General features: G+C 76.1%; 117 protein-coding genes, 1 tRNA gene, 4 pseudogenes and 1 riboswitch (1 of these 123 only partly in view). Of the genes and pseudogenes, 63 read left to right on the top strand and 59 right to left on the bottom strand.

Translation table 11 applies throughout. The features are described from left to right. The 4 genes from topA to ACI78Z_RS03295 all read right to left on the bottom strand — a co-directional run. A protein-coding gene (topA, locus tag ACI78Z_RS03310; protein ID WP_457035092.1) for a type I DNA topoisomerase crosses the window boundary here: on the bottom strand, window positions 1–904 show its 5' portion. It extends 1,955 nt beyond the left edge of the window; the window shows 904 of its 2,859 coding nt (coding positions 1–904); it begins with the start codon at window positions 902–904; its stop codon lies off the left edge, out of view. 194 nt (window positions 905–1,098) lie between these two features. Further along, window positions 1,099–2,616 (bottom strand): alpha/beta hydrolase, encoded by a 1,518-nt coding sequence (locus ACI78Z_RS03305; protein WP_457035091.1) that lies wholly within the window; start codon window positions 2,614–2,616, stop codon window positions 1,099–1,101. After that, on the bottom strand, window positions 2,613–2,930 hold the full coding sequence (locus tag ACI78Z_RS03300; RefSeq protein ID WP_457035090.1) for a hypothetical protein: 318 nt from the start codon (window positions 2,928–2,930) through the stop codon (window positions 2,613–2,615). The genes ACI78Z_RS03305 and ACI78Z_RS03300 overlap by 4 nt, the downstream gene beginning before the upstream one ends. Before the next feature lie 171 nt (window positions 2,931–3,101). After that, entirely contained in the window at window positions 3,102–5,357 is a 2,256-nt protein-coding gene (locus ACI78Z_RS03295; protein WP_457035089.1) for a sodium-translocating pyrophosphatase, read from the bottom strand. Window positions 5,358–5,634: 277 nt separating this feature from the next. Between ACI78Z_RS03295 and ACI78Z_RS03290 the strand changes: the two genes are divergently transcribed. The 5 genes and pseudogenes from ACI78Z_RS03290 to ACI78Z_RS03270 all read left to right on the top strand — a co-directional run bounded on the left by ACI78Z_RS03290 (window position 5,635) and on the right by ACI78Z_RS03270 (window position 9,273). Next, on the top strand, window positions 5,635–8,112 hold the full coding sequence (locus ACI78Z_RS03290) for a DEAD/DEAH box helicase (protein ID WP_457035088.1): 2,478 nt from the start codon (window positions 5,635–5,637) through the stop codon (window positions 8,110–8,112). Window positions 8,113–8,199: 87 nt separating this feature from the next. Continuing rightward, window positions 8,200–8,553, top strand: a pseudogene (locus tag ACI78Z_RS03285) (SDR family NAD(P)-dependent oxidoreductase); the annotation flags it as partial. 14 nt (window positions 8,554–8,567) lie between these two features. Further along, window positions 8,568–8,690 carry a hypothetical protein gene (locus ACI78Z_RS03280; protein WP_457035087.1) on the top strand — a complete coding sequence of 41 codons (123 nt, stop codon included), beginning with the start codon at window positions 8,568–8,570 and terminating at the stop codon, window positions 8,688–8,690. Further along, entirely contained in the window at window positions 8,690–8,926 is a 237-nt protein-coding gene (locus tag ACI78Z_RS03275; RefSeq protein WP_457035086.1) for a hypothetical protein, read from the top strand. Before ACI78Z_RS03280 ends, ACI78Z_RS03275 begins: the two co-directional genes overlap by 1 nt. Beyond that, window positions 8,926–9,273 carry a hypothetical protein gene (locus ACI78Z_RS03270; RefSeq protein ID WP_457035085.1) on the top strand — a complete coding sequence of 116 codons (348 nt, stop codon included), beginning with the start codon at window positions 8,926–8,928 and terminating at the stop codon, window positions 9,271–9,273. The genes ACI78Z_RS03275 and ACI78Z_RS03270 overlap by 1 nt, the downstream gene beginning before the upstream one ends. A 6-nt stretch (window positions 9,274–9,279) precedes the next feature. Here the strand turns inward: ACI78Z_RS03270 and ACI78Z_RS03265 are convergent, their stop codons facing one another. Beyond that, window positions 9,280–9,966 carry a cyclase family protein gene (locus ACI78Z_RS03265; protein ID WP_457035084.1) on the bottom strand — a complete coding sequence of 229 codons (687 nt, stop codon included), beginning with the start codon at window positions 9,964–9,966 and terminating at the stop codon, window positions 9,280–9,282. 53 nt (window positions 9,967–10,019) lie between these two features. Here ACI78Z_RS03265 and ACI78Z_RS03260 point away from each other — a divergent pair, with 53 nt between their 5' ends. The 4 genes from ACI78Z_RS03260 to ACI78Z_RS03245 are packed head-to-tail and all read left to right on the top strand — an operon-like array spanning window position 10,020 to window position 11,108. Next, window positions 10,020–10,268 carry a hypothetical protein gene (locus tag ACI78Z_RS03260; RefSeq protein WP_457035083.1) on the top strand — a complete coding sequence of 83 codons (249 nt, stop codon included), beginning with the start codon at window positions 10,020–10,022 and terminating at the stop codon, window positions 10,266–10,268. Beyond that, the gene (locus tag ACI78Z_RS03255) at window positions 10,256–10,699 is read left to right on the top strand and encodes a cytosine permease (RefSeq protein WP_457035082.1); all 444 of its coding nucleotides are present in this window, start codon (window positions 10,256–10,258) and stop codon (window positions 10,697–10,699) included. The genes ACI78Z_RS03260 and ACI78Z_RS03255 overlap by 13 nt, the downstream gene beginning before the upstream one ends. After that, window positions 10,696–10,962: a hypothetical protein gene (locus tag ACI78Z_RS03250; RefSeq protein WP_457035081.1), complete on the top strand. Its 267-nt coding sequence runs from the start codon at window positions 10,696–10,698 to the stop codon at window positions 10,960–10,962. Before ACI78Z_RS03255 ends, ACI78Z_RS03250 begins: the two co-directional genes overlap by 4 nt. After that, window positions 10,938–11,108 (top strand): hypothetical protein, encoded by a 171-nt coding sequence (locus ACI78Z_RS03245; RefSeq protein WP_457035080.1) that lies wholly within the window; start codon window positions 10,938–10,940, stop codon window positions 11,106–11,108. Before ACI78Z_RS03250 ends, ACI78Z_RS03245 begins: the two co-directional genes overlap by 25 nt. 31 nt (window positions 11,109–11,139) lie before the next feature. Here ACI78Z_RS03245 and ACI78Z_RS03240 read toward each other — a convergent pair. The 7 genes and pseudogenes from ACI78Z_RS03240 to ssd all read right to left on the bottom strand — a co-directional run. After that, window positions 11,140–11,484: pseudogene (locus ACI78Z_RS03240) on the bottom strand (Rv3654c family TadE-like protein); the annotation flags it as partial. After that, window positions 11,481–11,858, bottom strand: a complete 378-nt coding sequence (locus tag ACI78Z_RS03235; RefSeq protein ID WP_457035079.1) for a TadE family type IV pilus minor pilin — start codon at window positions 11,856–11,858, stop codon at window positions 11,481–11,483. The gene ACI78Z_RS03235 and the pseudogene ACI78Z_RS03240, both read right to left, overlap by 4 nt. Further along, window positions 11,858–12,118, bottom strand: a complete 261-nt coding sequence (locus ACI78Z_RS03230) for a DUF4244 domain-containing protein (RefSeq protein WP_457035078.1) — start codon at window positions 12,116–12,118, stop codon at window positions 11,858–11,860. The genes ACI78Z_RS03235 and ACI78Z_RS03230 overlap by 1 nt, the downstream gene beginning before the upstream one ends. Window positions 12,119–12,246: 128 nt before the next feature. Then, complete coding sequence (locus tag ACI78Z_RS03225; protein WP_457035077.1) at window positions 12,247–12,972, bottom strand: type II secretion system F family protein; 726 nt, start codon at window positions 12,970–12,972, stop codon at window positions 12,247–12,249. Beyond that, window positions 12,969–13,757, bottom strand: a complete 789-nt coding sequence (locus ACI78Z_RS03220) for a type II secretion system F family protein (RefSeq protein ID WP_457035076.1) — start codon at window positions 13,755–13,757, stop codon at window positions 12,969–12,971. The genes ACI78Z_RS03225 and ACI78Z_RS03220 overlap by 4 nt, the downstream gene beginning before the upstream one ends. Then, complete coding sequence (locus tag ACI78Z_RS03215) at window positions 13,754–14,893, bottom strand: TadA family conjugal transfer-associated ATPase (protein ID WP_457035075.1); 1,140 nt, start codon at window positions 14,891–14,893, stop codon at window positions 13,754–13,756. Before ACI78Z_RS03215 ends, ACI78Z_RS03220 begins: the two co-directional genes overlap by 4 nt. Next, window positions 14,890–15,987 carry a septum site-determining protein Ssd gene (gene ssd, locus ACI78Z_RS03210; RefSeq protein WP_457035074.1) on the bottom strand — a complete coding sequence of 366 codons (1,098 nt, stop codon included), beginning with the start codon at window positions 15,985–15,987 and terminating at the stop codon, window positions 14,890–14,892. The genes ACI78Z_RS03215 and ssd overlap by 4 nt, the downstream gene beginning before the upstream one ends. Before the next feature lie 128 nt (window positions 15,988–16,115). Between ssd and ACI78Z_RS03205 the strand changes: the two genes are divergently transcribed. Beyond that, window positions 16,116–16,964, top strand: a complete 849-nt coding sequence (locus ACI78Z_RS03205) for an HAD family hydrolase (RefSeq protein WP_457035073.1) — start codon at window positions 16,116–16,118, stop codon at window positions 16,962–16,964. 11 nt (window positions 16,965–16,975) lie between these two features. Here the strand turns inward: ACI78Z_RS03205 and ACI78Z_RS03200 are convergent, their stop codons facing one another. After that, entirely contained in the window at window positions 16,976–17,764 is a 789-nt protein-coding gene (locus ACI78Z_RS03200; RefSeq protein WP_457035072.1) for an oxidoreductase, read from the bottom strand. Between the two features lie 62 nt (window positions 17,765–17,826). Between ACI78Z_RS03200 and ACI78Z_RS03195 the strand changes: the two genes are divergently transcribed. The 3 genes from ACI78Z_RS03195 to ACI78Z_RS03185 are packed head-to-tail and all read left to right on the top strand — an operon-like array spanning window position 17,827 to window position 19,641. Continuing rightward, window positions 17,827–18,378 carry a histidine phosphatase family protein gene (locus ACI78Z_RS03195; protein WP_457035071.1) on the top strand — a complete coding sequence of 184 codons (552 nt, stop codon included), beginning with the start codon at window positions 17,827–17,829 and terminating at the stop codon, window positions 18,376–18,378. A gap of 7 nt (window positions 18,379–18,385) precedes the next feature. Continuing rightward, the gene (gene cobU, locus ACI78Z_RS03190; protein WP_457035070.1) at window positions 18,386–18,907 is read left to right on the top strand and encodes a bifunctional adenosylcobinamide kinase/adenosylcobinamide-phosphate guanylyltransferase; all 522 of its coding nucleotides are present in this window, start codon (window positions 18,386–18,388) and stop codon (window positions 18,905–18,907) included. Beyond that, entirely contained in the window at window positions 18,904–19,641 is a 738-nt protein-coding gene (locus tag ACI78Z_RS03185; RefSeq protein WP_457035069.1) for an adenosylcobinamide-GDP ribazoletransferase, read from the top strand. Before cobU ends, ACI78Z_RS03185 begins: the two co-directional genes overlap by 4 nt. 381 nt (window positions 19,642–20,022) lie before the next feature. On the opposite strand, the gene cobN is transcribed toward ACI78Z_RS03185, so the two are convergent. After that, entirely contained in the window at window positions 20,023–23,706 is a 3,684-nt protein-coding gene (gene cobN, locus ACI78Z_RS03180; protein ID WP_457035068.1) for a cobaltochelatase subunit CobN, read from the bottom strand. Window positions 23,707–23,844: 138 nt separating this feature from the next. Here cobN and ACI78Z_RS03175 point away from each other — a divergent pair, with 138 nt between their 5' ends. Further along, the gene (locus ACI78Z_RS03175; protein WP_457035067.1) at window positions 23,845–24,627 is read left to right on the top strand and encodes a PIG-L deacetylase family protein; all 783 of its coding nucleotides are present in this window, start codon (window positions 23,845–23,847) and stop codon (window positions 24,625–24,627) included. A 6-nt stretch (window positions 24,628–24,633) separates the two neighbouring features. Here ACI78Z_RS03175 and ACI78Z_RS03170 read toward each other — a convergent pair whose 3' ends face one another. Beyond that, window positions 24,634–25,377 carry a TIGR04222 domain-containing membrane protein gene (locus ACI78Z_RS03170; protein ID WP_457035066.1) on the bottom strand — a complete coding sequence of 248 codons (744 nt, stop codon included), beginning with the start codon at window positions 25,375–25,377 and terminating at the stop codon, window positions 24,634–24,636. A 47-nt stretch (window positions 25,378–25,424) separates the two neighbouring features. On the opposite strand from ACI78Z_RS03170, the gene ACI78Z_RS03165 reads away from it, so the two are divergent. Further along, window positions 25,425–26,300: a helix-turn-helix domain-containing protein gene (locus ACI78Z_RS03165; RefSeq protein ID WP_457035065.1), complete on the top strand. Its 876-nt coding sequence runs from the start codon at window positions 25,425–25,427 to the stop codon at window positions 26,298–26,300. A 3-nt stretch (window positions 26,301–26,303) separates the two neighbouring features. Here ACI78Z_RS03165 and trxA read toward each other — a convergent pair whose 3' ends face one another. Continuing rightward, window positions 26,304–26,744, bottom strand: a complete 441-nt coding sequence (trxA, locus tag ACI78Z_RS03160) for a thioredoxin (RefSeq protein ID WP_457035064.1) — start codon at window positions 26,742–26,744, stop codon at window positions 26,304–26,306. Between the two features lie 29 nt (window positions 26,745–26,773). Then, window positions 26,774–27,094, bottom strand: coding sequence for a tetratricopeptide repeat protein (locus ACI78Z_RS03155; protein ID WP_457035063.1), 321 nt, complete (start codon window positions 27,092–27,094; stop codon window positions 26,774–26,776). A 116-nt stretch (window positions 27,095–27,210) separates the two neighbouring features. On the opposite strand from ACI78Z_RS03155, the gene ACI78Z_RS03150 reads away from it, so the two are divergent. From ACI78Z_RS03150 to ACI78Z_RS03125, 6 genes are all read left to right on the top strand, one after another. Continuing rightward, entirely contained in the window at window positions 27,211–27,924 is a 714-nt protein-coding gene (locus ACI78Z_RS03150) for a DUF4383 domain-containing protein (protein ID WP_457035062.1), read from the top strand. A 54-nt stretch (window positions 27,925–27,978) separates the two neighbouring features. Beyond that, complete coding sequence (gene cobG, locus ACI78Z_RS03145) at window positions 27,979–29,151, top strand: precorrin-3B synthase (protein ID WP_457035061.1); 1,173 nt, start codon at window positions 27,979–27,981, stop codon at window positions 29,149–29,151. Further along, entirely contained in the window at window positions 29,151–29,771 is a 621-nt protein-coding gene (locus tag ACI78Z_RS03140) for a precorrin-8X methylmutase (RefSeq protein ID WP_457035060.1), read from the top strand. Before cobG ends, ACI78Z_RS03140 begins: the two co-directional genes overlap by 1 nt. Then, window positions 29,768–31,261, top strand: coding sequence for a precorrin-2 C(20)-methyltransferase (locus tag ACI78Z_RS03135; protein ID WP_457035059.1), 1,494 nt, complete (start codon window positions 29,768–29,770; stop codon window positions 31,259–31,261). The genes ACI78Z_RS03140 and ACI78Z_RS03135 overlap by 4 nt, the downstream gene beginning before the upstream one ends. A gap of 108 nt (window positions 31,262–31,369) precedes the next feature. Then, window positions 31,370–32,539 (top strand): pre-mycofactocin synthase MftD, encoded by a 1,170-nt coding sequence (mftD, locus tag ACI78Z_RS03130; protein ID WP_457035058.1) that lies wholly within the window; start codon window positions 31,370–31,372, stop codon window positions 32,537–32,539. Between the two features lie 59 nt (window positions 32,540–32,598). Beyond that, window positions 32,599–33,831, top strand: coding sequence for an MFS transporter (locus ACI78Z_RS03125; protein ID WP_457035057.1), 1,233 nt, complete (start codon window positions 32,599–32,601; stop codon window positions 33,829–33,831). 71 nt (window positions 33,832–33,902) lie between these two features. Here the strand turns inward: ACI78Z_RS03125 and ACI78Z_RS03120 are convergent, their stop codons facing one another. From ACI78Z_RS03120 to ACI78Z_RS03110, 3 genes and pseudogenes are all read right to left on the bottom strand, one after another. Then, window positions 33,903–34,394, bottom strand: coding sequence for an FBP domain-containing protein (locus ACI78Z_RS03120; protein WP_457035056.1), 492 nt, complete (start codon window positions 34,392–34,394; stop codon window positions 33,903–33,905). A 63-nt stretch (window positions 34,395–34,457) separates the two neighbouring features. After that, window positions 34,458–34,631 carry an HAD hydrolase-like protein gene (locus tag ACI78Z_RS03115; protein WP_457035055.1) on the bottom strand — a complete coding sequence of 58 codons (174 nt, stop codon included), beginning with the start codon at window positions 34,629–34,631 and terminating at the stop codon, window positions 34,458–34,460. Between the two features lie 200 nt (window positions 34,632–34,831). Then, window positions 34,832–34,981, bottom strand: a pseudogene (locus ACI78Z_RS03110) (HAD hydrolase-like protein); the annotation flags it as partial. 90 nt (window positions 34,982–35,071) lie between these two features. On the opposite strand from ACI78Z_RS03110, the gene ACI78Z_RS03105 reads away from it, so the two are divergent. Continuing rightward, window positions 35,072–35,461: a hypothetical protein gene (locus ACI78Z_RS03105; RefSeq protein ID WP_457035054.1), complete on the top strand. Its 390-nt coding sequence runs from the start codon at window positions 35,072–35,074 to the stop codon at window positions 35,459–35,461. Here ACI78Z_RS03105 and ACI78Z_RS03100 read toward each other — a convergent pair. After that, window positions 35,403–36,176 (bottom strand): cobalt-precorrin-6A reductase, encoded by a 774-nt coding sequence (locus ACI78Z_RS03100; protein WP_457035053.1) that lies wholly within the window; start codon window positions 36,174–36,176, stop codon window positions 35,403–35,405. The genes ACI78Z_RS03105 and ACI78Z_RS03100 overlap by 59 nt on opposite strands. Window positions 36,177–36,202: 26 nt before the next feature. Between ACI78Z_RS03100 and ACI78Z_RS03095 the strand changes: the two genes are divergently transcribed. Continuing rightward, window positions 36,203–37,285, top strand: a complete 1,083-nt coding sequence (locus ACI78Z_RS03095; RefSeq protein ID WP_457035052.1) for a cobalt-precorrin-5B (C(1))-methyltransferase — start codon at window positions 36,203–36,205, stop codon at window positions 37,283–37,285. Here the strand turns inward: ACI78Z_RS03095 and cobM are convergent. From cobM to def, 3 genes are all read right to left on the bottom strand, one after another. Then, complete coding sequence (gene cobM / locus ACI78Z_RS03090; protein WP_457035051.1) at window positions 37,282–38,025, bottom strand: precorrin-4 C(11)-methyltransferase; 744 nt, start codon at window positions 38,023–38,025, stop codon at window positions 37,282–37,284. The genes ACI78Z_RS03095 and cobM overlap by 4 nt on opposite strands. Further along, on the bottom strand, window positions 38,022–39,266 hold the full coding sequence (cbiE, locus tag ACI78Z_RS03085) for a precorrin-6y C5,15-methyltransferase (decarboxylating) subunit CbiE (protein ID WP_457035050.1): 1,245 nt from the start codon (window positions 39,264–39,266) through the stop codon (window positions 38,022–38,024). Before cbiE ends, cobM begins: the two co-directional genes overlap by 4 nt. A 77-nt stretch (window positions 39,267–39,343) precedes the next feature. Then, window positions 39,344–39,901 carry a peptide deformylase gene (gene def / locus ACI78Z_RS03080; protein WP_457035049.1) on the bottom strand — a complete coding sequence of 186 codons (558 nt, stop codon included), beginning with the start codon at window positions 39,899–39,901 and terminating at the stop codon, window positions 39,344–39,346. Between the two features lie 43 nt (window positions 39,902–39,944). Here def and ACI78Z_RS03075 point away from each other — a divergent pair, with 43 nt between their 5' ends. The 4 genes from ACI78Z_RS03075 to ACI78Z_RS03060 all read left to right on the top strand — a co-directional run bounded on the left by ACI78Z_RS03075 (window position 39,945) and on the right by ACI78Z_RS03060 (window position 44,166). After that, window positions 39,945–40,910, top strand: a complete 966-nt coding sequence (locus ACI78Z_RS03075; protein ID WP_457035048.1) for a cobalamin biosynthesis protein — start codon at window positions 39,945–39,947, stop codon at window positions 40,908–40,910. 233 nt (window positions 40,911–41,143) lie between these two features. Beyond that, window positions 41,144–41,869, top strand: coding sequence for an ANTAR domain-containing protein (locus ACI78Z_RS03070; protein ID WP_457035047.1), 726 nt, complete (start codon window positions 41,144–41,146; stop codon window positions 41,867–41,869). A gap of 105 nt (window positions 41,870–41,974) precedes the next feature. Continuing rightward, window positions 41,975–42,634 carry a lysophospholipid acyltransferase family protein gene (locus ACI78Z_RS03065; protein WP_457035046.1) on the top strand — a complete coding sequence of 220 codons (660 nt, stop codon included), beginning with the start codon at window positions 41,975–41,977 and terminating at the stop codon, window positions 42,632–42,634. Further along, window positions 42,631–44,166, top strand: a complete 1,536-nt coding sequence (locus tag ACI78Z_RS03060) for a cobyric acid synthase (RefSeq protein ID WP_457035045.1) — start codon at window positions 42,631–42,633, stop codon at window positions 44,164–44,166. The genes ACI78Z_RS03065 and ACI78Z_RS03060 overlap by 4 nt, the downstream gene beginning before the upstream one ends. Here ACI78Z_RS03060 and ACI78Z_RS03055 read toward each other — a convergent pair. Next, on the bottom strand, window positions 44,153–44,542 hold the full coding sequence (locus tag ACI78Z_RS03055) for an acyl-CoA thioesterase (RefSeq protein WP_457035044.1): 390 nt from the start codon (window positions 44,540–44,542) through the stop codon (window positions 44,153–44,155). The genes ACI78Z_RS03060 and ACI78Z_RS03055 overlap by 14 nt on opposite strands. Before the next feature lie 33 nt (window positions 44,543–44,575). Between ACI78Z_RS03055 and ACI78Z_RS03050 the strand changes: the two genes are divergently transcribed. Both ACI78Z_RS03050 and ACI78Z_RS03045 read left to right on the top strand, forming a co-directional pair. Beyond that, a complete protein-coding gene (locus tag ACI78Z_RS03050; protein WP_457035043.1) occupies window positions 44,576–45,433 on the top strand; it encodes an MSMEG_1061 family FMN-dependent PPOX-type flavoprotein in 858 nt (285 codons plus the stop codon). Between the two features lie 165 nt (window positions 45,434–45,598). Then, the gene (locus ACI78Z_RS03045) at window positions 45,599–46,117 is read left to right on the top strand and encodes a type II toxin-antitoxin system PemK/MazF family toxin (protein WP_457035042.1); all 519 of its coding nucleotides are present in this window, start codon (window positions 45,599–45,601) and stop codon (window positions 46,115–46,117) included. 67 nt (window positions 46,118–46,184) lie between these two features. Here ACI78Z_RS03045 and ACI78Z_RS03040 read toward each other — a convergent pair whose 3' ends face one another. Next, complete coding sequence (locus tag ACI78Z_RS03040; protein ID WP_457035041.1) at window positions 46,185–46,448, bottom strand: hypothetical protein; 264 nt, start codon at window positions 46,446–46,448, stop codon at window positions 46,185–46,187. A 52-nt stretch (window positions 46,449–46,500) separates the two neighbouring features. Then, window positions 46,501–47,577 carry an AbrB family transcriptional regulator gene (locus tag ACI78Z_RS03035; protein WP_457035040.1) on the bottom strand — a complete coding sequence of 359 codons (1,077 nt, stop codon included), beginning with the start codon at window positions 47,575–47,577 and terminating at the stop codon, window positions 46,501–46,503. 145 nt (window positions 47,578–47,722) lie between these two features. Further along, window positions 47,723–47,793, top strand: a riboswitch (cobalamin riboswitch). Window positions 47,794–47,854: 61 nt separating this feature from the next. On the opposite strand from ACI78Z_RS03035, the gene ACI78Z_RS03030 reads away from it, so the two are divergent. From ACI78Z_RS03030 to cobA, 11 genes are all read left to right on the top strand, one after another. Next, window positions 47,855–49,897 carry a putative cobaltochelatase gene (locus tag ACI78Z_RS03030; protein WP_457035039.1) on the top strand — a complete coding sequence of 681 codons (2,043 nt, stop codon included), beginning with the start codon at window positions 47,855–47,857 and terminating at the stop codon, window positions 49,895–49,897. Then, the gene (cobO, locus tag ACI78Z_RS03025) at window positions 49,897–50,511 is read left to right on the top strand and encodes a cob(I)yrinic acid a,c-diamide adenosyltransferase (RefSeq protein ID WP_457035038.1); all 615 of its coding nucleotides are present in this window, start codon (window positions 49,897–49,899) and stop codon (window positions 50,509–50,511) included. The genes ACI78Z_RS03030 and cobO overlap by 1 nt, the downstream gene beginning before the upstream one ends. Further along, window positions 50,508–51,932 carry a cobyrinate a,c-diamide synthase gene (locus tag ACI78Z_RS03020; protein WP_457035037.1) on the top strand — a complete coding sequence of 475 codons (1,425 nt, stop codon included), beginning with the start codon at window positions 50,508–50,510 and terminating at the stop codon, window positions 51,930–51,932. The genes cobO and ACI78Z_RS03020 overlap by 4 nt, the downstream gene beginning before the upstream one ends. After that, on the top strand, window positions 51,919–52,593 hold the full coding sequence (locus ACI78Z_RS03015) for an energy-coupling factor ABC transporter permease (protein WP_457035036.1): 675 nt from the start codon (window positions 51,919–51,921) through the stop codon (window positions 52,591–52,593). Before ACI78Z_RS03020 ends, ACI78Z_RS03015 begins: the two co-directional genes overlap by 14 nt. Then, on the top strand, window positions 52,590–52,895 hold the full coding sequence (locus tag ACI78Z_RS03010) for an energy-coupling factor ABC transporter substrate-binding protein (protein ID WP_457035035.1): 306 nt from the start codon (window positions 52,590–52,592) through the stop codon (window positions 52,893–52,895). The genes ACI78Z_RS03015 and ACI78Z_RS03010 overlap by 4 nt, the downstream gene beginning before the upstream one ends. A gap of 73 nt (window positions 52,896–52,968) precedes the next feature. Next, window positions 52,969–53,703 (top strand): cobalt ECF transporter T component CbiQ, encoded by a 735-nt coding sequence (cbiQ, locus tag ACI78Z_RS03005; protein WP_457035034.1) that lies wholly within the window; start codon window positions 52,969–52,971, stop codon window positions 53,701–53,703. Further along, window positions 53,700–54,539 (top strand): energy-coupling factor ABC transporter ATP-binding protein, encoded by an 840-nt coding sequence (locus ACI78Z_RS03000; RefSeq protein WP_457035033.1) that lies wholly within the window; start codon window positions 53,700–53,702, stop codon window positions 54,537–54,539. Before cbiQ ends, ACI78Z_RS03000 begins: the two co-directional genes overlap by 4 nt. Then, on the top strand, window positions 54,536–54,880 hold the full coding sequence (locus tag ACI78Z_RS02995; protein WP_457035032.1) for a cobalamin biosynthesis protein: 345 nt from the start codon (window positions 54,536–54,538) through the stop codon (window positions 54,878–54,880). The genes ACI78Z_RS03000 and ACI78Z_RS02995 overlap by 4 nt, the downstream gene beginning before the upstream one ends. Continuing rightward, complete coding sequence (gene cobC / locus ACI78Z_RS02990; protein WP_457035031.1) at window positions 54,877–55,944, top strand: Rv2231c family pyridoxal phosphate-dependent protein CobC; 1,068 nt, start codon at window positions 54,877–54,879, stop codon at window positions 55,942–55,944. The genes ACI78Z_RS02995 and cobC overlap by 4 nt, the downstream gene beginning before the upstream one ends. Before the next feature lie 29 nt (window positions 55,945–55,973). Further along, complete coding sequence (cobT, locus tag ACI78Z_RS02985) at window positions 55,974–57,038, top strand: nicotinate-nucleotide--dimethylbenzimidazole phosphoribosyltransferase (protein ID WP_457035030.1); 1,065 nt, start codon at window positions 55,974–55,976, stop codon at window positions 57,036–57,038. Beyond that, window positions 57,038–58,297: a uroporphyrinogen-III C-methyltransferase gene (cobA, locus tag ACI78Z_RS02980; RefSeq protein ID WP_457035029.1), complete on the top strand. Its 1,260-nt coding sequence runs from the start codon at window positions 57,038–57,040 to the stop codon at window positions 58,295–58,297. The genes cobT and cobA overlap by 1 nt, the downstream gene beginning before the upstream one ends. Before the next feature lie 46 nt (window positions 58,298–58,343). On the opposite strand, the gene ACI78Z_RS02975 is transcribed toward cobA, so the two are convergent. From ACI78Z_RS02975 to ACI78Z_RS02965, 3 genes are all read right to left on the bottom strand, one after another. Then, a complete protein-coding gene (locus ACI78Z_RS02975; RefSeq protein WP_457035028.1) occupies window positions 58,344–59,864 on the bottom strand; it encodes a DUF222 domain-containing protein in 1,521 nt (506 codons plus the stop codon). 181 nt (window positions 59,865–60,045) lie between these two features. Further along, window positions 60,046–60,534 (bottom strand): hypothetical protein, encoded by a 489-nt coding sequence (locus tag ACI78Z_RS02970; RefSeq protein ID WP_457035027.1) that lies wholly within the window; start codon window positions 60,532–60,534, stop codon window positions 60,046–60,048. After that, entirely contained in the window at window positions 60,486–60,881 is a 396-nt protein-coding gene (locus tag ACI78Z_RS02965) for a hypothetical protein (RefSeq protein ID WP_457035026.1), read from the bottom strand. The genes ACI78Z_RS02970 and ACI78Z_RS02965 overlap by 49 nt, the downstream gene beginning before the upstream one ends. A gap of 96 nt (window positions 60,882–60,977) precedes the next feature. Here ACI78Z_RS02965 and ACI78Z_RS02960 point away from each other — a divergent pair. The 4 genes and pseudogenes from ACI78Z_RS02960 to ACI78Z_RS02945 form a co-directional block, all read left to right on the top strand. Beyond that, a pseudogene (locus tag ACI78Z_RS02960) lies at window positions 60,978–61,136 on the top strand (ATP-binding cassette domain-containing protein); the annotation flags it as partial. A gap of 98 nt (window positions 61,137–61,234) precedes the next feature. Continuing rightward, the gene (locus ACI78Z_RS02955; RefSeq protein WP_457035025.1) at window positions 61,235–61,900 is read left to right on the top strand and encodes an ATP-binding cassette domain-containing protein; all 666 of its coding nucleotides are present in this window, start codon (window positions 61,235–61,237) and stop codon (window positions 61,898–61,900) included. A gap of 16 nt (window positions 61,901–61,916) precedes the next feature. Then, on the top strand, window positions 61,917–62,750 hold the full coding sequence (locus tag ACI78Z_RS02950) for an ABC transporter permease (protein ID WP_457035024.1): 834 nt from the start codon (window positions 61,917–61,919) through the stop codon (window positions 62,748–62,750). After that, window positions 62,747–63,019, top strand: coding sequence for a helix-turn-helix transcriptional regulator (locus tag ACI78Z_RS02945; protein WP_457035023.1), 273 nt, complete (start codon window positions 62,747–62,749; stop codon window positions 63,017–63,019). The genes ACI78Z_RS02950 and ACI78Z_RS02945 overlap by 4 nt, the downstream gene beginning before the upstream one ends. A gap of 509 nt (window positions 63,020–63,528) precedes the next feature. Here the strand turns inward: ACI78Z_RS02945 and ygiD are convergent. Together ygiD and soxR are read right to left on the bottom strand one after the other, a co-directional pair. Next, window positions 63,529–64,323: a 4,5-DOPA-extradiol-dioxygenase gene (gene ygiD, locus ACI78Z_RS02940; RefSeq protein WP_457035211.1), complete on the bottom strand. Its 795-nt coding sequence runs from the start codon at window positions 64,321–64,323 to the stop codon at window positions 63,529–63,531. Between the two features lie 78 nt (window positions 64,324–64,401). After that, window positions 64,402–64,872, bottom strand: a complete 471-nt coding sequence (gene soxR / locus ACI78Z_RS02935) for a redox-sensitive transcriptional activator SoxR (protein WP_457035022.1) — start codon at window positions 64,870–64,872, stop codon at window positions 64,402–64,404. Window positions 64,873–64,920: 48 nt separating this feature from the next. Here soxR and ACI78Z_RS02930 point away from each other — a divergent pair, with 48 nt between their 5' ends. The 3 genes from ACI78Z_RS02930 to ACI78Z_RS02920 are packed head-to-tail and all read left to right on the top strand — an operon-like array spanning window position 64,921 to window position 67,356. Beyond that, window positions 64,921–65,613, top strand: coding sequence for an SDR family NAD(P)-dependent oxidoreductase (locus tag ACI78Z_RS02930; protein WP_457035021.1), 693 nt, complete (start codon window positions 64,921–64,923; stop codon window positions 65,611–65,613). After that, complete coding sequence (locus tag ACI78Z_RS02925; protein WP_457035020.1) at window positions 65,610–66,629, top strand: S-adenosylmethionine:tRNA ribosyltransferase-isomerase; 1,020 nt, start codon at window positions 65,610–65,612, stop codon at window positions 66,627–66,629. The genes ACI78Z_RS02930 and ACI78Z_RS02925 overlap by 4 nt, the downstream gene beginning before the upstream one ends. A 10-nt stretch (window positions 66,630–66,639) precedes the next feature. Then, entirely contained in the window at window positions 66,640–67,356 is a 717-nt protein-coding gene (locus ACI78Z_RS02920; RefSeq protein WP_457035019.1) for a hypothetical protein, read from the top strand. A 60-nt stretch (window positions 67,357–67,416) separates the two neighbouring features. Here ACI78Z_RS02920 and ACI78Z_RS02915 read toward each other — a convergent pair whose 3' ends face one another. After that, complete coding sequence (locus ACI78Z_RS02915; protein ID WP_457035018.1) at window positions 67,417–68,124, bottom strand: (2Fe-2S)-binding protein; 708 nt, start codon at window positions 68,122–68,124, stop codon at window positions 67,417–67,419. 205 nt (window positions 68,125–68,329) lie between these two features. Here ACI78Z_RS02915 and acs point away from each other — a divergent pair, with 205 nt between their 5' ends. From acs to ACI78Z_RS02900, 3 genes are all read left to right on the top strand, one after another. Further along, window positions 68,330–70,282, top strand: a complete 1,953-nt coding sequence (gene acs / locus ACI78Z_RS02910; protein WP_457035017.1) for an acetate--CoA ligase — start codon at window positions 68,330–68,332, stop codon at window positions 70,280–70,282. 182 nt (window positions 70,283–70,464) lie between these two features. Continuing rightward, complete coding sequence (locus ACI78Z_RS02905) at window positions 70,465–70,971, top strand: phage holin family protein (RefSeq protein WP_457035016.1); 507 nt, start codon at window positions 70,465–70,467, stop codon at window positions 70,969–70,971. A gap of 20 nt (window positions 70,972–70,991) precedes the next feature. Further along, a complete protein-coding gene (locus tag ACI78Z_RS02900) occupies window positions 70,992–71,918 on the top strand; it encodes an alpha/beta fold hydrolase (protein ID WP_457035015.1) in 927 nt (308 codons plus the stop codon). A gap of 107 nt (window positions 71,919–72,025) precedes the next feature. Here the strand turns inward: ACI78Z_RS02900 and ACI78Z_RS02895 are convergent, their stop codons facing one another. The 5 genes from ACI78Z_RS02895 to nth all read right to left on the bottom strand — a co-directional run bounded on the left by ACI78Z_RS02895 (window position 72,026) and on the right by nth (window position 75,813). Next, on the bottom strand, window positions 72,026–73,207 hold the full coding sequence (locus ACI78Z_RS02895) for a MarP family serine protease (RefSeq protein ID WP_457035014.1): 1,182 nt from the start codon (window positions 73,205–73,207) through the stop codon (window positions 72,026–72,028). A gap of 8 nt (window positions 73,208–73,215) precedes the next feature. After that, entirely contained in the window at window positions 73,216–73,626 is a 411-nt protein-coding gene (locus ACI78Z_RS02890; RefSeq protein ID WP_457035013.1) for a plastocyanin/azurin family copper-binding protein, read from the bottom strand. A gap of 68 nt (window positions 73,627–73,694) precedes the next feature. After that, window positions 73,695–74,450 carry an NUDIX hydrolase gene (locus ACI78Z_RS02885; protein WP_457035012.1) on the bottom strand — a complete coding sequence of 252 codons (756 nt, stop codon included), beginning with the start codon at window positions 74,448–74,450 and terminating at the stop codon, window positions 73,695–73,697. Then, complete coding sequence (locus ACI78Z_RS02880; RefSeq protein WP_457035011.1) at window positions 74,447–75,031, bottom strand: TlpA family protein disulfide reductase; 585 nt, start codon at window positions 75,029–75,031, stop codon at window positions 74,447–74,449. Before ACI78Z_RS02880 ends, ACI78Z_RS02885 begins: the two co-directional genes overlap by 4 nt. Further along, window positions 75,028–75,813, bottom strand: a complete 786-nt coding sequence (gene nth / locus ACI78Z_RS02875) for an endonuclease III (RefSeq protein WP_457035010.1) — start codon at window positions 75,811–75,813, stop codon at window positions 75,028–75,030. The genes ACI78Z_RS02880 and nth overlap by 4 nt, the downstream gene beginning before the upstream one ends. Before the next feature lie 159 nt (window positions 75,814–75,972). On the opposite strand from nth, the gene ACI78Z_RS02870 reads away from it, so the two are divergent. Both ACI78Z_RS02870 and ACI78Z_RS02865 read left to right on the top strand, forming a co-directional pair. After that, window positions 75,973–76,215 carry a hypothetical protein gene (locus tag ACI78Z_RS02870; RefSeq protein WP_457035009.1) on the top strand — a complete coding sequence of 81 codons (243 nt, stop codon included), beginning with the start codon at window positions 75,973–75,975 and terminating at the stop codon, window positions 76,213–76,215. Between the two features lie 252 nt (window positions 76,216–76,467). After that, on the top strand, window positions 76,468–77,142 hold the full coding sequence (locus tag ACI78Z_RS02865) for a Crp/Fnr family transcriptional regulator (protein ID WP_457035008.1): 675 nt from the start codon (window positions 76,468–76,470) through the stop codon (window positions 77,140–77,142). A gap of 170 nt (window positions 77,143–77,312) precedes the next feature. Here ACI78Z_RS02865 and ACI78Z_RS02860 read toward each other — a convergent pair whose 3' ends face one another. The 3 genes from ACI78Z_RS02860 to ACI78Z_RS02850 all read right to left on the bottom strand — a co-directional run bounded on the left by ACI78Z_RS02860 (window position 77,313) and on the right by ACI78Z_RS02850 (window position 78,901). Beyond that, window positions 77,313–78,122, bottom strand: a complete 810-nt coding sequence (locus ACI78Z_RS02860; protein WP_457035007.1) for an NUDIX hydrolase — start codon at window positions 78,120–78,122, stop codon at window positions 77,313–77,315. Between the two features lie 124 nt (window positions 78,123–78,246). After that, window positions 78,247–78,720, bottom strand: a complete 474-nt coding sequence (locus tag ACI78Z_RS02855; RefSeq protein ID WP_457035006.1) for a RidA family protein — start codon at window positions 78,718–78,720, stop codon at window positions 78,247–78,249. Between the two features lie 7 nt (window positions 78,721–78,727). Beyond that, window positions 78,728–78,901 carry a hypothetical protein gene (locus tag ACI78Z_RS02850; protein ID WP_091154446.1) on the bottom strand — a complete coding sequence of 58 codons (174 nt, stop codon included), beginning with the start codon at window positions 78,899–78,901 and terminating at the stop codon, window positions 78,728–78,730. Between the two features lie 119 nt (window positions 78,902–79,020). Here ACI78Z_RS02850 and ACI78Z_RS02845 point away from each other — a divergent pair, with 119 nt between their 5' ends. Genes ACI78Z_RS02845 through ACI78Z_RS02835 form a run of 3 tightly spaced genes read left to right on the top strand, consistent with a single transcriptional unit; the run spans window position 79,021 to window position 83,469 of the window. Next, window positions 79,021–80,013 carry an ArsA-related P-loop ATPase gene (locus ACI78Z_RS02845; RefSeq protein WP_457035005.1) on the top strand — a complete coding sequence of 331 codons (993 nt, stop codon included), beginning with the start codon at window positions 79,021–79,023 and terminating at the stop codon, window positions 80,011–80,013. After that, the gene (locus ACI78Z_RS02840) at window positions 80,010–81,242 is read left to right on the top strand and encodes an ArsA family ATPase (protein ID WP_457035004.1); all 1,233 of its coding nucleotides are present in this window, start codon (window positions 80,010–80,012) and stop codon (window positions 81,240–81,242) included. The genes ACI78Z_RS02845 and ACI78Z_RS02840 overlap by 4 nt, the downstream gene beginning before the upstream one ends. A gap of 43 nt (window positions 81,243–81,285) precedes the next feature. Continuing rightward, on the top strand, window positions 81,286–83,469 hold the full coding sequence (locus ACI78Z_RS02835; RefSeq protein ID WP_457035003.1) for a transglycosylase domain-containing protein: 2,184 nt from the start codon (window positions 81,286–81,288) through the stop codon (window positions 83,467–83,469). Between the two features lie 279 nt (window positions 83,470–83,748). Here the strand turns inward: ACI78Z_RS02835 and ACI78Z_RS02830 are convergent, their stop codons facing one another. The 5 genes from ACI78Z_RS02830 to ACI78Z_RS02810 are packed head-to-tail and all read right to left on the bottom strand — an operon-like array spanning window position 83,749 to window position 86,396. Then, the gene (locus ACI78Z_RS02830; RefSeq protein ID WP_457035002.1) at window positions 83,749–84,033 is read right to left on the bottom strand and encodes a phosphatase RsbU N-terminal domain-containing protein; all 285 of its coding nucleotides are present in this window, start codon (window positions 84,031–84,033) and stop codon (window positions 83,749–83,751) included. Then, a complete protein-coding gene (locus ACI78Z_RS02825) occupies window positions 84,030–84,419 on the bottom strand; it encodes an STAS domain-containing protein (protein WP_457035001.1) in 390 nt (129 codons plus the stop codon). The genes ACI78Z_RS02830 and ACI78Z_RS02825 overlap by 4 nt, the downstream gene beginning before the upstream one ends. Further along, window positions 84,416–85,321, bottom strand: a complete 906-nt coding sequence (locus ACI78Z_RS02820; protein WP_457035000.1) for an STAS domain-containing protein — start codon at window positions 85,319–85,321, stop codon at window positions 84,416–84,418. Before ACI78Z_RS02820 ends, ACI78Z_RS02825 begins: the two co-directional genes overlap by 4 nt. Beyond that, window positions 85,318–85,650 carry an anti-sigma regulatory factor gene (locus ACI78Z_RS02815; RefSeq protein ID WP_457034999.1) on the bottom strand — a complete coding sequence of 111 codons (333 nt, stop codon included), beginning with the start codon at window positions 85,648–85,650 and terminating at the stop codon, window positions 85,318–85,320. The genes ACI78Z_RS02820 and ACI78Z_RS02815 overlap by 4 nt, the downstream gene beginning before the upstream one ends. Beyond that, window positions 85,608–86,396 (bottom strand): sigma-70 family RNA polymerase sigma factor, encoded by a 789-nt coding sequence (locus tag ACI78Z_RS02810; RefSeq protein WP_457034998.1) that lies wholly within the window; start codon window positions 86,394–86,396, stop codon window positions 85,608–85,610. Before ACI78Z_RS02810 ends, ACI78Z_RS02815 begins: the two co-directional genes overlap by 43 nt. A 287-nt stretch (window positions 86,397–86,683) precedes the next feature. On the opposite strand from ACI78Z_RS02810, the gene ACI78Z_RS02805 reads away from it, so the two are divergent. Beyond that, window positions 86,684–86,983, top strand: a complete 300-nt coding sequence (locus tag ACI78Z_RS02805) for a hypothetical protein (RefSeq protein WP_457034997.1) — start codon at window positions 86,684–86,686, stop codon at window positions 86,981–86,983. A 64-nt stretch (window positions 86,984–87,047) separates the two neighbouring features. On the opposite strand, the gene ACI78Z_RS02800 is transcribed toward ACI78Z_RS02805, so the two are convergent. After that, on the bottom strand, window positions 87,048–87,500 hold the full coding sequence (locus tag ACI78Z_RS02800) for a GatB/YqeY domain-containing protein (protein ID WP_457034996.1): 453 nt from the start codon (window positions 87,498–87,500) through the stop codon (window positions 87,048–87,050). A 54-nt stretch (window positions 87,501–87,554) separates the two neighbouring features. Here ACI78Z_RS02800 and ACI78Z_RS02795 point away from each other — a divergent pair, with 54 nt between their 5' ends. The 3 genes from ACI78Z_RS02795 to ACI78Z_RS02785 all read left to right on the top strand — a co-directional run bounded on the left by ACI78Z_RS02795 (window position 87,555) and on the right by ACI78Z_RS02785 (window position 90,471). Then, entirely contained in the window at window positions 87,555–88,466 is a 912-nt protein-coding gene (locus tag ACI78Z_RS02795) for a metallophosphoesterase (RefSeq protein WP_457034995.1), read from the top strand. Between the two features lie 32 nt (window positions 88,467–88,498). Next, window positions 88,499–88,572, top strand: a tRNA-Pro gene (locus tag ACI78Z_RS02790). Between the two features lie 90 nt (window positions 88,573–88,662). Next, window positions 88,663–90,471: a prolyl oligopeptidase family serine peptidase gene (locus ACI78Z_RS02785; protein WP_457034994.1), complete on the top strand. Its 1,809-nt coding sequence runs from the start codon at window positions 88,663–88,665 to the stop codon at window positions 90,469–90,471. 114 nt (window positions 90,472–90,585) lie between these two features. Here ACI78Z_RS02785 and ACI78Z_RS02780 read toward each other — a convergent pair whose 3' ends face one another. Both ACI78Z_RS02780 and ACI78Z_RS02775 read right to left on the bottom strand, forming a co-directional pair. After that, window positions 90,586–91,641, bottom strand: a complete 1,056-nt coding sequence (locus ACI78Z_RS02780) for an aspartate-semialdehyde dehydrogenase (RefSeq protein WP_457034993.1) — start codon at window positions 91,639–91,641, stop codon at window positions 90,586–90,588. Beyond that, window positions 91,638–92,906: an aspartate kinase gene (locus tag ACI78Z_RS02775; RefSeq protein ID WP_457034992.1), complete on the bottom strand. Its 1,269-nt coding sequence runs from the start codon at window positions 92,904–92,906 to the stop codon at window positions 91,638–91,640. The genes ACI78Z_RS02780 and ACI78Z_RS02775 overlap by 4 nt, the downstream gene beginning before the upstream one ends. 74 nt (window positions 92,907–92,980) lie before the next feature. On the opposite strand from ACI78Z_RS02775, the gene ACI78Z_RS02770 reads away from it, so the two are divergent. The 4 genes from ACI78Z_RS02770 (at window position 92,981) to ACI78Z_RS02755 (ending at window position 98,142) form a co-directional block, all read left to right on the top strand. Beyond that, window positions 92,981–94,573 carry a phospholipase D family protein gene (locus ACI78Z_RS02770; RefSeq protein ID WP_457034991.1) on the top strand — a complete coding sequence of 531 codons (1,593 nt, stop codon included), beginning with the start codon at window positions 92,981–92,983 and terminating at the stop codon, window positions 94,571–94,573. Between the two features lie 202 nt (window positions 94,574–94,775). Continuing rightward, on the top strand, window positions 94,776–95,411 hold the full coding sequence (locus ACI78Z_RS02765) for a helix-turn-helix domain-containing protein (protein ID WP_457034990.1): 636 nt from the start codon (window positions 94,776–94,778) through the stop codon (window positions 95,409–95,411). A 175-nt stretch (window positions 95,412–95,586) separates the two neighbouring features. Then, window positions 95,587–97,332, top strand: a complete 1,746-nt coding sequence (gene leuA / locus ACI78Z_RS02760) for a 2-isopropylmalate synthase (RefSeq protein WP_457034989.1) — start codon at window positions 95,587–95,589, stop codon at window positions 97,330–97,332. Window positions 97,333–97,398: 66 nt separating this feature from the next. After that, window positions 97,399–98,142, top strand: a complete 744-nt coding sequence (locus tag ACI78Z_RS02755; RefSeq protein WP_457034988.1) for a VOC family protein — start codon at window positions 97,399–97,401, stop codon at window positions 98,140–98,142. Here the strand turns inward: ACI78Z_RS02755 and mnhG are convergent. The 10 genes from mnhG to ACI78Z_RS02705 form a co-directional block, all read right to left on the bottom strand. After that, window positions 98,127–98,537, bottom strand: a complete 411-nt coding sequence (mnhG, locus tag ACI78Z_RS02750) for a monovalent cation/H(+) antiporter subunit G (protein WP_457034987.1) — start codon at window positions 98,535–98,537, stop codon at window positions 98,127–98,129. The genes ACI78Z_RS02755 and mnhG overlap by 16 nt on opposite strands. Continuing rightward, the gene (locus ACI78Z_RS02745) at window positions 98,534–98,863 is read right to left on the bottom strand and encodes a monovalent cation/H+ antiporter complex subunit F (protein ID WP_457034986.1); all 330 of its coding nucleotides are present in this window, start codon (window positions 98,861–98,863) and stop codon (window positions 98,534–98,536) included. The genes mnhG and ACI78Z_RS02745 overlap by 4 nt, the downstream gene beginning before the upstream one ends. Then, window positions 98,860–99,426: a Na+/H+ antiporter subunit E gene (locus ACI78Z_RS02740; protein ID WP_457034985.1), complete on the bottom strand. Its 567-nt coding sequence runs from the start codon at window positions 99,424–99,426 to the stop codon at window positions 98,860–98,862. Before ACI78Z_RS02740 ends, ACI78Z_RS02745 begins: the two co-directional genes overlap by 4 nt. Further along, window positions 99,423–101,126 (bottom strand): Na+/H+ antiporter subunit D, encoded by a 1,704-nt coding sequence (locus ACI78Z_RS02735; protein WP_457034984.1) that lies wholly within the window; start codon window positions 101,124–101,126, stop codon window positions 99,423–99,425. Before ACI78Z_RS02735 ends, ACI78Z_RS02740 begins: the two co-directional genes overlap by 4 nt. Continuing rightward, on the bottom strand, window positions 101,123–101,614 hold the full coding sequence (locus ACI78Z_RS02730; protein WP_457034983.1) for a Na(+)/H(+) antiporter subunit C: 492 nt from the start codon (window positions 101,612–101,614) through the stop codon (window positions 101,123–101,125). Before ACI78Z_RS02730 ends, ACI78Z_RS02735 begins: the two co-directional genes overlap by 4 nt. Further along, window positions 101,611–104,487, bottom strand: a complete 2,877-nt coding sequence (locus ACI78Z_RS02725; protein ID WP_457034982.1) for a Na+/H+ antiporter subunit A — start codon at window positions 104,485–104,487, stop codon at window positions 101,611–101,613. Before ACI78Z_RS02725 ends, ACI78Z_RS02730 begins: the two co-directional genes overlap by 4 nt. A gap of 268 nt (window positions 104,488–104,755) precedes the next feature. Then, window positions 104,756–105,208, bottom strand: a complete 453-nt coding sequence (locus tag ACI78Z_RS02720) for an SRPBCC family protein (protein WP_457034981.1) — start codon at window positions 105,206–105,208, stop codon at window positions 104,756–104,758. A gap of 110 nt (window positions 105,209–105,318) precedes the next feature. Then, window positions 105,319–107,124, bottom strand: coding sequence for an ABC-F family ATP-binding cassette domain-containing protein (locus ACI78Z_RS02715; protein ID WP_457034980.1), 1,806 nt, complete (start codon window positions 107,122–107,124; stop codon window positions 105,319–105,321). A 58-nt stretch (window positions 107,125–107,182) separates the two neighbouring features. Beyond that, entirely contained in the window at window positions 107,183–107,947 is a 765-nt protein-coding gene (locus ACI78Z_RS02710) for a class I SAM-dependent methyltransferase (protein WP_457034979.1), read from the bottom strand. Further along, window positions 107,944–108,966, bottom strand: a complete 1,023-nt coding sequence (locus tag ACI78Z_RS02705; protein ID WP_457034978.1) for a methylenetetrahydrofolate reductase C-terminal domain-containing protein — start codon at window positions 108,964–108,966, stop codon at window positions 107,944–107,946. The genes ACI78Z_RS02710 and ACI78Z_RS02705 overlap by 4 nt, the downstream gene beginning before the upstream one ends. Window positions 108,967–109,080: the final 114 nt, after the last annotated feature.

Here is a 109,080-nt window from a genome sequence, read left to right as displayed (position 1 = left end):
CGGCCAGGCCGCGGGCGCCGGCCTCGTCGAGGTGCACCACCTCGCCGGTGACCCGGCCGGTGGCCGGGTCGAAGTCCCGGCCGGTCGCTACCCGGCTGTCGTCGACGCTGACCAGGCGGGCGCGCAGGGTCGTCGGCTCACCCTCGTCGGCAGCGGCGCGCTGACCGGTGACCGCGAAGGTGCCCTCGAGAGACCAGTAGTCGGCCGACCGGAACGCCATCCGCTCCCGCTCGCGCTCGACCACGATGCGGGTGGCCACCGACTGGACGCGGCCGGCCGACAGCTTGGGCAGGACCTTCTTCCACAGCACGGGGCTGACCTCGTAGCCGTAGAGGCGGTCGAGGATGCGGCGGGTCTCCTGCGCGTCGACCAGCGCGGTGTCCAGCTCGCGCGGGTTGGCCACGGCGCGGGCGATCGCCTCGGGGGTGATCTCGTGGAAGACCATCCGGCGGACCGGCACGCGGGGCTTGAGCGTGTCGACCAGGTGCCAGGCGATGGCCTCGCCCTCCCGGTCCTCGTCCGTCGCGAGGTAGACCTCGCTCGCGTCCTTCACCAGCTGCTTGAGCCGGCTGACCTGCTGCCTGCGGTCGGGGCTGACCACGTAGAGCGGCTCGAAGGCGTTGTCGACGTCGACGCCGAGTCGCGCCCAGGACGCACCCTTGTGCTCGGCCGGCACGTCGGCGGCGTTGCGCGGCAGGTCGCGGATGTGGCCGACGCTGGCCTCGACGACGTAACCGTTGCCCAGGTAGCCGGCGATCTTCCCGGCCTTGGTGGGGGACTCCACGATGACCAGCGGCCGCCCACCACCGCTCGCGGCGGTCCGGCGGCGGGCAGGCGTGCTCGTGCCACCGGCGGTCGCAGCAGCGGTCCGGTTGCCGTCGTTCGTGGTCTTCGTGGGTGCCACGGTGCTCCTGTCGGGGGTGCTCGGTGCAGGCGCCGGAGGTCCGGCGCCGGACGACGCGGTCGCTTCCCGCGTGCCCTCGGCGACGCCACGGTAGGCCACGGGGCCGACCGGGAGCCCGGTGGCGACCCAGCGTGGGCGTGCCGTCACCCGATCCAAGGGGCGGGGGTCGCGCCGTGTTCCCGCTCCCCCGCGGCTCATGCCGGCTCCCGCACCCCGGCCACGACCTCGCCGATGGCGGCCAGCGTCGGGTGGTCGGCGTCGTAGTAGCTGTTGTGCCCCATGTCCCAGTCGGTCGGCAGCGGCCTGGCGGCGAAACCGGACTCCCATGTCTGCTCTCCGTGGAGCTCGAGCCAGGTGACGTAGTCCGTAGCCGAGGTGGCTTCGTAGACCTCGTCGACCTCGAACGCCTCACCTGAGCGATCGAGCCCAGGGCTTCCAGCCAGCACGACCGCATCCGCACGCAGCACGCCTGGCGCCGCCGCTGCTCGATCGGTGACCACGGTGCCGTAGCTGTGAGCGACCACGGTGGTCCTCGCAGGATCGGGACCGCGCATGGCGCTCAACCCGTCGAGTGCTGCAGCCAGCGCCTTACCGCCCTCCTTGGCGACGTGCGGAGTGGCCGCTGGACCCAGCGCCTGGGGTGGCCGGTAACCCAGCCAGGCGATGCTGGCCACCGCCGTCCCCGGCGCCGCGCCGACGGCCGCACCGGCGATCGCGGCGGCGTCGCCGGTCAGGTCGTCGATGTCCTCGACCGGCGTGGTGAAGATCCCGGGCACCACCACGGCGATGGCATCGGCCGCGTCCACATCGCCCGTGGCCAGAGCGACCACGTCGTTCTCGGGCTCGAACTGGTAGAGCTGCACGACCTCACCAGCAGCCTCTCGGGTCGCGATCTCCCGAGCGACGGCCTGAGCCACGTCACGTCCCTCCGCTCCGAGGTCGGCGAGTACACGGCCGAGCGACGATCGGTTCGCCTCGTCGCGCGCCCAGGCCGGCAGTCCTTCGAGCCGGCCCACCCGACCCGGGTCAGCGCGGATGACGCCGATCCGCTCGACCGTCGACAGAGTCGCCCACCACCCCGCCACCGCGGTCGGGCCTGCGCCTGTCGGCGCGCAGGGCACGGACACCGACGCGGTCGCCGTGGCCACCAACCAGGACAGGTCGTCGAAGGTCGCGGACGCGAGAGTGCTGCCCACCCCCAGTCGACCGAGGGCTGCCATCACCTCACCTGCGGCGAGTCCCGCGCGCGCCGCAGCATGCAGCGCTTCGGTGGCGAGTTCCTGGGCTTGCAGGGCGGCGGCGGTCTGGTCGGCGGCCAGGCCCGGCGCGGCCCCGACGGGTGCGACGGGCAGGGAGACCAGTCTCCCGGCGCCGTCGAGCACGACCGGGACCGCTGCCGCCGTGGCGTGGGCCCGCTCGGCGAGGTCCTGCGCCACCTCGGCCTCGGCGAGCAGGCGCTGCGCGTGCTCCAGCGACTCGCCGAGGGCCGTGGTCACCGCCGTGGCGACCGTGGAGACGTCCACGAGCGCGGCACCGGCAGCCTGGGCGGCGGGCCCGTACCAGCAGCGGGCGTCGTCCAGGGACCGGCCGACGGCCTCGACGCGGGCCCGCCAGGCGGGTAGGGCACCGGCGACCGAGTCGAGGGTCCAGACCGCTCCGCGCAGCAGCGGGACGTCCCACCCGGCGACCTCCGCGAGGGTCGGGACGCTCACCGGGGGGCCAGGGGACGACGCCGGGCGAGCACCCGGTCGGCCAGGGTCGCGTCGGCCATCCGGTAGGAGTCGACCGCCGCGGCCAGGGTCGCGGCCAGCGCGCCGGTCTGCTGGCCGAGCAGCTCCAGCACACCGGCCCAGCCCGATCCCGCGGCGCCGGCCCGCTCACCGGCGATCCCGCTCACCGCCGTCCCGAGGGAGACCGCGGTGGACCGGCACAGCTGCGCTTCCCCGGTGAGCACCGCGGCGAGGCCGGTCAGCTCGGCCGCCAGTGCGTCGATGGCGTCGAACTCCGCGGCGATGGTCACGGACACGTCAGGACCTCCCGTCTGCTGTCCGGGCCCACGGCGGGACCGGTGCGGCGGGACGCTAGGACGACCGGGTGTCCTCCTCCGGGCGCGCGTCCACAGCACCGGTCGCCGTCCACAGGACGGCACGGACGCGCCGGGCGGCGCGTCCGTGCCGGAGGGTCTGCAGGCGTGCGGTCAGGGGACGCTGGTGCTCAGCGAGGTCGAGGTGTCGGCGGAGGCGCCGCCCACGACCACCGAGCGGCGCTTGGAGACGACGACCGCGCCGACGACGACCGCGGTGGCGACCAGTGCGATCGCGATGCGGACGGGGTCGTTCCGGTCCGCGCCCACCGACAGCCCCACCACGGCCGGCGCGATGAGCAGGGCCACCAGGTTCATCACCTTGATCAGCGGGTTGATCGCCGGGCCCGCCGTGTCCTTGAACGGGTCGCCCACGGTGTCGCCGATGACGGTGGCGGCGTGCGCCTCGCTGCCCTTCCCGCCGTACGCGCCGTCCTCGACCATCTTCTTGGCGTTGTCCCAGGCGCCGCCCGAGTTCGCGAGGAAGACGGCCATCAGGGTGCCCGCCGCGATGGCCCCCACGAGGTAGGCCGCGAGCGGACCGAAGCCCAGTCCGAAGCCGACGGCCACGGGGGCGAGGACGGCGAGCAGGCCGGGGGTGGCGAGCTCGCGCAGCGAGTCCTTGGTGCAGATGTCGACGACGGCGCTGTAATCCGGGCGCTCGGTGCGGTTCATGATCCCGGGCCGGGTGCGGAACTGCTCCCGCACCTCGAAGACCACGCGGCCGGCGGCGCGGGAGACGGCGCTGATCGCCAGCCCGGAGAACAGGAAGACCACGGCCGCGCCGAGCACCGCCCCCACGACGTTGCTCGGGTCGACCAGGCTGAAGGCCTCGCCGAGGTCCGCGCCGTCGAGCGCCACGCGCACCTGCTCGTTGTAGGAGCCGAACAGCGCCGTGGCGGCGAGGACGGCGGTCGCGATCGCGATGCCCTTGGTGATGGCCTTGGTCGTGTTGCCGACCGCGTCGAGGTCGGTGAGGACGCGGGCGCCCTCCTCGTCGATGTCCCCGGACATCTCCGCGATGCCCTGCGCGTTGTCGCTCACCGGGCCGAAGGTGTCCATCGAGACGATGACGCCCGCCGTCGTCAGCAGACCGCAGCCGGCCAGGGCGACCGCGTAGAGCGCGGCACCGCCACCGATCAGGAAGGCCCCGTAGACCGCGGCACCGATGAGCAGCGCCGCGTACACCGCCGACTCCAGCCCGAGGGAGATGCCGGAGAGGATCACCGTCGCCGGGCCGGTCAGCGAGCTGCGCCCGACGTCCTGGACCGGCTTGCGGCTGGTCTCGGTGAAGTAGCCGGTGAGCTGCTGGATGGCGGCGGCGAGGACGATGCCGACCAGCACGGCCACGAAACCCAGCACCTGGGGGCTGACCACGCTGTCGGGGACGCCGGCGACGCCGGGCAGCACGGTGAAGGAGGCCGCGGCCACCAGCACCAGGGACACGACGGCCGAGGTGAAGAAGCCACGGTTGATCGGTGCGAGGCCGCTGGCGTCGCCCTTGCCGGGGTTGCTGGCCAGGATGCCGACGACCGAGGCGATCACACCGATCGCGGCGACGACGAGCGGGAAGACCATGCCGACGGCGCCGAAGAAGACCTGGCCGAGGATGAGGGCCGCGACCAGGGTGACCGCGTAGGACTCGAACAGGTCGGCGGCCATGCCTGCGCAGTCACCGACGTTGTCGCCCACGTTGTCGGCGATGGTGGCCGCGTTGCGGGGGTCGTCCTCGGGGATGCCGGCCTCGACCTTGCCGACGAGGTCGGCGCCGACGTCGGCGGCCTTGGTGAAGATGCCGCCACCGACGCGCATGAACATCGCCAGCAGCGCCCCGCCGAAGCCGAAGCCCTCGAGCACCACCGGGGCCGTCTCGTCGAACAGCAGCAGCGCGAGGGCGGCGCCGAACAGGCCGAGGCCGACGGTGATCATCCCGCAGACCCCGCCGGTGCGGTACGCGATGCGGAAGGCCGGCCGGTAGCCGCCGGTGCGCGCGGCGGCGGCCACCCGCACGTTGCCGCGGGTGGCCAGGGTCATCCCGATGAAGCCGACCGCCGCCGAGAACAGCGCGCCGACCAGGAAGAACAGCGCCCGGCCGATGCGGGTCCCCCAGCCGCCGTCGGCGACGGGGAGCACCAGCAGCAGCAGGAAGACGATCACGGCGAAGACGCCGAGTGTGCGGAACTGTCTGCGCAGGTATGCCGCGGCACCCTCCTGCACCGCTTGCGCGATCTCACGCATCGTCGGGGTGCCCTGGTCGGCGGCCATGACCGCGCGGATCAGGTAGGCGGCGAAGGCGAGAGCGGCGAGCGAGACGGCGAGGACGATCGTCACGAGGACGACGTCCCCGCCGGAGAGAGCACTGTCCGGCATGTGTTCCTCCCAGCGGGCGGGGAGCCACCGGGGCACAAACGCTCCGGTCGGCGGAGGTACGTGCCAGCACGCACAGGCCTGCGCGGCTGGTGCCGCCGGAGTGTAAGGGGAATCACACCCTGTACCGATAGTCCTGCGGCCGGTCGTCTTTCCGCGCCCGCCCCCTGCAGGACGTCACCCGGAGGTGTGACAGTGGTGGGGCGACCGAGCTCGCGAGGTCGCCCAGAGACAGAGCACCCGTGGGCGCGCGGGCGACGGGCGCCAGCGAGGAGTAAGCGTGACCACGCTCAACCCGGTCCGGCCGGCTCCCCCCGGCTCGGACCCTCTTCCCCAGGGTGGGTCCCCCTCCCCCGTCGGCGCGCCGCTGCCGGGGGCCGACCTGCTGGCCGCCGTCCTCTCCGGGACACCGGAGGAGGAGCAGCCGGTCACCCACGTGCACCGCATGTCGGTGCGGGACAGCCGCACCCTGCCGTGGCCCGCGTGGGTCAGCCCGGAGCTGCGCGGACGGCTCGAGGCGCAGGGGGTGTCCGCGCCGTGGCGGCACCAGGTCGAGGCCGCGCAGCTGGCACGCGACGGGTCCCACGTCGTCGTGGCGACCGGGACCGCGTCGGGCAAGTCGCTGGCCTACCAGGTGCCGGCGCTGACCCGGCTCGCCGAGGACCCCCGCGCGTGCGTCCTGTACCTGGCGCCGACCAAGGCCCTGGCCCGCGACCAGCTGGCGTCGGTGGCGCAGCTCGCCGATCCGTCGGTGCGCCCGGCCGCCTACGACGGCGACACCCCGATGGAGGAGCGGGAGTGGGTCCGGCGGCACTCGCGCTGGATCGTCACCAACCCCGACATGCTGCACCGCGGCGTGCTGCCAGCCCACCAGAAGTGGTCGAGCACCCTGCGCCGGCTGGCCTACGTCGTGGTCGACGAGTGCCATGCCTACCGCGGCGTGTTCGGCTCCCACGTGGGCCACGTGCTGCGCCGGTTGCGGCGGATCTGCCGCCGCTACGGCGCCGATCCGGTGTTCCTCCTGGCCTCGGCGACGGTGGCCGAGCCGGCCGCCGCGGCGGCCCGCCTCGTCGGCGCGCCCGTCGTCGCCGTGACCGAGGACGGCTCACCCCGCCCGGGGGTGACCTTCGCGCTGTGGGAGCCGCCGCTGACCGAGCGGACCGGCGAGCACGGCGCCCCGCTGCGCCGCTCGGCGGCCGCGGACGCCGCGACCCTGCTGGCCGACCTCGTCGAGCGCGGCGCCCGCACGCTGGCGTTCGTCCGGTCGCGGCGCAGCGCGGAGTCGGTGGCCGAGCAGGCCCGCTCGGTGCTGCGCGACCGGGGCCGCGCGGACCTGGCCCGCCGGGTGGACTCCTACCGCGGCGGCTACCTGCCGGAGGAGCGGCGGGAGCTCGAGCGGGCGCTGTCGGCCGGCGACCTGCTCGGGGTGGCCACCACGAACGCCCTGGAGCTGGGCATCGACATCGCCGGCCTGGACGCCGTGGTGCTGGCCGGCTACCCCGGGACGCTGGCCTCGCTGTGGCAGCAGGCCGGCCGGGCGGGGCGCGCGCAGCGGGAGTCGCTGGTGGTCTTCGTGGCGCGCGACGACCCGCTGGACCACTACCTGGCCCACCACCCGCGCGCCGTGTTCGGCCGGCCGGTGGAGGCCACGGTCACCGATCCCACCAACCCCTACGTGCTCGGGCCGCAGCTGTGCTGCGCGGCGGCCGAACTGCCCCTGGTGCCGGGGGACCTGGCCGACTTCGGCGGTCCGGCGGCCGAGGCCCTGGTCGAGGACCTGGTCGCCCAGGGGGCACTGCGCCGCCGTCCGACCGGCTGGTACTGGGCCGGGCGGGGCCGTCCGGACGTCGACATCCGGGGCAGCGGGCTGGCGCCGGTGACGATCATCGAGGGCGACACCGGGCGGCTGCTGGGCACCGTGGACGGCGATGCCGCCCACGCGACCGTGCACACCGGCGCGGTCTACGTGCACCGCGGCGAGACCTACGTCGTCGACGAGTTCGATGTCGAGGAGGCCGTGGCGGTCGTGCACGCCGAGAGTCCGGAGTGGACGACGGTGGCGCGCGACGTCACCGACCTCGCGATCGTCGCCACCGACCGGTCGCGGTCGCTGGGGACGGTCACCGCGCACACCGGCATCGTCGACGTCACCAACCAGGTGGTGGCCTACCAGCGGCGCCGGCTGGGGACCGGCGAGGTGCTGGCCGAGTTCCCGCTGGACCTGCCGGCCCGCCAGCTGCGCACCCGCGCGGTGTGGCTGACCCTCGACGAGCGGGCTGTGGGCCGGGCCGAGGTCGACGACGCCGAACTGCCCGGTTCCCTGCACGCGGCCGAGCACGCCGCGATCGGCATCCTGCCGCTCCTGGCCACCTGCGACCGGTGGGACCTCGGCGGGGTCTCCACCGCCCTGCACCCCGACACCGGCGCGGCCACGATCGTCGTCTACGACGGGCACCCGGGTGGTGCGGGCTTCGCCGAGCGCGGGTTCGCCGTGCTGCGGCGCTGGCTGCAGGCGACCCGGGCGACGGTGGCCAGCTGCGAGTGCGAGAGCGGGTGCCCCTCCTGCGTGCAGTCACCGAAGTGCGGCAACGGCAACGAGCCGCTGGACAAGGCCGGCGCGGTGCGGGTGCTCGACATCGTCCTCGACGAGCTGGCCGCCGCGGAGGCGGCCGGAGGGAGCGCTCCCGACGATCCCGCCGAGGACGAGGCGGAGGACGACGACGGCGCCCGGGCGGGCGAGGACGACCTCGTCTTCTGAGCCCGCCCCGGCCGCGGAGCACCCGGCGGGCAGACTGGCCGCCGAGGTCGACGTGACCGGGCCGGCCGCGGTGGAGCCGCGGTCGACCGGGTGGAGCGCGAGCCGGGCGCGGTGACAGCCCTGGTCACCGCGGCCGGCGTGTACGAGATCCTGCCCGTCGCGGAGATCGACGACGCGCGCTGGCAGCGGATGATGGCGGTCAACCTCTCCGAGACCTCGACCACCTGCGCCGCCGTCGTCCCCCGGATGGTGGCCCGCGGCCGGGGCGGCGTCGTCACCGTCTCCTCGGACCTGGGGGTGGGCGGCAGCCAGGGCGACGCGCACCACGCCGCGAGCAAGGGTGGGATCGTCGGGCTCACGCGGGCGCTGGCCACCGAGCTCGACGGCACGGGGGTCACCGTGAACACGGTCGCGCCCGGGGCAGCGGACACGCCCGTGCTCGAGGAGACCTCCCCGTGGCGGTCCGCGGACTTCCTGGCGACGCCGCCGGTCCAGCGGCGGCTGCGGTCTTCCTGCTCGAGGCGGGGACGGCGGTCACCGAGCAGGTCCTCTCACCGAACGCAGGGGCGACGATCTGATGGCCGGCCGGAGCGCCCTCGTCCGCTGCGACGACGCCGCGGTTACCGACTCCGTCGTCCGGCGGCTGACCGCCGACGGCCTGCGCGTCACCGTCGTCCCGCCCACGGCCGACCCGGACGGCGCCGTCGCCGACGCCGCTGCGTCAGGCGTGCTGCACACCCTGGTCTGCGCCGTCGGGCAGCCGCCCCGGCGCCGTTCCCCGGCGCGGATCCGGCGGGGTGGTACGCCGACGTGATGGCCTGCCTCACGCCCGCCTTCCGGCTCGCCCGCATGGCCACGCCGGCCCTGCGGCGCTCCGGAGCCGGGCGGCTGGCGTTCCTGGGTAGCGGGTGGACGACGGCCGACCGTCCACGGTCCACGGCCGCCGCCGCGGTGCAGGGCGCGGTCGTCGCGCTGACCAAGACCCTCGCCCGGGACCTCGGCCCCGGACGCCGTCACGGTCAACGAGCTCGTCTCGGACCCCGCGACCCGCCGTCCCCCGGGGTTGTCGCCGCCGCGGTGTCCTACCTGTGTGGCGACGCGGCCGGGCCGGTCGTCGGGCAGCTGCTCACGCTGGGGCGGGGCGGGCAGCTGCGCCCCTGAACGGCCTCACCGCCCCATCCGGAACGCCACCGCCCGCACCGGGGCGCCGTCGGCGCCGGCCAGCCGCAGCGGCAGGACGCTGACCACCGGATCGGGATCCGGGACCGCGCCCAGGTCGCGCAGGTTCTCGACGATGACGCCTCCGGCGCCGAGCACCTCGAGATGGGCGGCGAACCCGTCCGCGGGTGCGCCTCCGACGACAGTCTCGTCGAGGCTGAGCGCGTCCACCCCGATGGTGCGGACACCGGCGGCCACCACGCGCGCGGCGGCGTCACCGGTCAGGTACGGGTGGTCGAAGTAGGCGTCGGTCCCCCAGTGCGCGTCCCACCCGGTGCGCAGCAGGAGGATGCGGCCGGGACCCAGCTCGGCGGCCCAGGGCGCGAGGTCGGCCCACTCGATCCGCCCGTGCGGTGCCTTGCCCCGCACGTCGGCGACGACGGCCGGCCCGAGGAAGTACTCGAGGGGGAGCTCGTCGACGCGGGCGCCGTCCTCGAGGAAGTGGTACGGCGCGTCGACGTGCGTCCCGGTCTGGGAGCCCATCCGCACGTGCAGGACGTTGTAGCCGTCGACCGCGACCGTGGCTGCGGGCGTGAACCGGGCGACCGGGTCGCCGGGGTACACCGGGGTGTCGTCGTCCAACGGGTGCGAGAGGTCGACCACCTCGCGGACGGGCTGGGCTGCGGAGCCGGTCACCTGGCCTCCTCCTCGGTCACGGTGCGGGTGGGGGCGCACGGGAGTCGGCCGAGGTGCGTCCGACGCCGGGCCTCGCCGGCGGTACCGCCGACCCGTCGACCGGCGTGACCTCCCCCTACGGGACCGGGCTGGACTCCTCCTCGGTGTTCCCGCGCTTCAACCGGGTCCAGGCATCGCTGGTCGTCGGGACGCTGGCGTTGGTCTTCATCCTCGTGGGGCGGCTGGTCTCCGACCTGCTGGCCAGCGTGAACGCCTTCATCGGCGCCATCGTCATCTGCACACCCCCTGGATGGTGTTCATGATGACCGGCTACTGGGTGCGGCGCGGGTCCTACTCGACCGAGGACGTGCAGGTCTTCAACCAGGGCCGGGTCGGCGGGCGCTACTGGTTCAGCGACGGGGTCAACTGGCGCGACATGGCCGCCTGGATCCCGTCGGCGGTCGTCGGCCTGCTGTTCGCCAACTACCCGCCGCTCATCGAGGGGCCGTTCCGGAACGCCACGGGCGGGGTGGACATCAGCCTGCCCATGTCCCTCGACCTGGCGGCGGTCGTCTACCTGCCGCTGCTGTTCGCCTTCCCCGAGCCCCGGTACGTCTTCGGCCCCGCCGGCCCCCGGCTGGTCCCGGCGCGGGAGTCCGCGATGCCGCCGGTGACGGACGACCCGCGAGCCTCCGTTCACCGCGTGGGCCGCCGGTCTCCGCTGCAGCCGTCCGTGGAGCCGGCCGACCGGTGACCCCACGCACCGGCGCCGCTGACGAGGTGCGGCAGGCGGCCGCCGTCCTCGTGGCCGCCTTCGGCCGCAACGACCGCGGGGAGTACCCGGCCTGCTTCGGCGAGGACGCCACCTTCCTCTTCCACACCACCGACCGGCTGCTGTCCTCGCGTGCGGAGTACCGGCGGGAGTGGGAGGCGTGGGTCCGGGACGACGACTTCCGGTGCTCGGCTGCCAGACCTCCGGCACCCGGGTCCAGGTGCTCGGGAACGCCGCGGTGCTGACCCACGACGTGCACACCACGGTCTCCACCCGGGCCGGGCAGGAGGTGCTGCGCGAACGGGAGTCGATCGTCTTCCACCGCGCGCCGTCGGGGCGGTGGGTGGTGGTCCACGAGCACCTGTCGCCCGCTCCGCCGGCGCCTGGGTAGGGGAGGTCCCGGGCGGCACCGGGCCGGCCCGGGCCCGGGCGACGGCCTCGCCGGCACCCAGCGGGCCGAGCCGGACGGGGACCGCGACGGTCACCTCGACCACCGCCCCGCCGCCGACCGTGCAGCCGGTCAGCCGGGCACCGTTGGCGCCGGCCACGTCCCCCGCCGCGGCGCACGCCCCGGGGTTCCCGCGGACGGCGTGCTCGGCCGCGGCCAGGGCGGCGAGGTCGGCTGCGGTGGTGGCCCGGTGCCGGCCCACCACCGCAGCCCCGACGAGCACCGCCGCCACCCCGATCGCGGCCAGGACACCGGACAGGGCGACCACCCAGACCGTGGCCGACCCCCGCTCCCCCGCCAGCCGGGACCCCGCGCTCACCCCCCGGCCTCCGCGGTGCCCGGCTCCCGCTGGGCCACCGCGGATGCCGACACCGGCACCCGCAGCGGGACCGGACCCAGCGGGGCCACCTCCGCCGTCACCGTGACGGTGACGGCGGCCCCGTCGACGGCCACCGTGGTCCCCGCCCCGTCGGGTGCGGCCCGGCCGGCGAGGGCGGTGACCAGGGCGGTGTCCTCCCCCCGCGCGGCCGCTCTCGCCCCCTCGCGGGCAGCGTCGACGCAACGCAGCTGCGCGCCGACGACGGTCACCGCGGCGACCGCGCCGGCGAGCACGAGGAGCAGGACGGGCAGGACGACGGCCGTCTCGGCCGTCACCATGCCCGCGTTCCCGCGGAGCCGGCCGCGCGGCCGCATCAGGACAGCGTGGCGAGCGCGTCGGCGACCAGGGCGCTGAGCCCGTCGACGACCGAGCCCCCGGTGACCACCCGGTAGAGGACGGCGGCGAAGGCGCAGGCCGCCACCGTCCCGACCGCGTACTCGGCCGTGCTCATCCCGGCCTCGCCGGCCGCCCAGAGGCGGGCCCAGCGGGCCCGGAGGCCGTGCTGCTCCCTCTCGTCGGCCGGCGGGACGTTCCCGGGCTCCTCGGCGGATCGGGTCTCGCAGGGTGCGGTCACGGTGCCTCCTCGGTGTCGGGCCCGCCTCCGGGGCCGTCATTCCCGACCCTCGCGGGCGCCGGGGGCCGGGCACAGGGACGACGGGGATCTGTGGACACCGCGGCCGGCTGTGGACTGGGGGCGCGGGGTCAGCCGAAGACGTCGGCCGCGATGCCGAGCACCAGCGGCACCACGCCCAGGCAGAGGAAGGCCGGCAGGAAGCAGGCCCCGAGCGGCGCCAGCACCCACACGCCCGCACGCCGGACGGCGGCGTCGGCCCGGCTGCGCTGCTCGGCGCGGGCGTCGGCCGCCAGCGACCGCAGCGCCGGCACGACCGTCGAGCCGGACTCCCCGGCCCGCACCAGGACCCGGCCCAGCGCGGCCAGCTCCGCGGGCACCTCGGCCCAGGCCCGCCGCGGCGCCGCGCCCAGCCGGTACAGGCCGGCCACCGTGGCCAGCTCCGGGCCGAGCGGGCCGGGCAGGGCGGTGGCCACCGCGGCGAGCGCGCCCCCCACGGGCAGGCCCGCCTCCAGGCAGACCGCGAGCAGGTCGCAGCCGACCGGCAGGTCCGCCCCGGGTGCCGGACCGACCCGCGCGTCGTCCCTGCCGCCGCGGCGCAGCAGCCGCTCCCCCCCGACCGCGACGAGCCCGGCCACCGCGACCCCGGGAACGCCGCCGACCAGCAGCCCGGCGGCCACTCCCGCCGCACCGGCCAGGAGGCGGCGCCGGCGGGGGTCGTCGGCCCCGGGCCCCGCCGGCGGTTGCGACGTCCCGGTGCGGCCGGCCAGCCACCGGGCCCGGACGGCGACCGGCGACCGCACCGGCCAGGACGCCAGCGCCGCCGCGAGCAGGAGCGCGACCACCGCGCCGCTCACCGCACCGCCCGGCGGACCAGTCGCGCCGACCAGGCCAGCCCGGCGACCTCGAGCGCGACCCCGGCCACGAGCAGCGCCTGACCGGGGACGGTGGTCGTCAGCACCCGCCACGGGTCGGCACCCACCCCGGCGCCCATGACCAGCCCCAGGACCGGCAGCCCGGCCAGCAGCGCCGCACTGGCCTGCGACCCGGCGGTGGCCGACCGCAGCTCCAGCCGCTGCCGGGACCGCGCCCGCAGGTCGTCCTCCACCGCACCGACGACGGCAGCCAGGGAGCAGCCGGTCCGGGCGCTCAACCGGGCGGCCGCGGCCACCCGGCCCAACGCCACGCCGAGCTCGCCGTCGGGCTCGGCGCCGCCGTCCTCCGGGGACCGCACCGCCCGGGTCAGCGCGCGGCCGCTCTCGTCGTCCGCGCAGACGGCGACCGCGGCACGGGTGGCCTCGTCCAGCGAGCGACCGGAGCGCAGCTCCGCGCCCAGGGCGGTCAGCGCCTCGCCCAGCGCGGCCAGCCCGGCCCCCTCGCGGGTGGCCGCGCGCCGGCGCAGCTCGGCACGGGCGGCCAGCGCCGCGCAGACGCCGGCGAGGGCCGCGACCAGCGGGGTGCTGAGCAGCGCGCCGACCGCGCCGGCGCCGGCTGCGGCGACGGCCGGCAGCGGGAGCCCGGCGACCGGGAGGGGGCCGGCGACCGTCCGCCGGGCCACCGATCGGCACCGCTCCCTGCGACGGGCCGCGGGCCCCGGCCACAGCAGCAGCGCGGCGGCGAGGAGCACCAGGCCGCCGGTCATCCCCACCCCGCCGGCAGCAGCTCCGCCAGCCGCGGCGCGCCCGGACAGGGGCCGCCGTCGGCCCGCCAGCCGGACTCGACCACGACGAGGTCCCCGGCCCGACGCACCACGCCGACCTCCTCGACCCGCCGTCCGGACGGCGTCCGGCGCAGGTGCACGACGGCGGACAGCGCCGCGGCCGCCTGGCTGTGCACGGCCGGCCGGTCCAGGCCCGCGGTCACGGCGAGCGCCTCCAGCCGCGCGGGGACCTCGGCCGGCCGGTTGGCGTGCAGGGTGCTCACACCCCCGTCGTGCCCGGTGTTCAGCGCGGTGAGCAGCTCGGTGACCTCCGCGCCGCGCACCTCCCCCACCGCGAGACGGTCGGGCCGCATCCGCAGCGCCTGGCGGACCAGGTCGCGCAGGGTCACCTCGCCGACGCCCTCGACGTTCGGCGGTCGGGTGGTCAGCCGGACGACGTGCGGGTGCGCGGGCACCAGCTCCGGGGCGTCCTCGCACAGCACCAGCCGCTCGCCGGCGGGCACGAGCCCGAGCAGGGCGGACAGCAGCGTCGTCTTGCCCGAGCCGGTGCCGCCGGTGACGAGGAAGGCCAGCCGCCCGGCGACCAGCGCCCGCAGCAGCTCACCCGACGCGCCGGGGAAGGCCCCGCGCGCGGCCAGGTCGGCGAAGGACAGCGAGGCCCGGCGCAGCACCCGCAGCGACAGGCAGGTGCCGCTCCCCGAGACCGGCGGCAGCACCGCGTGCAGCCGGGTGCCGTCGGGCAGCCCGACGTCCACCCAGGGCGCGGCGTCGTCGAGCCGCCGTCCCGCCGCCGCGGCGAGGCGCACGGCGAGGCGGCGCACCGCGTCCTCGTCGGGGAACCCCACCGGCGTCCGCTCCAGCCCGCTGCCGCGGTCGACCCAGACCTGGTCCGGTCCGTTGACCAGCACGTCGCTCACCCCGGGCTCGCGCAGCAACGGCTCCAGCGGGCCCGCGCCGGCCAGTTCGTCGACGGCCTCGCGGACCGCCCGCAGGACGTCGTCGTCGCCGAGCAGGCCACCGGACTCCTCGCGCACCAGGGCGGCGACGACGGCCCGCGTCGGCACCCCGGGCTCGAGCACCAGGCGCGCACGGACCCGGTCGAGCAGCGCTCCACTCACGCCGCCGCCCCGGCCACCCGGTCCAGCTCGGCGAGCAGCCGGCGGGACAGCGCACCCAGCGGCGACCGGGCACCCACCTGCGGCGGCCGGCCCTGCTCGCCCCGCGTCGGCGCGCTGCGGTCGGTGCCCAGCTCCCCGAGCACCGGCCGGCCGACGACGTCGGCGACCTCGTCGACGGACAACCCGCCGGGCACCGGGCGCACCACCACCTGGGCCGGGGTCCACGGCGCCGGCCGGCCGTCCCCGGAGGGCTCGACGAGCAGGCGGGCCGCCGACGCCGCACGGAGCCGGGCGGGGACGACGAGCACGGCGAGATCGGCCTCGGCCAGCACGGCGGCGGCCGCCTCAGCACCGGCGGTGCGGGGCAGGTCGACGACCACCGGCCAGCCGCCCGCGCGCGCCGCCTCGACGACGGTGGTCAGTGCCTCCGCCGGGACCTCGCCCGGCGCGGCGCGCGAGGCGGCGAGCACCGCGACGCCCCCGACCTCGGGCAGCGCGGCCATGAGCGCGTCGCCGGCCACCCGGCCGCGCACCCCCGCCAGGTCCGGCCACCGCAGACCCTCCTCACGCTCGGCCCCGAGCAGCAGGTCCAGACCCCCGCCCCACCCGTCGGTGTCGACCAGCAGGACGCCGTCGCCGTCCGGCGCGGCACGCAGCGCCAGTGCCGCCGCCAGGGTGCTCACCCCGGCGCCGCCGCAGCTGCCGCCCACCACGACGAGCCGGCCACGGTCGACCGGGCGGCGCAGCGCCGAGGCCACCCGGGACACCAGCCAGCCCTCATCTGCGGGCAGCACCGCGACCCGCTCGGCGCCCTGCTCGACCGCGGCCGCCCAGACCGGTGCGGGCGGTTCCCCCGGCGCGACGACGACCACGCCGGATCGGCGGGGCAGCCCCCGGACCGGCGCGGAGGCCAGGACGTCTGCACCCAGCAGCACCAGGGGCGCCTCCCGGTGGGCGCGGCGCAGGGCCGGGCCACCGGTGGCGACCTCCGCCTCGGCGCCGGCGGCGGCGAGCAGTCGGAGCAGGTCGTCGAGCAGGTCCTCGTCGGCACTGGCGACGAGCGGGCGGGCGGGCAGGGACCGGAGGGCGGACACGCGGGCCAGCCCAGCGCGGGAGGTGGACGCGCCGCGAGGGGCTCCCGGGATCTGTGGATGACCCCATCGGGTGTGGACGGCGCAGTGCGCTCCGTCACAGTCGTACCGCTCACTTACAGTCGTGAACCGTGCCCCGCGCAGCGGCGTTCTTCGACCTGGACAAGACGGTCATCGCCAAGTCCAGCACCCTGGCCTTCGGGCGTCCGTTCTTCCAGGGCGGGCTGATCAACCGGCGCGCCGTGCTCAAGGGCGCCTACGCGCAGTTCGTCTTCTCCCTCGCCGGCGCCGACGCGCAGCAGATGGAGCGCATGCGGGCGCAGATCACCGAGATGTGCACCGGGTGGGACGTCACCACGGTGCACGAGATCGTGCGCGAGACGCTGCACGACATCGTCGAGCCGATGGTCTACGCCGAGGCGGCCGACCTGATGGAGGAGCACCGGGCGACCGGCCGGGAGATCGTCATCGTGTCCAGCAGCGGCGCGGAGATGGTGGAGCCGATCGGCGAGATGCTCGGCGTCGACCGGGTGCTGGCCACCCGCATGGTCACCGTCGACGGCCGCTACACCGGCGAGATCGACTTCTACGCCTACGGGGAGAACAAGGCCGTCGCGATCCGGGAGGTGGCCGCCGAGAGCGGCTACGACCTGGCCGACTGCTACGCCTACAGCGACTCGGTCACCGACCTGCCGATGCTGCAGGCGGTCGGGCACCCGACGGCGGTCAACCCCGACCGCGCGCTGCGCAGGGCCGCGACCGAGCACGGCTGGCCGGTGCTGGAGTTCACCTGGCCGGTGACCATGCGCTCGCGCTTCCCGGTCCCGTCCGCACCGGTCATGACCGGCGCGGCCGTGAGCGTGGGCGCCGCCGTCGTCGGCCTGACCTGGTACGCCCGCCGGCGCGCGCTGCGGGCGGTCGCCGCGCCCCCGTCGGCACCGGCTCCGGTGCCCGGCCGCTGGCGCCGCCGGGGCGCCTGACCGGCGACGGGTCAGCCGCGCAGCAGCGCCTCGGCGATCGCCAGTCCCTCGAGCGCCCCGTGCTCGGTGGCGCGGCAGCAGTGCACCAGCCACGCGGCCACGCCGTCGGGCTGCCCGGAGGCATAGCCGGCCAGCGCGCGGGCGTACTCCTCGCGGCCGAGCTCGGCGAAGCCGACCTCGGGCACCGACACGGCCTTGGGGTCCAGCCCGCGGGTGATGCCCGTCAGCCGGGCGGCCGCACGCGCGACGACACCGTCGGCGGTGCCGAACGGGGCGATCGCGGCCAGCTCCCCGTGCACCACCGCGGCCAGGACCACGGCCGGGACCGCGCTCTCGCCGGTGACCAGGGTGAACAGCCCGCTCAGCCGCGGGCCGGCGTGCGCACCGGGGCGGCCGAGGGCAGCGCGCTCGGCGAGGTCGGCCGCGGCCAGCACGTGCAGCCGGGCCAGCACCTGACCGGGCGCTCTCGACCAGGTGTCCATCATCGCGCCGAGGGCGGCCGAGGCGCGCAGCGAGCCCTGCACGACGGGATCGTCCACCTGCCCGGCCCGCAGGTCGGCCAGCGGCACGTCGACGCCCTCGAGAGCGGCCGACGCGCGGGCGCCGCGCAGCGCCGACTCGGTGCTGATCTCCGCGGACCGGTTGCGCATCAGCCGGTGCCGCAGCAGCCGGTCGATGCCGGCCCGCGCGCCCTCCGCGGCGTCCCGCACGCCGGGGAGGTCCAGCAGCGGGGCCAGCGGGTCGGCAGCGGCCGGGCGGGCCGCTGGGCGGGTGGTGCCGGGCCGCGCGGGGATCGTCACGCCCCGACGGTACGAGGCGGGCCGCGGTGGTCGGCGGCACCCTGGCTACGCTGCCGACCACCATGTCCCGCCCGTTGACCCTCCTGCTCGTGCGCCACGGGCAGAGCGAGTGGAACGCCGCCGGCCTCCTGCAGGGCCAGACCGCGCACGTGCCGCTGACCGACCTCGGGCACGCCCAGGCCGCCGGGGCCGCGCGCGAGCTGGCCGCCCTCCACCCCGGGGTGCTGGTCTCCAGCGACCTGCGCCGTGCCGTGCAGACCGCCGAGCACTGCGCCCGCGTCACCGGCCTGCCGGTGACGACGACGCCGGCGCTGCGCGAGCAGGGCTACGGCGTGCTCGAGGGTCGGCCGTCGCGCGAGCTGTGGGACGTCGTCGACTGGACCGACCCGCACTGGGCCCCACCCGGCGGGGAGAGCCTGGCCGAGCTGCACGCCCGTGTCGGCGCCTACCTGAAGTCCCTCTGTGCGGAGCCGCCGGCCGAGGTGGTCGCGCTGGTCACGCACGGCGACACCATCCGGGCCGCGCAGGCGGTCGCCGCGGGGCTCGGGCCGGACGCGATGCCGGCGGTGACGCCGCACAACGGCACGGTGACGGCCCTCGAGCTCGTCCTGTGAGCCCGGGGTGAGCCACGTGCTCGTGCTCGGCGGGTCACGGTCGGGGAAGTCCGCGCACGCCGAGTCGCTGCTGGCCGGCGTCCCCGACGTCACCTACCTCGCCACCTCTCTGCCAGCGACCGGGGACGCCGAGTGGGCCGAGCGGGTGGCCGCGCACCGGGCCCACCGGCCCCCGGGCTGGACGACGCTGGAGACCACCGCGCCCAGCGACCTGCTGCGCCGGGGCACCCTGCTGGTCGACAGCGTCACCACCTGGGTGGCCGCGCTGATGGACCAGACCGGCGTCTGGTCCGACGAGCCGGGCGCGCGGGACCGGCTGGCCCGCCACTGCGACGCGCTGGTCGAGGCCTGGACGATGACGCCGGCGCACGTGGTGGCGGTGTCGGACGAGGTGGGGCTGGGTGTGGTGCCCGAGACCCGCTCCGGGCGGCTGTTCCGCGACACCCTCGGCTCGGTCAACCAGCGACTGGCCGGCACCGCCGACGAGGTGTGGTTCGTGGTGGCCGGGCTGCCCCAGCGGTTGCGATGAGGTGGACCGGCCCGCTGGAGTCCGCCGCGCTGCTCACCGTCCTGCGGGTCCCGGCGCGGGCGGCGGCCTCCACCCGGGGTGTGCTGCCGTGGGCGCCGCTGGTGGGGCTGGTGCTGGGTGCGCTCGCGGCCGGCGTCGCCACCGCCGGGGCGCAGCTGGTCTCCCCGCTCACCGGAGCGGTCCTGGGGATCGCGCTCCTGGCCGTCCTGACCCGCGGGCTGCACCTCGACGGCCTGGCCGACACCGCCGACGGGCTGGGCCCGCTGCGGGGCCGCGAGCGTGCGCTCGAGGTCATGCGTCAGGGGGACGTCGGCCCGTTCGGCGTGGTCACCCTGCTGCTCACCGTCCTGCTGCAGGTGGCGGCCGCGGCCACCCTGCTCGAGGCCGAGCGGGGGTGGACGGCGGTCTGGGCGGCACCGCTGGTCGCGCGGCTGGCCATGGCCCGCACCGGGCTGGCCGGCGTCGGGATGGCCGAGGGGTCCGCGCTCGGGCGGTCGGTCGCCGGCACCGTCTCGGTGCGCTGGCTGGCCGGGTGGGTGTTCGCCACCGCGGTCCTCCTGACCCTCGCCGACCAGGCCCTCGCGGCGAGCGCGGCGGCCGGCCTGCTCGCGGCCGAACTCCTCCTGCGGCGGGCGCGCGCCCGGCTGGGCGGCGTCACCGGCGACGTGATGGGGGCGATGGGCGAGACGGCGGCCGCGGTCACCCTGCTGGTGTCCGCGGCCGCCCTCCGGTGAGGTGGTGGAACGGCCACCTTTCAGGGTCCCGCGCCGAGCCTGCGAGGCGTGGGGGGAGAAGTGGCCGTTCGTTCAGCGGCGGCGCAGGAGGCCGCCGAGCAGCCCGCCGAGCCCGGAGGCCGCGGGGGTCGCCCGGCCCGCCCGCCCGGTCGTCGCCCGGCCGTAACCGCGACCGGTCGACATCCGGCCGGCCGTGCCCGTGCCACCCATCCCGCGGCCGGTCCGGCGGCCGCCCGTCACACCCGCCGTCCCGCGTGCGGTTGCCCGACCCCCGCGGGCCGCGCTGCGTGCAGTGTTCTCTGCCGTGCCCATCAGTCGTCCGAGGATGCTCATGACCGCGGGGTACCCCGGAGCGCCCCGGTCGATGCGCGAACCGCCCGGTCAGGACCGGGAGGACGCCGGGGTCTCGCCGCCCTCGAGGTCGCCCTCGGTGTCGAGGTAGGCCTGCTGGAGCTCAGCCAGCAGCGCCGGGTCGGGCTCGGCCCACATCTGCCGGTCGACCGCCTCCAGCAGCCGCTCGGCGATGCCGTGCAGCGCCCACGGGTTGGACTGCTCGAGGAACGCGCGGTTCTCCGGGTCCAGCACGTAGCTCTGGGCGAGCTTCTCGTACATCCAGTCCGCGACCACGCCGGTCGTGGCGTCGTAGCCGAACAGGTAGTCGACGGTCGCGGCCAGCTCGAAGGCGCCCTTGTAGCCGTGCCGGCGCATCGCGGCCAGCCACTTCGGGTTGACCACCCGGGCGCGGAAGACGCGGGCGGTCTCCTCGGTCAGCGACCGGGTGCGCACCGACTCCGGCCGGGTCGAGTCGCCGATGTAGGCCCGTGGCGCCGAACCGGTCAGCGCGCGGACCGTCGCCACCATCCCGCCGTGGTACTGGAAGTAGTCGTCGGAGTCGGCGATGTCGTGCTCGCGGGTGTCGACGTTCTTCGCCGCCACCGCGATCCGCCGGTAGGCCGCCTCCATGTCCGGGCGCGCCTGCACGCCGTCCAGCCCGCGGCCGTAGGCGTAGCCGCCCCACACCGCGTAGACCTCGGCCAGGTCGGCGTCGCCGCGCCAGTCGCGGGAGTCGATGAGCGGCAGCAGCCCGGCCCCGTAGGCGCCCGGCTTGGACCCGAACACCCGCGTCGTGGCCCGCCGGCGGTCGCCGTGCCCGGCGACGTCGGCGTCCACGTGGGCGCGCACGAAGTTGCGGTCCGCGGGCTCGTCCAGCCCCGCCACCAGCGTCACCGCGTCGTCGAGCATGGTCACCACGTGCGGGAAGGCGTCCCGGAAGAAGCCGGAGATCCGCACGGTGACGTCGATCCGCGGCCGGCCCAGCTCGTCGAGCGGGATGGGCTCCAGGCCGGTCACCCGCCGCGAGGCGTCGTCCCACACCGGGCGGACGCCGAGCAGCGCGAGCACCTCGCCGACGTCGTCGCCGGACGTGCGCATCGCCGAGGTGCCCCACACCGACAGCCCGACCGAGGCCGGGTACTCCCCGGTGTCGGCCAGGTACCGCTCGACCAGCGACTCGGCCATCGCCTGCCCGGTCTCCCAGGCCAGCCGCGACGGGATCGCCCGCGGGTCGACCGAGTAGAAGTTGCGCCCGGTCGGCAGCACGTTGACCAGCCCGCGCAGCGGCGAGCCCGACGGGCCGGCGGGCACGTAGCCGCCCTCGAGGGCGTGCAGCGTCGCGTCCAGCTCGTCGGTGGTGCGCTCCAGCCGGGGCACCACCTCGTCGGCGGCGAACCGCAGGACGGCGGCCACCTGCTCGTCCTCGCGCCCGAGCACCCCGCGGACGACGGACCCGACGGCGCCGACAGTCCAGCCGGTCGCCTCCATGCCGGCGACCAGGTCGGCGGCCTGCGCCTCGACGGCGTCGGTGGTGACGCGATCGGCCCCCTCGGGCAGCCCGAGCGCCTCGCGCAGCCCGGGCAGCGCCACCGCGCCGCCCCAGATCTGCCGCGCGCGCAGCACGGCCAGCACCAGGTCGACCCGGTCCTGGCCGGACGGCGGCGTGCCGAGCACGTGCAGGCCGTCGCGGATCTGCGAGTCCTTGATCTCGCAGAGCCAGCCGTCGACGTGCAGGATCATCTCGTCGAAGTGGTCGTCCTCGGGCCGCTCGGCGAGCCCGAGGTCGTGGTCGAGCTTGGCCGCCTGCAGCAACGTCCAGATCTGCGCCCGCACCGCCGGCAGCTTCGCCGGGTCCATCGCCGCGACGTTCGCGTGCTCGTCGAGCAGCTGCTCCAGCCGGGCGATGTCGCCGTAGCTGTCGGCCCGGGCCATCGGCGGCACCATGTGGTCGACCAGCGTGGCGTGCGCCCGCCGCTTGGCCTGGCTGCCCTCCCCCGGGTCGTTGACCAGGAACGGGTAGACCAGCGGCAGGTCGCCGATCGCGGCGTCCGGCGCGCACGAGGCCGACAGCCCGACCGTCTTCCCCGGCAGCCACTCCAGGTTGCCGTGCTTGCCGACGTGCACCAGCGCGTGCGCGCCGAACGACGACCGCAGCCACCAGTAGGCGGCCAGGTAGTGGTGGGACGGCGGCAGGTCCGGGTCGTGGTAGATCGCGATCGGGTTCTCCCCGAAGCCGCGCGGCGGCTGCACCATCACGACGACGTTGCCCGCCCGCAGCGCGGCGAAGACGATGTCGTCACCGTCCACGAACAGCCCCCCCGGCGGCTCCCCCCAGTGCTCGACCATCGCCGCGCGCAGGTCCTCGGGGAGGGTGTCGAAGAAGGCGCGGTACTCGGCCGCCGGGATGCGCACCGGGTTGCCCGACAGTTGCTCCGACGTCAGCCAGTCGGCGTCCTGCCCGCCGGCGGCGATGAGCGCGTGCACCAGCGCGTCGCCGTCCAGGTCGGCCACGCCGGGCAGCGCGTCGGGGCCGTCGAACGGGCCGATGTCGTACCCGGCGCCGTGCATCGCGGCCAGCAGCCGGACGACGGACGCCGGGGTGTCCAGGCCGACGGCGTTGCCGATGCGGGCGTGCTTGGTCGGGTAGGCGCTCAGCATCACGACGATGCGGCGCTCGGCGGGCGGGGTGTGCCGCAGCCGGGCGTGCGCGACGGCGGTGCCGGCCACCCGCGCGGCCCGCTCGGGGTCGGCGACGTAGCGGGTCAACCCGTCGGCGTCGGTCTCCTTGAAGGAGAACGGCACGCTGATCAGCCGGCCGTCGAACTCCGGGATCGCGACCTGGTTGCCCACGTCGAGCGGCGAGAGGCCGTCGTCGTCGGCCAGCCACTCCTCGCGGGAGCGGGTCAGGCACAGCCCCTGGACCACCGGCACGTCGAGCGCGGCCAGCGCGCCGACGTCCCACGCGCCGTCGTCCCCGCCGGCCTGGGCGGTGGCCGGCCGCGAGCCGCCGGCGGCGAGCACGGTGACGACCAGGGCGTCGGCGCCGCGCAGCGTCTCGAGCAGGGCGGGGTCGACGGTGCGCAGCGTCGAGGTGAAGACCGGCAGCGCCCGGCCGCCGGCGTCCTCGACGGCCCGGCAGAGGTCCTCGACGAAGGCGGTGTTCCCGGCCAGGTGGTGCGCCCGGTAGTAGAGGACGGCGATCCGCGGGCCGCTGCCACGGCTGTGCTGGATGCCGCCGTTCCGGTCTCGCTCCGCTCCTCGGTCGCTGGCGCTCCCTGCGATGCTCACTCGCCCGTCACCGGCGGGGTCCCGCTCCAGCACCCCCCAGTCCGGCGCAACGACCGGCGGCTCGAAGCCCTCGCCGGTGAGCAGCACGGTGTCGGAGAGGAAGCGGTGCAGCTGGACGAGGTTGTCCGGCCCGCCCTGTGCCAGGTAGCCGTGCGCCTCGGTCGCGACGCCCATCGGGACCGTCGACAGCTCCATCAGCTCGGCGTCGGGCAGCGCCTCCCCGCCGAGGACGACGACCGGCGCAGGCCCGGCCAGCAGTGGGGCGAGCAGCTCCTCGTACTGCCGGCGCACGCCGAGGAGGCGGACGACGACCAGCTCCGCGCCGTCGGTGAGGGCCGCGAGCCCGGCGTCGTCCAGGCGGGCGGGGTTGCCCAGGCGCCAGCCGGCACCGCTGGCGCGGGCGGAGAGGAGGTCGGTGTCGCTGGTCGACAGCAGCGTGAACACCGACGGCACGCTACCGGGACGAGCTGGGGCTCGGCGGCGAGGACCCGGCCGCCTCCGGCGGGTGGCGACGCCCCGGTCCGCCGGACCCGCGCGCACGACCGGCGGGGACCGGCGACGCCGCGGCTCTAGCGTGCGCGCATGGCCCCTCCCCTGGTGCCCTCGTTCCCCGCCGACGCGTTCGGCCGCGTGCTGTGCGTCGTCGCGCACCCCGACGACGTCGAGTACGGCACCTCCTCCGCCGTCGCCGCCTGGACCGCCGCCGGCACCGAGGTCGCCTACCTGCTGCTCACCCGCGGCGAGGCCGGCATGGACGCCTGCCGCCCCGAGGAGACCGCCCGGCTGCGGACGGCCGAGCAGGTGGCCGCCGGCGAGGCGGTCGGCGTGCGCGACACCCGCTTCCTCGACCACCCCGACGGCGTCCTGGAGTACGGCCTGGGCCTGCGGCGGGACATCGCGCGGGTGATCCGGGAGCTCCGTCCCGACGCCCTGCTCGTCGGCACGTGGGAGGTCGAGTTCGTGGCCGGGCTCAACCAGGCCGACCACCGGGTCGCCGGGCTCGCCGCGGTGGACGCGCTGCGCGACGCCGGCAACCGCTGGGTGTTCCCCGAGCTGGTCGACGAGGGGCTCGAGCCGTGGCCGGTGCGCTGGCTGCTCGTCGGCGGCGACCCGCGCCCGACCCACGGCGTGGACGTCACGGGCGAGCCGCTGGAACGGGGCATCGCCTCGCTGGAGGCGCACGGGCAGTACCTGGCCGGCATCCCCGGGCACCCGCCCCCGCGGGCGATGATCACCGGGATCACGGCGCTGCAGGGGCGGGCGATGGGGGTCCCGCACGCGGTCCTCTTCCGGGCCTTCGACTTCGCGGCCCCGCCGCCGATCGCGCTGGAGGCGATGCGCGCCGCGGCGGAGCCGGTGGGCTGAGCCGGGTCAGCAGCCCCCGCCGCCGTCCCCACCACCGCCCCCGCAGTCGCCGCCGAAGCCACCGCCCCAGCCGGCCCCGGCCCACCCGGCGGAACCGCCGTGGGCGTACGCCCCGGTGTGGCTGCGGCGGACCTCGCGCGCGGTCGGGCCCGACTCCGCCAGGACGTACGGCCGGGGTGGGGCGAAGACCGCCGCCCGCAGGTCGGCATCCGCCCACGCGCCGGGTCCGTCGAGCGCCACGGCGAGGACCTCGGGGCGCCCGCCGGCCGGCGGGCCCGACCGGAGCCGGCGCAGCGCCCGCCGCCCCGCGGAGGTCAGGCCGACGAGCGGCCAGGCGCGCCCGGCCGTGGCGCCCACGCCGCCGCGCCGGGAGACCAGTCCCGCCCGCTGCAGCCCGTCGGCGAGTGCGACCAGCCGGGCGTCGGTGCGCACCCGCCAGGCGATCCCGTCGATCGACCGGCGGGCGCGGGGACCGGCGGCGTCGAGCACGGCGGCCTCCACCGGGTGCCCGCGGCGGGGGTCGGCCACGTGCAGCTCGGCGGTGGACCGGGTGACCCGCAGGCGGCCGTCCGCGACGAGGGCCACCACCGCGGCCTCGACGGCCCGGCGCGGACCGCCGGCCAGGTAGGCGACCTCGTACAGGTCGGAGCCGAGGAGGGGGAGGTGCGTTCCGGTCATGTCCGTCGTCCTTCGCGTCGAGGATCGAGAGGGGCTGCGGCCGCGCCTCGACGGTCGCACGTCCCGCCGCATCGCTGCGAGCGTGCTTGCACGATTGCACGCACGGCTACCGTTGCGCCGTGCTCGAACGGGACACGCCCTCGGTGCGGGAGCGCCGCCTGGCCCGTGAACTCCGCCGGCTGCGGACCGGCGAGCAGCTGCACGCCAAGGACGTCGCCGCGCGGCTCGGGTGGTCGCCGTCGAAGGTCTCGCGGATCGAGACCGCGCGGATCGGCATCGCCGCCGACGACCTCGACCGGCTGCTCGAGCTGTACCGGGTCCCCGACGCGCAGGCCGACCTGCTGCGCCGGCTCGCGCCGTCGGCCCGGCCCCGCGGCTGGTGGGACGCCTACGCCGACACCCTGTCGGCCGGGTACGCCAACCTGATCCGGCTGGAGGCCGGATCGCGGGTGCTGCGCTGCTTCGGCGCGCTGGTCCCGCACGCGCTGCTGCAGACCCCGGACTACGTGCGCCAGGTCGTGCTCTCCACCTGGGAGCGGCCCGCGCCGCCCGAGGTCGAGCGGCGGGTGCAGGTCTGCCGCCGGCGCCAGGAGGTCCTCGACGCGACCGACCCGATGCGGCTGGAGGCGGTTCTCGACGAGTCCGTGCTCCGCCGCGTCGCCGCCGCGCCGGGGACGCCCGACGGCGCGGCGGTGCTGCGCGGGCAGCTCGAGTGGCTGGCCGAGGTGGCCCGGCGGCCCAACGTCACGGTCCGGGTGCTCCCGTTCGACGCCGGCCTGCCGCCGGTGACGGCGGGCTCGTTCTCCGTCCTCGAGTCGCGCGCCACCGGGACCCCGGACGTCGTCTACCTGGAGAACAAGACGCGGATCGCCTTCGTCGACGGGGAGGCCGAGGTGCACCGCTACGGCCGGGCCTTCGACCTGCTCACCGAGATGGCGCTGGACCCCGACGCGTCGGCGGGCCTGATCGAGCGGCGGGCCGCCGAGCTGTCCTGAGGCTCAGCCGCCGGCCCGGGAGGCGAGGGCGCCCTCGAGCCAGGCCCGCAGCGCGTGCTCCGGTGCGGCCCCGGCCTGCCGGGCCACGACCTCACCCCGGTCCAGCACGAGCAGCGTCGGCACGGCCTGCACGCCGAACCGCCGGGCGAGCCCCGGTGCGGCGTCGACGTCGACCTTGACCAGCTTCACCCGGCCGGCGAGGGCCGCGGCCAGCCGCTCCAGGGCGGGGCTCACCGCGCGGCACGGTCCGCACCACGTCGCCCACAGGTCGACGAGCACGGGCACCGGTGAGCGCTCGGCGACCTCCGCGAAGTCCGCGTCCCCGGCGTCCGCCACCCACGGCAGCGCCGCCCGGCACCTGCCGCACCGCGGGGTGCCGGCCGCGGCCGCCGGCACCCGGTTGCGCTGCCCGCAGGCCGAGCACGGGCCGATCCGGTTCGCCACCTCGGCTCCTCTCCCCGTTCCCGGATGCCTCAGGCCGCGCCGAGGGCGTCGGCCACCCGGTGGTGCGCCACCGCCTCGCCGGCCCGGCTCTGCCGCTCCAGCGTGCGCGCCAGCGCCCGTCGGGCCCAGCCGTTGGCCGGGGCCATCTCCACCAGGCGGGCCAGCGCCTCCTCCGCCCGCGCCAGCTGGGCGGACCCGAAGTAGGACCGGGCCAGCAGCTCCAGGGCGGCCTCGTTGGCCGGCTCTGCCTCGACCAGCGGCTCCAGCAGGCGCGCCGCCTCGATCGGCTGGCCCATCGAGAGGAAGAGGTCCGCGCGCAGGAACTCCGAGTGCAGGTCGCGCTGCGTCATGCCGGACACAACCGCTCCACCCGCCCGCAACTTCCCGCAGAAGAACCTCGCTGTAGTGCATCCACCCAGGCTCCGGAGGCGAACAATGGGCACCGTCACCTCACCCGGGAGTCCCCATGGCCCTGCGACTGCACCTCCCGCACCGCACCAGGTCCTCCTCCGGACCGGACGGCGAACCGCACCTCGGCGCGCGGGTGTTCGCCGTCCAACGCACCGGCGCCGTCCTGGTGGCGCTGTTCCTCCTCGTCTTCGGCCTGCTCGGCTTCGCCGACCGCCTGGACTTCTTCTCGACCGAGGGCGAGCGCATCCTCGGGTTGTCGTCCAACGGGCTGCTGTCCACGATCTCCGTGGTCGTGGCGCTCGTGCTGCTGGCGGCCGCGGCACGCAGTCCCCGCACCGTCTCGACGGTGATGATCGTCATCGGCGCGCTGTTCCTGCTCTCCGCCCTGGTCAACCTGGCGGTGCTGCGCACCTCCTTCAACCTGCTGGCGTTCGAGTTCGAGAACGTCGTCTTCTCCGTCGTCACTGGACTGCTCCTGCTCACGCTCGGCGCCTACGGCCGGATCAGCGGGCACCTGCCGCCGGACAGCCCGTACGCCCACCCGGGGTCGGCCGACGACATGGACGTCGACCTGACTAGCGAGCTGCCGTCCACCCCCGCCGAGGTCGCCGCGGAGCAGGCGATGCGCGATGCCGAGAGAGCCGTCGCCCTGCACGCCGGCACCGACGACCAGCGCCGCCGGGTTGCGGCGATGGCGCGGGTGCACAGCCGGGCCGACCGCCGGCGGGTGTGGATGTCCTTCGACGAGGCCGGGCGCGAGCTGCGCTGACCGGGTCGCCGCCGGTCACCCGGCGGGAGGGCGGGCCGTACCCTCGCCTCCGCCATGACCGCCAGCCCTCCCGCCGCCCGGGTCCGCACCGACGCGTGCCCCGGGACGCTGCAGACCCACGCCGCCGCCGACGGCGCGCTGGCCCGGGTACGGGTGCCCGGCGGGCTCCTGACCGGGAGCCAGCTGCGGGCGCTGGCCGCCGCGGCCCGCGACCTCGGCGACGGGGCGCTGGAGCTCACCAGCCGGGGCAACGTGCAGCTGCGCGGGCTGCGGGCCGGCGCGGAGGCCGCGCTGGGGAACCGGCTCGCCGCGGCCGGCCTGCTGCCCAGCGCCACGCACGAGCGGGTGCGCAACGTGCTGGCCAGCGCGCTGACCGGCCGAGCCGGCGGGCACGTCGACGCCCGGCCGTGGGTGCGCGCGCTGGACGCCGTGATCTGCGCCGACCCCGCGCTCGCCGCGCTGCCCGGCCGGTACCTGGTCACGCTGGACGACGGCCGCGGCGACGTCGCCGGGCTCGGTGGGGACGTCGGCCTGCTCGCCCTCTCCCCCGCCGAGGTCGCGCTGACCCTGGCCGGCGCCGACTCCGGGCTGCGCGCCCACCCGGACGACGCGGTCGCCCTCACCCTCGCAGCGACCAGCGCCTTCCTCGACGAGCGCGCCGCCCAGGGCGGCACCGCCTGGCGCCTCGCCGAGCTCGACGACGGTGCGGTTCGAGTCGCCGCCCGCCTGGGCGCCACCCTCCCGGCCGCCTACGACTGCCTTTCGCGCGCGAAAGGCACCTCCGGGCCGGTCGGCTCCGTGGCGCAGCGTGACGGGCGGGTCGCGCTCGTCGCCGTCGTCCCCCTCGGCCGGCTCACCGCCGACCAGGCCGACCTGCTCGCCCGGCTCGCCGACGAGGTGCAGCTGACGCCGTGGCGCAGCGTCGTCGTCCCCGATCTCGCGGAGGACGCGGTCGACGACGCCGCCGCGGCGCTGCACCGGACCGGCATGGTGTTCGACGCGGACAGCCCCTGGACGCGGGTGACCGCGTGCGCCGGGCGGCCGGGCTGCGCGAAGTCGCTGGCCGACGTCCGGGCCGACGCCGCCCGGGCCGTGGCGACCGGCACCCTGCCGGCCGGCGACGCCCGCCAGCACTGGGCCGGGTGCGAACGCCGCTGCGGCCGTCCCCGCGGCGAGGTCGTCGACGTCGTGGCGACCGGGTCCGGATACCGAGTCGGAGAGGGCTGATGTACGAGTACGAGAAGGACGGCGCGGAGATCTACCGGCGCTCGTTCGCCACCATCCGCGCCGAGACCGAGCTGGCCGGCCTGCCCGAGGACGTCGCCCGCGTGGCCGTGCGCATGGTGCACGCCTGCGGGCAGGTGGACCTGGTCGAGGACCTCGCCTTCTCCCCCGGCGTCGTGGCGCGGGCCCGCGAGGCGCTGGACGCCGGCGCCCCGGTGCTCTGCGACGCGGAGATGGTGGCCTCGGGCGTCACCCGGCGGCGGCTGCCCAAGGACAACGACGTCGTCTGCACGCTCAACGACCCGCGGACGCCGGCGCTGGCCGCCGACCTCGGCACCACGCGCACCGCGGCGGCGCTGGAGCTGTGGCGCGACCGGCTGGACGGCGCCGTGGTCGCCATCGGCAACGCGCCCACCGCGCTGTTCCACCTGCTGGAGATGGTCGCCGCCGGGGCACCCCGGCCCGCCGCGGTCCTCGGGATCCCGGTCGGCTTCATCGGCGCGGTGGAGTCCAAGGACGCGCTGGCGGCCTCCGACCTCGAGCACCTGGTGGTCCGCGGCCGGCGCGGCGGCAGCGCCATCACCGCGGCGGCCGTGAACGCGATCGCGAGCGACGTGGAATGAGCGGGCGTCTCTACGGGGTGGGCCTCGGCCCCGGCGACCCCGAGCTGGTCACCGTCAAGGCCGCCCGGCTCATCGCCGCCGCCGACGTCGTCGCCTTCCACGCCGCCCAGCACGGCCGCTCGGTCGCCCGGTCCGTGGCCGCGCCCTACCTGCGCGAAGGCCAGGTGGAGGAGCTGCTGGTCTACCCGGTCACCACCGAGACCACCGACCACCCCGGCGGCTACCAGGGCGCCATCGACGAGTTCTACGAGGCGGCCGCGGCCCGGCTGGCCGCGCACCTGGACGCCGGCCGCGACGTCGTCGTCCTCGCCGAGGGGGATCCGTTTTTCTACGGCTCCTACATGCACATGCACAAGCGGCTGGCCTCCCGGTACCCGACCGAGGTGGTGCCGGGTGTGACCAGCGTGAGCGGGGCCGCCGCGGCGGTCGGCCGGCCGCTGGTCGAGCGGGACGAGGTGCTCACCGTGCTGCCCGGCACGCTCGGCGCCCCCGAGCTCGCCGAGTGGCTGGCCACCACCGACTCGGCGGCGGTGCTGAAGCTCGGCCGCAGGTTCGGCAACGTGCGGGAGGCCTTCGACGCCGCAGGGGTGCTCGACCGGGCGCTCTACGTCGAGCGGGCGACCAGCGACCGGCAGCGCACCCTGCCGCTGGCCGACGTCGACCCGGCGACGGTCCCCTACTTCTCCCTCGCCCTGCTGCCCAGCCCGCTGACCGGCCCGACCGCCGGACCCGAGCCGTCCGCGGACGCCGCACCCCGCACCGGCGAGGTCGTCGTCGTCGGCCTCGGCCCGGGCGCCCGCTGCTGGACGACGCCGGAGGCCGCCGAGGCGCTGGCCGCCGCCGACGACCTGGTCGGCTACGGCCCGTACCTGGACCGGGTGCCGGCCAACCCGCGGCAGACCCGGTACCCCAGCGACAACCGGGTGGAGGCCGAGCGCGCTGCGCACGCCATGGACCTGGCGCGGTCCGGGCGGCGGGTCGCGGTGGTCTCCAGCGGCGACCCCGGCGTCTTCGCGATGGCCGCCGCGGTGCTCGAGGTCGCCGAGCGGCCCGAGTACGCCGACGTCCCGGTGCGGGTGCTGCCCGGCCTCACCGCCGCGCAGGCCGTCGCGGCCCGGGCCGGCGCGCCGCTCGGGCACGACTTCGCGGTGGTCAGCCTCTCCGACGTCCGCAAGCCGTGGGACGTCGTCGTCGAGCGGCTGCGCCACGCCTCGGCCGCCGACCTGGTGCTCGCCCTCTACAACCCGCGGTCGAAGGCGCGCCCGCACCAGCTCGCCGAGGCCCTGCAGGTGCTGCTGGAGAGCCGCAAGCCCGACACCGTGGTCGTCGTCGGCCGCGACGTGGGCGGGCCGGAGGAGCGCGTCCGGGTCACCACTCTCGGCCAGCTCGACCCCGAGACCGTCGACATGCGCTGCTGCGTCATCGTCGGCTCGTCGCAGACCCGCGTCAGCGCCACCGGCGCGGTCTACAGCCCGCGTACCTATCCCTAGACGGGTCGTGACACTCAGTGCCACGCCTGGCACGATGGCGCGCCAGTGGCGTGCGTCACCCTCCCGGGAGACGGCGCTGACGGCCGGGCGATCGCGGGAGGGGCTCTCATGGCGAGCACGAGGGACTGGTTCGAGACGGTCGAGGAGGCCCAGCACCGCGCCAGGAAGCGGCTGCCGCGGTCGGTCTACCTGGCGCTGGTCGCCGGCACCGAGAAGGGGCTGACGGCGAGCGACAACGTCGCCGCCTTCGACGAGATCACCTGGCGCCCGCACGTCGCCGACCTGCACGCCAAGCGCGAGCTGGCCACCACGGTGATGGGCCAGGACGTGTCCATGCCGGTGCTCATCTCCCCCACCGGCGTCCAGGCCGTGCACCCCGACGGCGAGGTGGCCGTGGCCCGCGCGGCCGCGGCCGCGGACGTGGCGATGGGCCTGTCCTCCTTCGCCAGCAAGCCGGTGGAGGAGGTCGGCGCGGCCCAGCCGAAGCTGTTCTTCCAGATGTACTGGGTCGGCTCGCGGGAGACGATCCTCGCCCGGGCCGAGCGGGCCCGCGCCGCCGGCGCCAAGGGCCTGATCATGACGCTGGACTGGTCGTTCGCCTCCCGGCGCGACTGGGGCAGCCCGCCCATCCCCGAGAGGATCGACGTCAAGAACGCGCTGAAGTTCGCCCCCGAGGTGGTGCGCAAGCCGCGCTGGCTGGCCACCTACCTGCGCTCCGGGTCCATCCCCGAGCTCACCGTCCCCAACCTGGCCCTCGGCGGCGAGGAGCCGCCGAACTTCTTCGGCGCCTACGGCCAGTGGATGGGCACCCCGCTGCCCACCTGGGAGGACGTCGCCTGGCTGCGCGAGCAGTGGGGCGGGCCGTTCATGCTCAAGGGCATCACCCGACCCGACGACGCCCGCCGCGCCGTCGACGCCGGCGTCACTGCCATCTCGGTCTCCACGCACGGCGGCAACAACCTCGACGGCACGCCGGGGGCGATCCGCTCGCTGCCCGGCGTCGTGGACGCCGTCGGCGACCAGGTCGAGGTGGTCATGGACGGCGGGGTGCGCCGCGGCGCCGACGTCGTCAAGGCGATGGCCCTGGGCGCACGGGCGGTCATGATCGGCCGCGCCTACCTGTGGGGCATGGCCGCGAACGGTGAGCGCGGCGTGCAGAACGTGCTGGCGATCATCCGGCAGGGCATCGACGAGGCGCTGCTCGGGCTCGGGAAGGCGTCGGTGCACGACCTGACCCGCGAGGACGTCGCCCTGCCGCCGCACTTCACCCGCAGCTGAGCGGCCCGCCCCGCCGGCCGCCGGGAATGCCGACGCGGCGGGCGGGCTTGCGCTGTTGCGTGCCCGCCCGCCGCGCGTCCCGCGCCGCCCCGTTCTGGACGGCGGCCGTGCTGCTGGTCCTCGTGCTCGCGGCCTCCGGCGTCCCCTCGCCGCTCTACCGCGTCTACCAGGAGCGGTTCGGGTTCTCCGCCGGCGTGCTGACGACGGTCTTCGGCATCTACGCCATCGCGCTGCTCGCCACGCTGCTGGTCGTGGGCGCGCTGTCGGACCACGTGGGACGCCGGCCGGTGATCGTGGCCGGGATGCTGCTGCAGGTCGTCGCGATGGCGCTGTTCTGGGCCGCCGACTCGGTGGGCTGGCTGCTGGCCGCGCGCGTGGTGCAGGGGCTGTCGGTCGGCGGCCTCACGGGCGCTCTGGGCGCGACGCTGCTGGACCACCAGCGCGGCGACCGCCCGCTCGGCGCCCTGGTCAACAGCGCCTCTCCCGGGTTCGCGCTCGCGCTCGGCGCGGTCAGCGCCGGGCTGGCGGTGGAGTTCGCGCCGGCCCCCACCGCCTGGGTGTTCGGCACGCTGACCGTGCTGTTCGCCGTCGCCGCCGGGGTGGCCTGGCTGTTGCCGGAGTCCTCACCGCGGATCCCGGGCGCGCTGGCCTCGCTGCGGCCCCGGGTGCACGTGCCCTCGTCCCAGCGCGCGGCCTTCCTCGTCGCGGCGCCCTGCCTGGTGGCGATGTGGGCGCTCGGCGGGCTCTACCTGTCACTCGGGCCGTCCGTGGCCGCCGGCGTCTTCGGCCTCACCGACCACCTCGTCGGCAGCCTGGTCATCGTGGCCATGCAGGGCATGGGCGCCGTCGGCGGCATCACCCTGCGCAACGCGGCACCGCACACGGCGATGCTCACCGGCTCCCTGGTCTTCGCCGTCGGCGTGAGCGGCACGATCGTCTCGCTGGTCACCGGCAACGCCGCGCTGTTCTTCGCCGCGGCCGTCGTCTCGGGGTTCGGCTTCGGCGCCGCCTTCCTCGGCGCGGTGGCCACCGTGACCGCCGGCGTCGCGCCCGGCGAGCGCGGTGGGCTGCTGTCCAGCGTCTTCGTCGTGGGCTACCTGGCCTTCAGCGTCCCGGCCGTCGCCGCGGGGCTGGCCTCGGGCGCGGTGGGGCTGCGGCCGACCGCGGCGGTCTACGGCGCCGCGGTCATCGCGCTGGCCCTGCTCGCGGCGGCCGGGCTGCTGCGGCACCGCCGCACCGCGCACCGGGCCCCCACCGTCGACCGGCCCGAGCCCGCCACCGCCCGCGCCTGACGCGGCGTGATCGCCGACCTCGCACGGCTAGCGGGCGGGTCCGCGCGAGATCGCCGATGTCGCCGGACAGGTCAGCGCAGGACGGCGTCCAGGAAGCCCTGCAGCCGCTGCTCGAGCTCGGCGGTGCGCTCGGCGGCGACCTCCTCCGGGTCGCGCTCGCGCAGCCACGGCGGGATCTCCTCCCGCGCGCGGACGGCGCAGGCCAGGTCGGCACAGACGTAGGTGCCCACCGTGTTGCCGTTCCGGCCGGCCTCCCCGGCGCGGCGCGCGGTGAACAGTGAGACGTCGCTGCCCGACTGCGCCGTCTGGCACAGCAGGCACATGGCCGGCGTGGCCGGGGACATCCGGGTGTCGGCGGCGCGCACCGCGACGCCGACGGGCCGCCCGTCCCGCTCGAGCACCAGGTACCCGCGCAGCGGCGCCTTCGGGTCGCGCCAGCCGAGGACGACGAGCTCCTCCCAGGCCGTGTCGGCGAAGGTGCGCGGCAGCGTCAGGGCCTCGGCCTCGCCGCGCGAGCAGTTCACGAAGGACCGCCGCACCTGCTTCTCCGTGAGCGCGCGCACCGTTCCTGCTCCCCCCGTCGTCGGACTGGCCGGCGGACATCATGCGCGACGCCGCCCGAGCGGTCAGCCGGACATCCGGTCCAGCGCCGTCCGCACCGCTGCCGGTGTGGCCGCCACCACCCGCGCCCCGGCGTCCGCCAGCTCGCCGGGAGAGGCGGGGCCCCAGCCGGCGCCGATGCACGGCAGCCCGTGCGCGGCCGCGCCCAGGACGTCGTGCGCCCGGTCGCCGACCAGCACCGGCCGCTCGCCGTCGGGGTGGGGCGGCCAGCGCGGCGGCGACGACCTGGTCCTTGTGCCGCACGGTGCCGTCGAAGGTGGCGCCGTGCACGGACGCGAGCGGGGTACACGCTGGCGTCGAGCAGCGCGCCGGCGGAGTGGTGCGCGCGGTAGGCGGCGACCGCGCGCGGGACGTCGTCCGGCGGCACGCCGAGGACCAGGGCGAACCCGTCCTGCAGCGGCGGGCCGACCATCCCGCGCAGCTGCTGCGGGATCGGCTCCGGCAGGCCGAGTGCGGCAGCCGCGGCGCGGACCGAGACCCGGATGCCGGGCGTGGAGTCGACGAGCGTGCCGTCGAGGTCGAACAGCACCAGGCGGCGCGCCAGCCCCTGGTGCGGACCAGGGTCAGCTGATTCGATCTTCCGACTCCTCCCCAGCCGTCGTCCGCCCCGGAGGGCCCCATGACCCGCGACACCACCGTGGCAGCCCCGACCTCGACGACCCGGCCGGTGCAGGCCGCCGCAGTGCTGTCACTGCTGGTGCTCTCCTGGCAGTTCCTCTCCGCCGGCCGGATCATGGCCGGTGAGGACGCGGTCGGCAGCCACGGGGCCGGGGCGATCGCCCTGCACGTGACCACCGGCCTGCTGCTGCTGGCCACCGCACTGCACGGGCAGCGCACGCGGATCTGGTGGCCGGCCGCACTGGCCGCGGGGGTCTTCGTGCTCACCTTCGTCCAGGCCTGGCTGGGCAGCCACGGCGGGATCGCGGTGCACATCCCGCTCGCCATGGTGCTCACCGTCGGGATCGTGTGGCTGACGGTCTGGGCGTTCCGGTCCCCCACCGCTCCCTGAGGACCCAGGCCACCGCCTCCTCGACGGTCGCGGCCACCGGCACGCCCGCCGGCAGCGACGGCCGGCGGACCAGCACCACCGGGACGCCGAGCTCGCGCGCCGCGGTGAGCTTGGCCGCGGTCATCGGCCCGCCGCTGTCCTTGGTGACGAGGACGTCGACGCGGTGCGCGGTCATCAGCGCCCGTTCCTGCGCCACGCTGAACGGGCCGCGGGCCAGCACCACCGTGGCGTGGGCCGGCAGCGGCGGCTCGGGCGGGTCCACCGAGCGGACGACGCAGGGCGCGGTCAGGCCGGCGAAGGCCGCGAGCCCCTGCCGGCCGGTGGTCAGCAGCACCGAGCGGTAGCCGGTCACCGCCGAGGCCGCCTGCTCGAGGGAGTCCACCCACCGCCAGTCGTCGCCGGGCCGCGCCGTCCAGCCGGGCCGCTGCAGCCGCAGCAGCGGGGTGCCGGTGGCGGCGGCCGCCGCGACGGCGTGCGCGGTCATGGTGGCGGCGAACGGGTGGGTGGCGTCGACCAGCGCGGCCACGCCGTCCAGCGCCGCGGCCAGCCCCCCGACGCCGCCGAACCCGCCGATCCGCACCCCGCCGGGCGGGAGCACGGGGTCGGCGACCCGACCGGCCAGCGAGCTCTGCACGTCGACGCCCTCGGCCACCAACCGCTCCGCGAGCCGCCGCCCCTCCGCCGTCCCGCCCAGGACCAGCACCCGGCCGGTCATGCGCGTCCCCCGTGCATGCTGACCCCGTGAGCAGGGACGGCGGCACCGGGCTGCGCTACGGCTGGACGACCGGCGCCTGCGCGACGGCCGCGACCACCGCCGCCTACACCGCGCTGCTCACCGGCGAGTTCCCCGACCCGGTGCGCATCGACCTCCCGAACGACAAGCACCCGGCCTTCGCGCTGGCCCGCGAGCTGCTCGCCGACGGCGCCGCCACCGCCGGCGTGGTCAAGGACGCCGGCGACGACCCCGACGTCACGCACGGCGCCCTCGTCTCGGTCACCGTCACCCCCGGCGAGCCCGGCAGGGGGGTCGTCTTCCGCGCCGGCGAGGGCGTCGGCACGGTGACCAAGCCCGGGCTGCCGCTGCCGGTCGGTGAGCCGGCGATCAACCCGATGCCGCGGCAGTTCATCCGGGAGCACGTCGCCGCGGTCGCCGCGCGGCACGGCGGCACCGGCGACGTCGTGGTCGAGGTGTCGGTCGAGAACGGCGCGGAGCTGGCCCGCAGGACGTGGAACCCGCGGCTGGGCATCCTCGGCGGGCTGTCGATCCTCGGGACGACGGGCGTCGTCGTCCCCTACTCGTGCTCGTCGTGGATCGACTCGATCCGCCGCGGCATCGACGTCGCCCGGGCCGCCGGTCACCAGCACGTGGCCGGGTGCACCGGCTCGACCAGCGAGCGGGTGGTCACCGAGCTCCACGGGCTGCCCGAGGACGCGCTCCTGGACATGGGCGACTTCGCCGGCGCGGTGCTGAAGTACCTGCGCCGCCACCCGGTGCCGCGGCTGACCATCGCCGGCGGGATCGGCAAGCTCGCCAAGCTCGCCGACGGCCACCTGGACCTGCACTCGGGCCGCTCGCAGGTGTCGACGGAGTCGCTGGCGGCGATGGTCCGGGACGCCGGCGGGGCGCCGGAGCTGGTCGAGGGCGTGCGCGGCGCCAACACCGCGCTCGACGCGCTGCAGCAGTGCCAGGCGGCCGGGCTGCCGCTGGGCGACCTGGTGGCCGCCGGTGCCCGGGAGACCGCGCTCGGCGTGCTGCGCGGCGCGCCGGTTGCGGTCGACGTCGTGGTGATCGACCGCGCCGGGACCGTGGTGGGGCGGGCCTAAGCGCGGCATCTCGTCGACGAGTAGAGGTGGCTGTCAGGGAACTCCGCCGCCGCGAGCACCGGCCCGACGACCACGACCGCCGTCCGCTTCACGCCGGCCGCCTCGACCTGGCCGGCGATGTCGGCGAGCGTGCCGCGCAGCACCAGCTCGTCGTCCCGGCTGGCGCGCGCGACGACGGCGACCGGGCCGTCGTCCCCGTAGTGCGCGGCCAGCTCGGGGGCGAGCTCGGCGATCCGCTGGACGGCGAGGTGCAGCACGAGCGTCGCGCCGGTCGCGGCGTAGGCGGCGAGCTCCTCGCCGGGCGGCATCGGGGTGGAGCGGGCGCTGGTCCGGGTGAGGACGACGGTCTGCCCCACCCCGGGCACGGTCAGCTCCCGCTTGAGCGCCGCGGCCGCCGCGGCGAACGCCGGGACGCCGGGCACGACCTCGTAGGGCACCCCGGCCGCGTCCAGCCGACGCATCTGCTCGGCCATCGCGCTCCAGATGGATGGGTCGCCCGAGTGCAGCCGGGCGACGTCGAGGCCGGCCTCGTACGCCGCGACCAGCTCGGCGGTGATCTGGTCGAGGTCGAGGTCCGCGGTGTCGACGAGCCGGGCTCCCGGCGGCGCGGTGTCCAGCAGCTCGCGGGGCACCAGCGCACCGGCGTAGAGGCAGACGGGGGCCGAGGCGATGAGCCGCGCCGCCCGCAGCGTGACCAGGTCGGCCGCGCCCGGCCCCGCCCCGATGAAGTGGACCGTCATGCGGCGCCTCCGGCGGTTTCCGCGGAGATCGCCGGCTTCGCGGCGCTCCAGATCGTCACGGGCATCGCCGGCTTCCAGCCGGTGTAGCGGCCGACGGGCGCCGCGTGCGCGACGGCCAGCCGGGTCAGCGCCCCGCCGACCCGGGCCCGCCACGCGGCCAGCACCGCCTCGCCCTCCACCGTCACGGCGTTGGCGACCAGCCGGCCGCCCGGCGCCAGAGCCTCCCAGCAGGTCTCCAGCAGCCCCTCGCTGGTCAGCCCGCCGCCGACGAACACCGCGTCCGGCGCGGGCAGCCCGTCGAGAGCGTCGGGCGCCCGGCCCTCCACCACCTGCAGCCCGGGGACGCCGAGCCGCGCGGCGTTCTCCCGGATCCGGCGGGCGCGCGCGGCGTCGGACTCCACCCCGACCGCCCGGCAGGAGGGGTGCACCCGCATCCACTCGATGCCGATGGAGCCCGCGCCGGCGCCGACGTCCCACAGCAGTTGCCCGGGCAGCGGGGCCAGCCGGGCGAGGGTCACCGCCCGCACGTCGCGCTTGGTGAGCTGCCCGTCGTGCGCGTAGGCGTCGTCGGGCAGGCCGGGCACGGTCGGCAACGGCACGGTGCCGGGGTCGGCGACCACCTCGACCGCGGTGACCACGAGCGGGTCGGTCCCGGCGTGCGGCCACCCCGCGGCGGTGCCGGTGAACCACCGCTCGGCCGGCCCACCCAGCTGGGCCAGTGCGACCAGCCGGCTGCCGCCGTGGCCGGACCGGGTCAGCAGCGCGGCCACCTCGGCGGGCGTGCCGCCGTCGGAACCGAGCACCAGCAGCCGGCGGCCGGGGGTCGCGTGCGGCGCGACCAGCTCGACCGGCCGGCCGACCACCGACACCACCTCGGTCTCCTCCACGGCCCAGCCCAGCCGGGCGCAGGCCAGCGTCACCGACGACGGGTGCGGGACCACCTCGACCGCCCCCGCCCCGTGCAGCCGGACCAGCGAGGTGCCGACGCCGGAGAGCATCGGGTCGCCGCTGGCCAGCACGACCACGCGGCGCCCCGCGGAGTCGGCCACGACCGAGGCCAGCGCGGGCGCCATGGGCGAGGGCCAGGGCACCCGATCGGCGGGGACGTCCTCCGGCACGAGCGCCAGCTGGCGGGCGCTGCCGCGCAGCACGTCGGCGTCCGCGACCGCGCGGCGGGCCCGCGGGGACAGCCCGTCCCAGCCGTCCGCGCCGATGCCGACGACCACGATCGGCGTGCTCACGCGCTGCCCCGGGGCGCGACTCCGCGCTCGCTGCGCTCCTCGCTCGCAGGGCTCGCTGCGATGCTCACTCGCCGTCGTCACGCCGGCAGGTCCCCCGCCGGACCGGCGGCCTCGGCGAGCAACCGCTCCCGCAGGTCCTCCGGCAGCCGGTCGACGTAGACGGTCCCGTCGAGGTGGTCGACCTCGTGCTGCAGGCAGCGGGCGGCCATCCCGGTCGCCTCGATCGACACCGGTCCGCCGGTCACGTCGACGCCGTCCACCCGGGCCCGGAAGGCGCGCGGCAGCTCGGCGTAGGGGCCGGGCACCGACAGGCAGCCCTCCTCGGTGACCTCGTCGGCCGGCTCCCCCTCGTGCGGCTCCAGGACCGTCAGCTCGGGGTTCACCACGTACCCGACGACGTCCTCGCCGTCGGCGTCGGGGCAGTCGATGACGAAGACCCGCGCGTCGACGCCGATCTGGTTGGCCGCGAGACCCACGCCGTCGGCCGCCTCCATGCTGGCGAACATGTCGAGGACCAGCCGGCGGAGGTCCCGGCCGTACTCGGTCACCGGCGCGCACGGTCGGTGCAGCACCGGGTTGCTGCCGTAGGTGACGATCGGCCGGGCGACGCCGCTGTAACGGCCGGGCAGGCGCATGACCGTCGATCCTAGGGACGGCGCCGGTTGGCACGATCCCCTCGTGCACCTCCCCACCCGCGTGCTGCCCCCGCGTGACCTCCCGACCGCCGCGGGGCTGGCCCTCGGCGCGGCCGCCGACCTGCTGCTGGCCGATCCGCGCCGGTGGCACCCGGTCGCCGGGTTCGGCCGGGCGGCCGCGGCCCTGGAAAGCCGGACCTGGCGCGACTCGCGGACCGCCGGCGTCGTGCACGCGGGGCTGCTCACCGGCGCGGCCACCGGCCTGGGCGTCGTCCTCGACCGGGCCACCCGCGGCCGGCCGGCCGCCCGCACCCTGGTCACCGCTGCGGCCACCTGGGCCGTGCTCGGCGGGACCTCGCTGGGCCGCGCGGGGGCGGCGATGGCGCGGACCCTCGCCGCGGGGGACCTGCCGGCCGCCCGTGCCCTGCTGCCCACCCTGGCCGGCCGCGACCCCGCCGGGCTGGGCGGCGGCGAGCTCGCCCGCGCCACCGTCGAGTCGGTCGCGGAGAACACCTCCGACGCCGCAGTGGCGCCCCTGGTCTGGGGCGCGGTCGCCGGCCTGCCCGGGCTGCTCGGGTACCGCGCGGTCAACACCCTCGACGCGATGGTGGGGCACCGCTCCCCGCGCTACGCCCGGTTCGGCTGGGCCGCCGCCCGCACCGACGACCTCGCCAACTGGCTGCCCGCCCGGCTCACCGCGGCGCTCACCGTGGCCACCGCGCCGCTGACCGGGGGCTCGGGACGCGGCGCGTGGGCGGTGTGGCGGCGCGACGGCGCGGCGCACCCCTCGCCCAACGCCGGCCGGTGCGAAGCGGCCCTGGCCGGGGCCCTGGACCTGCGGCTGGGCGGCCGGAACGTCTACGGCAGCCGGGTCGAGGACCGGCCGGCGCTGGGCCGCGGGCGGGCGCCGTCGGCCGGCGACGTCCCCCGGGCCGTGCGGCTCTCCCGCGCCGTGTGGACGGCGGCCGCCGCGCTGGCCGCCGTGTCCCGGGCGCTGCCCCGCCCCTGACCGAGCGACAGCAACCGACCGCACTCTGCAACCGACTCCGTACGACGCACGGGGACACGCGGGGCACACCATCGGATCGCGCGCGCCGTCCGCGCGTGTCGCCGCGGGACGCCGTACGGTCCGGTACACGGAGCGAGCCGGTGTCCCCGGGTCACTGGCACACCGCGCAGGTCGAGCCCACGGCCGGCGGCGCCCCGGCGGGGCCCGGCCCCGATGGCACCCGTGGAGTCGACATGACCGCCACCCCTTCCCTGGCCCGCAGCGCCACCCACCCCCGTCCCCCGCAGCCGACGCGTACCGCGCTCTCCCCGAGGCGTCTGGCCGGCCGGTACCGCTACGACAGGTGTGCCGGGACGTGGAGCTGGTCCCCGGAGATGGCCGCGCTGCTCAACCTCGCCCGCGGCGGTGCGCACCCGTGCACCGAGCTGCTCGTCCGCTCACTGCACCCGGGCGACCGGCCACGGACCCTCGAGGCCATCGCCCGGGCCTGCACCGCCGGCGAACCGTTCGCCCTGCGGGTGCGGCTGGGCAGCCGCGGCGGGCTGGAACGCCCGGCCGTCCTCATCGGCGAACCGGTCGTCGACCCGGCCGGGGCGGTGGACGCCCTCGAGGGCGTGCTCGTCGAGGTGCCCCCGGAGCCCCGCCCGGCCCCGCCCCGGCCCGGCGCCGCCGAGGGCGAGGACGACCGGGTGCACGCCCTGGAGACCGAGGTGGCCCAGCTGCGCACCGCGATGAGCAGCCGGGCGGCGATCGAGCAGGCCAAGGGCATCCTCATGCTGCTGACCAGCTGCGGGGAGCAGGTGGCCTTCGACCTCCTGGCGCACATCTCCAGCAACTCGCACCGCAAGGTGCGCGACGTCGCCGTGGCCATCGTCGAGTCGGCCGCCGGGCACGCCGGCCTGCCGGAGGACATCCAGGCGCTCATCCGGGACGTCTGCCCGCCCCGCCCGCACCACTGAGACCCGCCGGGTGGCCCCGGGAGCCCGCCGCTCCCGGGGCGCACGGGATGATGCCGCTGACGCCGGTGCTCGCCGGCGGTCCCCGACCCGAGAGGGGAACGCGGCGTGCTCTACCTGGTCGTCCGGTTCCTGCTGCGCCCGTTGTTCCACGTCGCGCTGCGGATGCACGTGACCGGGCGGGAGAACGTGCCGGCCACCGGCCCGGTGATCCTGGCCAGCAACCACCTGTCCTTCATCGACAGCATGGTCATCCCGCTGTCGGCCCCCCGGCGGGTGCACTACCTGGCCAAGGCGGAGTACTTCACCGGCACGGGCGTCGGCGGCTGGCTGACGCGGACGTTGTTCACCGCGCTCGGGGCCATGCCGGTGGAGCGGCAGACGCACCGGGCCGCGCAGGAGGCGCTGGACACCGCGCTGGCCGTGCTGCGCCGCGGTGAGGGGTTCGGCATCTACCCGGAGGGCACCCGCTCGCGCGACGGCCGGCTGGCCCGCGGCAAGACCGGGGTCGCCTGGCTGGCGCTCACCGCCGACTGCCCCGTCGTCCCCGTGGCCGTGCACGGCACCGACCGGGTGCAGCCGGTCGACTCGCGCTGGCCGCGGCCGCACAAGGTGTCGGTCACCTTCGGGGAGCCGCTGACCTTCCCCGAGCAGCGGGGCCTGGCCGGCAACGGCCGCGCCCGCCGGGTGGTGACCGACCGGATCATGGAGGCGATCGCCGAGCTCTCCGGTCAGGAGAAGGCCGGCTGGGGGCAGCCGGCGGCATGAGCGGGGCCATTCCCCGGCGCACGGCCTCCGGCGGCGCCCTGCTCGTCGCCGGGACGACGTCGGACGCCGGCAAGTCGGTGGTGACCGCCGGCATCTGCCGCTGGCTGGTGCGCCAGGGGGTCTCGGTGGCCCCGTTCAAGGCGCAGAACATGAGCAACAACTCGATGGTCACCGCGGACGGCGCGGAGATCGGCCGGGCGCAGGTGATGCAGGCCGCCGCCGCCCGCGTGCAGCCGGAGGCGGCGATGAACCCCGTGCTGCTCAAGCCGGGGGGCGAGGACTCCAGCCAGGTCGTCGTCCTCGGCCGGGCGGTCGCGGACGTGACCGCGCTGTCCTACCGGCCGATGAAGGCCGCGCTGCTGGAGCAGGTGCTCAGCTGCCTGGAGGACCTGCGGTCCCGGTTCGACGTCGTCGTCTGCGAGGGCGCGGGCTCCCCCACCGAGATCAACCTGCGCGCCGACGACATCGCCAACATGGGGCTGGCCACGGCCGCGGGGCTGCCGGTGGTCGTCGTCGGCGACATCGACCGGGGCGGGGTCTTCCCGGCGCTGTACGGCACGGTCGCGCTCATGCCGCCCGCCGACCAGCGGCTGGTCGCCGGCTTCCTGGTGAACAAGTTCCGCGGCGACGTCCGGCTGCTGCGCCCCGGGCTGGACCGGCTCGCCGCGCTCACCGGCCGCCCGACCCTCGGCGTGCTGCCGTGGCTGCCCGGCGCCGCGGTCGACGTCGAGGACTCCCTCGGCGTGCCCACCGGCGTCTCCTCGGCCGGCCCGCCGCACGGCGAGGAGGTGCTGCGGGTCGCCGTCGCCCGGCTGCCGCGGCTGTCCAACTTCACCGACCTCGACGCGCTGGCCGCCGAGCCCGGCGTGCTGGTGCGCTACGCGACCACGCCGGCGGAGCTGGCCGACGCCGACCTCGTCGTGCTGCCCGGCACCCGCGCCACGGTCGCCGACCTCGGCTGGCTGCGCGCCACCGGCCTGGCCGACGCCGTCGCCCGGCACGCCGCCGCGGGCCGGCCGGTGCTCGGCGTCTGCGGCGGCCACCAGATGCTGGCCCGGACCATCACCGACGACGTCGAGGCGCGGGCCGGCACGGTGCCCGGGCTCGGGCTGCTGCCGACCGACGTCCGGTTCGCGCCGGAGAAGACGCTCGGCCGGCCGGAGGGCACGGCGTTCGGGCAGCCGGTGCGCGGCTACGAGATCCACCACGGCGTCGTAACGGTGGACGGCGACGCCGAACCGTTCCTCGACGGCGCCCGCGCCGGGTCGGTCTGGGGCACCACGTGGCACGGGGCCCTGGAGGGCGACGGCTTCCGGCGGGCGTTCCTCGCCGAGGTCGCCCGGGTCGCGGGACGGCGGTTCGTGCCCGCGCCGGACACCGACTTCGCCGCGGTCCGGGAACGGCGGCTGGACGCCCTCGGCGACCTGGTGGCCGACCACGCCGACACCGGCGCGCTGTGGCGGCTGGTCGAGGACGGCGCCCCCGACGGCCTGCCCGTGCTGCCGCCGGGGGACGCGCTCAGCCCCCGGTGAGCGCCGCCCGCACGTCGTCCGGCCAGGGGGTGGCCACGCCGTCCGAGACGCAGACGTAGGTGTTGCGGACGACGCAGCAGACCCGCTCCCCCACCCGGACGGTGTACCGCACGGTCGCGCTGGTGCGGCCGACCTGCTCGGTCTCGGCGTCCACGGTGACGGTGTCGCCCCAGCGGGCCGACGACGTCCACTCCAGCGAGCTGGCCTTGACCAGCGGGTCGATGCCGCGGGCGACCAGGTCCTCCCAGGGCAGGCCGTGCGCGGCCCACCAGTGGTTGGAGGTCTCGTCGGCCCAGGTCAGGTAGTGGGCGTTGAAGACCACGCCCTGCTGGTCGCACTCGGCGTACCGGACCGGGGAGCTCCACCGTGCAGTCACGGCCGGTCACCGTAGCCGGGCTACGGTGCCCCCATGACCGCCGCCGCCGACCCCACCGGGGCCGCCGTCCTCGCGAGCTACCGGGAGCCGTCGCAGCTGGTGCGGGACAAGGTCGTGGACACCCTCGACCGGCACTGCCGCGCCTTCATCGCGCTCTCGCCGTTCGCCACGCTGGCCACCGCCGGTCCCGACGGCTGGCCCGACGTCTCCCCTCGGGGCGGCGACGCGGGGTTCGCCCGGGTCCTCGACGAGCGGACGCTCGCCCTCCCGGACCGGCAGGGCAACAACCGGGTGGACAGCCTGCGCAACACCGTCGGCAACCCCCGCGCCGCCCTGCTGTTCTTCGTCCCCGGTTTCGAGGAGACCCTCAAGGTCTTCGGGACGACGACCCTCGTGGGCCCGGACGAGCTCGGCCTGGACCTGACCGAGTTCGGCCGCCCGCCCCGCTCGGTGCTGGTGCTGACCGTCGAGCGGGCCTACTTCCAGTGCGGCAAGGCCGTCATGCGCTCGGGGCTGTGGGACGCCGACCGGCAGGTCGAGCGCTCGTCCTTCCCGTCGCTGGGCGAGGTGCTGCGCGACCACTGCCGGCTGAGCACGCCGCTGCCCGGGGCAGGAGGAGATGCGGGCCGAGCTGGCCCAGGAGCTCTGAGAGGACCCCCGCGCGAGGTCGGGGCGTGCCCTGGAGGAGGCCTCAGCCGACGCGCAGGTCCCGGGCGAGTCTCCGGTAGGCGACGGTGCGTTCGGCGACGGCCCGACGGCGGCCCTGCCGGCTGCGCCGGCCGGTTCCCAGGTAGCGTGCGTCCTCCACGAGCTGGAAGGCGGCGAGCACGCTCGCCTTCACCTCGCGCCCCCGCGGCGAAGCAGGGGGAGGCGGCTCAGCCGAGGTCATGACGACCCCCCTCTCCCGGGGACGGCTGCGCCCGGGCCCCGTGCGGACGATGGTGCCCCGTCCTCGGCAGGATGAACCGTTCTCGTGACGAATTGGTGCCTGTGTGTCACACGTGACGGGTGTGCTGTGCGCCATGCCCGCCACGGCAGCCCCGTACCGTGCCCGGCATGGCCCGCCTCTCCCTGTCCCGCGTGCTCAGGTCGCTGGTGCGGACGGCGATGGAGCCGGCCGGCCCGCCCCCTGCGGCACCGCGCCGCGACACGCCGGGCGGCCGCGTCCGGGACCTCTCCGGCGGCCTGGCCGGCGTCGACCTCGTCCACCGCCCGGAGGACGACGGCGAGCCCGACCCGGGCGAGGTCGTGTGGGCCTGGGTGCCCTACGAGGAGGGCGACGGCCGCGGCAAGGACCGCCCGGTCCTCGTCGTGGGGCGCCGGGGCGCCGACCTGGTCGGCCTGATGCTCTCCAGCCAGGACCACGACCGGGACGCCGCCGACGAGGCCCGGCACGGCCGCCGGTGGATGGACGTCGGCCGCGGCGGGTGGGACCCGCGCGGGCGGCCCAGCGAGGTGCGGCTGGACCGCCTGCTGCTGCTCCCGCCCGGTTCGGCCCGCCGGGAGGGCGCGGCGCTGGACCGGGCGGTGTTCGACGACGTGGTGACCGCGCTGCGGGCCCGGCACCGCGGCTGATCTCCTGCGCCGGCCTCCTGCAGGGCCCCGTCGCGAGCCCGCGAGCGGTGGACGGCAGGGGGATCCTTCAGTCGGCGACGGACTGGTCGCGGACGGCCTGCCGCGGCCGCAGGTGGTAGACCCCGGCCTGAGGGCCCAGCGGGGTCAGGTCGTAGCGGTGCACGACCTTCGGGCCGCCGTGCAGGTGCACGTGCGTGATGGTCGGCAGGGGCTCCCCGTGCCGCGCCTCGCGGATCTCCACCCGCCCGTCGAGCGGGCCACCGACGAACAGCAGCACCGCGTCCTGCGTGCCGGCGTCCGCGCCGGTCCGGTCCTCGGACAGCTCCCTCACCTCCTCCGACACCCGGTCGAGAGTAGGCGCGCGCTGCCGCTCCGGCACGGGGTCAGCGGGGTCCGTCGCCCTCGGAGCGGCGCAGCCAGCGCGCCAGCAGCGGCGCCGAGAGCAGCATCACGAACAGCCGCAGCACCTGGACGGCGAGCACGAAGGTCGCGTCGGCGCCGCTGTCCTGCGCGGTGGCCAGCACCGCGTAGAGCCCGCCGGGGGTGGTGGCGAGGTAGGCGTCCAGCGCGCTGGCCCCGGTCGTGCCGGCGAGCGCCGCGCCGAGGCCGGCGCAGGCGGCGATCAGCCCGAGGACGACGACCAGCGCCAGCGGCAGCGCGCGCCCGATCGTGCGCAGGCTGTCCCGGGTGAAGTTGAGGCCCACCATCAGCCCGATCGCGAGGAAGGCCGCCGTCTCCAGGGGGACGGGGACGTCCGCGCCGCCCGCCAGCCCGCCGAGATCCAGTCCGGCCGCGACCAGCATCGGCCCCAGCAGGGTGGGCACGGGGATCCGCAGCAGCCGGGCCAGCGGCGTCCCCGCCAGCAGGCAGACCCCGACGAACAGCAGCCCGGCCGGCCAGCCGGGTCCGTCGGCGTCCACCGTCGTCCCCCCGGCCCCGGGGTCGGCGCCGAACAGGACCACCGCCGACACCGGCATGAGGACGACGATGAGCAGCACCCGCAGGTACTGCAGGACCGCCACCATCCGGTCGTCGGCCCCCAGCTCCCGGGACATCGCCGTGATGCCCGAGGCGCCGCCGGCGACCATCGCGAACGCGCCGGTCACCGGGCTGACGCCGGGCTGCAGGCGCATGAGCAGCCCGGCCAGGACGCTCAGCAGCAGGGTGCCGAGGGTGACCAGCAGGACCGGCAGCCAGTCGCGGCCGATCGCCTCGAGGGTGTCCAGGTCGACCAGCGCACCGATCGAGACGCCGATCAGCCCCTGGGCCGCCGTCGTCGCCGGCCGCGGGACGGCGAGCCGACGGCGGCCGACCAGGCCCCGCGCCAGCCCGGCCAGCAGCCCGCCGAACAGCGACGGCGAGGGCAGGTCGAGGACGTCGAGGGCGAGGGTGACGGCGAGGCCGGCGGCGACCACGACCGCCAGGTCGAGCGCCCGCGCCCCCCGCCCCGACTCCGCCACGGCCCCCACTCTCCCGGTAGCGGGCGGTCCGCGCGCCGCCTGCCTGGTGTGGGCCCGGCCGCAGCCGCTGGTCCACCCCGTCGAGGCCGGGGTTTCCTCACCTGGGCGGTCGTGGTCTGATGGCGCGGCCACAGCGACGGCAGTGGAGGAAGCCCGGTGCGACTCCGGCGCGGTCCCGCCACTGTGACCCGGCAGCCGCCGGGGAGTCAGGAACTCCCGTCGTCGCCTCCTGCCACCTCCGGGCGTGGACACCCGGGGAGAGGACACGTGCCCCCGCATGACGTACCCCTTCGGCGCCGTCGTCGGCATGGACGACATGCGGCTCGCCCTGCTGCTCAACGCCGTCTCCCCCGCCGTCGGCGGCGTGCTCGTCCGCGGCGAGAAGGGGACGGCGAAGTCGACGACGGTGCGCGCGCTGTCCGCCGTCCTGCCCCCGGTGGACGTCGTCGCCGGCTGCCGCTTCGCCTGCGACCCTGCCGCCCCGGACCCCGCCTGCCCGGACGGCCCGCACGACCCCGGCGCGCCGGGGCACACCCGCCCCGCGCGGCTGGTCGAGCTCCCGGTGGGCGCCTCGGAGGACCGCGTCGTCGGCTCGCTGGACCTCGAGCGGGCGCTCACCGAGGGCGTGAAGGCCTTCGAGCCCGGGCTGCTGGCCGCCGCGCACCGCGGGGTCCTCTACGTCGACGAGGTCAACCTGCTGCACGACCACCTGGTCGACCTGCTCCTGGACGCCGCCGCCCTGGGCACCGCCTACGTCGAGCGCGAGGGCGTCTCGGTGCGCCACGCAGCCCGGTTCCTGCTGGTCGGGACGATGAACCCCGAAGAGGGCGAGCTGCGCCCCCAGCTGCTCGACCGGTTCGGGCTGACCGTGGAGGTCGCCGCACCCCGCGACCCGGCCGAGCGCGCCGAGGTCGTGCGCCGCCGGTTCGCGTACGACGCCGACCCGACGGGGTTCGCCGCGGCCTGGGCGGCCGAGGAGTCCGCGCTGGCGGAGCGCATCGCCGACGCCCGCGCGCGGCTGCCGCACGTCGTCCTCTCCGACGCCGCGCTGCGCCAGGTGACCGCCGTGTGCGCGGCCTTCGACGTCGACGGGCTGCGGGCCGACCTGGTCACCGCCCGCGCCGCGATCGCGCACGCCGCCTGGTGCGGCCGCGTCGAGGTCACCGAGGACGACGTCCGGGTGGCCGCCCGGCTGGCCCTCCCCCACCGGCGGCGGCGCAACCCCTTCGACGCCCCCGGCCTGGACGAGGAGACCCTCGAGCAGGCGCTGGACGACGCCCGCCCCGACGAGGACCCGCCCGAGGGCGACGGCCCGGATGACGGCGGCCCCGACGACGGCGGTGCCCCGCGTCCTCCCGGTGGCGGCAGCCCGGCACCCGAGGACAGCCATCCGCGCGCGGAAGGCACCTCCGCGAGCACGGACGACAGCCATTCGCGCGCGAAAGGCACCCCGGAGACGCCGCGGGGGGACGGCGGCAGCGCGCCCGACCGCGCCGCCGTCGCGCCCGCCGACCCCTTCCGCACCCGTCGGCTGGAGGTGCCCGGCATCGGGGCCGGCGTGGCCGGCCAGCGCTCGCGGGCGCGCGGCGACCGCGGCCGCGTGGTGGGCGCGACCCGCCCGACCGGCTCGGTGACGCGGGTCCACCTCACCGGCACCGTGCTCGCCGCCGCACCGCACCAGGTGGCCCGCGGCCGCACCGGCCCCGGCCTGCGGATCGCCCGCGAGGACCTCCGCCAGGCCGTGCTGGAAGGCCGCGAGGGCAACCTCGTGCTGTTCGTCGTCGACGCCAGCGGCTCGATGGGCTCCCGGTCGCGGATGGCCGCGGTCAAGGGCGCCGTCCTGTCCCTGCTGCTCGACGCGTACCAGCGGCGGGACAAGGTCGGCCTGGTGACCTTCCGCGGCGCCGAGGCCGAGCTGGCGCTGCCGCCGACCTGGTCGGTCGAGGCCGCCGCTGCCCGGCTCACCGAGCTGCCGACCGGCGGGCGCACCCCGCTGGCCGCCGGGCTGCTCCGCGCGCACGAGACGCTGCGGGTGGAGCGGGTCCGCGATCCGCAGCGCCGCCCGCTGCTCGTCGTCGTCACCGACGGGCGGGCCACCGGTGCGCGCGGCGGGGACCACGTGGAGCAGGCGCACCGGGCGGCGGCGCTGCTGGCCGCCGGCGGGACGGCCGCGGTCGTCGTCGACTGCGAGTCCGGGCCGGTCCGGTTGGGCCTGGCCGGCGCGCTCGGGACGGCGCTCGGCGCTGAGACGCTGCGGCTGGAGGGGCTGGCCGCCGAGTCGCTGGCGCAGACCGTGCGCAGCGTGCGGGAGGCGGCCTGATGCCACAGGGACAGGTCCCGGTCGTCCCGCAGGACGGGCTGACGACCCGGCAGCGGCGCAACCGGCCGCTGCTCGCCGTCCACACCGGCGAGATGAAGGGCAAGTCCACCGCCGCGTACGGCATGGCGATGCGGGCGTGGAACCAGGGCTGGTCGATCGCGGTCTACCAGTTCGTCAAGAGCGCGAAGTGGAAGGTCGGCGAGGAGACCGCGCTGACCGCGCTGGGCCGGGTGCACGCCGAGACGGGCGAGGGCGGGCCGGTGGTCTGGCACAAGATGGGCTCGGGCTGGAGCTGGTCGCGCCGGCAGGGGACCGAGGTCGACCACGCCGCCGACGCCGCCGAGGGCTGGGCCCAGATCAAGCGCGACCTGGCCGCCGAGGCGCACCGGTTCTACGTGCTCGACGAGTTCACCTACCCGCTGAAGTGGGGCTGGGTCGACGTCGACGACGTGGTGCGGACGCTGACGGACCGCCCCGGCGCGCAGCACGTGGTGATCACCGGCCGCGACGCCCCGCCGGCGCTGGTCGAGGCCGCGGACCTGGTCGTCGAGATGACCAAGGTCAAGCACCCGATGGACACCGGTCAGAAGGGCCAGCGGGGGATCGAGTGGTGACCGGCGGAGGTGCCTTCCGCGCGCGAAAGGCACCCGGGGACGTCCCGCGCGTGGTGGTCGCGGCGCCGTCGAGCAACGCGGGCAAGACGTCGGTCGCCACCGGGCTGGTCGCCGCGCTCACCGCCCGCGGGCTGGCCGTCTCCCCGCACAAGGTCGGCCCCGACTACATCGACCCGGGCTACACCGGCCTGGCCGCCGGGCGGCCCGGGCGCAACCTCGACCCGGTGCTGGTCGGTGAGGAGCGCGTCGTCCCGCTGTTCCTGCACGGGGCCCGCGGTGCGGACGTCGCCGTCGTCGAGGGCGTGATGGGCCTGTTCGACGGCGCGACGCGGCCGGGGCTCGAACCCGGGTTCGCCTCCACCGCGCACGTGGCCCGGCTGCTGCGCGCGCCGGTGGTCCTGGTCGTGGACGCCTCGGCGCAGGCCCAGAGCGTGGCCGCGCTGGTGCACGGGTTCGCCACCTACGACCCGACGGTGCGGCTCGGCGGCGTGGTGCTCAACCGGGTCGGCAGCGACCGGCACGAGGAGATCCTCCGCGACGCGCTGGGGGGCTCCGGCGTGCCGGTGCTGGGGGCGGTCCGGCGTCTGGCCGAGCTGGGCACGCCGTCCCGCCACCTGGGGCTGGTGCCCGCCGCCGAGCGGTCGGCCGAGGCGCTGGCCACCGTCGGGCGGCTCGGCGAGGTGGTGGCCGGCGCGGTCGACCTGGACGCGGTCCTGCGGCTGGCCCGCACCGCCCCCGCCCTCGACGCCGTTCCGTGGGACCCCGCCGCCGAGGTCTCCCGGGCGCACGGCCGGCCGCGGATCGCCGTCGCCGGGGGCCCGGCCTTCACCTTCGGCTACGCGGAGGACACCGAGCTGCTCGAGGCCGCCGGCGCCGAGGTGGTGACCATCGACCCGCTGCGCGACGAGGCGCTCCCCGCGGGCACCGCGGGCCTGGTGGTCGGGGGCGGGTTCCCCGAGGTGCACGCCGCCGCCCTCTCGGCCAACGAGACGCTGCGCGCGGACGTCGCCGCGCTCACCGCCCGGGGTGGTCCGGTCGCCGCCGAGTGCGCCGGACTGCTCTACCTGGCCCGGAGCCTGGACGGCGTCCCGATGTGCGGCGTGCTGCCCACCGACGCGGTCATGTCGCCGCGGCTCACCCTGGGCTACCGCGAGGCCGTCGCACTCAGCGACTCGGTGCTCGCCCCGGCCGGCACGCGGGTGCGCGGCCACGAGTTCCACCGCACGGTCGCCACCCCCGCCGCGGGGGACGCACCGGCCTGGCGGTGGGCCGGCGGTGGGCCGGAGGGCTTCGTGAGCGGCGGCGTGCACGCCTCCTACCTGCACCTGCACTGGGCCGGCTCCCCGGCCCTGGCCGAGCGGTTCGTGTCCGCCTGCGCGGCGGCGGCTCTCCCGGAAGGGGCACGGCATGCACATCGCTGAGGGGTTCCTGCCGGCGACGCACGCGGTCGGCTGGACGCTGGCCGCCGCACCCTTCGTCGTCCACGGGGCGCGGCAGGTGGTCACCGAGGTGCGCGAGCGCCCGGAGAACACGCTGCTGCTCGGCGCGGCCGGCGCGTTCACCTTCGTGCTCAGCGCGGTCAAGCTGCCCTCGTTCACCGGCAGCTCCAGCCACCCCACCGGCACCGGGGCCGGCGCCGTGCTGTTCCGGCCGCCGGTGATGGCCCTGCTCGGGACGATCGTGCTGCTGTTCCAGGCGCTGCTGCTGGCGCACGGCGGGCTCACGACGCTGGGCGCCAACGCCTTCGCCATGGCGGTGGTCGGGCCGTGGGCCGGCTACGGCGCCTACCGGCTCACCCGGCGTCTCGGCGGCGGGCTGCTGCCCGGGGTGTTCGCGGCGATGGCGGTCGCGGACCTCGCCACCTACGTCACGACGGCGGGGCAGCTGGCCCTCGCCCTGCCCGACGCCGAGAGCGGGGTCGCCGGTGCGCTGGCGAAGTTCCTGTCGGTCTTCGCGCTCACCCAGGTGCCGCTGGCGATCGGCGAGGGCCTGCTCGGCGTCCTGCTGTTCCGGGTGCTCACCGCGAACGCCCGGCCGGAACTCGAACGCCTCGGCTTGCTGCGCCCGGAGCCGGCCCGGTGACCCGCTCCCGGCTGGTCACCGCGCTGCTCGTCCTGGGGATCGTCGCGCTCGTCGCGCTGCCGCTCGCGCTCGACGGCGGGACGTCGGAGTTCGCCGGTTCGGACGCGCAGGCCACCGAGCTGCTCGAGGCGGAGGGCCGCGAGCCGTGGTTCGAGTCGGTGTTCACCCCCTCGTCCGCGTCCGTGGAGTCGGGGCTGTTCGCGCTGCAGGCGGCGCTCGGCGGCGGCGTGCTCGGCTACGTGCTGGGCCGGCTGCGCGGCCGCCGGCTGGCCGAGCGGTCCCGGGAGGACGGCCGCCCGTGACCGAGCTCGCGAGGTCACGCAGGGGCACAGCACCGGCCGGCACGGGTCCGACGAGCGCCAGCGAGGAGGGCCCGTGACCGGCCTCGCCGTCGACGACGCCGCCTGGGCCAGCGCCTGGCGCCGCCGCTCCCCCGCCGACAAGCTGCTGCTCTGCGGCGGCCTGGTGGTCTGCGCGCTCGCGCTGCCGGCCTGGCCGGGCACCGTGCTGGTCGGGCTCACCGCCGTCGTCCTGGCGCTGGGCCCGGCACGGGTGCCCGCGCGCACCTTCGGCCGCGCGGTTCGCTGGCCCCTGGCGTTCATCGCCGTCGGGGCGCTGACGTCGGTGGTCACCGTCGGCGCCGGCGGTCTCGGCTGGGCGCCGGACGCCGCCGCCCGGGCCGGGTCGCTGGCCGGGCACGCGCTCGCCGGCAGCGCGGCCGTGCTGCTGCTGGCCACCACCACCCCGATGTCGGACCTGCTGCCCGCCCTGCGCGGCCTGCGGGTGCCGGCCGCGGTCCTCGAGGTCGCCGCGGTCACCTACCGGCTGCTGTTCGTGCTGCTCGGGAGCCTGCACACCATCCGCGAGGCGCAGACGGCCCGGATGGGCTACTCCACCGTCGGACGCGGCTACCGGTCGTCCGGCGCCCTGGCCGCCGCGGTGCTCACCCGCTCCTGGGACCGCGCCCGCCGCATGCAGGAGGGGCTCGCCGGCCGCGGCATGGAGACCGGCCTGCGGGTGCTGCCCGAGGCGCGGCCGTCGTCCCGGGCGTTCCGGGCCGCCACCGTCACCGGGCTGGCGGCGCTGGTCACGGTCGGGCTGCTCGCATGAGCCACCGGACGCTGACCGCCGAGGGGCTGGTCGCCGGCTACGAGCGCGGCCGCCGGGTGCTCGACGGCGCCTGCCTGACCGTCCCGGCCGGACGGCGGCTGGCGCTGCTGGGCGCCAACGGCTCGGGCAAGACCACGCTGCTGCGCTGCCTGTCCGGGGCGCTGGAGCCGGCCGCCGGCACGGTCGCAGTCGACGGGGAGCGGCTGCAGCACACCCGCCGGGGCCTGCGCGCGCACCGGCAGGAGGTGCAGCTGGTGCTGCAGGACCCCGACGACCAGCTGTTCAGCGCCTCGGTCGCGCAGGACGTCTCCTTCGGCCCGCTCAACCTGGGCCTGCCCGAGGACGCCGTCCGGGAGCGGGTCGCCGAGGCCCTCGCGCTGCTCGGCGTGGCGCACCTGGCCGGCCGGCCCACCCACCAGCTCTCCTACGGCGAGCGCAAGCGGGTCGCGATCGCCGGCGCGGTCGCGATGCGGCCGTGCGTGCTGCTGCTCGATGAGCCCACCGCCGGGTTGGACCCGTCGGCGGTGGGCGAGGCGCTGGCCGCGCTGGAGCGGCTGCGGGCGTCCGGCTCGACCGTCGTCATGAGCACCCACGACGTCGACCTGGCGCTGCGCTGGGCCGACGACGTGGCCGTCGTGGTCGACCGCGCCGTGGTGCAGGGCGCCCCGGCCGAGGTCCTGGCCGACGACGCGCTGCTCGCCCGGGCGCGCCTGGACCGCCCGTGGGCGCTGACCGTGGGCGCCCGGCTGCGCGCGCTGGGCCTGCTGCCCGACGGCGCCCTCCCCCGCGACGCCGGGTCGCTGCTGGCCGCGCTGCCCGAGGGGGTCGCCCCGTGATCGTCGTGGGCATCGGCGCGCGCCCCGGGGTGAGCGCCGCGGAGGTGCTGGCCGCGGTGGACGCCGTCCTGCCCGCCGGCGCCGAGGGCGTGCGGCTGGCCACCCTGGACACCCGTGCCGCCGAGCCGGGCCTGGCGGACGCCGCGCTCGCCCGGGGCTGGCCGCTGACCGGGCACCCCGCCGCCGTGCTGGCCACCGTCCCGGTGCGGGCGCCGTCGGCGCGGGTGGCCGCCGCCGTCGGGACGCCGTCGGTGGCCGAGGCCGCGGCGCTGCTGGACGGCGGAACGCTGCGGGTGGGCCGCACGGTGGTCGGCCGCGTGACCGTGGCGGTGGCCTCGTGACCCTCGACCACGACCTGGACCACCACGGGGACGCCGACCTCGCGCCCGGCCTGGTCGACCTGGCGGTCAACGTGCGCGCCGGGACGCCGCCGCCGTGGCTGCGCGCCGTCCTGCACGAGGCGCTGGACGACGCCGCAGCCTACCCCGACGCGGGTCCGGCGCGCGCCGCGGTCGCCGCCGCGCACGGCCGCCCGGTCGAGGAGGTGCTGCTGACCGCGGGCGCCGCGGAGACGTTCACGCTGGTGGCGCGGGCGGTGCGGCCGCGCCGCGCGGTCGTCGTCCACCCGTCGTTCACCGAGCCGGAGGCCGTGCTGCGCGCCGCGGGGCACCCGGTCGAGCGGCTGCTGCTCGAACCGCCCGGATACCTGCTGCGGGACGTGCCGGAGGACGCCGACCTGGTGGTGCTCGGCAACCCGACCAACCCGACGTCGGTGCTGCACCCGCGCGCCGCCGTGGCCGCGCTCGCGAGGCCCGGGCGGGTGCTGGTGGTCGACGAGGCGTTCGCCGACACGGTCCCCGGCGAGCCGGAGTCCCTGGCCGGGCGGCGGGGCCTGCCGGGGGTGCTCGTGGTGCGCAGCCTGACCAAGACCTGGGGGCTGGCGGGGCTGCGGGTGGGCTACGCGCTCGGCCCGCCGGAGCTGGTCGCCGCGCTGGCCGCCCAGCAGCCGCACTGGCCGGTCTCCACGCCCGCGCTGGCCGCGCTCGTCGCCTGCACCACGCCGGCGGCGTGGGCGGAGGCCGAGGCCGCGGCGCACGAGCTCGCCGGGCACCGGGAGGCGCTGCTGGCCGCGCTGCCACCCGGCGTGGCGGTGCTCGGGACGCCCCGGTCGTCGTTCGTGCTGCTCCGGGCGCCCGACGGTGCGCGGGTGCGCGCCGCCCTGCGGGAGCGCGGCTGGGCGGTGCGCCGCGGCGACACCTTCCCCGGCCTCTCGACCGACCACCTGAGGGTCGCCGTCCGCGATCCCGCCACCTCGGTGGCCTTCGCCGCAGACCTCGCTGCCATGCTGGACCCCGGGACACCGGCGTTCCGGGACCTGCCCCGCATCCCCGAGGAGATCCGCTGAGCACCGACCCGACGCCTTTCCCGGGCACCTTGCTGGGCGAGACCATCGCCGCGGTCGCGCCCCGGGACGCCGCGGCCGAGCGGGCCGCCCGCGACCGCCTGGACCGGATGACCAAGCCGCCGGGCTCGCTGGGCGTGCTGGAGGACGTCGCCGCGCAGCTGGCCGGCACCACCGGCACCTGCCCGCCCCCGCTGCCCACGCCCGCCGCCGTCGCGGTCTTCGCCGGCGACCACGGGGTGCACGCGCAGGGCGTCACGCCCTGGCCGCAGGAGGTCACCGCGCAGATGGTGGCCAACTTCGCCCGCGGCGGTGCGGTGGTCAACGCCTTCGCCGCGCAGCTGGGCGCGGACGTCGTCGTGGTGGACGTCGGGGTGGCGACGCCGTACGCCGTCGAGCCGAGCCCGGCGCTGCTGTCCCGCAAGGTGCGGTCCGGCACCGCCGACCTCGCCGTCGGCCCGGCCATGACCGTCGAGGAGGCGCGGCGGGCGGTCGAGGTCGGCATCGAGGTCGCCACCGAGCTGGCCGCGGACCACGGCTGCCTGGTCACCGGCGACATGGGCATCACCAACACGACGGCGTCGGCGGCGCTGGTCTGCGCGTTCACCGGCGCGACGCCCGCCGCCGCGACCGGCCGGGGCACCGGGGTGGACGACCCGACGCTCGCCCGGAAGGTCGAGGTGGTCGCCCGCGCGGCCGCCCGCGTGCCGGAGCGGCCGACGACCCCGGAGGCGGCGCTGACCGCCCTCGCCGAGGTCGGCGGCCTGGAGCACGCCGCGCTCGCCGGGTTCGTGCTGGGCGCCGCGGCGGCGCGCGTCCCGGTGCTGCTGGACGGCGTGATCGCCGGGTCCGCGGCGCTGGTCGCGGCCGCGCTGTGCCCGGCGGCGCTGGAGCACGCGCTGGCCGGCCACACCTCCGCCGAGCCGGGACACGCCCTCGCGCTGCGGCACTTGCGCCTGCGCCCGCTGCTGGGCCTGGACCTGCGCCTGGGCGAGGGCACCGGCGCGCTGCTCGCGCTGCCGCTGGTGGCCAGCGCGGCGCGGGCACTGCGCGAGGTGGCCACCTTCGACTCCGCCGGTGTGACCGAGAAGGCCTGATGAGCGCGACTCCCGTCGATCCCGCGAGCGGGGTCGTCTACCCGGTCGGGCTGCGGCTGCTGGACCGGAGCGTCGTCGTCGTGGGCGGCGGCCAGGTGGCGCACCGGCGCGTGGCCGGCCTGCTCGAGGCCCGCGCCCGGGTGACCGTGGTCAGCCCCGAGGTCACCCCGGCGCTGGAGGCCCTGGTCGGCCCGGGCGAGGTCACCTGGGTGCGCCGCCGGTACGAGCCGGGCGACCTGGACGACGCCTGGTACGCGGTGGCCGCGACCGACGACCCCGAGGTCAACGCGGCGGTCGCCGAGGAGGCCGAACGGCTCCGGGTGTTCTGCGCCCGCGCCGACGACCGGTCGGCGTCCAGCGTCTGGACCCCCGCCGTCGGCCGGCAGGGCGACCTGGTCGTCGGCGTGCACGGCGGCGGTGACCCGCAGCGTGCGGTCGCCGTCCGGGACGCCGTGCTGGCCGGTCTGGCCGACGGCACCATCCGCGACCACGCGGGCCGGGAGGCCCCCGGCGGGCGGTCCGGCTCGGTCGTGCTCGTCGGCGGCGGTCCCGGCGACCCGGGCCTGATCACCGTGCGCGGCCAGCAGGCGGTGTCGCAGGCCGACGTCGTCCTCGCCGACCACCTCGCGCCGCAGTCGCTGCTGGCCTCGCTGCCCGCGGAGGTGGAGGTCATCGACGCCTCCAAGCTGCCCCGCGGCCGCTCCATGGCGCAGGAGCAGATCAACGCGCTGCTGGTCGAGCACGCGCGGGCCGGGCGGCGGGTGGTGCGGCTCAAGGGGGGCGACCCGTTCGTCTTCGGCCGCGGCATGGAGGAACTCGAGGCCTGCGTCGCGGCCGGCGTCCCGGTGGAGGTGGTGCCCGGGGTGACCAGCGCGATCGGCGTCCCGGGGCTCGCGGGCATACCGGTCACCCACCGCGGGCTGACCCACGAGTTCGTCGTCGTCTCCGGGCACGTGCCGCCGGGCCACCCGCAGTCACTGGTCGACTGGGCGGCGCTGGGCCATCTGCGCGGCACGGTCGTCGTGCTCATGGGCGTGGACACCGCGCCGGCGATCGCCGCGGCGCTGCTCGAGCACGGGCGGGCTCCCGAGACGCCGGTCGCCGTCGTGGCCGACGGGTCGACGCCGACGCAGCGCACGGTGCGCACCACCCTGGCCGGCCTGGCGCAGACCCTGGCCGACGAGGACATCCGTCCGCCCGCCGTCTGGGTCGTCGGCGAGGTCGTGCGGCTCGCCACGGACCTCCTCCAGCCGCGCTGACACCCGGAGCCCCGGACCGGCCCGGCGTTCCCGCGGGAACGCCGGGTCAGGCCACGGCGGCCAGTCTCGCGGTGTCTCCTCCGTTCTCGGCGGCGAGGCGGCGTTCGAGGTCGCGGTTGCCCAGCAGGACGCCGACGACGTAGGCCAGGTCCATCGGCTCGCCGATGACGTGCGGGGCGTCGGGCAGGTCCGGCTCCCGGTCGGGGAATAGCAGCCGGGTGATCGACGCGGCCTCCTCCGTCGGAGGGGCCACCGCCGGTGCCGTGGTCGGTGCCGGAGCCTGGGCCGGTCGGCGTCCCACGGCGGTGTGCAGGGGCGGGACGCCGGCGACCTGACCGTCGTCCGTGCCGCCGGTCAGCCCGGGCACGCCGTCGCGGAAGACGGCATCGGCGGCACCCCACACCCGGCGGCCGTCGGGGGTGGTGACGACGAGCCGGCCCGCACGGCGGGACATGACCAGCTCCAGGTCGTGGACCAGGCCGTGGTCGGCGTCGCACAGCAGGACCATGTTCACCACGTCGGTCGCTCCGCCGTGCAGCCAGTGCCGCAGGTGGTGGGCGTGCAGCCGCTCGATGCGGGTCTCCGCGCAGCCGGGGCGGGCGCAGCCGCCGTCGCGGCGGTACAGCGCCCGGCGTTGCGCCCTGGTGGCGAAGCGCCGCGCGCGGCCGGCGGCGAGTGGCTCCCGGCCGCGCTCGAGCATGGTCACCACCGTGGCCTCGCAGAGCATCCGACGGAGCTGCGCGGGGTGCAGCGCCGGCCCGCCCTCCAGGTGGGCGCGGCCCGCCGCGGCGTCGTCGGCGATCACCGCCGCGTCGGCGTGCACGACCACCTCGCGGCGCGGTGGGTCCCCGGCCCGCCGGTCGGCGTCGGCCGCGGCCGCGGCCAGTTGGGCGACCGCCGCGCAGCGCCGAGCCGTGCTCCGGTCCCGCGCCCGGGCGGGCTGGTCGTCCTCCTCCGGCTCGGCGCCCCGGTCGGCGCCGGCTCGCTTCGCCGCGGCCCGCTCGCGGCGTGCGGAGCGTTCGGCCAGCGAATCCACCCCGGCGATGAACTCCCCCCCGTCCTCGGGCGCCAGGCACAGGTGCACGTGCAGCACCCCGTCGTCGTCCCACCAGGAGTCGAAGCGCTGCTTGGCCGCGACCCGGTCGGCGTCGACGCGGTCCGACCGGCGCCACTCGCGGACCACCCGCTCCAGCTGCGACGCGGTGAGTTCGTGCGCCAGCTCCAGCAGCGCGGGCTCGGTGTCCGGCTCGGCCACCCGGGTCAGCGCGCGGACCTTGGCGTAGGACAGCCGCCCAGCGGCGAAGGCCGCCGCCATCGTCGGCAGCGCGGTCAGGGCGCGGGCCACCCGCACGTGCTCGCGGGCCGCGCCGGGCGACAGCCCGCACTGCCACGCCAGCCAGTGCGCGCACGAGCGGATGCCGACCGCGCCCCAGCCCTCGCGGCGGTCGAACTCGGCCACCAGCGTCAGCCACGCCGCCGTCGCCGCGGCCAGCCGGACCGCTCCGCTGGTGATCCGCCGCGCCAGCTCCGCCAGCGGCAGCTCACCGCTCTCGCACTCTCCCGACACCGGACACCCCCTCCTCCTCGAACGTCTGTTCGGAGGCTAGTGGTCCGATGTGACATCCCCGCAGGCCAGCAAGCCGCTGTGGAAACGACTCGCGGAGTCGACGTTCCCGCGGGAACGCGCCACCGCCGGCAGATCGTCGTGGCGTCGCACCCGAGGCCCCCGCGGCGTTTCCGCGGGAACGTCAGCGGCCGGCGGGGACGGCGCGGTGCCGCAGCAGCCGGACCACGGCGTGCGGGTCGTCGGCCCAGAAGGCGACGCGACCCACCGGCTCATCCTGTCCGGCCACGTGCACCGGCGGGTCGAAGGGCAGTTCCACGTCAGTGTCCCCCATGACCGACAGCACCAGCCGGTCCTCCTCGCGGACCAGGACCCGCTCGTGCTCGGCCTCGACGCTGCGCCGGACCGCGACCAGCCCCGCCAGCGGGACGGCGATCGCGTGAAGGTGCCCGAACCGCAGCACGAGCGCGTCGTCGCGGATCAGGTGCGGGTGCTGGAGCAGCGACAGCCCCGAGCCGAGCACCCAGACCAGCGCGTACAGCGACACGGCGAGCAGCACCCACCGCGCGGTCTCCCATGGCAGCAGCACGTGGACGACCACCGTCTCGAGTGCGCCGAGGACGGTCAGCGCGCCGAGCACCAGGCGGATGCGGCCGGCGTAGGGCAGCGGCACGTCGTCCGGTCCGACGGCGGAGCGGCGCCACACCGCCCACCACAGCGCCCGGAGGACCCCGCCTCCGCACGCGCCGCCCGCAGGACCACCGGGGGCCAGACCGCCTCGGCACCGGCGACGACCGCGGCCCGCCTGGCCGCTCCCTCCCGCCGCGCGGAGCGGTACGCCCGGCGGAAGGCCGCGGCCTCGAGGACCAGGACGACGGCCAGCAGCGCCTCGAGGACCAGCGCGACGACGACGCCGGTCCGCAGGTCGAGCCCCCCGGTGAGGACGAGGCCGGCGTCGACCAGCGGGACGAGCACGGCCAACCAGCGGGCCGTCGCCAGGAGCACCGTGCGTGCAGCCATCCCGACCCCCGTCGTCCGAGAGAGCGGCTGAGTAGTTGTACTGCCGATGTAGTACTTCTACTATCACTCCAGCCCACAAGCCCTCCAGGAGCGGCGATGACGCGAGAGGTGTCCGACCAGACGGTCGTCCGGGTGCGCGGCCTGCGGATGAGCTACGGCACGCACGAGGTGCTCGCCGGCGTCGACCTCGACGTCCACCCCGGAGAGGTGGTCTGCCTGCTGGGGCCGAACGGCGCCGGGAAGACGACCACGATCGAGGTCCTCGAGGGCTTCCGGTTGCCATCTGCAGGTGACGTCGAGGTGCTCGGCACCGCCCCGCCCGGGCCGACGACGCGTGGCGGGCGCGGGTGGGCGTGGTGCTGCAGTCCTGGCGCGACCACGCCCGCTGGACGCCGCGCCGGCTGCTCACCCAGCTGGGCGGGTTCTACCGCCCCTACTCCACGCCGGAGCGGCCCCGCCCGTACGACGTCGACTGGCTGCTCGACACCGTGGGCCTGACCGACGACGCCGACCGCAAGATCGCCACCCTCTCCGGCGGACGGCGCCGGCGGCTCGATGTGGCGGTCGGGATCGTCGGCCGCCCGGAGCTGCTCTTCCTCGACGAGCCGACCGTCGGGTTCGACCCGCAGGCCCGCCGAGACTTCCACGACCTGGTGCACCGGCTGTCCGACCTGGAGGGCACCAGCATCCTGCTCACCACGCACGACCTGGCCGAGGCCGAGCGGCTGGCCGACCGGATCCTCGTCCTCGCCGGCGGCCGGATCGTCGCTGACGGCAGCGCCGAGGCCCTCACCCGCCAGGTGGCCGGCACCAGCGAGGTGCGCTGGACGCTGCACGGGGAGCGGTTCGTGCACGCGACCGACGACCCCACGCCGTTCGTGCGGCACCTGTTCGCGCAGCACGGGCAGGAGGTCGCCGACCTGGAGGTCCGCCGGGCCAGCCTGGAGGACACCTACATCGCCATGGTCGCCCGGCACGAGGCCGGTGTCGGCGACCAGCTGGAGGAGGTGACCCGGTGAGCACCACCCGCACGCCGTGCGGCTCGGGGTCCGCCGGGGCTGGACGGAGTTCCTCAACAGCGTGCGCAGCCCCCAGGACCAGGGCTTCTACCTGTTCACGGGGCTCGCCACCCTGACCTTCCTGTGGTTCAACCGCGGCGACGCGGTCGAGGGGACGACGCTGCTCTACCCGACCGTCGCGCTGCCGAGCATCCTCGCCGCCCTGGTCGCGTTCGGCGTGGTCATCGGGCCGGCGTTCGCCCTCGCCATGGAGCGGGAGGACGGCACGCTCCTCCGGCACAAGGCCCTGCCGCACGGCATGGAGGGCTACGTCACCGGGCAGCTCGTCTTCCACTCGCTGAGCGCCCTCCCCCAGTTCCTCGTGATCCTGGTGCCGAGCGCGCTGCTGTTCGACGACGTGATCCCCTCCGGAGCCGGCGGCTGGCTCACCGTCGCGTGGGTGCTGCTCCTCGGCATGGCGGCCATGCTGCCGATCGGGGTGGTCCTGGGCTCGGCGGTGCCGAACACCCAGAAGGTCGGCACCTGGGGGATGCTCCCCGTCCTCGTCATCACGGGGATCTCGGGGATCTTCGTCCCGGTCCAGGCGCTGTGGGGCTGGGTGCAGACGGTGGCGCAGGTGTTCCCGACGTACTGGATCGGCCTGGGCATGCGCTCGGCGTTCCTCCCCGAGGCCGCCGCCTCCCTCGAGCTCGGCGGCTCGTGGCGGACCGGGCAGGTGGCCCTCGTGCTCACCGCCTGGGCGGTCGCCGGTCTGCTGGTCACGCCCGTGGTGCTCCGGCGGATGGCACGCCGGCAGTCCGGCTCCCAGGTCGCCGCGGCCCGCGACGCCGCGCTGCAGTGGGTGCGGTGAGCGCCGACAAGCCCGGGGACGCCGTCTACAACCGGATCGCGCTGCTGCGCGCCGAGCAGGGCGTCACCCGGCGGGAACTGGCCGACGCCCTGGGCGTGCACTACCAGACGGTCGGCTACCTGGAGCGCGGCGAGTACAACCCCAGCCTGCACCTGGCGCTGCGGATCGCCGAGTTCTTCGGCCTGCCGGTGGAGGTGGTCTTCTCCACACGGCCGTTCCCGCGGATCAGCGACGCCGGGACCCCGGAGCGCCCCGCGGCGGCGAGCTAGACCGCGTCGACGACCGAGGCGAAGACGACGGTGTTGTCCTCGCTGGCGCCGGCGTCCTCGTCGACGTCACTGCCGCAGTCACCGGCGCGACGTCGGCGTCCGCGGGGTGGCCGTCGAGCGCGTCGGCCGGCACGGCCTGCGGTGCCGGAGCCGCCTCGGGCCGGGGGACGACGTCGCCGGCGACCGGCCCGTGCCCGCCGGCGCCACCGCCGCCGCTCCCGGCCCGGCGGAGGCCCGGACCACCAGACCCACGCCGACGAGCAGGACGGCGAGGAAGACGCCCAGCGGGCGCCGGTCAGCCCTCGCCGCGTGCCACACGGATGCGCATCCGGGAGTGGGCCAGGCCCGCCCCACCGGTCAGCGGGGCCCGGCCGAGACGGGGTCTGCGGATGCACGTACGTCGCGTGGACACGGACGGGCTCCCCGTGGGCGTGCTCGGCACGACACCCGGTGACGACGAGGAGGTCGCCGGAGGGTGACGGACCGGTCCCGGACGGATCCGGGGTGCCTCAGGTGTCGTCGTCGACCCGGAGCGGCGCCATGCCGACGGTGTAGGACGCCATCGAGAGCGACCCGTGGGTGAACCCGTCGACCAGCACCTCCGCGGTCGTGCCGGTCGCCCCTGCCATGCCGGCCACGTAGAGCAGCGGCAGGAAGTGGTCGGGCGTGGGGACGGCGAGGCCGGCGTCCGGGTGCCGGTCGAGGGCCACCACCTCGGTCGGCCGGTCGAGCATCAGCTCGCGGACCCGGTCGTCGAACCGGTGGGCCCAGTCGAACCCGGCGTCGGGCATCGCCCGGCTCACCGCGGACAGGTTGTGGACGACGTTGCCGCTGCCGATCACCAGCACGCCGTCCTCCCGCAGCGGGGCCAGCGCGGCCCCGAGCTCGAGGTGGTGCGCGGCCGGCTGGAGCGCGTTGACCGACAGCTGCACGACCGGCACGTCGGCGTCCGGGAAGACGTGCCGCAGCACCGACCACGCGCCGTGGTCGATCCCCCAGCTGTCGAGGTCGGCGCCGACCCACGTCGGGTGGACGACGTCGGCGACCTCCTCGTGCAGCTCCGGCAGCCCGGGCGCGTCGTAGCGGACGTCGTACAGCTCGCGCGGGAAGCCGAAGAAGTCGTGGATGGTGCGCGGCCGCGCCATCGCGGTCATCGCGGTGGCGTGCACGTACCAGTGCGCGGAGACCACGAGGATCGCCCGAGGGCGCGGCACCGCCCGGCCGAACGCTCGCCAGGCACGGGTGTAGCGGTTGTCCTCGAGGGCGTTCATCGGGTTGCCGTGGCCGAGGAACGCAGCCGGCATCACGGTCACGCCGCGATCATCTCCCGCACCCGCGGGGCCTGCGACCCCGGCACGGTCACCTCACGTCCGTCGCAGTGGTCACCCCGCGTTGGAGACCGGCGGCACCCGTCGCAGCGCCGGGGACAGCCGGCGCGCCCCCGGCCCCTCCGCCGCCGCGACGTCGCCGGGGTTGTAGAGGGCGCACCGCGTGAGCGACAGGCAGCCGCAGCCGATGCAGGACGTCAGCCCGTCCCGCAGCTGCACCAGCGCCGCGATCTGCTCGTCGAGCCGGTCCCGCCAGGACTCCGAGAGCCGGGCCCAGTCACGGGCCGACGGCGTCCGCCCGTCGGGAAGCGTGGCCAGCGCGTCGCGGATCTCCGGCAGCGTCAGCCCGACGTTCTGCGCGGCGCGGACGAACGCCAGCCGGCGCAGCACGCTGCGCGGGAAGCGCCGTGCGCCGCCCGGCGTCCGGGACGCCGTGACCAACCCCTGCGCCTCGTAGTAGCGCAGTGCGGAGACCGCGATGCCCGACCGCTCGGCCACCTGCCCGATGGTCAGCAGCCCGTCCACGCGCCCACCCCTTGACCTCAAGTCGACTTCAGGTCCGACGGTAGCGCCATGACATCCCCCACCGCACTGGTCACCGGAGCCTCGCGCGGCCTCGGCGCCGCCCTCGCCGAGTCCCTGAGCCGCCGTGGCTGGCGACTCGTCGTCGACGGCCGCGACCCCGGCCGGCTGGCGGCCGCCGTCGCCGCGCTCCCCCGGCCCGACCTGGTCACCGCCGTCCCCGGCGACGTCGCCGACCCCGCCCACCGCGCCGCCCTCGCCACTGCCGTCGGCGAGCGGCTGGACCTGCTGGTCAACAACGCCAGCGAGCTCGGTCCCACCCCGCTGCCCCGGCTGGCCGACCTGCCGCCCGCCGCCCTCGAGCGGGTCCTGGCGGTCAACACCGTCGCCCCGCTCGCCCTGGTCCAGGCCGTGCTGCCGGCGCTGGAACGGGCCGCCGGGGTGGTGCTCGACGTCAGCAGCGACGCGGCTGTCGAGGCCTACGAGCGGTGGGGCGGCTACGGCGCCAGCAAGGCCGCGCTCGACCGGCTGACCGCCGTCCTCGCCGTCGAGCACCCCGCCCTCCGGGTGTACGCCGTCGACCCGGGCGACATGGCCACCGACATGCACCGCGCGGCCGACCCCGACGCGACGGGGCTGCCGGAGCCCTCGACCGTCGTCCCGGCGCTGCTGCGACTGGCCGACGGCGAGCTGCCCAGCGGCCGCTACCGGGCCGCCGACCTGGCCGCCGAGGCCGTCCGATGACCGCCTTCACCATGGGCGCGCAGGCCGCCGCGCCGCCGGAGCACCGCGGCCTGGCCCGCGACGGCGTCCGGCTGATGGTGGTCCGGCCGGACGGGATCACCGAGACCGGGTTCCGGGACCTGCCCGAGCTGCTCGAGCCCGGCGACCTCGTCGTCGTCAACACCTCGGCGACGCTGCCCGCGCGCCTCGACGTCCGGCGGGCCGACGGCGTCCGCGCCCCGCTGCACGTCTCCACCACCCTGGACGACGGCGACTGGGTGGTGGAGCTGCGCCGTCCGGACAACGACGGCCCCGACCGCGGCGTCGAGCCGGGCACGGCGCTCGACCTGCCCGGCGGCGTCCGGCTGCGGCTGCTCGAGGGCTACCCCACCCCGGCGCGGGCCTCGCGGCTGTGGCGGGCCCGCCCCGACCCGGCCGTCCCCGCGGCCGACGTGCTCCGGCGGCACGGGACACCGATCCGCTACGGCTACCTGAGCAGCCCCGTCCCCCTGGCCGACGCGCAGAACGTCTACGCCACCGAGCCCGGCAGCGCGGAGAACGCCAGCGCCGGGCGGCCGTTCACCGAGCGGGCGCTGGTGCGGCTGATGGCCCGCGGGGTCCCCGTCGTCCCGGTGGTGCTGCACGCCGGCGTCTCCAGCCCCGAGCTGCACGAGCCGCCGGCGCCCGAGCGCTACCGGGTGCCCGCGGTCACCGCCCGGCTGGTGAACGCCACCCGGGAGGCCGGGAGCCGCGTCGTCGCCGTCGGGACGACGGTCACCCGCGCGCTGGAGACGGCGACCGGCGAGGACGGCGTCACCCGCGCCGCGGCCGGCTGGACCGACCTCGTGCTCGGGCCCGACCGCCCCGCTCGCGCGGTCACCGGCCTGCTCACCGGGCTGCACGCGCCCGACGCCAGCCACCTGCTGCTGCTGGAGGCGGTCGCGGGACGGGAGCTGGTGGACGAGGCGTACGCCCGGGCCGCCGCCGGCGGCTACCTGTGGCACGAGTTCGGCGACACCATGCTGTTCCTGCCGTGAGGGGGTGCCGGTGATCGAGACGCTCGCCCGGGCGGGGGGACCGCACGGCGAGGTGGCCCTCCGCCGGCGGACCACCGGCGACGGCGGCACGCACCTCGAGCTGGTCGTCGACGGCGTCTTCGCGATGGACGACGTCGACACCACCACCGAGCGCGCCCTGGCCACCGAGGCGCTGCGCCGTCTCCCGGGCCGCGACCTGCGCGTGCTCGTCGGCGGGCTCGGCCTGGGCTGGACGGCGGCCGCCGCGCTGGCCGAGCCGCGGGTCGGGACCGTCGAGGTGGCCGAGCTGCACGCGCCCGTGGTGCGGTGGGCCGAGGAGGGCAGGCTCCCGGCGCTCCCGCCCGGCGACCCCCGGCTGCGGCTGCGCGCCGGGGACGTCGCCGGCGTCCTGGCCGAGCACGGCGGCTGGTGGGACGCCGTCCTGCTCGACGTCGACAACGGCCCGGGCTTCCTCGTCCACCGGTCGAACGACGCGCTCTACCGACCGGCCGGGCTGGCCGGCGCCGTGGCGGCGCTGCGCCCCTCCGGGATCCTGGCGATCTGGTCGAGCTCCCCGGCCCCGTGGCTGCGGGAGGAGCTCGCCCGGCTGCCCACCACGGCGGACGTCGAGGAGCTGCTGCTCCCGGTGGCCCGCGACGGGCGGGAGTTCACCTACGCGGTCGTGCTCGGCCGCCGCGCAGCGGCCGGTCCGGCCCCGCACTGCGGTGGCGGCCCGGCGCGCCGGTGACGACCCCGGGCCGGCGAGGGGGTCGACGACCTGGGCAGGCGATCGACGAGCGACTGGGGGCTAGCGCATCCGTGCGGCGGTGTCCTCGAGCAGGACCGCCCGCTCCGCGGCCGGTCGGCGCGGGCAGGAGGTGCACAGCGGCTCGGGCGGCAGCCGGTAGAGCAGGCAGCACGACACCCGCCGGGTGAACCGGACCCCGGCGACGTCGACGTAGCGGGGCACCGGCAGCGGCGGCCCGACGGCGGCTGCCAGCGGCGCGGCCAGCGCGGTGACCCGCCGTTCCTCCCCCAGCGCGCGGCCGAGAGCGAGCAGCCGGTTGGCCAGCGAGTCCGCGGCGATCGCCCACAGCGGCCGCGGACGCACCCCGCCGGCCGCGGCCACGACCTCCACCACGGCGGCGAGGGTCTCCCGCAGCTCACCGGCGGCGTCCCGGCCGGGTGCCGACGACGTGGCGGCGACGGGGACCCCACCGGCCAGGAACGCCACGGAGGTGTCGGCCAGCCGCGCCGACAGTGGCAGCCCGGTGGCGAGCCCGGCCAGCACCGGCGTGAGCAGCACGGAGGACGCCGAGTACCACCACACGGTGGCGAGCGCCCGCCGGTCCTCCGAGGCGTACCGCGCCCCGAGCGCGGCCAGCCGCTCCGCGGTCCAGTCGGCGTCCACGAAGACCGCGGCCGGCACGGTGGCCGCCGACGGGGGTGCCACCAGCCCCAGCGCCGCCGCACCCGGCACCCTCGCCGCCACCGCCACCTGCACACCTGCCGTCACCGGGCCAGTCTGGCGGTGCCGGCACGGGGCGGACCGCGCGCCCCGCTGCGTCGGTGTTGCGCCGGGCAGACGCCGAGCGTGGTGGGCAATACGGTGTGATGGGGAGCACGCTGTATCGGCCGGTGCCGTTCCGCAGCGGGACGCATCCACGGCACAGGACACAGGGCAGGCGTCGACGCCGACGCCGCGGAGCAGGAGGAATCGCATGAGCGAGTCGACCGAGCTGGAGGGCCGCCGGTTCCCGGTGCCGGAGGAGCTTGCGGCACAGGCGAACGTGGGCCCCGACGTCTACGAGCGGGCGGCGCAGGACCGGCTGGGCTTCTGGGCCGAGGCGGCCGAGCGGTTGTCCTGGGCGCAGAAGTGGGACGAGGTCCTCGACTGGAGCAACCCGCCGTTCGCCAAGTGGTTCGTCGGCGGCAAGCTCAACGTCGCCTACAACTGCGTCGACCGGCACGTCGAGGCCGGCCACGGCGAGCGGGTCGCCTACCACTGGGAGGGCGAGCCCGGCGACACCCGCACCATCACCTACGCCCAGCTCAAGGACGAGGTCTGCAAGGCCGCCAACGCACTCACCGAACTCGGCGTCCAGGCCGGCGACCGGGTCGCCATCTACATGCCGATGATCCCCGAGGCGGTCGTGGCGATGCTGGCCTGCGCCCGCATCGGCGCCGTCCACATGGTCGTCTTCGGCGGGTTCTCCTCCGACGCGCTGGCCAGCCGGATCACCGACTCCGGCGCCGTCCTGGTGATCACCTCCGACGGCGGCTACCGGCGCGGCGCGCCCAGCGCGCTCAAGCCGGCGGTGGACGAGGCGGTCGGGCGGACCGACAGCGTCCGCAACGTCCTGGTCGTCCGGCGCACCGAGCAGGACGTCGAGTGGACCGAGGGCCGCGACCTGTGGTGGCACGACGTCGTCGACCGCCAGTCGACCGAGCACACGCCCGAGGCGTTCGACTCCGAGCACCCGCTCTACATCATGTACACGTCGGGGACGACGGCCTCGCCCAAGGGGATCCTGCACACCTCCGGCGGCTACCTCACCCAGGTGGCCTACTCGCACTGGGCGTCCTTCGACCTCAAGGCCGACAGCGACGTCTTCTGGACCTCGGCCGACATCGGCTGGGTCACCGGCCACAGCTACATCGTCTACGGGCCGCTGGCCAACCGGGCCACCTCGATCATGTACGAGGGGACCCCGGAGACCCCGCACCGCGGCCGCTGGTTCGAGATCATCGAGAAGTACGGCGTCACGATCATGTACACGGCCCCCACCGTGATCCGGACCTTCATGAAGTGGGGCGAGGACATCCCGGCGAAGTTCGACCTCTCGAGCCTGCGGGTCCTCGGCTCGGTCGGTGAGCCGATCAACCCCGAGGCGTGGCTCTGGTACCACAAGAACATCGGCGGCGGCCGCTGCCCGATCGTGGACACCTGGTGGCAGACCGAGACCGGCGCCCACATGATCAACCCGCTGCCCGGCGTCACGAACCTCAAGCCCGGGTCGGCGCAGACGCCCTTCCCCGGCATCTCGGCCAAGGTCGTCGACGACGAGGGCAACGAGCTCGGCGACGACACCACCGGGCTGCTGGTGCTCACCGAGCCGTGGCCGTCGATGCTGCGCACCATCTGGGGCGACGACGACCGCTACGTCGACACCTACTGGTCGCGGTTCGGCAAGGAGGTCTACTTCGCCGGGGACGGGGCCAAGAAGGACGCCGACGGCGACATCTGGCTGCTCGGCCGGGTGGACGACGTCATGAACGTGTCCGGGCACCGCATCTCCACCACCGAGGTGGAGTCCTCGCTCGTCGCGCACCCGGCGGTGGCGGAGGCCGCGGTCGTCGGCGCCAGCGACCCGACGACCGGTCAGGGCATCGTCGCGTTCGTGATCCTGCGGGGGAACGCCGAGGACTCGGGTGACGAGCTGGTGCAGACGCTGCGCACCCACGTGGCCAAGGACATCGGCCCGATCGCCAAGCCGCGCCAGATCATGGTCGTGCAGGAGCTGCCCAAGACCCGCTCGGGCAAGATCATGCGCCGGCTGCTCCGTGACATCGCCGAGAACCGGGAGCTCGGTGACGTCACCACGCTCACCGACTCCTCGGTGATGAACCTGATCAAGGACAAGCTGCCGGCCAGCTCGTCGTCCGACGACTGAAGAAGGACCGCCCTCGGAGGGCGGCCGTTCCAGCACCTCACCAGGGCCGTCCCGGCCTCCCCGGCCACGAACAGGGGAGGCCGGGGCGCGCGCTCGGTGATCATGGGGCACGATTCCCCCAGGTGGGTCCGCTCGTACCGGGCGGCCCGGTAGCCGACCGTCGACCCCAGGAGGTGCCCCTCGTGGCCCACAGCGCACCCTCGAGCCCGTCCGGGGCACGGAGCACCACCCGCGGCGAGGAGCCCTCCGTCGGCGCCCTGGTGCAGAGCGCCATGGCCGACGTCTCGACGCTGATCCGCAGCGAGATCGAGCTGGCCAAGGCCGAGGTCGGGAAGTCGGCGAAGAAGGCCGGCATCGGGGCCGGCGCCTTCGGTGCGGCCGGCGTCCTGCTCGCCTTCTCCGGCATCTTCCTGTTCGTCACCATCGCCGAGTTCCTCACCTGGCTGGGGCTGATCCGCTGGGTCTCCTACCTGATCGTGTGGCTGCTGCTGGTGGTGCTCGCGGGCATCGCCGCGCTGATCGGCCGCAGCTCGCTGAAGAAGATCGAGAAGCCCGAGCGCACGCTCGAGACGCTGCGCGACCTGCCCGACGTCATGCACCGGGAGGCCCCCGGCCAGCGTCGCCGCGAGGTGCCGACCGTGACCAACGGCCGCGTGCAGCTGCGCGGCAGCGAGAACTACACCGTCTGACCGGGCGCGCCGCGCGCCCGGTGGGCACCCCCGACGAGCGGCCGGACGCCACCAGCGTCCTGCTGCCCGGCCCCTGGACCCACCGCGACCTGTCGGCCAACGGCGTCCGGCTGCACGTCGCCGAGGCCGGCGACGGCCCGCTGGTGCTGCTGCTGCACGGGTTCCCCGAGTTCTGGTGGGCCTGGCGGGCCCAGCTGCCGGCGCTGGCCGCGGCCGGCTTCCGCGCCGTCGCGCCCGACCTGCGCGGCTACGGCGGCAGCGACAAGCCCCCGCGCGGCTACGACCTGCCGACCGCCGCGGCCGACGTCGCCGCGCTGGTCCGCGCGCTGGGCGAGCAGGACGCCGTCGTCGTCGGGCACGACTGGGGCGGTCTCGTGGCCTGGACGATGGCCGCGCTGCACCCGCGCAGCGTCCGGCGGCTGGCCGTGCTGTCCATGGCCCACCCGCGGCAGCTGCGGGCGGCGTTGAAGGACGGCGCCCAGCGGCGGGCGCTGCGGCACATCCTGGGCTTCCAGCTGCCCCGGCTGCCCGAACGGCGGCTGACCCGGGCCGACGACGACCCGGTGGCCGACCTCATGCGGCGCTGGGCCGGGCCCGCCTGGACGGCCACGACCGGCTTCGCGGAGGCGGTGTCCCGGTACCGCTCCGCCGCCCGCATCCCGCAGGCGGCGTACGGCTCGATGGAGTACTTCCGCTGGGCCGGCCGCTCCCAGCTGCGCCCCGACGGGCTGCGCTACGCCCGCCGGATGGCCGCGCCGGTGACCGCGCCGACGCTGCAGCTGCACGGCGTGCTCGACACCTGCGTTCTCCCGACGTCCGCCCGCGGGTCGGGCCGGTACGTGGCCGGGGCCTACGAGTGGCAGGAGTTGCCCGGCGTCGGGCACTTCCCGCACGAGGAGGTGCCCGAGAAGGTCAACGCGGCCCTGGTCGGCTGGTCACGCGCGTGAGGTCGGCCCCGTCCAGGACACCGCCCCGAGCCGGTGAGGTACCTGGAACGGTCACCCTTCCGGGGCCGCGGCGAGCCTGCGAGGCGTGGGGGGAAGGCTGGTCCTCTTTACTCGCAGGCCCCGGTCGCCACGGGGGACGACGAGGCCTGGCCGGTGACGGCAGCCTCCTCGACCTCCTCGTTCGTGAGCGCGTAGCCGGTCAGCGGGTCGTCGATGGCCGAGGCGAAGACGACGCCGAGCACCTGGCCCTCCGGGTCGAACAGCGGGCCGCCGGAGTTGCCGGCGCGCACCTCGCCGTAGAGCGCGTAGACGTCGCGGACGACGGTCTGGTCGTTGCGGAAGTCCGGCCCGCTGATGTCGGTGCGCTGCCGCACCCGCGCCGACCCGACGAACAGCCCACCGCCGCCGGGGTAGCCCATGATGATCGCGTCGTCCCCCGAGCCGGCGGCCTCCGGGGAGAAGGTCAGCGGCACCTGCGGCAGACCGGGGACGGCGAGCACCGCGACGTCGGTCTCCTCGTCCACGTACACCGGGACGGCCTCGTACTCCTCGCCCTCCGCCAGCACGACCGGCTCGGTGACGCCGGCGAGCACGTGCGCGTTGGTCATCACCCGCTCCGGGGCGTAGACGAAGCCGGAGCCGTCGATCTGCCGGGAGCACGACGGCGCGACGCCGCTGATCTGCACCACCGAGCCCGCCACCGACTCCACGACCCGGCTGGACACGAGCGCCGGGTCCGGTGCCGCGACGTCGGGGACCTGCGTGGGGGTCAGCGGGTCGAGGACGTCGGGCAGCCCGTTCTGGTCGATCGCCTCCCGGAGCGAGTCGTAGAGCCCGCGCACGCCGGCGGGGACGCTGCGGTCGACCGCCTGCACCAGCGCCGATTGCTTCACCTGGCTGGCGACCTGCGGGAACGGGGCGTTGGCCAGCGGGGTGGCGACCATCCAGGCGACGAGCAGCACCGCGACCGCCGAGAGCACCGCACCGGCGACCGAGTCGACGACCTCGGCCGGTTGCCACGTCACGCGCCGGCGCACCGCCCGGCCGATCGCGCCGGCGACCACCTGCCCCAGCAGCGCCGCCGCCAGGACGACGACCAGCGCGGCGAAGACCCGGGTGGTCGCCGTCCCGTCGAGGCGGTCGGCCACCGGCCGGGACAGCTGCGCGCCGAGCACCGCGCCGCCGAAGAAGCCGAAGAAGGAGGTGGCCGAGACGATGACGCCCTGCCGGAAGCCGGAGAAGGCGAAGACCAGCGCCAGCCCGATCAGGATGAGGTCGACGATCGACATGTCCGTGCTCAGCCGGTGACCGTCATGGTGCCAAACTGCTGCAGCTGGGTGTGGAAGCTGCACTCGAAGCCGTACTCACCGGGCACGGTGGCGGTGAACTCGACGGTGCGGCTCTCCCCGGGGGTCAGCAGGGGGATCTCCGGGTCGATCGGCGCGGGGCCGTCGTCCGGGGTGAAGCGGAAGTTGTGCGTCATCTGCTCGGCGACGTTCACCACGGTCAACCGCACCGGGCCGGGTGCGACGGTGAAGGCGCTGGGGGTGAAGACGTAGTCGTCCTGCGTCTGCAGGGTGACCTCCTGGACGCCGTCGGGCGCCGTCGTCACCGTGCCCAGCGCCGGGCCGGACGACGGTGCCGCCTCCTGCTCCGTCGTCCCCCCGCCGCCACACCCGGTGAGCAAGATCACTGCGGCGGCGACCACAGCGGCCTTCTTGCAGGGGCCCGCCGCGAGCCTGCGAGCGGTGGGGGGCAAGGAGGTCCTTTTACCCTTCATCGCGGGGGAACGGTACTTGCCGGAGGGCCGTCGGGTGCGGGGTCGGCGACCGTCGGCGCGGCGGCTTCCTCGTCCTCGGCGGTGTCGAGGGTGCCGGGCAGCTGCGGGCGCCGGGCGCTGAGCGCGGGCAGCGGCCGGACGTCGGTCGGGTCCCACGGCCGGGCCAGCCCGGCGGCCTCGAGGATCGCGTCGAGCAGGCCGCCGGTGAAGCCCCAGACCACCATGCCGGCGACGCCGAACGCCGGGCCGACGTACCCCGACGGGTGGCGGATGCGGAAGCGGTTGGCCGGGTCGGCCAGCTCGGCCAGCGGCACCCGCGCCACGCGGGCGACCTCGCGCGGGTCGCCGACGGTGACGTCGCGCGGGTCGTCCCACCAGGCCACGACCGGTACCACCAGGTTGTCCGAGGGCCCGAGGAACAGCTCCGGCAGCGTGGCCAGGACGCGCACCCCGTCCGGGTCGATGCCGGCCTCCTCCTCGGCCTCCCGCAGCGCGGTGCCCACCGGGTAGTCGTCGCCGGGGTCCGCGCCGCCGCCGGGGAAGGCGGGCTGCCCGGCGTGCGTGCGCAGGTGCGCGGACTTCTCGATCAGCAGGACGTCGGCGCCGCGCGGACCCTCGCCGAAGAGGATCAGCACCGCGGAGCGGCGGGCGGTCGCCGTCGGCCGGGGCATCCGGTGGCGCAGCGGCAGGTCGGCACCGGCGTCCAGCAGCCGGCGCAGGTAGCCGGGCAGGTCACCGGTTGCCGCGGTCACGGCGACACCCCGAGGTGCTCGGCCACCAGGCCCTGCAGCTCGGCGAGGTCGGTCACCGGCCCCACCTGCACGTGTGCGATGCCACCGTCGGCGTCGAGGAGGTAGGTGTAGGGCAGGCCGGCCAGCCCCAGCTGGGCCATCAGCTCGCCGTCGCCGTCGAAGGCGCTGGGGAAGGTGGCGCCGGCGTCCGCGGCGAAGGACGCCGCCTGCGGGGCGCCGTCCTTGCTGACCACGCCGACCACGGCCAGCCGGCCCCCCGCGGCGTCGGCCAGGCCCTGCACCAGGGGGAGCTCCTCGCGGCAGGGTCCGCACCAGCTGGCCCACAGGTTGACGACGGTCGGCACGCCGGGGGCGCGGCCGAGGTCGAGCGACCCGCCGCCCGGGCAGGGGAGCTCGAGCGCCGGCAGGGTCTGGGCGCCCTCCGCCGGCCGGTCGGGCTGCTCCGGGCACGGCGCGAGGGCGGCGAGCGGATCGGGGGACGCCGCCGCGCCGTCCGGCTCCTCCGCCGCGTCCGAGGTGCACCCGGTCAGCGTCAGCCCGAGCGCCAGCGCGCCGGCCGCCGTCCTGCTGCGGGCGCTCATTCGGTGTCGGAGGCGGCCGGGGTCTTGACCAGCTTCGTGGCGACCTCCGGATCGGTGGGGCCGATGCCGTACGACGGACACCACTGCGCCAGGCCGCACGCGCCGCAGGCCGCCTTCTTGGCGTGGCAGACGCGCCGCCCGTGGAAGATCACCCGGTGGCTGAACATCGTCCAGTCACGCTTCGGGAGCAGCTCGGCGACCTCGGCCTCGACCTTGACCGGGTCCTCCTCCGCCGTCCAGCCGAAGCGCCGGACCAGCCGGCCGAAGTGGGTGTCGACGGTGAGGCCGGGGACGTCGAAGGCGTTGCCCAGGACGACGTTGGCGGTCTTGCGGCCCACGCCGGGCAGGGTGACGAGGTCCTCCATGCGGCCGGGCACCTCGCCGTCGAACCGCTCGAGGAGCGCCTGCGCCAGACCCAGCACCGAGTTCGCCTTGGCGCGGAAGAAGCCGGTGGGCTTGAAGATCTCCTCCAGCTCGGCACGTTCGGCGCCGGCCAGGGCCTGTGCGTCCGGGTACTTCGCGAACAGCGTCGGGGTGACCCGGTTGACCGTCTTGTCGGTCGTCTGCGCCGACAGCACGGTGGCGACCAGCAGCTCGAAGGCGTTGGTGAAGTCCAGCTCGCAGTGCGCGTCGGGGTGGATCAGCGCCAGCTCGCGGGCCATCCTCCGGGCCCGGCGGGTGCGCGCCAGCGGCGTCTCCTGGGGGTCGAACGGGGAGCCGCCCCGGGCAGCGGCACGGCGGGCACGCGGTGGGACGGGCCGGGCGTAGGCGGGCGAGGACACGCGGTCGAGGGTAGGCGGAACGGCTGACCGTCCCAGGCCCGTGCCATCATCGCTCCGCCGTCGCGGGGCTTCCGCCGCGACGCCCCGGGGTACACAGGAGTGCACGCGCGAGCCGGCCGTCCGGTCCGCGTCCCCGGCGAGGAGAGAGAGGAGGAGCCGGTGGTCGCCCTCATCGTCATCCTGTTCCCGCCCCTGGTCATCGCCTTCCTGCTGGTGATGGAGCGCGTCGAGGAGCCGCTGCGCCGCCCCGCCGGCCCCCGCGAGGTGGCCGAGTTCCTCTCGACCGCGAGCCCCGGCGAGGTCGACACGCTGGCCAACTCCGGCATCCGCCGCGCCATGACCCGCTGGCGTCGCCGCCGCGCGTCCCGCGTGCGCCGCGGGGCCGAGCCGCCCGTCGTCTGACACAGGACCACCCTTCCCCCCGCACCTCGTGAGGGGACCCTGAAGGGGGCCGTTCCAGGACGTCACCGGGCTCGGCGCGGGACCCTGGAGGGTGGCCGTCCCCACCCCTCGGGGTGGCGCCGTGGGCCACCGATCGGGTGACGATCCGCACAGACCCCTAGACTCACCCCGGACGGCGCCGCGAGGGAGCGGCTCGCTGACCGGGCCGGCTGCGTGCCGGTGTTCCGAGGTGTGTGTGCGAGAGGACGCGTAGTGGACGAGGTGCTGGCCCAGTCCGGGCTCTTCCAGGGGCTGCCGGGGGAGGCGGTGGACCCGGTCGCGAGCCGCCTGGAGACCGTGACTCTCCCCCGCGGCCGCGTGGTCTTCAACGAGGGCGAGCCGGGCGACAGCCTCTACATCGTCATCTCCGGCAAGATCAAGCTCTCCCGTCGGTCGCCCGACGGGCGCGAGAACGTGCTGGCCGTGATGGGCCCCTCGGACCAGTTCGGCGAGCTGTCGGTCTTCGACCCCGGCCCGCGCACCGCGACCGCCACGGCCGTGACCGACGTCAAGCTGGCCCGCATGCCGCAGTCGGTGCTGCGGCCGTGGATCGAGGCGCACCCCGAGGTCGGCGAGCGGCTGCTGCACGTCCTGGCCCGGCGGCTGCGCCGCACCAACGACTCGGTCGCGGACCTGATCTTCACCGACGTCCCGGGTCGCGTCGCCAAGGCGCTGCTGCAGATGGCCGACCGGTTCGGCAGCCGGGAGGGCGAGGGCCTGCGGGTCAAGCACGACCTGACGCAGGAGGAGCTGGCCCAGCTGGTCGGCGCCTCGCGGGAGACGGTGAACAAGGCCCTGGCCGACTTTGTGCACCGCGGCTGGATCCAGCTGCAGGGCAAGTCGGTCGTCGTCCTCGACGAGGAGCGCCTGCGCCGCCGCGCGCGCTGACATCGCGCTGGACGAACCCCAGGGGCCAGGAACCGGTCCGGTTCTGGGCCCCTGGCGTTCGATCACACCGTCGGCCCACCGGCCGACACCGCGGCCAGGAGCCGTACCCCTGTCGCGTTGAGCCGCTGCACCGCGCCTGCGCGGACCCCTCCGGGGTCCACTCGGCGCGATCAGGAAGGAAGCGGCACGACCATCCGGATGCGGGTGCCGTCGGGGAGCACGGCCCAGCGGCCGTCGGGCTCGTCGGCGAACGACGGGCAGATCGGGTGCAGCGGCTCCGGTGGCGATCCGGCCAGGGCCGCGGCCACGTCGGCGAACGGCTCGAGCTGTCCGAGGGTGTGGATCGTCGGCGGCAGCATCGGCCGGGTGCCGGCGGTCATCTCGGCCAGCGCGGCGGACGGCGTCAGCCAGCTCACCTCGTCGGCCTCGCCGGTGACGTGCCGGGCCTCCTGGCCGACCGGCAGCGCGGCGGCGAAGAACTTGGTGTCGTAGCGCCGCGGCTCGGCCGGCGGGGTGATCCAGTGCGCGAAGGGCCGCAGCAGGTCCGACCGCAGCGCCAGCCCGCGGGCGGCGAGCAGCTCGGCGAGCGAGAGCTCGCGGGCCAGCAGGGCCTGACGCTGCGCCTCCCAGTCCTCCCCCGACACCGACGGCACCACCCCGCCCACCCCGTCGCCGCCGTCCGGCGCGCCCGCGAGCAGGACGCCGGCCTCCTCGAACGTCTCGCGGACCGCCGCGCAGACCAGTTCCCGCGCGGTCCGCTCGTCGCAGCCGAACGCGTGCGCCCACTGCTCGGGCGGGGGGCCGGCCCACGCGGTCTCGACGTCGCCGTCGCGCGGGTCGACCCCGCCGCCCGGGTAGGCGGTCATCCCGCCGGCGAACGGCATGCCGCGGGTACGCCGCAGCAGGTAGACCTCCAGCCCGTGGACGCCGTCCCGCAGCAGCAGCACGGTCGCCGCCTGCTTGGGCACAGCGGGTGTCACGGCCGCCCCGCGAGGTCGTGGTCCCGGTGCGGGGGCCGGAGGCTCCCCGCCGGGGCCACGAGGAGTCGCTCGGTGCAGCTGGGGGACGGCACGTGGCCGCGGTTGGAGCCCGGTAGGGCGACCATCAGCGCAGCTCGACGGTGAGCTCGACCTCGACGGGGGCGCCCAGCGGGAGCTCGGCCACGCCGATGGCGCTGCGGGCGTGCCGGCCGGCGTCGCCGAAGATGCGGCCGAGCAGCTCGCTGGCGCCGTTCACCACCCGCGGCTGGCCGGTGAAGCCCTCCGCGCTGGCGACGTAGCCGACCACGCGGACGACACGGGCGACCTCGTCCAGGCCCACGAGCTCGTCGATGGCGGCCAGGGCGTTGAGGGCGCACAGCTTGGCGTCGTGGGCGGCGTCCTCGGCGTCGACCGAGCCGCCCACCTTCCCGGTGCGGCGCAGCCCACCGTCGACGAAGGGCAGCTGTCCCGACGTGTAGACCAGCTGGCCGGTGCGCACCGCCGGGACGTAGGCGGCGACCGGTGCGGCGACCGCGGGCAGCCGGATGCCGAGCTCGGCCAGCCGGGCGTGCCAGCTGGAGGTCTGCGGACTGGTCATGGCGCCGTCAGCCGGCGGGGCGCTTGAGGTAGGCCACGGGCTGGTCGGCCCCGCCCGGGCCGGGCAGCACGGTGACCAGCTCCCACCCGTCGACGCCCCACGAGTCGAGGATCGCCTTGGTGTTGTGGATCAGCAGCGGGATGGTGGCGTACTCCCACTTCACGCGGGCCGGTTCGCTCATGGGCGCGACGCTAGCGCAGCCCCCTGGCCTCGTCCCGGGCCCCGCCCCGAGGGGTGGCGAGGGCGGGGTCTCCCATGGTGGGGGGCAGGGAGGTCCTCCTGCCTTCTACGCTCGTGTCCGTGAGTCCGGTCCTCTCCCCCGTGCGCTGCCACGTCGTCACCGGCAAGGGGGGGACCGGCAAGACCACGGTCGCCGCGGCCCTCGCGCTCGCCCTCGCCGCCGACGGCGGCCACGTGCTGCTGGTGGAGACCGAGGGTCGCCAGGGCATCGCGCAGCTGTTCGACACCCCGCCGCTGCCGTACGAGGAGCGGCGGGTGGCCGTCGCCCGCGGCGGCGGCGAGGTCAAGGCCCTCGCGATCGACGTCGAGGAAGCCCTCCTCGAGTACCTGGAGATGTTCTACAACCTGCGGCGGGCCGGGCGGGCGCTGCGCCGGGTGGGCGCGGTCGACTTCGCCACGACGATCGCCCCGGGCCTGCGCGACGTGCTGCTCACCGGCAAGGTCAAGGAGGCGGTGACCCGGCGCCACGACGGCCGCCCGGTCTACGACGCGGTCGTGGTCGACGCCCCGCCGACGGGGCGCATCACCCGCTTCCTCAACGTCACCGGGGAGATGGCCGGGCTGGCCCGGTCCGGCCCGATCAAGACGCAGAGCGACGGCGTCATGGCCGTGCTCAAGTCGCCGCAGACGGCGGTGCACCTGGTGACCCTGCTCGAGGACATGCCGGTGCAGGAGACCGCCGACGCCCTCGCCGAGCTCGCCTCGGTCGGGCTGCCGGTCGGCTCGGTCATCGTGAACATGGCCGCCGAGCCGGCGCTGCCCGAGCCCGCGCTCGTCCGCGCCGCCGACGGCGGGCTGACCGGCGCGGACCTGGCCCCGGCGCTGGCCGCGGCGGGGCTGCGCGACGTCCCCGGGCTGGCCGACGCGCTCGCCGCAGAGGCCACCGAGCACGCCCGCCGCTGGGCCGCCCAGGACGAGCTGCGCGACGAGGTCGAGGCGCTCGACCGGCCCACCGTCGAGCTGCCGCTGCTGCCCGGCCCCATGGACCTCGGCGCGCTGTTCCAGCTCGCCGGCCGGCTGGAGGAGCACCTGCGGACCGAGGTGGCGGCATGACCCAGACGACCGAGCGCACCCGCCGGCACCCGCGCCCGACCGCCCCACCCGCGCCGGAGCCCCTGCCGCTCGAGCTCGCCGAGCTGGTCACCGATCCGGACACCCGCATCGTGGTCTGCTGCGGCGCGGGCGGGGTGGGCAAGACGACGACGTCGGCGGCCCTGGCACTGGCCGCGGCGGAGGCCGGCCGCACCGTCGTCGTCCTCACGATCGACCCGGCACGCCGGCTGGCCCAGTCCCTCGGTCTGGTGGAGCTGGACAACGAGCCGCGGCGGGTCGACGTCCCCGGGATCCGGGGCGAGCTGCACGCGATGATGCTGGACATGAAGCGCACGTTCGACGACATCGTCGTGGCGCACTCCACGCCCGAACGTGCCCAGCAGATCCTCGAGAACCCCTTCTACCAGGCCCTGTCGTCGTCCTTCGCCGGGACGCAGGAGTACATGGCGATGGAGAAGCTGGGCCAGCTGCGCGCCGGCGACCGGTGGGACCTCATCGTCGTCGACACCCCGCCCTCGCGGTCGGCGCTGGACTTCCTCGACGCCCCCAACCGGATGAGCCGCTTCCTCGACGGCACGATGATCCGGCTGCTCACCGCCCCGAGCCGGACCGGGTTCAAGATCGCCAGCGCCGGCTTCCTGTTCTTCAGCCGGATCATCTCCAAGATCCTCGGCGGGCAGCTGCTGCGGGACATCTCCGCGTTCGTGGCGGCGCTCGACACGATGTTCGGCGGGTTCCGGGAGCGGGCCACCGCCACCTACGAGCTGCTGCGCCGGCCGGGCACCTGGTTCGTCGTCGTCGCCACACCCGAGCCCGACGCGCTGCGGGAGGCCTCCTACTTCGTCGACCGGCTCTCGGCCGAGCAGATGCCGCTGGCCGGGCTGGTGCTCAACCGCACCCACCCGCCCACGACGACGGCGCTGTCGGCGACCCGGGCCGACGGCGCGGCCGAGGAGGTCCTCGAGGCCGGCGCGGACGGTGCCGAGCTCGCCGCCGGGGCGCTGCGGGTGCACGCCGAGCGGATGACGCAGGCGACCCGCGAGCAGCACTTGGCCGACCGGTTCACCAGCGCCCACCCGGAGGTCGCCGTCCGCACCGTGCCGGTCGCCGCCGGCGACGTGCACGACCTCGACGGGCTGCGCGGCATGGCCGACGCGCTGACCGGTCCGGACGGCGACACGCCGACGGGTGTGCCGCGGCGGCGCATCCTCCCCGCGCGCCGTCGCTGAGCGCGGACGTCCGACCGCCGGGCGCCACGTACATTGGCGCCCGATGTCTCCCGACGCCCCCGACCGCGCCCGGGTCCTCGCGAAGCTGGCCGCGACGATCGTCCTCGCCGGCGCCCTGGTCGCCGGCATGCTGCTGCCCTTCGTGGGCGGCACCGGCCTGGCCGCGCGGAACTCGGCCTCGCTGCTCGACGCCCTGCCGGTCGAGCTGACCGACGAGATGCCGGCGGGCAACACCCGCGTGCTGGCGGCCGACGGCTCGCTGATCACGATGTTCTACCGGAACAACCGGACGCCGGTCCCCTCCGACCGGATCAGCGCCGTCATGAAGCAGGCGCTGGTCGCCATCGAGGACGCCCGGTTCGAGCAGCACAACGGCCTGGACGTGCAGGGCACACTGCGCGCGCTGGCGACCAACGTGGCGGCGGGCTCGGTGCAGGAGGGCGGCTCGACGCTGACCCAGCAGCTGGTCAAGCAGACCCTCGCGCAGACCGCCGACACCGCCGAGGAGCGGCAGGCGGCCACCGAGGAGAGCCTGGGCCGCAAGCTGCGGGAGGCGCGGATGGCCCTCGCCCTGGAGGAGGAGTACTCCAAGGACGAGATCCTCACCCGCTACCTGAACCTCGTGTACTTCGGGCAGGGCGCCTACGGCGTGCAGGCCGCGGCGCAGCGCTACTTCAGCGTGGACGCCGCCGACCTCACCCTGCCGCAGGCGGCCATGCTGGCCGGCCTGGTGCAGAGCCCGTCCAACGACGACCCGATCACCAACCCCGAGAACGGGCGGAACCGGCGCAACCAGGTGCTGCAGGCGATGGTCAGCGCGGGCCACATCGACCAGGCCCAGTTCGACGAGGTCGCGGCGACGCCGGTCGAGGTGGCCCCCGGCGGCACCCCGCCCAACGGCTGCATCGACGCCGCGATCGGCGGCTTCTTCTGCGCCTACCTGGCCGACCACCTCACCGGCACGCTCGGGATCAGCCAGGAGCTGCTCGACGACGGCGGCCTGACCATCCAGACGACGCTGCGCCCGGACCTGCAGCGCTCCGGCGACCAGGCGGTCCTCGGCGCGCTGGCCATGGGCGACTCGCTGGCGGGCACCTTCACCGCCGTCGAGCCGGGCACCGGCCACGTGCTGGCGATGAGCGCCAACCGCCGCTTCGGCTGCGACGGCCCCGAGTGCGAGTCGGTCAACCTCAACGTCGTCCCCGGGCAGGGCTCCGGCTCCACCTACAAGGTCTTCACCGCGGCCGCCGCGCTCGAGCGGGGCTTCCCGGTGTCGCACGTCATCACCGCGAGCGAGCCCTACGTCTCCCGCGTGTACCGGGACGGCGCCGGGCGCTACGACGTCGAGAACGTCGGCGACAACTACCCGCGGACGCTGTCGATGGCCGAGGCGCTGGTCCGCTCGTCCAACACCTACTTCCTCGCGCTGGAGGACCAGCTGGGCAGCGTCGAGGGCCCGGTGCGCATGGCCGAGCGGATGGGCCTGTTCCACTTCAACGACCCGGGGCTGGCGCAGCAGATCATCGACGAGAACCGGGGCTCGTTCACGTTCGGGCCGGAGTCGACCAGCCCCCTGGGCCTGGCCAGCGCGTACTCCACGCTCGCCGCCGACGGCACCCAGTGCGACCCGACGCCGGTGACCGCCGTGCTGGACCGCAACGGCGAGCCGCTCACCGGCGACGACGGCCGGCCGGTCGTGGACGGCGACGGGTGCACGCCGGGCGCCGTCCCGACCGAGGTGGCCACGACGCTCAACCAGGTGCTGGTCGGGGACACCGAGTCCCCCTTCGGCACCGGGCGCAACGCCGCCGTCCCCGGGCACCGCATCGCCGGCAAGACCGGCACCAGCCAGGACAACCTCTCGGTCGCCTTCGTGGGGTACACGCCGCAGTACACGGCCAGCGTCATGGTCTACAACCCCAAGGCGCGCGAGCAGGTCCGCGGCTTCGGCGGCGGCATGCCGGCGACGATCTGGCGCAACGCGATGACCCCCGTCCTGGCCGGTCAGCCGGCCGTGCCGTTCACCGCACCGGCGCCGGCACCGGCACCGGCACCGGTGGTCCCGCCGGCTCCCCCGGCCCCGGAGGCTGCTCCCGCACCCGCGGACCCGGCCGCCGTCGCGCCCGCTCCCGCCGACCCGGCCGCAGTGCCGCCGGCGCCGGTCGACCCGTTGGCCCCCGTCCCGGGCGGTCCGACGCCCCCGCCGGCTCCCGCGCCGGCCGGCTGAGCCGCTCCGGCGGCGCCCTGCCGGAGGAGCTCGGCCCGGACGCGCTCGGCGGTCTCCAGGCAGACGGCGAACCGGCGCAGCAGGTCGAGGAACTCCCGGCGGGACTCGAACGCCGGCCGGGCCGGCACCGACCGCCTGCCGGGTGCGCCGGGGACCCGGGACGGACTGCTGTCGCCGACGGCGCCGCGCACGGTCACGGTCGCCACCTCCTCGCGAGCGGGAACGGCCTGTCGCAGGAGAGGACGCGCCCGGCGCCCGGGGATGACGCGGCCCCGCCGGTCAGGAGCCGGGCCCTCGCCGCGCCATGTCGTAGCTGGCCAGCACCTCGACGAGGAAGTCCGCCGCCGACCGGGCGATGAGGGGCACCTCGTTCCCCGGACTGTCCCGGAGCACCTCGGTCAGGACGTCGTGGTGGACCTGGACGACGTCGAGCAGGCTCCGGCCGCCGGCCAGGGCACCGCGCCCGAGCCGGTAGCCCGTGTCGAGCGCGGACTCCTCGTGCCGCGACAGGTACCGCAGGAAGGCGGCCCGGTAGTCGCGCAGCAGGGCCTCGCGCGCCGTCATGTCCGCGGGGCCGGCGGCGCCCCGACGTACCGGTCCAGCTCGGCCAGGCCCTCCTCCAGGTCGAGTGCGGTCACCACCCGGCCGGTGTCCATGCCGAGCTCCACCATGGCGAACGCGACGTCCGGCTGGATCCCGACGATCACGGTCACCGCCCCGCGCAGCCGGGCCATCTCGGCGATGTCGCGCAGCGTCCGGGACGCGAAGGAGTCCAGGACGTCGAGCGCGGCCACGTCGATCACGACGCCCCGCGCACGGTCGGCGCCGATCCGTTCCACCAGGTCCTGCTGGAACCGCACCAGCTGCGAGTCGTCCAGGGCGGTGTGGATCGAGGCGATCAGGTACGGGCCCTGCCGCAGGATCGAGAAGAGGCGCGGGCCGCCGTTCACGGCCCACCGCTCCCGTCGTCGCGGGACACCGCGTACCCCAGGAGCCGCTCGGCCTCCTCGAGGCCGCCCTGCAGGTCGCCGATGGTGTTCATCTTCGACAGGTCGACGCCGATGGTGACCAGCGTCTGGGCGATCTCCGGGGACAGCCCGGTGATGATCACGCTGGCACCCATCAGCCGCGAGGCGTCGACCGTCCGCACCAGGTGGTTGGCGACGGACTCGTCGACGTCCGGGACGCCGGTGATGTCGACGACGACCACCTTGGCCCGGTGCGTGCGGATGCCACCGAGCAGCTGCACGGTCAGCTGCTGCGCCCGCTCCCGGTCCAGCACGCCGATGATCGGCAGGATCAGCAGCCGCTCGCGGACCGGCAGGACCGGCGTCGACAGCTCGCGGATGGCGTCCTGCTGCTGCCGGATGACCCGCTCGCGCTCCTCGACGAAGCTGACGGCCACGGTGTTGGCGATGCGGTTGGCCGCCGGCTCGTAGGCGTCGAGCACCCGGTTGAGCAACGCGAAGTCGCGCTGGTACTTCTCGAACAGCGACCGGGCCAGGACGTCGCGCAGCAGGAGCACGATGCCGACGACCTCGTGGGTCTCCACCCCTCGCGGGATGATCCGCTCGGACAGGTCGCGGGCGTAGTGCTGCAGAGCCTCCACGCTGCCGGTCTCCAGGACCTCGACGTAGTTGTCGTAGACCAGCGTGGTCTCGGCGGACGTCTCCTGGGCGGTCATGGCCTGCAGCAGGTGCGCCTCCTGGATGCGGCCGACCCACTCCTGGCGGAGCCGGGTGCGGTGCTCGCGCAGGTGCGCCACCAGCTGCGGGAGGAGGGCCTCCTCGTCACGGCCGCGGGTCGCGTCCGTCGGAGCCACGGTCACGCTCGGGTCGTCGAACCTGGTCATGTCTCTGCCCGCCACTTCGTCATCGTCACCGTCGTGCCGCGGCCGATCTCGGAGACCACCGCGAACTCGTCCATCAGCCGCCGGGCGCCCGGCAGTCCCAGCCCGAGCCCCTGGTAGGTGCTGTAGCCGTCCTGCAGCGCCTGGTCGACGTCGGGGATCCCGGGGCCGGCGTCGCGGGCGACGATGGAGATCCCCCGCCGCGGCTCCTGCAGCTCCGTCACCACGACCTCGCCGGAGTCCGCGAAGCGCACGATGTTGCGCACCATCTCCGACACCGCCGTCGCGATCAACGTGACGTCGGTGGTGGAGAAGCCCAGCCGGGTGGCCACCTCCCGGGCGACCTGCCGGGCAGCGACGACGTCGGCGTCGGCGCGCACGGCGACACGCACGGCGTCGTCCCGGGACCGCCCCCGTTCCACCAGCGGCTCGGACAGCCGCGCGCACAGGTCGCACTCGAGCAGGTGGCGAGCGGCGTCGACCTCGCGCTGGCGGCGGCGATCGCCGCTGGAGATGGCCAGCAGCACCGGACGGCAGCGTTCCGTCGGCGCTCCACCCGCTCGGAGACGAGCAGGTACTCCACCCGCAACCGCGCACGGGTGCGGTTGAGCTGGGCGGCCACCGCACCGGCGGTGGACCCGAGCTCGGCCGCCAGTGACCGGGTGTCCTGGCCGGACACCTCGTGGGCGAGCAGCGTCGTCCGCTCGCGGTCCGACAGCCGGGACAGGGCCTCCGCGACGGCAGCGCGGTCCTCGCGGGCGAGGACGTCCTCGTCGGGCGCCTCGGGGGGCCGCAGGTCGACGACGCGGTGCTGGTGCCGTCGCTGCCGGTCCCGGTCCCGCCACATCGAGATGACGACGTTGCGCGCCGTCACGATCGCGTAGGGCTCCAGCATGCCGGGTTCCACCCGGCCGGCGGCGGCGAGAACCCGGGCCAGGGTCTCCTGGACCAGGTCGTCCGCGGTGGCCGGATCGGGGACGCGGGACGCGACGATCCGGCGGACCAGCGGGATGAGCGCCGCGACGTCCGCAGACCCGCGGTCGCCGCCCGGACTCCCCACCGGCTCGACCGCCGCCACCCGCGAGACGCTACGCCCGGGAGCCCCCCTCGGCGCGTCGAACGAACCGCCCGTGGACGCCTTCCCCACCCGCGCATGACGCGGAGCCCCGAGGTCGCCTCGAACGTCCTGACACCGCCTTGAGGCGCAGGAGACCGCGCCTGAGCAGCGGTGACAGCGGACATCCACCGGGGCGCGCGGCCCCGGCAGCCCTCGTCAGCAGATCCGGGGGCGACGTCTCCACCCGTGCAGGGCCGCACTCCTCCGGCGAGAGGCGCCGGGACGGCCCACGAGCAAGGAGGCTCCACATGATCAGCACATGGGCACGGAAGGCCGTCGTCCCGGTCTTCGCCGGCGCGGCCATCGTCACCGCTGCGACGCCTGCTGCGGCGCAGCCGAACGATCAGGACGGCCTGGTCAACGTCTTCGTGGGAGAAGTGAATATCGCAAGGAACGTCGACATCGGGGTCGCGGCGCAGGTCGCGGCCCAGGTCTGCGGCGTCAAGGTCGGGCCCGTCGCCGTCCTCGGCCGGGCCGTGGACCGGAGCGGGGACACGACGACGGTCTGCGAGAGCGATCAGGGTCCCGTGACCATCTCGCAGAACTGAGGACCCCGGCCGGCGGACCCCTACCCCCGGGCCGCCGGCCGGCCCGGCCCCTGCTCGCCGGGAGTCAGCCCAGCTGGCGGCGCACCTCGGCGGCCACCCGACCACCCTCGGCCCGACCGGCGACCTCCTGCTGCACCGCGCCCATGACCCGGCCCATGTCCTTCATGCCGCTGGCGCCGGTGCGGGTGATGACGTCGGCGACCAGGGCGGCGAGGTCGGCGTCATCCAGCTGCGCCGGCAGGTAGGCCGCGACCACGTCGCCCTCGTCCCGCTCCCGGTCGGCCTGCTCGCTGCGGCCGGCCGCAGCGAAGGCCTCGGCGGCCTCGCGGCGCTTCTTGGCCTCGCGGCGTAACACCGCCTGCACCTCGTCGTCGCTCAGCTCGCGGGCCTCCTTGCCGGCGACCTCCTCGGCGCTGACGGCCGCCAGGACCATCCGCAGCGTCGCGGTGCGCAGCTCGTCGCGGGACTTCATCGCGGTGGTCAGGTCGGCGCGCAGCTGTTCCTTGAGGTCGGGCACGTGCCCCAGCCTCGCACGGCGCTTCCCGGCGGCGCGCCCGTAACCTGGTCTGTCGTGCGCGCGACCACAGCCCTCCCGGCCGCCGTCCTCGGGTCGGCGACCGCAGGGATCGCCTACGCCTCCCTCTACGAGCGCACCCGGTGGACGCTGCGCCGCTTCGACGTCCCGGTGCTCCCCCCCGGCTCGCCGCCGCTGCGGGTGCTGCACCTGTCCGACCTGCACATGACCGCCGGCCAGCGGTCCAAGCAGGAGTGGGTGGCCTCGCTGGCGCAGCTCGAACCGGACCTGGTCGTCGACACCGGCGACAACCTGGCGGGGATGGACGCCGTCCCGGGGACGCTGCGGGCGCTCGAGCCCCTGCTGGACCTCCCCGGCGTCTTCGTGCTGGCCAGCAACGACTACTACGCGCCCCGGCCGAAGAACCCGCTCAAGTACTTCAGGCCGGGCCACAAGCGGGTGCACGGCGACGAGCTCCCGTGGCGGGACCTGCGGGACGGACTGACCCGCCGCGGCTGGCTGGACCTCACCAACGCCCGCGGCGAGCTGGTCGTCGGCGGACGGCGGATCGCCTTCGCCGGCGTCGACGACTCGCACCTCGACCGCGACCGCTACGACCTCGTCGCCGGCCCCGCCGACCCGGCCGCGGACCTGCGCATCGGGCTGGCCCACTCCCCCGAGCCGCGGGTCCTCGACCGCTTCGCCGCCGACGGCCACGACCTGCTGCTGTGCGGGCACACCCACGGCGGGCAGCTGCGGGTGCCCTTCTACGGCGCGCTGGTGACCAACTGCGGCATCGACCGCGACCGGGTCCGCTGGCTGCACCGCTGGGCGGAGCCGTCGGCGGAGCACCCCCGCGGCACCTGGCTGCACGTCTCCGCCGGCCTGGGCACCAGCCCCTACGCGCCGTACCGCTTCGCCTGCCCGCCCGAGGCGACGCTGCTCACCCTGACCGCCCGTCAGGGCTGATCCGGGCGTCGGCTAGACTCGTCGGCGTACCTCGGGGTGTGGCGCAGCTTGGTAGCGCGCGTCGTTCGGGACGACGAGGTCGCAGGTTCAAATCCTGTCACCCCGACACCGTGCTCAGGGGCCGCCGGAAGGCGGCCCCTGAGTCGTTCCCGGGGTCCCCGCCCGGTCGGCTGCGGCCGCCGGGGAGGATGGGCCGGTGAGCGCCGAGCCGACCGCCCCCGCCCCCTCCCCCGAGGTCACCGCCCGCTGGCAGGCCCGCTTCCGTGCGCCCCGGGTGAGCCTGCCCCACTGGGCGCTGGAGGCACCGCACCGCAACCTGTACGCCTCCGACGTCAGCGGCGTCGTGGAGCAGTACGCGTGGGACCGCACCACCGACGCCCACCGGCAGGCGACCGACCGGGCCAACGGCACGCTGATCGGCACGCTCAGCCCGGACGGCGAGACGATCTGGTGGTTCGCCGACACCGACGGCGACGAGTTCGGCGTCTGGATGACCCAGCCCTTCGCCGGCGGGGAGGACCGCGTCGCCGTCCCCGAGGTCGGCCCGGCCTACCCCGCGGGCCTGGAGGTCGGCACCTCCGTGGTGGCCGTCGGCCGCTCCACCGACGACGGCTCGGAACTGTGGCTGGCCCCGGCCGGCGGCCCGCCGCGGGTGGTCTACCGGCACGAGGACCCGGCGTCGGTCGACGCGCTCACCCACGACGAGGACCTGCTGGTCATCTCGCACTCCGAGCACGGCGACCCGCGCTACCCGGCGCTGCGGGTGCTGCGCACGGCCGACACCACGCTCGAGGCGCCGGCCGTGGTGGCCGAGAAGTGGGACGGCGAGGGCCGCGGCCTGCACGCGCTGGAGTTCGCCCCGCTGCCCGGCGACCGGCGGCTGCTGGTCGGGCACGAGCGGCGCGGCCGCGAGGAGCTGCTGGTCTGGGACGTCGGCACCGACACCGAGACCGAGATCGTGCTCGACCTGCCCGGCGACGTGACCGCCGGCTGGTACCCCGACGGGTCGGCGCTGCTGGTCGGCCACGACCACGCCGCGCGCAGCGAGCTGTACCGCTACGACCTCGGCAGCGGGGCCCTGGAGCGGCTGGACACCCCGCGCGGCGTCGTCCGCGGGGCCACCGCCCGCCCGGACGGCGCGGTGGAGCTGGCCTGGTCGAACTCCGAGCTCCCGCCGGTCATCCGGCGGGCCGACGGCCCGGTCGTGCTCGCCGCTCCTGGGGAGGAGCCGCCCGCGGCCTATCCGGTCGAGGACCGCTGGGTGCCCGGTCCGGGCGGCGACGTGCACGCGCTGGTGGTGCGCCCGGCCGGCCCGGCTCCGTACGCGACGGCGTTCCTGGTGCACGGCGGCCCGGAGGCGGCCGACGACGACTCCTACCGCGCCCGCCGCGCGGCCTACGTGGACGCCGGGTACGCCGTCGTGCACGTCAACTACCGCGGGTCCACCGGCTACGGCAGCGCCTGGCGGGACGCGCTCACCGGCCGGCCGGGCCTCACCGAGCTGGAGGACGTCGCCGCCGTCTACGACGCCCTGGTCGAGGAGGGGTTCCTCGACCCGTCGCGGGCGCTGGTCTCCGGCGGGTCGTGGGGCGGCTTCCTCACCCTGCTCGGCCTGGGCACCCAGCCGGAGCGCTGGGCGGCCGGGATCGCCGAGGTGCCGGTGGCCGACTACCTGGCCGCCTACGAGGACGAGATGGAGGGGCTGCGGGCCTACGACCGCGCGCTCTTCGGCGGCTCACCGGACGAGGTGCACGACGTCTACGTGCGCTCCTCGCCGATCACCTACGCGCAGGACGTGGCCGCGCCGGTGCTGGTCGTGGCCGGAGCCAACGACCCGCGCTGCCCGATCCGGCAGATCGACAACTACCTGGCGCGGCTGGAAGAGCTCGCCAAGCCGCACGAGGTGTACCGCTTCGACGCCGGGCACGGCTCGCTGGTCATCGAGGAGACCATCCGCCAGGTCGAGGTCGCGCTCGACTTCGCGCTGCGCCACGTGGAGCCGTGACACTGTCCGCCTACCGGCGGACACCGCGGCAGTGCCGTCCCCCCGTTGAGTTGAGCCGCTGCGTCCGTCCGGCCGGGAGGCCTCCGACCCCCGCGTCCGGACGGACAGCAGCGGTCACCTCTCGAGGTCCCTCACCAACTCCGCGATCTGGACGGTGTTGAGCGCGGCGCCCTTGCGCAGGTTGTCGTTGCTGACGAACAGCGCCAGGCCGCGGTCGCCGTCGACGCCGGGGTCCTGCCGGATGCGGCCGACGTAGCTCGGGTCCTGCCCGGCGGCCTGCAGCGGCGTGGGGACGGCGGTGAGCTCGACCCCGGGCGCACCGGACAGCAGCTCGGTGGCGCGCTCGGCGGTCAGCGGCCGGGCGAACTCCACGTTGAGCGACAGCGAGTGCCCGGTGAAGACCGGGACGCGCACGCAGGTGCCCGAGACCCGCAGGTCGGGGATGCCCAGGATCTTGCGGCTCTCGTTGCGGAGCTTCTGCTCCTCGTCGGTCTCGTTCGTGCCGTCGTCGACCAGCGAGCCGGCCATGGGGAGCACGTTGAACGCGATCGGCCGCACGTACTTGGCCGGCTCCGGGAAGGCGACCGCCGAGCCGTCGTGGGTGAGCTCCGCGGCTTTGTCGACGACCGCCTTGACCTGCGTGTCGAGCTCCTCCACACCGGCGAGACCGCTGCCGGAGACCGCCTGGTAGGTGCTGGCGACGATGCGCACCAGCCCCGCCTCGTCGTGCAGCGGCTTGAGCACCGGCATCGCGGCCATCGTGGTGCAGTTCGGGTTGGCGATGATCCCCTTGGGGACCGACGCCAGCGCGTCCGGGTTGACCTCGGCCACCACCAGCGGGACGTCGGGGTCGCGGCGCCAGGCCGAGCTGTTGTCGATGACCGTCACGCCGGCCTCGGCGAACCGCGGCGCCTGCACCCGCGAGGTCGACGCCCCGGCGGAGAAGATCGCGATGTCGAGCCCGGTGGGGTCGGCGGTCGCGGCGTCCTCGACGGTGATCTCGCCGTCGCCCCACGGCAGGGTGCTGCCGGCGGAGCGGGCGGAGGCGAAGAAGCGCAGCTCGGCGAGCGGGAAGCCGCGCTCGGCGAGCAGCCGGCGCACCACGGCGCCGACCTGGCCGGTGGCGCCGACGACGCCGACCTGCAGTCCCTCGTTCGTGAAGAGGCTCATCGTCCCGTCCCTCCGTAGACGACCGCCTGCTCCTCGTCGGTGCCGAGGTCGAAGGCGTCGTGCACCGCGCGGACGGCGACGTCCACGTCGGTGTCCCGGCACACCACGGAGATGCGGATCTCCGAGGTGCTGATCAGCTCCAGGTTGACCCCGGCGTCGGCCAGCGCGCCGAAGAACCGCGCCGACACGCCCGGGTGCGAGCGCATTCCCGCGCCGACCAGCGACACCTTGCCGATGTGCTGGTCGAAGGTGACGTCGGTGTAGCCGACGGTGTGCTTGACCTTCTCCAGCGCGGCGATCGCGGCCGGGCCGTCGCTCTTGGGCAGCGTGAAGGAGATGTCGGCGAGCTTGCTGGCCGACGTCGACACGTTCTGCACGATCATGTCGATGTTGACCTCGGCCTCGGCGAGCACGCGGAACAGCTGCGCGGCCTCACCCGGCCGGTCGGGCACCCCGAAGACGGTGATCTTGCCCTCGGAGCGGTCGTGCGCGACGCCGGTGATGATCGCCTGTTCCACCGTGAGGTCCTCCATCGAGCCGGTCACCGTGGTGCCGGGGAGCTGGGAGTAGGAGCTGCGGACGTGCACCGGGATGCCGTAGCGGCGGGCGTACTCGACGCAGCGGAGCATGAGCACCTTCGCCCCGGAGGCGGCGAGCTCGAGCATCTCCTCGTAGGTGATGGTGTCGAGCCGCCGGGCGTTCGGGACGATGCGGGGGTCGGCGGTGAAGACGCCGTCGACATCGGTGTAGATCTCGCAGACGTCGGCCTGCAGGGCCGCGGCGACGGCCACGGCGGTCGTGTCGGAGCCGCCCCGCCCGAGCGTGGTGACGTCCTTGGTGTCCTGGCTGACGCCCTGGAAGCCGGCGACGATGACGATCGAGCCCTCGTCGAGGGCGTCGCGCAGCCGACCGGGCGTGACGTCGATGATCCGCGCCTTGCCGTGGCTGGAGGTCGTGATCACCCCGGCCTGCGAACCGGTGAACGACCGCGCCTCGTAGCCGTGGGTGTTGATCGCGATGGCCAGCAGGGCCATGGAGATGCGCTCGCCCGCGGTGAGCAGCATGTCCAGCTCGCGACCGGCCGGGTCGTCGGTGATCTGGGCGGCCTGGTCGAGCAGCTCGTCGGTGGTGTCACCCATCGCGGAGACCACCACGACGACGTCGTTGCCGTCCTCCTTGGCCGCCACGATCCGCTCGGCGACGCGCTTGATGTGCGCTGCGGAGGCGACGGACGAGCCGCCGTACTTCTGGACGACGAGGGCCACGGGTCCACAGGCTACCGAGGTCCATGGTGAGCGCCGTGCTTGCGTCCCCCTGGACGGGGCGCTGTGATCACCGGGTGGAGGACGTGGAGCGCTGGCTGCTGACGGGCGAGGAGCGGGGCAACCCCTCGACGTCCCTGCCGGCGTACACGGAGGGCAACCTCGTCGAGGCGCTCGTGCACGGGGTGACCTACTTCGACCGGCTGGTCGAGCACGTCGAGCGACTCGACGCCGGGGACCACCTGTTCTTCACCGACTGGCGCGGCGACCCGGACGAGCAGCTGCGCCCGGGCGGCCCCACCGTCGCCCAGCTGTTCACCGACGCGGTGCGCCGCGGCGTGTGCGTCCGCGGGCTGGTGTGGCGCTCGCACGTGGACTGGATGTCGTTCAGCGCGGAGGAGAACCGGGCGCTGGACGACGAGGTCGAGCACGGTGGCGGCGAGGTGATCCTCGACCAGCGGGTGCGCCGCGGCGGCAGCCACCACCAGAAGCTCGTCGTCCTGCGGCACGACCAGGACCCGACCCAGGACGTCGCCTTCGTCGGCGGGATCGACCTGTGCCACAGCCGCCGCGACGACGCCGACCACCGGGGCGATCCGCAGTCGCTGGCGATGTCCGCGGCCTACGGGGAGCGGCCACCGTGGCACGACGTCCAGTTGATGCTGCGCGGGCCGACGGTCGGCGTCCTGGACACCGTGTTCCGCGAGCGCTGGGACGACCCGACCAACGCCGACTCCGGCAACCCGATCGCCTGGGTGCTCGACCGGCTGCGCGGCGCCCGGCTCGATCCGGACCCGCTGCCACCGCAGCTGCCGCCCCCGCCGCCGTGCGGGCCGCACGTGGTGCAGAACCTGCGCACGTACCCGGCGATCCGGCCGCCCTACGACTTCGCGCCGCACGGCGAGCGCTCGGTGGCCCGCGGGTACTCGAAGGCGATCAAGCAGGCCCGCCGGCTGGTCTACCTGGAGGACCAGTACATGTGGTCGGCCGACGTCGCCCGGCTGTTCGCCGAGGCGCTGGCCGACCACCCCGGGCTGCACCTGGTCGTCGTGGTGCCGCGGGTGCCCGACCAGGACGGCGCGGTGGCGGAGCGGTCCCAGTACGTGGGCCGCTGGCAGGCGCTGGAGATGTGCCGGCGCGCCGGGCGCAACCGGGTGCACGTGTTCGATGTGGAGAACCACGAGGGGACGCCGGTCTACGTGCACGCCAAGGTCTGCGTGGTGGACGACGTGTGGGCCAGCGTCGGCAGCGACAACTTCAACCGCCGTTCCTGGACCCACGACAGCGAGCTGTCCTCCGCCGTGCTGGACACGACGCGGGACCCGCGCGAGCCCCGCGACCCCGCCGGCACGGGCGACGGCGCCCGCACCTTCGCCCGTGACCTGCGCCTGGAACTGGCCCGCGAGCACCTGGACCGCGCGGCCGACGGCAGCGAGGACGACGACCTGATCGACCCCGACGCGTTCGTGCGGACGCTCGAGGCCTCGGCGGCCGAGCTGGACGCCTGGTACGCCGGCGGCCGCCGCGGCCCGCGGCCGCGGGGCCGGCTGCGCGAGCACTCCCCGCCGCGGCTGACGCTCCCCACCCGGCTGTGGGCGACGCCGGTCTACCGGCTGGTCGACGACCCCGACGGCCGCCCGCTGGCCATGCGGCTGCGCAAGGCCTTCTGAGCGTCGGCTCGTGCCGGTCCCTCCCCGTTTCCCGGCACCCAGGGGTGTGCTCCTCCGGCTTCCTCCACCCCTGCTTCCCCCTGTAAGCAGCGCCTGACGTTGCCGGAGGAGACACCCCGCGCCCGGCTCCGGCCGATCCGCAGTCGTCCACAGATGAGGCCGGCCCGGCCCGCGCACGCGTCCCCCGCCGCACCATGGCCGGGTGGCGGACGGCTTCGACCTGTGCGGGGTGCTCCGGCGCATCCGGCGCACCGCCGACCTGTCCCAGCGCGAGCTGGCCTCGGCAGCCGGGCTGAGCGTGTCGGCCGTGGCTCACGTCGAGGCGGGGACGCGGGACCTGCCGTCGCGCGCGCTGGCCAGGGCGGCCGAGCTGGCCGGGCTGCGCCTGACCCTGCTCGACGCCGACGGGCGGGAGGTGCCCGGCATGCAGCCCGACGGCGCCCGGGATGCGACCCGGCGCCGTCTGCCCGCCCACCTCGACACCGAACACACCGACGAGGTGGCCGACCGGTGGTCCGACCGCCGCGACCGGCGGCAGCCGTGGTTCACCTTCGGCCTCGACCGGGCCGCGCGGGACCGCCAGCGTGCACGGGTCGGGACGCCGGACGACCACGACGTCCCCGTGGCGGGGGACTCGCCGGCCGAGCGGCGGGCTCAGCGGCAGGAAGCGGCGCGGCGCCGCGCGGCGGAGGAGCGGGACCGCCGTCGGGCGACCGCCCGCGACCCGGTCGACGACGCCCTGACCTGCACCTGCCCACCGGAGTGCGACGAGGTCGACGACGGCTCGGGGCCGCCGAGGCACGCCGCCGCCTGCCCGTGTGGCTGCGACTCCGGCTGATCCGCTGCTACCGTGGCTGTGTGCGCGGCAGCCTCCTGCTTACCCGCCGCGGCGAGGCCCTCTCCTAGGTCGGCCTCCTCGCCGCGGAGACCCGCCGTGACCCAGAGCGTCCCCGGCGCCCGCTGACCGCCCCACCGGAGCTGCGTCCAGCCCGCGCCCAGAGGAGCGAGAACCCGTGAGCAGGAACCTGAGCGAGAACCACCCGCACGTCCGGCACCCCCAGCAGCCGTCGCGGATGCCGATCTCCCGCTACGCCCCCTTCACCCCGATCACGCTGCCCGACCGCACGTGGCCGGAGACGGTCACCACCCGGGCCCCGCGCTGGTGCGCCGTCGACCTGCGCGACGGCAACCAGGCGCTGATCGACCCGATGACGCCCGACCGCAAGCGGCGGATGTTCGAGCTGCTGGTCCGCATGGGCTACAAGGAGATCGAGGTCGGCTTCCCGGCGGCCAGCCAGACGGACTTCGACTTCGTCCGCCAGCTCATCGCGGACGACCTGGTACCCGACGACGTCACCATCCAGGTGCTCACCCAGGCGCGCGACGAGCTGATCGAGCGGACCTTCGAGTCCCTGCGCGGCGCGCAGCAGGCGATCGTCCACCTCTACAACTCGACGTCCACGCTGCAGCGTCGGGTCGTGTTCGGCTCCGACCGGGCCGGCATCGTCGACATCGCCGTCCACGGTGCGCAGGTGGTGCACAAGCTGGCCGAGCAGCTGACCGGCACCGAGGTGTTCTACGAGTACTCCCCCGAGTCGTTCACCGGCACCGAGCTCGACTTCGCCGTCGAGGTCTGCAACGCCGTCACCGATGTCTGGGAGCCCACCCCCGACCGGCCGACGATCATCAACCTGCCGGCCACGGTCGAGATGGCCGAGCCGACGGTCTACGCCGACCAGATCGAGTGGATGCACCGCAACCTGGGCCGGCGCCACGCCGTCGTCCTGTCGCTGCACCCGCACAACGACCGCGGCACCGCCGTCGCCGCCGCCGAGCTGGGCTACCGCGCCGGCGCCGACCGCATCGAGGGCTGCCTGTTCGGCAACGGCGAGCGCACCGGCAACGTCGACCTGGTCACCCTGGGCCTGAACCTGTTCAGCCAGGGCATCGACCCGCAGATCGACTTCTCCGACATCGACGAGATCCGCCGCACCGTCGAGTACTGCAACCAGCTGGGTGTGCACGAGCGGCACCCCTACGGCGGCGACCTGGTCTACACCGCCTTCTCCGGCTCCCACCAGGACGCGATCAACAAGGGCCTCAAGGCGCTCGAGGCCGACGCCCAGGCCGCCGGGAGGCCGGTCGCCGAGATGCCCTGGGCCGTGCCGTACCTGCCGATCGACCCCAAGGACGTCGGCCGCACCTACGAGGCCGTGATCCGGGTGAACAGCCAGTCCGGCAAGGGCGGCGTCGCCTACATCATGAAGACCGAGAACCAGCTGGACCTGCCGCGCCGGCTGCAGATCGAGTTCAGCGCGGTCGTGCAGCGGCACACGGACAACGAGGGCGGCGAGGTCACCGCCGAGCAGATGTGGGCGGCGTTCTCCAACGAGTACCTGCCCGACCCCGACGCCCCGTGGGGCCGGTTCTCCCTGACCGGCCACCGGCACCGGGCCCACGGCGACCAGCTCGACGAGATGGTGGTCGAGCTGGTCGCCGACGGCGTCCCGATGACCGTCGAGGGCCGCGGCAACGGGCCGATCGCCGCGTTCGTCGACGCGCTGCACACGGTGGACGTCGACGTCCGGGTGCTCGACTACGCCGAGCACGCCATGTCCGCCGGCGGCGACGCCCGCGCCGCGGCCTACGTCGAGTGCGCCGTCGGCGACCGCGTGCTCTGGGGCGTGGGCATCGACCCGAACATCGTCACCGCGTCGCTCCGCGCGGTCGTCTCGGCGGTGAACCGGGCCCAGCGCTGAGGGCCGCCCGGGGGCGGGGCGTCCGGCGACGCCCCGCCCCCGGGCCGGTCACGGCACCATCGGGTCATGGTCCAGCTGACGCCCTATCTGACCGTGCGCGACGCCCGCGCGGCGACGGCCTGGTACGCCGATGCCCTCGGCGCCCGCGTGGTCGGTGAGCCCCACGTCATGGACGACGACCGCATCGGGCACGCCGAGCTCGACGTCGGCGGGGCCACGCTCTACCTCGCCGACGAGTACCCCGAGCTGGGGCTGGGCGGGCCGGACCCGGGCCGGGTCAGCGTCACGCTGCACCTCGCCGTCCCCGACGTCGACGCCGCCGTGGACCGGGCGGCGGGCGCCGGGGCCGGCGTGGAGCGGCCGCCGTCCGACGGCCCGGGCGGGCGGACCGGCGTCGTCGTCGACCCCTTCGGCCACCGCTGGATGCTCCAGACGCCGGCCCCGGGGCCGGCCGCGGCGCGACCGGCGGTCCGGCCCGGCGACGCGGTGTACCTGACGCTCCGGGTGCCGGACGGCGCCCGCGCCCGCGACTTCTACGAGGCGGTGCTGGGCTGGTCGCTGAGCCCCGGCCGGGTCGACGACGGCTGGGAGACCCAGGGTCAGACCCCGACGGTGGGCCTGCACGGCGGGCACGCGCACGACCTGGGCGCCGTGCCGATGTACGCGGTCGACGACATCGAGGTCGCCGTCGCCGCGGTGCAGACCGCCGGCGGGCAGGCCGGCGAGGTCGAGCGCCAGTCCTTCGGGTCGTCGGCGTACTGCCGTGACGACCAGGGGCTGCCGTTCTGGCTGGCTCAGCTGGACGGCTGAAGGGGCCCGGGCTGCTCGGGCGGGGCGTCGCCGGGCTCGTCGCCGCGGTACCGCTCGTCCTGGTGGCCCGGCCCGCCGTACTCGTCGACGAGCAGCAGGTCGCGGCGCACGTGCCGGCGGCGGTAGGCGACCCGGCTGATCAGGTGGGCGCTCACCGGTGCGGTGAGCAGCTGGAAGGCCGCGACGAGCAGCAGCATCCACACGTTGGCCCAGCCGTCGAGCCGGATGGCCGCGCCGACCATGACCAGCAGCACGCCGAGCACCTGCGGCTTGGTGCCGGCGTGCATCCGGGAGAGCACGTCGGGGAAGCGCACCAGGCCCAGTCCGGCGGTGAGGCACAGCGTGGCGCCGGCCAGCAGGCAGGCGAATGCCACGACGTCGGCGGGCCCGCTCACGTCCGGCTCTCCCGCTCCTCGGCGGCGACCGGCAGGCCGAGGTCCCGCCCGTCTCCGGTGTGCGAGCGCAGCAGCATCCCGCCGACGTAGCGGGCCACCGACACCGAGCCGACGAAGGCCAGCAGGGCCACGACGACCAGCACCGGCACCACCGTCGGGTCCTGCGCCAGCGCGGCGTGCACCGCCAGGCCGGCCGCGATGATCACCAGCAGCGTGTCGGTGGCGACCACCCGGTCCAGCAGCGAGGGGCCGCGCGCCAGCCGGACGAGGGCCAGGAGCGCGCCCCCGCCGATCATCACGTACAGCGCGAACTGCACCGTCGTCACGGCGCCGACACCTCGTCCCTCCGCTGCTCCTCGAGGGCCGCGATGTCCGCGACCGAGCCGAACGCCTGCACCAGACGCCGCTCCACCACCAGGACGTGCGCCTTCTTCCGCTGCACGTCCTCGTGATCACGCACGGGCAGCAGGTGCAGGGTCATCAACCGCTGCTCCCGGTCCAGGTCGAGGACCAGGGAGCCGGGCACCAGCGAGGTCGCCTCGGCGACCATCGTCAGGAGCAGGTCGGAGTCGGCCCGCAGCTGCACCCGCACGATCGCCGTCCGGCGCACACCGCCGGGACGGACGGCCTGCCAGGCGACCTCGGCTCCGGACGAGAACAGGTCGAGGACGAAGTGGCCGAGGAAGACCAGCAGCGGTACCGGCCGCACCCGGGTGCCGCCGACCACGTGCGGCAGCGGCAGCAGGGTCAGCACGGCCAACGCGACGAGCAGGCCGGAGAGGAGGTTCGCCCAGGACCAGGTGCCCCACAGCAGCATCCAGACCAGCACCAGCCAGCCGGCCAGCGGGACCTGGTGGCGCAGCCGGGTGGCGGCGGGCTCGATCGTCACGGCACCTCACCCTCCCCGAAGACCGACGAGACGTAGGGCGTGCGCTCGAGCAGGTCCGTGGAGGCGCGGTCGGCCAGGCCATAGAGCGGTCCGGCCAGCCCGGTGAGGGCCACGGTGAGCGCGACCAGGGCCGTCGTGGCGCCGACCATGGTCCGCGGCAGCGGGCGCAGCGCCCGGACCGCTCCGGCCGCCGACGGGAGGTCGGGCTCGGCGGCCGTCGCCACCGCCGTGTGCCGTCGCCACGCGTCCTGCAGCGCGGTCCGCGCCGGGCCGTCCGGGGACGCCGTCACGTCCGGCGACCCGGCTCCGTCACCGGACGGCCGGTGGCGCTGCACGGCCTCGGCGGCCGCGGCCCCGGCGGTGTCCTCGGCCGGCGACTGGCTCGGGGAGCGCCAGAAGGCGCGGGTCCAGACGCGGGCGACCGCGAGCAGGGTGAGCAGGCTGGTGACCACCCCGCCCGCGACCAGCGTCAGTGCCCCGGCACTGCCGTCGGCGACCCCGGCCTGCAGCAGCCCGAGCTTGCCGATGAACCCCGACAGCGGCGGGATCCCGGCCAGGTTCATCGCCGGCACGAAGAAGAGCACGGCCAGCAGGGGCGAGCGCCGGGCCAGCCCGCCGAGCTTGTCGACCGCGGTGGTGCCGCCCTGGCGCTCGACCAGCCCCGCCACCAGGAACAGCGTCGTCTGGATGGCGATGTGGTGGGCCACGTAGAAGACCGCGCCGGCCAGTCCGGCCGCCGTCCCCAGGGCGATGCCGAAGACCATGTAGCCGATGTGGCTGACCAGGGTGAACGACAGCATCCGGCGCAGGTCGGCCTGGGCGACCGCGCCGAGGATGCCCACCAGCATCGTGGCCAGCGCCGCCCACAGCAGCAGGTCGTCGAGCGCGCCGCCGGGGAACAGCAGCGTCTGGGTGCGGATGATGGCGTAGACGCCGACCTTGGTGAGCAGGCCGGCGAAGACCGCGGTGACCGGGGCGGGCGCGGTCGGGTAGCTGTCGGGCAGCCACGCCGAGAGCGGGAAGACGGCGGCCTTGATGCCGAACGCGATGAGCAGCATCGACTGCAGCAGCACCTGGGTGCCCTCGGGCAGCTCACCCAGCCGCACCGCCAGCTGCGCCATGTTCACCGTGCCGGTGGCGGCGTAGACCAGCCCGATCGCGGCGAGGAACACCAGCGAGCTGGTCAGGCTGACCACGATGTAGGTGATGCCGCCGCGGATGCGCGTCGCCGTCCCGCCGAGGGTGAGCAGCACGTACGAGGCCATCAGCAGGATCTCGAAGCCGACGTAGAGGTTGAACAGGTCACCGGCGAGGAAGGCGTTCCCCACGCCCGCCACCAGCACCAGGAACGTCGGGTGGAAGATCGACAGCGGCGTCTCCTCCGACCCGTCGGCCGCGCCCTGGCCGACGGCGAACACGAGGACGCCGAGCGCCACGGTCGCCGCGACCACCAGCATCAGGGCCGACAGCCGGTCGACGACCAGCACGATGCCCAGCGGCACCGGCCAGCCGCCGACGGAGATGGAGCCGGCACCGTCGGCGTCCGCCATCAGCAGCAGCACCACCGAGACGGCGAGCACCGCGGTGAGCACGAGCATGCTGAGGGTGCGCTGGAAGGCCGGGTGCCCGGAGACCAGCAGCGTGCCGGCCGCTCCCAGCAGCGGGAGCAGCACCGGCAGCGGAGCGAGGACCTCGATCACCGGGCGCCGCTCCCCGCCGGCAGGTCGACGTCGTCGGCCAGCCCCTCGAGGTCGGCGGCCCGGGAGTCGGCGTGCATGGCGGCGCGGTCCTCGGGGGCGAGGTCGTCCGGGTCCAGCTCGTCGGCGTCGAGGGCCTTCCGGGCGGCGACGCGGCGGTCCTCCTCGTCGGTGCCGACCACCTCGTTGCGGGCCAGCCGCCAGGAGCGGTGGATGATCGCCAGCAGGAACGCGGCGACCCCGAAGGTGATCACGATCGCGGTCAGGATCAGCGCCTGCGGCAGCGGGTCGTTGAACGCCTCCGGGTCGGAGTAGCCGAGGATCGGGGCCAGCCCCGCGGGTCCGCCGGCCGACAGCACCAGCAGGTTGGTGGCGTTGCCCAGCAGGAGGAAGCCCAGCAGCACGCGGGTGAGGCTGCGGTCCAGCAGCAGGTACACCCCCGCCGCGTAGAGCCCGCCGATCATCACCGGCAGCACGACCGTGGGGGTCATCGCAGCACCACCTCCCCGGGCGACAGTTCGATCTCGTCCTCCTGGTCCTCCTGGCGGTCGAGCTCCGCGCCCAGGCTGCGCAGCACGTCGAGGACCAGCCCGACGACGATCAGGTAGACGCCGATGTCGAAGAAGAGCGAGGTCACGAGCTTGACGTCGCCGAGCACCGGCAACGTCACCTGCAGGATCGCCGTCTGCAGCACCCCGGCGCCCAGCAGCAGGCCGGCCACGCCGGTGCCGCCGGCGAAGAGCAGCCCGCCGCCGAGCAGCAGGCCCGGCGCCACCGGCGCGGCCTCGCCCAGCTCGTAGCGCCCGCCCGCCAGGTAGCGCAGCACCAGCGCCAGGCCGGCGACCAGGCCGCCGGCGAACCCGCCGCCGGGCTCGTTGTGGCCGCTGAACAGCAGGTACAGCGAGAAGACCACGATGGTGTGGAACAGGATCCGGGTGACCACCTCGAGCACCACCGAGCGCCGTGCCGGGTCGAGCGTCGCGGTGGCGGCCAGCCACCGGTCCCGCGGCGCCCGGCGGGCACGCTCGCGGCGCTGCACCAGCTGCGCGCGGTCGACGCGGTCCACCCCGCCGGTGCGCCGCCGCAGGAAGACCAGGCTGGCCACGCCGGTGGCCGCGACGACCAGCAGCGAGATCTCGCCGAGGGTGTCCCAGGCGCGGATGTCGACCAGGGTCACGTTGACGACGTTCTTGCCGCCGCCGAAGTCGTACGCCGGCCCCGCCCAGCCCGCCGAGACCGGCGTCGCGGTGCGGGCCGACAGCGCCACCGCACCCACGGCGGCCATGAACGCGCCCATGGCGACGGCGATCACGCCGCGGACGGCGCGTTCGCGCGGCCGGTGCCGCTCGGTGATGTCCTTGGGCAGCTTGCGCAGCACCAGCACGAAGACGACGAGGGTCAGCGTCTCCACGAGGAACTGGGTGAGCGCGAGGTCGGGGGCACCCTGCAGCGCGAAGACGACGGCGATGCCGTAACCGGTGACGCCGACGACGAGCACGGCCGAGAGCCGCTGGCGGATCCGCAGGGTCAGCGCGGCGGCGGTCACGACGACGACGCCCACCATCGCCTGCACCGGCGTGTCCCAGGCCCGCCACTCACCCGGCCACGGGGCGCGGGTGAGCAGCAGGGTCCCCGGCAGGGCGAGCACCGCGACCAGGATGGTGCCGAGGTAGGCCGGGAGCGAGCCGCGCTGGGTGGTGCCGGTGACCAGCACCGACAGCCGGTCCACCCCCTGGATGACGTTCCAGTAGCCCTCGTCGGCCGAGGCGCCGACGGCCACCCGCCGCTGCAGGCCGTGCACCCGGCTGCGGACGACGAACAGCACGGCGCCGCCGGCCACGGTCAGCGCCGACAGCGCCAGCGCCGGCTGCCAGCCGTGCCACAGCGCCAGGTGCTCGGCCTCGGGCGCCAGCAGCGGCAACGTCTCGGCGTAGGCGACGACCAGCGGGTCCAGCAGCGGGCTGGCCGGCCCCAGGACCAGGCCGGTCAGCGCCAGGACGGCGGGGGCGGCGAGGAACAGCGGCTCCGGCGGGTGCTGGAGCGCGGTCTCCGCGCAGCCGGGCTTGCGGGCGAAGGCACCCCACACGAAGCGCGCGGTGTAGGCGGCAGTGAGCACCGAACCCGTGACGATCCCGGTGAGGACGACGACGGCGGCGGTGCGGTCGGGCAGCCCGCCGTCCAGGAGCGCGGTGAAGGCCGCCTCCTTGCCGACGAACCCCAGCAGCGGCGGCAACCCGGCCATGGAGGCCGCGGCGGCGGTGCCGATCGCGGCGAGGACCGGCAGCCGCCGGCCGAGGCCGGAGAGCCGGCGCAGGTCGCGGGTGCCGGTGGCGTGGTCGATGACGCCGACGGTGAGGAAGAGCGTGGACTTGAACAGCGCGTGCGCGATCGTCATGACCAGCCCGGCGGCGGCCAGCTCGGCACTGCCCGCGCCGGCGAGCGTCACGAGGAAGCCCAGCTGGCTGACGGTGCCGAAGGCCAGCAGCAGCTTGAGGTCCTTCTGGCGCAGCGCGCGGTAACCGCCGAGGAGCATCGTCGCGACGCCCAGGCCCAGCACGACCGGCCGCCAGCCGGGGACGTCGGCCAGCCCGGGGGCCAGCCGGGCGACCAGGTAGACACCGGCCTTCACCATCGCCGCGGCGTGCAGGTAGGCGCTGACCGGCGTCGGCGCCTCCATGGCCGCGGGCAGCCAGAAGTGGAACGGCACCAGGGCCGACTTCGTGACCGCCCCGACCAGCACCAGCGCCGCGCCGGCGGTCATGGCCGGGCCGCTGCCGGGGTCGGCGACCACCTCCGACAGCAGGAACGAGCCGCTGGCCTGACCGATGAGGATGAGCCCGACCAGCATCGCCAGCCCGCCGGCGGTGGTCAGGATGAGGGCCTGCGACGCCGCCCGCCGCGCGGCCACCCGCCGTCCCGAGCCCCCGATCAGGAGGAAGGAGAAGACGGTGGTGAGCTCCCAGAACACGTACAGCAGGAAGAGGTCGTCGGCGAGGACCAGGCCCAGCATGGAGCCGGCGAAGGCGGTGAGGCAGCCGGCGAAACGACCGGTGCCCTCCTCGTCCGGGGCGAAGTAGCGGGCGCAGTAGACGAGCACCAGCGCCCCCACGCCGGTGACCAGCGCGGCGAAGGCCAGCGCGAGCGCGTCCAGCCGCAGCGCGACGTCGAGCTGCAGGGCGGGGATCCACGGCGCCGTCTCGCGCAGCTCCTCGCCGGCGAGCACCGGGCCCAGGCGCGACAGCACCCAACCGAACCCGGCGGCGGGCACGAGCGCCAGGGCCAGGAAGGCCTGCCGCCCCCACCACCGCACGAGAACGGGCGCCAGCACGCCGGCGATCAGGTGGAGGAGCAGCAGGAAGAGCACGTGTCTCCGGGAGTCGTTGGGGCGGCTCGGGGACACCAGGAACGTCGGTCGTCGACGGCCGGCGGTGACCCCAGCCTACCTGCCGGGCCGGATCGGCCCGCTCTCGTAGGCGGAGGCCACCGCCTGGACCCGGTCCCGGAGGCCCGGCGTGAGCAGTACCCGGCCGGCGTGTGTCTCGACCGTCGTCTCGCCCCAGGAACAGCTGGGCCCGGGGCCCTCTCCACCACCTCCGGCACCGGGTGCCACGGCACCCGGAGCCGGAGGTGCGTCAGCTCCGCTCGGCCGCCGCGGCGATGTCGTCGAGGTCCTGCTGCAGCGCCTTGGCAACGGCACGCCGGCCGAGCGGCGCGGTGAGCGCCCCGAGCACCCGCGCCACCGTCGTCGTCGGCTCACCGCCGAAGGTCGCGGTCACGTCGGTCCCGCCGTCGGCGGACGGCGCGAACGCGAACCCCGACGCGTAGCGGACGCCCGGGCCCGCCGCCTCCACCCGGTAGGACCGGTGCGGCTCGACCGCGGTCACGGTCATCTCCTCGGTCGCCGACCGGCCGAGCATCCTGCGCGTCTCCCGCCAGCGCGTGCTGACCCCGAAGGGCCCGGGGGTGAGGACCTCGACCGCCTCGATCCCGCGGACGACCCGCGGCGCGCCCTCGAGGTCGGTGGCCAGCGCCCACACCCGCTCCACTGGTGCCGCCACGTGCCGGCGGACCTCCACGTCCTGCATGCTGCCTCGCTCCGTCGTCTCGGCCCCGTCCGGAGGCTCGCCGCGAGCCTGCGAGCGGTGAGGAGGACGGGGTCCTCGTCCACCCTGCCACCGGGGGACGACGGATCCGGCTACCCCTCGGCCGCCTCGGCGGCCTCCAGCCACTCTGTCTCGACCTGCTCCTTCTCGGCGAGGACGGCGCGCAGCCGCTCGTCGAGCTCCAGCACCCGCGCGTGGTCGGTCGCGGCGGCGGCGAGCTGGCCGTGCAGCTGCTCCTCCTCGGCGGTCAGCCTCTCCAGCCGCCGCTCCAGCCGCGTGGCCTCCTTGCGGGCGGCGCGCACCTCGCCCGCGGACCGGGCGGGGACGTCGGCCGCCGGCCGGGGAGGAGCCGGGGCAGCCGACGGCAGCGGCGCCTCTCCCGCCGCCCGGCGGGCCAGGTACTCCTCCACCCCGCCGGGCAGGGCGGCCAGCGAGCCGTCGCCCATGAGCGCGACCACCGAGTCGCACACCCGGTCGACGAAGTACCGGTCGTGGCTGACCACCAGCACGGTGCCGGGGAAGGCGTCGAGCAGGTCCTCCAGCGCGGTGAGGGTGTCGATGTCCAGGTCGTTGGTCGGCTCGTCGAGCAGCAGCACGTTGGGCTCGGCCATGAGCAGCCGCAGCAGCTGCAGGCGGCGCCGCTCGCCGCCGGAGAGGTCGCCGACCGGCGTCCACTGGCGCGACGCCGGGAAACCGAACCGATCGGCCAGGGACGACGCGGAGATCTCCTGGTTCCCGATGCGGGCGATCCGGGCGATCTCCTGCACCGCCTCCAGCACCCGCAGCCGGCCGGGCAGCTCGGTGACGTGCTGGGACAGGTACGCCGGCGCGACCGTCTGCCCGCGCACCACCCGGCCGCGGTCGGGCTCGGTCTCCCCGACCAGCAGCCGCAGCAGCGAGGTCTTGCCCGCCCCGTTGACGCCCACGACGCCGATCCGGTCGCCCGGGCCGACGTGCCAGGTGAGGTCCCGGAAGAGGGGCCGCGGGCCGTCGTCCGAGGGCACCGCGTAGTCGACGTCCTCCACGTCGTAGACGGTCTTGCCGAGCCGGCGGGCAGCGAAGCCTTTGAGTGCCATCGTGTCGCGCGCCGGTGGCTCGTCCTCGATCAGCGCCTGGGCCGCCTCGATGCGGAACCGGGGCTTGCTGGTGCGCGCGGGCGGCCCGCGGCGCAGCCAGGCCAGCTCCTTGCGGACCAGGTTGAGCCGGCGCTCCTCGGTGACCGCCGCGATCCGGGCGCGCTCCGCGCGGGCGAGGGTGTAGGCGGCGTAGCCGCCCTCGTAGGCGTGCACCCGGCCGTCGGCGACCTCCCACGTCAGGCTGCAGACCTCGTCGAGGAACCACCGGTCGTGGGTGACGACGACCAGCGCGCCGACACGGTCCTTCACGTAGTCGGCCAGCCACGCGACCCCCTCGACGTCGAGGTGGTTGGTCGGCTCGTCGAGCACCAGCAGGTCCAGCGGCCGGACCAGCTGCGCGGCCAGCGCCACCCGTCGCCGCTCCCCTCCGGACATCGGGGCGACCGGCGAGTCGAGGCCGAGCCGGTCGAGTTCCAGGCCGGTGAGCACGCTGCGCACCGCGGCGTCGGCGGCCCACTCGTGCTCGGCGGCGAACAGGCTCTCCGGCAGGACGACGTCGCGCACGGTCGCACCGGGCGGCAGGGTGCCGGACTGGTCGAGGACGCCGAGGGCGAGGTCCCCGCGGCGGGTGACCCGGCCGGAGTCGGGCTCCTCGCGACCGGTGAGGACGCCGAGCAGCGTGGACTTGCCGCTGCCGTTGCGGCCGACCACCCCGATCCGCTCGCCGGCGGCGATGCCGAGCGAGACGTCGTCGAGCAGGACGGTGGTGCCGTGGGCCTTGTGCACCCGCTCGAGGTTGACCAGGTTGAGGGGCGCGCTCATCGCCGTCCAGTATCCGCGCGGCCGGTTCCGCCGAGGAGCCGGCCACCGCGCGCGGCCGTCACCTCGCGACAGCGACCCCCAGCCACGGCCGCAGCGCGCCGTCGGCGAGCAGCCGGCCCACCCGTACGGACTGCTCCTGCGCCTCCGCCCAGCGCGGATCGTCCCCGTGCCGGCGGGCGACCTCCGCGTCCACCGCGTCGGCGCGCTCGGCCCACTCCGCCGGGCTGTCCCCGAGGTCGGCGGTCGCGGTCTCCGCCAGCCGGAACCCGGCCGCGTCCAGCAGCTCCCGCAGCACCGCCTCGGCCGGGAAGTCGTTGCCCTCCGGCAGCGGCGGGGGCAGCGGGCGGTCGGCGACGAACACGAGCAGCCCGAGCCGCCCGCCGTCCCGGAGCACCCGCCGCAGCTCGGCCAGCGCAGCGGCCTTGTCCGAGGTCGTGCAGAGGACGCCGAGGCACCACGCGGCGTCGAACGCGCCGTCGGCGAACGGCAGCTGCTGCGCCACCGCGGCCACCGACGGCAGGCCGAACAGCCGCTGCGCGGCGCGCGCCGCGGCGTGCATCGGCTCGGCGCAGACCGCGCGCACGCCGCGCTCGGCGGCCAGCCACCCGGCCGGCCCGCCGACACCCGCGCCGTCGTCGAGCACGCGGCTGTCCGGTGCCGGCGCCAGCCGGTCGGCCAGCCAGCGCAGCGCCGCCTCGCTGCCGCTGCCCCGGCACCCGGCGGGGACGGCGTGCTCGGCCCCCAGCGCCCGCACGGCGTCCTCGGTCCAGCCGGCGACGGTGCCGAACTCGGCCGCCATCGCCTCGCTCTCCAGCCCGCTCATGCCGCCTCCTCCCCGATCCGGGCCGCGACCTCGGCCTTCACCCGGGCGCCGGCGTCCTCCCCGCCGTCCGCGGCCAGGCCGGAGAGGTTGACCCCGACGACGCCGGGGACGGCCAGCAGCGCCCGGGCCTCCGCGACGGCGGCCGCGATGCCGGCCGCGCGCGGGTCCGGCGCGGCCAGCACCTGCTCGACCACGGCGTCGTCCACGTGCAGGCCGGGGAAGCGCTGCAGCACCCGTGCCGAGCGCTCGTCGGTGTAGACGGCGACCGCGGCGACGAAGGGCAGCGTCGCCCCCGCGGCGCGTGCGGCGGCGACGAAGGCCGCCACGTCGGCCGGCGTGCGCACGTGGTTGAGCACGCACACCTGCGCCCCCGCCCGCTGCTTGCCCGCCACCCGCGCCGGGCGCCGGTGCACCGGTGGCGCGGCCGGCGACTCCGGGACGGCGACCGGCAGCCCGGCCGCCGCGGCGAGGGCGGCGAGCCGGGTGCCGTCGAGGTCGAAGACCTGGGTGACGCCGGGCCGGACGCCGGGGCCGCGGGCGTCCCCGGTGACGCACAGGACGCCGTCGACACCCACCGCGGCCAGGCCGGCCAGCTCCTGCTCGAGGACGACGCGGTTGCGGTCGCGGCAGGCCAGCGTCGTCCACGGACGGCCACCGGCGGCCACGACCTCCGCGGCGACCAGGGTGGGCGGGAAGTCGGGCCGATTGGCGTGCTCGCCGACCAGCAGCCCGTCGGAGACCGGGGCCAGCACGCCCACCACCCGGCGCAGCGAGGCGGGGTCGAAGGGGGCCACCGTGAGGTCGGTGAGCACGACCGGCCGGGTGCGGGCGTGGTCGAGCAGGCTCCCCGGCGGGGGCGCGACCGGCGTCGGCGTCGGCCGGTCCCAGGCGGGAGCGGGCTCGCCGAGGAACACGCAGCGGTGCTCGGCCACCTCGCACCGATCGTCGTCCCGGACGCCGCCGCACGGGCCGAAGACCATGCGCTTCGGGCAGCCCGGCCGGCGGCGGTCGTCGTCCACGGTCCGAGCCTGACCCGGAGGGCCGGGCACCAAACCGGGGGGCTTGGGGGGGGGGGGGCGCGGGGGGGGGGGGGGGCGGGGGGGGGGGGGGGGGGGGGGGGGGGCGGGGGGCGG

It is taken from the genome of Geodermatophilus sp. SYSU D01176 (assembly GCF_054050015.1).
The sequence above is the reverse complement of the archived record's forward strand: the minus strand, read 5'-3'. Positions and strand labels throughout refer to the sequence as shown.

Excerpts from the sequence above, each read along its gene's own strand:
- ACI78Z_RS03295 (WP_457035089.1), bottom strand. The coding sequence starts at position 5,357 with ATGCCGGACAGTGCTCTCTCCGGCGGGGACGTCGTCCTCGTGACGATC.
- ACI78Z_RS03275 (WP_457035086.1), top strand. The coding sequence starts at position 8,690 with ATGGCCGGCCGGAGCGCCCTCGTCCGCTGCGACGACGCCGCGGTTACC.
- ACI78Z_RS03270 (WP_457035085.1), top strand. The coding sequence starts at position 8,926 with ATGGCCTGCCTCACGCCCGCCTTCCGGCTCGCCCGCATGGCCACGCCG.
- ACI78Z_RS03255 (WP_457035082.1), top strand. The coding sequence starts at position 10,256 with ATGGTGTTCATGATGACCGGCTACTGGGTGCGGCGCGGGTCCTACTCG.
- ACI78Z_RS03235 (WP_457035079.1), bottom strand. The coding sequence starts at position 11,858 with ATGCGGCCGCGCGGCCGGCTCCGCGGGAACGCGGGCATGGTGACGGCC.
- ACI78Z_RS03220 (WP_457035076.1), bottom strand. The coding sequence starts at position 13,757 with ATGACCGGCGGCCTGGTGCTCCTCGCCGCCGCGCTGCTGCTGTGGCCG.
- ACI78Z_RS03195 (WP_457035071.1), top strand. The coding sequence starts at position 17,827 with ATGTCCCGCCCGTTGACCCTCCTGCTCGTGCGCCACGGGCAGAGCGAG.
- ACI78Z_RS03185 (WP_457035069.1), top strand. The coding sequence starts at position 18,904 with ATGAGGTGGACCGGCCCGCTGGAGTCCGCCGCGCTGCTCACCGTCCTG.
- ACI78Z_RS03175 (WP_457035067.1), top strand. The coding sequence starts at position 23,845 with ATGGCCCCTCCCCTGGTGCCCTCGTTCCCCGCCGACGCGTTCGGCCGC.
- ACI78Z_RS03170 (WP_457035066.1), bottom strand. The coding sequence starts at position 25,377 with ATGCGGCGGGACGTGCGACCGTCGAGGCGCGGCCGCAGCCCCTCTCGA.
- ACI78Z_RS03155 (WP_457035063.1), bottom strand. The coding sequence starts at position 27,094 with ATGACGCAGCGCGACCTGCACTCGGAGTTCCTGCGCGCGGACCTCTTC.
- ACI78Z_RS03150 (WP_457035062.1), top strand. The coding sequence starts at position 27,211 with ATGGCCCTGCGACTGCACCTCCCGCACCGCACCAGGTCCTCCTCCGGA.
- cobG (WP_457035061.1), top strand. The coding sequence starts at position 27,979 with ATGACCGCCAGCCCTCCCGCCGCCCGGGTCCGCACCGACGCGTGCCCC.
- ACI78Z_RS03140 (WP_457035060.1), top strand. The coding sequence starts at position 29,151 with ATGTACGAGTACGAGAAGGACGGCGCGGAGATCTACCGGCGCTCGTTC.
- ACI78Z_RS03135 (WP_457035059.1), top strand. The coding sequence starts at position 29,768 with ATGAGCGGGCGTCTCTACGGGGTGGGCCTCGGCCCCGGCGACCCCGAG.
- mftD (WP_457035058.1), top strand. The coding sequence starts at position 31,370 with ATGGCGAGCACGAGGGACTGGTTCGAGACGGTCGAGGAGGCCCAGCAC.
- ACI78Z_RS03105 (WP_457035054.1), top strand. The coding sequence starts at position 35,072 with ATGACCCGCGACACCACCGTGGCAGCCCCGACCTCGACGACCCGGCCG.
- ACI78Z_RS03100 (WP_457035053.1), bottom strand. The coding sequence starts at position 36,176 with ATGACCGGCCGGGTGCTGGTCCTGGGCGGGACGGCGGAGGGGCGGCGG.
- cobM (WP_457035051.1), bottom strand. The coding sequence starts at position 38,025 with ATGACGGTCCACTTCATCGGGGCGGGGCCGGGCGCGGCCGACCTGGTC.
- def (WP_457035049.1), bottom strand. The coding sequence starts at position 39,901 with ATGCGCCTGCCCGGCCGTTACAGCGGCGTCGCCCGGCCGATCGTCACC.
- ACI78Z_RS03070 (WP_457035047.1), top strand. The coding sequence starts at position 41,144 with ATGACCGCCACCCCTTCCCTGGCCCGCAGCGCCACCCACCCCCGTCCC.
- ACI78Z_RS03060 (WP_457035045.1), top strand. The coding sequence starts at position 42,631 with ATGAGCGGGGCCATTCCCCGGCGCACGGCCTCCGGCGGCGCCCTGCTC.
- ACI78Z_RS03050 (WP_457035043.1), top strand. The coding sequence starts at position 44,576 with ATGACCGCCGCCGCCGACCCCACCGGGGCCGCCGTCCTCGCGAGCTAC.
- ACI78Z_RS03045 (WP_457035042.1), top strand. The coding sequence starts at position 45,599 with ATGGCCCGCCTCTCCCTGTCCCGCGTGCTCAGGTCGCTGGTGCGGACG.
- ACI78Z_RS03030 (WP_457035039.1), top strand. The coding sequence starts at position 47,855 with ATGACGTACCCCTTCGGCGCCGTCGTCGGCATGGACGACATGCGGCTC.
- cobO (WP_457035038.1), top strand. The coding sequence starts at position 49,897 with ATGCCACAGGGACAGGTCCCGGTCGTCCCGCAGGACGGGCTGACGACC.
- ACI78Z_RS03015 (WP_457035036.1), top strand. The coding sequence starts at position 51,919 with ATGCACATCGCTGAGGGGTTCCTGCCGGCGACGCACGCGGTCGGCTGG.
- ACI78Z_RS03000 (WP_457035033.1), top strand. The coding sequence starts at position 53,700 with ATGAGCCACCGGACGCTGACCGCCGAGGGGCTGGTCGCCGGCTACGAG.
- cobA (WP_457035029.1), top strand. The coding sequence starts at position 57,038 with ATGAGCGCGACTCCCGTCGATCCCGCGAGCGGGGTCGTCTACCCGGTC.
- ACI78Z_RS02965 (WP_457035026.1), bottom strand. The coding sequence starts at position 60,881 with ATGGCTGCACGCACGGTGCTCCTGGCGACGGCCCGCTGGTTGGCCGTG.
- ygiD (WP_457035211.1), bottom strand. The coding sequence starts at position 64,323 with ATGCCGGCTGCGTTCCTCGGCCACGGCAACCCGATGAACGCCCTCGAG.
- ACI78Z_RS02930 (WP_457035021.1), top strand. The coding sequence starts at position 64,921 with ATGACATCCCCCACCGCACTGGTCACCGGAGCCTCGCGCGGCCTCGGC.
- ACI78Z_RS02925 (WP_457035020.1), top strand. The coding sequence starts at position 65,610 with ATGACCGCCTTCACCATGGGCGCGCAGGCCGCCGCGCCGCCGGAGCAC.
- acs (WP_457035017.1), top strand. The coding sequence starts at position 68,330 with ATGAGCGAGTCGACCGAGCTGGAGGGCCGCCGGTTCCCGGTGCCGGAG.
- ACI78Z_RS02895 (WP_457035014.1), bottom strand. The coding sequence starts at position 73,207 with ATGTCGATCGTCGACCTCATCCTGATCGGGCTGGCGCTGGTCTTCGCC.
- ACI78Z_RS02880 (WP_457035011.1), bottom strand. The coding sequence starts at position 75,031 with ATGAGCGCCCGCAGCAGGACGGCGGCCGGCGCGCTGGCGCTCGGGCTG.
- ACI78Z_RS02855 (WP_457035006.1), bottom strand. The coding sequence starts at position 78,720 with ATGACCAGTCCGCAGACCTCCAGCTGGCACGCCCGGCTGGCCGAGCTC.
- ACI78Z_RS02850 (WP_091154446.1), bottom strand. The coding sequence starts at position 78,901 with ATGAGCGAACCGGCCCGCGTGAAGTGGGAGTACGCCACCATCCCGCTG.
- ACI78Z_RS02840 (WP_457035004.1), top strand. The coding sequence starts at position 80,010 with ATGACCCAGACGACCGAGCGCACCCGCCGGCACCCGCGCCCGACCGCC.
- ACI78Z_RS02835 (WP_457035003.1), top strand. The coding sequence starts at position 81,286 with ATGTCTCCCGACGCCCCCGACCGCGCCCGGGTCCTCGCGAAGCTGGCC.
- ACI78Z_RS02830 (WP_457035002.1), bottom strand. The coding sequence starts at position 84,033 with ATGACGGCGCGCGAGGCCCTGCTGCGCGACTACCGGGCCGCCTTCCTG.
- ACI78Z_RS02820 (WP_457035000.1), bottom strand. The coding sequence starts at position 85,321 with ATGACCAGGTTCGACGACCCGAGCGTGACCGTGGCTCCGACGGACGCG.
- ACI78Z_RS02805 (WP_457034997.1), top strand. The coding sequence starts at position 86,684 with ATGATCAGCACATGGGCACGGAAGGCCGTCGTCCCGGTCTTCGCCGGC.
- ACI78Z_RS02780 (WP_457034993.1), bottom strand. The coding sequence starts at position 91,641 with ATGAGCCTCTTCACGAACGAGGGACTGCAGGTCGGCGTCGTCGGCGCC.
- ACI78Z_RS02755 (WP_457034988.1), top strand. The coding sequence starts at position 97,399 with ATGGTCCAGCTGACGCCCTATCTGACCGTGCGCGACGCCCGCGCGGCG.
- ACI78Z_RS02730 (WP_457034983.1), bottom strand. The coding sequence starts at position 101,614 with ATGACCCCCACGGTCGTGCTGCCGGTGATGATCGGCGGGCTCTACGCG.
- ACI78Z_RS02720 (WP_457034981.1), bottom strand. The coding sequence starts at position 105,208 with ATGCAGGACGTGGAGGTCCGCCGGCACGTGGCGGCACCAGTGGAGCGG.
- ACI78Z_RS02715 (WP_457034980.1), bottom strand. The coding sequence starts at position 107,124 with ATGAGCGCGCCCCTCAACCTGGTCAACCTCGAGCGGGTGCACAAGGCC.
- ACI78Z_RS02710 (WP_457034979.1), bottom strand. The coding sequence starts at position 107,947 with ATGAGCGGGCTGGAGAGCGAGGCGATGGCGGCCGAGTTCGGCACCGTC.